Origin of the sequence: uncultured Sphingosinicella sp. (assembly GCF_963974575.1) — a bacterium.
In the GTDB taxonomy this organism is placed as follows: domain Bacteria; phylum Pseudomonadota; class Alphaproteobacteria; order Sphingomonadales; family Sphingomonadaceae; genus Sphingosinicella.
This window is the reverse complement of record NZ_CAXBBQ010000002.1, coordinates 450805-554458: the sequence shown is the minus strand read 5'-3', so window position 1 is coordinate 554458 and position 103654 is coordinate 450805. Positions and strand designations below refer to the sequence as shown.

93 protein-coding genes and 2 tRNA genes (1 of these 95 cut by a window edge) are annotated in these 103654 nt (G+C 64.7%); 45 read left to right on the top strand and 50 right to left on the bottom strand.

Annotation, left to right across the window (positions count from 1 at the left end; genetic code table 11):
- Nucleotides 1–278 precede the first annotated feature (278 nt).
- From AAC014_RS05695 to AAC014_RS05680, 4 genes are all read left to right on the top strand, one after another.
- Nucleotides 279–1118, top strand: coding sequence for a hypothetical protein (locus AAC014_RS05695; RefSeq protein ID WP_339705322.1), 840 nt, complete (start codon nucleotides 279–281; stop codon nucleotides 1116–1118).
- 113 nt (nucleotides 1119–1231) lie between these two features.
- Nucleotides 1232–1759 carry a sigma-70 family RNA polymerase sigma factor gene (locus AAC014_RS05690; RefSeq protein ID WP_339705363.1) on the top strand — a complete coding sequence of 176 codons (528 nt, stop codon included), beginning with the start codon at nucleotides 1232–1234 and terminating at the stop codon, nucleotides 1757–1759.
- The gene (locus tag AAC014_RS05685; protein WP_339705320.1) at nucleotides 1759–2244 is read left to right on the top strand and encodes a hypothetical protein; all 486 of its coding nucleotides are present in this window, start codon (nucleotides 1759–1761) and stop codon (nucleotides 2242–2244) included. The genes AAC014_RS05690 and AAC014_RS05685 overlap by 1 nt, the downstream gene beginning before the upstream one ends.
- A complete protein-coding gene (locus AAC014_RS05680; RefSeq protein WP_339705318.1) occupies nucleotides 2241–2876 on the top strand; it encodes a hypothetical protein in 636 nt (211 codons plus the stop codon). Before AAC014_RS05685 ends, AAC014_RS05680 begins: the two co-directional genes overlap by 4 nt.
- Nucleotides 2877–2880: 4 nt before the next feature.
- Here AAC014_RS05680 and AAC014_RS05675 read toward each other — a convergent pair whose 3' ends face one another.
- Entirely contained in the window at nucleotides 2881–3750 is an 870-nt protein-coding gene (locus AAC014_RS05675) for a D-amino-acid transaminase (RefSeq protein WP_339705315.1), read from the bottom strand.
- 82 nt (nucleotides 3751–3832) lie between these two features.
- On the opposite strand from AAC014_RS05675, the gene AAC014_RS05670 reads away from it, so the two are divergent.
- Nucleotides 3833–5203, top strand: coding sequence for a deoxyribodipyrimidine photo-lyase (locus AAC014_RS05670; RefSeq protein ID WP_339705312.1), 1371 nt, complete (start codon nucleotides 3833–3835; stop codon nucleotides 5201–5203).
- Between the two features lie 50 nt (nucleotides 5204–5253).
- Complete coding sequence (locus AAC014_RS05665) at nucleotides 5254–6516, top strand: cyclopropane-fatty-acyl-phospholipid synthase family protein (protein ID WP_339705309.1); 1263 nt, start codon at nucleotides 5254–5256, stop codon at nucleotides 6514–6516.
- A 63-nt stretch (nucleotides 6517–6579) separates the two neighbouring features.
- Here AAC014_RS05665 and AAC014_RS05660 read toward each other — a convergent pair whose 3' ends face one another.
- From AAC014_RS05660 to AAC014_RS05650, 3 genes are all read right to left on the bottom strand, one after another.
- Entirely contained in the window at nucleotides 6580–7557 is a 978-nt protein-coding gene (locus AAC014_RS05660; protein ID WP_339705306.1) for a nitronate monooxygenase family protein, read from the bottom strand.
- Nucleotides 7558–7645: 88 nt separating this feature from the next.
- Entirely contained in the window at nucleotides 7646–9001 is a 1356-nt protein-coding gene (locus tag AAC014_RS05655) for a dicarboxylate/amino acid:cation symporter (protein WP_339705303.1), read from the bottom strand.
- A 14-nt stretch (nucleotides 9002–9015) separates the two neighbouring features.
- A tRNA-Gly gene (locus AAC014_RS05650) sits at nucleotides 9016–9089 on the bottom strand.
- 78 nt (nucleotides 9090–9167) lie between these two features.
- Between AAC014_RS05650 and metZ the strand changes: the two genes are divergently transcribed.
- Both metZ and apaG read left to right on the top strand, forming a co-directional pair.
- Nucleotides 9168–10376: an O-succinylhomoserine sulfhydrylase gene (gene metZ / locus AAC014_RS05645; protein WP_339705300.1), complete on the top strand. Its 1209-nt coding sequence runs from the start codon at nucleotides 9168–9170 to the stop codon at nucleotides 10374–10376.
- Nucleotides 10373–10780, top strand: a complete 408-nt coding sequence (gene apaG / locus AAC014_RS05640; RefSeq protein WP_121047789.1) for a Co2+/Mg2+ efflux protein ApaG — start codon at nucleotides 10373–10375, stop codon at nucleotides 10778–10780. Before metZ ends, apaG begins: the two co-directional genes overlap by 4 nt.
- 1 nt (nucleotide 10781) lies before the next feature.
- On the opposite strand, the gene AAC014_RS05635 is transcribed toward apaG, so the two are convergent.
- The 4 genes from AAC014_RS05635 to AAC014_RS05620 form a co-directional block, all read right to left on the bottom strand.
- Entirely contained in the window at nucleotides 10782–11168 is a 387-nt protein-coding gene (locus AAC014_RS05635) for a hypothetical protein (protein WP_339705290.1), read from the bottom strand.
- 86 nt (nucleotides 11169–11254) lie between these two features.
- The gene (locus AAC014_RS05630; RefSeq protein WP_339705287.1) at nucleotides 11255–12181 is read right to left on the bottom strand and encodes an Hsp33 family molecular chaperone HslO; all 927 of its coding nucleotides are present in this window, start codon (nucleotides 12179–12181) and stop codon (nucleotides 11255–11257) included.
- Nucleotides 12160–13089, bottom strand: a complete 930-nt coding sequence (gene argF, locus AAC014_RS05625) for an ornithine carbamoyltransferase (RefSeq protein ID WP_339705284.1) — start codon at nucleotides 13087–13089, stop codon at nucleotides 12160–12162. Before argF ends, AAC014_RS05630 begins: the two co-directional genes overlap by 22 nt.
- Before the next feature lie 125 nt (nucleotides 13090–13214).
- Complete coding sequence (locus AAC014_RS05620; RefSeq protein WP_339705360.1) at nucleotides 13215–14081, bottom strand: ABC transporter permease; 867 nt, start codon at nucleotides 14079–14081, stop codon at nucleotides 13215–13217.
- 78 nt (nucleotides 14082–14159) lie between these two features.
- Between AAC014_RS05620 and AAC014_RS05615 the strand changes: the two genes are divergently transcribed.
- Complete coding sequence (locus AAC014_RS05615; RefSeq protein ID WP_339705280.1) at nucleotides 14160–14750, top strand: GcrA family cell cycle regulator; 591 nt, start codon at nucleotides 14160–14162, stop codon at nucleotides 14748–14750.
- A 241-nt stretch (nucleotides 14751–14991) separates the two neighbouring features.
- On the opposite strand, the gene AAC014_RS05610 is transcribed toward AAC014_RS05615, so the two are convergent.
- The gene (locus AAC014_RS05610) at nucleotides 14992–15885 is read right to left on the bottom strand and encodes a hypothetical protein (protein ID WP_339705277.1); all 894 of its coding nucleotides are present in this window, start codon (nucleotides 15883–15885) and stop codon (nucleotides 14992–14994) included.
- A 43-nt stretch (nucleotides 15886–15928) separates the two neighbouring features.
- The gene (gene phaC, locus AAC014_RS05605) at nucleotides 15929–17704 is read right to left on the bottom strand and encodes a class I poly(R)-hydroxyalkanoic acid synthase (RefSeq protein ID WP_339705274.1); all 1776 of its coding nucleotides are present in this window, start codon (nucleotides 17702–17704) and stop codon (nucleotides 15929–15931) included.
- Between the two features lie 126 nt (nucleotides 17705–17830).
- Here phaC and AAC014_RS05600 point away from each other — a divergent pair, with 126 nt between their 5' ends.
- The 8 genes from AAC014_RS05600 to AAC014_RS05565 all read left to right on the top strand — a co-directional run bounded on the left by AAC014_RS05600 (nucleotide 17831) and on the right by AAC014_RS05565 (nucleotide 27039).
- On the top strand, nucleotides 17831–19045 hold the full coding sequence (locus tag AAC014_RS05600; RefSeq protein ID WP_339705271.1) for an LL-diaminopimelate aminotransferase: 1215 nt from the start codon (nucleotides 17831–17833) through the stop codon (nucleotides 19043–19045).
- Between the two features lie 37 nt (nucleotides 19046–19082).
- On the top strand, nucleotides 19083–20375 hold the full coding sequence (locus AAC014_RS05595) for a homoserine dehydrogenase (RefSeq protein WP_339705268.1): 1293 nt from the start codon (nucleotides 19083–19085) through the stop codon (nucleotides 20373–20375).
- Nucleotides 20376–20430: 55 nt separating this feature from the next.
- Complete coding sequence (gene glpX, locus AAC014_RS05590) at nucleotides 20431–21408, top strand: class II fructose-bisphosphatase (protein ID WP_339705265.1); 978 nt, start codon at nucleotides 20431–20433, stop codon at nucleotides 21406–21408.
- The gene (recJ, locus tag AAC014_RS05585; RefSeq protein WP_339705262.1) at nucleotides 21380–23170 is read left to right on the top strand and encodes a single-stranded-DNA-specific exonuclease RecJ; all 1791 of its coding nucleotides are present in this window, start codon (nucleotides 21380–21382) and stop codon (nucleotides 23168–23170) included. The genes glpX and recJ overlap by 29 nt, the downstream gene beginning before the upstream one ends.
- Before the next feature lie 103 nt (nucleotides 23171–23273).
- Nucleotides 23274–23837, top strand: a complete 564-nt coding sequence (gene ahpC, locus AAC014_RS05580; RefSeq protein WP_184066706.1) for an alkyl hydroperoxide reductase subunit C — start codon at nucleotides 23274–23276, stop codon at nucleotides 23835–23837.
- A 90-nt stretch (nucleotides 23838–23927) separates the two neighbouring features.
- A complete protein-coding gene (gene ahpF / locus AAC014_RS05575; RefSeq protein WP_339705254.1) occupies nucleotides 23928–25508 on the top strand; it encodes an alkyl hydroperoxide reductase subunit F in 1581 nt (526 codons plus the stop codon).
- A gap of 62 nt (nucleotides 25509–25570) precedes the next feature.
- Nucleotides 25571–25646: transfer RNA gene (locus AAC014_RS05570), tRNA-Glu, on the top strand.
- A 163-nt stretch (nucleotides 25647–25809) separates the two neighbouring features.
- Nucleotides 25810–27039 (top strand): integrase arm-type DNA-binding domain-containing protein, encoded by a 1230-nt coding sequence (locus AAC014_RS05565; RefSeq protein ID WP_339705251.1) that lies wholly within the window; start codon nucleotides 25810–25812, stop codon nucleotides 27037–27039.
- On the opposite strand, the gene AAC014_RS05560 is transcribed toward AAC014_RS05565, so the two are convergent.
- Genes AAC014_RS05560 through AAC014_RS05550 form a run of 3 tightly spaced genes read right to left on the bottom strand, consistent with a single transcriptional unit; the run spans nucleotide 27004 to nucleotide 28029 of the window.
- Complete coding sequence (locus tag AAC014_RS05560; protein WP_339705248.1) at nucleotides 27004–27225, bottom strand: AlpA family transcriptional regulator; 222 nt, start codon at nucleotides 27223–27225, stop codon at nucleotides 27004–27006. The genes AAC014_RS05565 and AAC014_RS05560 overlap by 36 nt on opposite strands.
- Complete coding sequence (locus tag AAC014_RS05555) at nucleotides 27222–27443, bottom strand: DUF2274 domain-containing protein (RefSeq protein ID WP_339705245.1); 222 nt, start codon at nucleotides 27441–27443, stop codon at nucleotides 27222–27224. Before AAC014_RS05555 ends, AAC014_RS05560 begins: the two co-directional genes overlap by 4 nt.
- A 1-nt stretch (nucleotide 27444) precedes the next feature.
- Entirely contained in the window at nucleotides 27445–28029 is a 585-nt protein-coding gene (locus AAC014_RS05550; RefSeq protein ID WP_339705242.1) for a TrbI/VirB10 family protein, read from the bottom strand.
- A gap of 85 nt (nucleotides 28030–28114) precedes the next feature.
- On the opposite strand from AAC014_RS05550, the gene AAC014_RS05545 reads away from it, so the two are divergent.
- Nucleotides 28115–28264 (top strand): hypothetical protein, encoded by a 150-nt coding sequence (locus AAC014_RS05545; protein ID WP_339705239.1) that lies wholly within the window; start codon nucleotides 28115–28117, stop codon nucleotides 28262–28264.
- A gap of 248 nt (nucleotides 28265–28512) precedes the next feature.
- On the opposite strand, the gene AAC014_RS05540 is transcribed toward AAC014_RS05545, so the two are convergent.
- Nucleotides 28513–28788 carry an HU family DNA-binding protein gene (locus tag AAC014_RS05540; RefSeq protein WP_293784530.1) on the bottom strand — a complete coding sequence of 92 codons (276 nt, stop codon included), beginning with the start codon at nucleotides 28786–28788 and terminating at the stop codon, nucleotides 28513–28515.
- Nucleotides 28789–29362: 574 nt separating this feature from the next.
- On the opposite strand from AAC014_RS05540, the gene AAC014_RS05535 reads away from it, so the two are divergent.
- Nucleotides 29363–30400 carry a DUF3363 domain-containing protein gene (locus tag AAC014_RS05535; protein WP_339705231.1) on the top strand — a complete coding sequence of 346 codons (1038 nt, stop codon included), beginning with the start codon at nucleotides 29363–29365 and terminating at the stop codon, nucleotides 30398–30400.
- Here the strand turns inward: AAC014_RS05535 and AAC014_RS05530 are convergent.
- Complete coding sequence (locus tag AAC014_RS05530; protein WP_339705228.1) at nucleotides 30303–30722, bottom strand: hypothetical protein; 420 nt, start codon at nucleotides 30720–30722, stop codon at nucleotides 30303–30305. The two genes, AAC014_RS05535 and AAC014_RS05530, sit on opposite strands and share 98 nt — an antisense overlap.
- Nucleotides 30723–30837: 115 nt before the next feature.
- Nucleotides 30838–31905: a DNA polymerase IV gene (gene dinB / locus AAC014_RS05525; RefSeq protein ID WP_339705226.1), complete on the bottom strand. Its 1068-nt coding sequence runs from the start codon at nucleotides 31903–31905 to the stop codon at nucleotides 30838–30840.
- 103 nt (nucleotides 31906–32008) lie between these two features.
- Between dinB and AAC014_RS05520 the strand changes: the two genes are divergently transcribed.
- On the top strand, nucleotides 32009–33232 hold the full coding sequence (locus AAC014_RS05520) for an FAD-dependent oxidoreductase (RefSeq protein WP_339705223.1): 1224 nt from the start codon (nucleotides 32009–32011) through the stop codon (nucleotides 33230–33232).
- Between the two features lie 69 nt (nucleotides 33233–33301).
- On the top strand, nucleotides 33302–35413 hold the full coding sequence (locus AAC014_RS05515; protein ID WP_339705220.1) for a catalase: 2112 nt from the start codon (nucleotides 33302–33304) through the stop codon (nucleotides 35411–35413).
- 15 nt (nucleotides 35414–35428) lie between these two features.
- Here the strand turns inward: AAC014_RS05515 and AAC014_RS05510 are convergent, their stop codons facing one another.
- From AAC014_RS05510 to AAC014_RS05415, 20 genes are all read right to left on the bottom strand, one after another.
- Complete coding sequence (locus tag AAC014_RS05510; RefSeq protein WP_339705217.1) at nucleotides 35429–36133, bottom strand: extensin family protein; 705 nt, start codon at nucleotides 36131–36133, stop codon at nucleotides 35429–35431.
- 105 nt (nucleotides 36134–36238) lie between these two features.
- On the bottom strand, nucleotides 36239–37522 hold the full coding sequence (locus AAC014_RS05505) for a glycoside hydrolase family 130 protein (RefSeq protein ID WP_339705214.1): 1284 nt from the start codon (nucleotides 37520–37522) through the stop codon (nucleotides 36239–36241).
- 22 nt (nucleotides 37523–37544) lie between these two features.
- Nucleotides 37545–39827, bottom strand: a complete 2283-nt coding sequence (locus tag AAC014_RS05500) for a glycosyltransferase family 4 protein (protein ID WP_339705211.1) — start codon at nucleotides 39825–39827, stop codon at nucleotides 37545–37547.
- A 334-nt stretch (nucleotides 39828–40161) separates the two neighbouring features.
- Entirely contained in the window at nucleotides 40162–40653 is a 492-nt protein-coding gene (locus AAC014_RS05495; protein WP_160119164.1) for a winged helix DNA-binding protein, read from the bottom strand.
- Nucleotides 40654–40730: 77 nt separating this feature from the next.
- Complete coding sequence (locus tag AAC014_RS05490; RefSeq protein WP_339705205.1) at nucleotides 40731–41177, bottom strand: hypothetical protein; 447 nt, start codon at nucleotides 41175–41177, stop codon at nucleotides 40731–40733.
- 38 nt (nucleotides 41178–41215) lie between these two features.
- Entirely contained in the window at nucleotides 41216–43615 is a 2400-nt protein-coding gene (locus tag AAC014_RS05485) for a TonB-dependent receptor (RefSeq protein WP_339705202.1), read from the bottom strand.
- A gap of 122 nt (nucleotides 43616–43737) precedes the next feature.
- On the bottom strand, nucleotides 43738–45417 hold the full coding sequence (locus AAC014_RS05480) for an MOSC domain-containing protein (protein WP_339705199.1): 1680 nt from the start codon (nucleotides 45415–45417) through the stop codon (nucleotides 43738–43740).
- Nucleotides 45418–45437: 20 nt separating this feature from the next.
- Nucleotides 45438–46238 (bottom strand): isochorismatase family cysteine hydrolase, encoded by an 801-nt coding sequence (locus AAC014_RS05475; protein ID WP_339705196.1) that lies wholly within the window; start codon nucleotides 46236–46238, stop codon nucleotides 45438–45440.
- A gap of 35 nt (nucleotides 46239–46273) precedes the next feature.
- Nucleotides 46274–46687, bottom strand: coding sequence for a hypothetical protein (locus AAC014_RS05470; RefSeq protein ID WP_339705193.1), 414 nt, complete (start codon nucleotides 46685–46687; stop codon nucleotides 46274–46276).
- A gap of 70 nt (nucleotides 46688–46757) precedes the next feature.
- Nucleotides 46758–48014: an MFS transporter gene (locus tag AAC014_RS05465; protein ID WP_339705190.1), complete on the bottom strand. Its 1257-nt coding sequence runs from the start codon at nucleotides 48012–48014 to the stop codon at nucleotides 46758–46760.
- Nucleotides 48015–48209: 195 nt separating this feature from the next.
- Nucleotides 48210–48674 carry a MarR family transcriptional regulator gene (locus AAC014_RS05460; protein WP_339705187.1) on the bottom strand — a complete coding sequence of 155 codons (465 nt, stop codon included), beginning with the start codon at nucleotides 48672–48674 and terminating at the stop codon, nucleotides 48210–48212.
- A 10-nt stretch (nucleotides 48675–48684) separates the two neighbouring features.
- Nucleotides 48685–49164, bottom strand: a complete 480-nt coding sequence (locus AAC014_RS05455; protein WP_339705184.1) for an aromatic-ring-hydroxylating dioxygenase subunit beta — start codon at nucleotides 49162–49164, stop codon at nucleotides 48685–48687.
- Nucleotides 49161–50453 carry an aromatic ring-hydroxylating dioxygenase subunit alpha gene (locus AAC014_RS05450; protein ID WP_339705181.1) on the bottom strand — a complete coding sequence of 431 codons (1293 nt, stop codon included), beginning with the start codon at nucleotides 50451–50453 and terminating at the stop codon, nucleotides 49161–49163. The genes AAC014_RS05455 and AAC014_RS05450 overlap by 4 nt, the downstream gene beginning before the upstream one ends.
- Nucleotides 50454–50476: 23 nt before the next feature.
- Nucleotides 50477–51205: an SDR family oxidoreductase gene (locus AAC014_RS05445; RefSeq protein ID WP_339705178.1), complete on the bottom strand. Its 729-nt coding sequence runs from the start codon at nucleotides 51203–51205 to the stop codon at nucleotides 50477–50479.
- Nucleotides 51198–51527 carry an OB-fold domain-containing protein gene (locus tag AAC014_RS05440; protein ID WP_339705175.1) on the bottom strand — a complete coding sequence of 110 codons (330 nt, stop codon included), beginning with the start codon at nucleotides 51525–51527 and terminating at the stop codon, nucleotides 51198–51200. The genes AAC014_RS05445 and AAC014_RS05440 overlap by 8 nt, the downstream gene beginning before the upstream one ends.
- Nucleotides 51524–52696 carry a thiolase family protein gene (locus tag AAC014_RS05435; protein ID WP_339705173.1) on the bottom strand — a complete coding sequence of 391 codons (1173 nt, stop codon included), beginning with the start codon at nucleotides 52694–52696 and terminating at the stop codon, nucleotides 51524–51526. The genes AAC014_RS05440 and AAC014_RS05435 overlap by 4 nt, the downstream gene beginning before the upstream one ends.
- Nucleotides 52693–54312, bottom strand: a complete 1620-nt coding sequence (locus AAC014_RS05430; protein WP_339705170.1) for an AMP-binding protein — start codon at nucleotides 54310–54312, stop codon at nucleotides 52693–52695. The genes AAC014_RS05435 and AAC014_RS05430 overlap by 4 nt, the downstream gene beginning before the upstream one ends.
- 93 nt (nucleotides 54313–54405) lie before the next feature.
- Entirely contained in the window at nucleotides 54406–55860 is a 1455-nt protein-coding gene (locus AAC014_RS05425; protein ID WP_339705167.1) for an indolepyruvate oxidoreductase subunit beta family protein, read from the bottom strand.
- A gap of 2 nt (nucleotides 55861–55862) precedes the next feature.
- Complete coding sequence (locus tag AAC014_RS05420) at nucleotides 55863–57992, bottom strand: indolepyruvate ferredoxin oxidoreductase subunit alpha (RefSeq protein WP_339705163.1); 2130 nt, start codon at nucleotides 57990–57992, stop codon at nucleotides 55863–55865.
- Nucleotides 57993–57995: 3 nt separating this feature from the next.
- The gene (locus AAC014_RS05415; RefSeq protein ID WP_339705160.1) at nucleotides 57996–58775 is read right to left on the bottom strand and encodes a cyclase family protein; all 780 of its coding nucleotides are present in this window, start codon (nucleotides 58773–58775) and stop codon (nucleotides 57996–57998) included.
- A gap of 89 nt (nucleotides 58776–58864) precedes the next feature.
- Between AAC014_RS05415 and AAC014_RS05410 the strand changes: the two genes are divergently transcribed.
- From AAC014_RS05410 to AAC014_RS05375, 8 genes are all read left to right on the top strand, one after another.
- The gene (locus AAC014_RS05410; RefSeq protein WP_339705158.1) at nucleotides 58865–59329 is read left to right on the top strand and encodes a MarR family transcriptional regulator; all 465 of its coding nucleotides are present in this window, start codon (nucleotides 58865–58867) and stop codon (nucleotides 59327–59329) included.
- 76 nt (nucleotides 59330–59405) lie between these two features.
- Entirely contained in the window at nucleotides 59406–60392 is a 987-nt protein-coding gene (locus tag AAC014_RS05405; protein WP_339705155.1) for a YihY/virulence factor BrkB family protein, read from the top strand.
- Nucleotides 60393–60455: 63 nt separating this feature from the next.
- Nucleotides 60456–61064 (top strand): TetR/AcrR family transcriptional regulator, encoded by a 609-nt coding sequence (locus AAC014_RS05400; protein ID WP_339705153.1) that lies wholly within the window; start codon nucleotides 60456–60458, stop codon nucleotides 61062–61064.
- Nucleotides 61065–61403: 339 nt separating this feature from the next.
- Nucleotides 61404–61814 carry a hypothetical protein gene (locus AAC014_RS05395; protein ID WP_339705151.1) on the top strand — a complete coding sequence of 137 codons (411 nt, stop codon included), beginning with the start codon at nucleotides 61404–61406 and terminating at the stop codon, nucleotides 61812–61814.
- Nucleotides 61811–63085, top strand: a complete 1275-nt coding sequence (locus AAC014_RS05390) for an efflux RND transporter periplasmic adaptor subunit (RefSeq protein ID WP_339705148.1) — start codon at nucleotides 61811–61813, stop codon at nucleotides 63083–63085. Before AAC014_RS05395 ends, AAC014_RS05390 begins: the two co-directional genes overlap by 4 nt.
- 72 nt (nucleotides 63086–63157) lie before the next feature.
- Entirely contained in the window at nucleotides 63158–66316 is a 3159-nt protein-coding gene (locus tag AAC014_RS05385; RefSeq protein ID WP_339705146.1) for a multidrug efflux RND transporter permease subunit, read from the top strand.
- A gap of 15 nt (nucleotides 66317–66331) precedes the next feature.
- A complete protein-coding gene (locus AAC014_RS05380; protein WP_339705144.1) occupies nucleotides 66332–67762 on the top strand; it encodes a TolC family protein in 1431 nt (476 codons plus the stop codon).
- Nucleotides 67763–67809: 47 nt separating this feature from the next.
- Complete coding sequence (locus AAC014_RS05375) at nucleotides 67810–68244, top strand: hypothetical protein (protein WP_339705142.1); 435 nt, start codon at nucleotides 67810–67812, stop codon at nucleotides 68242–68244.
- A gap of 116 nt (nucleotides 68245–68360) precedes the next feature.
- Here the strand turns inward: AAC014_RS05375 and AAC014_RS05370 are convergent, their stop codons facing one another.
- The gene (locus AAC014_RS05370) at nucleotides 68361–70436 is read right to left on the bottom strand and encodes a S9 family peptidase (RefSeq protein ID WP_339705139.1); all 2076 of its coding nucleotides are present in this window, start codon (nucleotides 70434–70436) and stop codon (nucleotides 68361–68363) included.
- Between the two features lie 203 nt (nucleotides 70437–70639).
- Between AAC014_RS05370 and AAC014_RS05365 the strand changes: the two genes are divergently transcribed.
- The 4 genes from AAC014_RS05365 to AAC014_RS05350 all read left to right on the top strand — a co-directional run bounded on the left by AAC014_RS05365 (nucleotide 70640) and on the right by AAC014_RS05350 (nucleotide 74593).
- Complete coding sequence (locus AAC014_RS05365; RefSeq protein WP_339705136.1) at nucleotides 70640–71932, top strand: amidohydrolase family protein; 1293 nt, start codon at nucleotides 70640–70642, stop codon at nucleotides 71930–71932.
- Nucleotides 71933–72042: 110 nt separating this feature from the next.
- Nucleotides 72043–72807, top strand: coding sequence for an SDR family oxidoreductase (locus tag AAC014_RS05360; RefSeq protein ID WP_339705133.1), 765 nt, complete (start codon nucleotides 72043–72045; stop codon nucleotides 72805–72807).
- Nucleotides 72808–72868: 61 nt separating this feature from the next.
- Nucleotides 72869–73573, top strand: coding sequence for a GntR family transcriptional regulator (locus AAC014_RS05355; RefSeq protein WP_339705130.1), 705 nt, complete (start codon nucleotides 72869–72871; stop codon nucleotides 73571–73573).
- Nucleotides 73574–73657: 84 nt separating this feature from the next.
- Nucleotides 73658–74593, top strand: a complete 936-nt coding sequence (locus AAC014_RS05350) for a 3-keto-5-aminohexanoate cleavage protein (RefSeq protein ID WP_339705127.1) — start codon at nucleotides 73658–73660, stop codon at nucleotides 74591–74593.
- A gap of 38 nt (nucleotides 74594–74631) precedes the next feature.
- Here the strand turns inward: AAC014_RS05350 and AAC014_RS05345 are convergent, their stop codons facing one another.
- Complete coding sequence (locus AAC014_RS05345; RefSeq protein ID WP_339705357.1) at nucleotides 74632–75660, bottom strand: Gfo/Idh/MocA family oxidoreductase; 1029 nt, start codon at nucleotides 75658–75660, stop codon at nucleotides 74632–74634.
- A gap of 62 nt (nucleotides 75661–75722) precedes the next feature.
- On the bottom strand, nucleotides 75723–78011 hold the full coding sequence (locus tag AAC014_RS05340; protein ID WP_339705124.1) for a TonB-dependent receptor: 2289 nt from the start codon (nucleotides 78009–78011) through the stop codon (nucleotides 75723–75725).
- A gap of 217 nt (nucleotides 78012–78228) precedes the next feature.
- On the opposite strand from AAC014_RS05340, the gene AAC014_RS05335 reads away from it, so the two are divergent.
- Complete coding sequence (locus AAC014_RS05335) at nucleotides 78229–79635, top strand: APC family permease (RefSeq protein WP_339705121.1); 1407 nt, start codon at nucleotides 78229–78231, stop codon at nucleotides 79633–79635.
- Here the strand turns inward: AAC014_RS05335 and AAC014_RS05330 are convergent.
- Nucleotides 79541–80947, bottom strand: a complete 1407-nt coding sequence (locus AAC014_RS05330) for a peptide MFS transporter (protein ID WP_339705118.1) — start codon at nucleotides 80945–80947, stop codon at nucleotides 79541–79543. The genes AAC014_RS05335 and AAC014_RS05330 overlap by 95 nt on opposite strands.
- A 4-nt stretch (nucleotides 80948–80951) precedes the next feature.
- Complete coding sequence (locus tag AAC014_RS05325; RefSeq protein ID WP_339705115.1) at nucleotides 80952–82007, bottom strand: AraC family transcriptional regulator; 1056 nt, start codon at nucleotides 82005–82007, stop codon at nucleotides 80952–80954.
- A gap of 285 nt (nucleotides 82008–82292) precedes the next feature.
- On the opposite strand from AAC014_RS05325, the gene AAC014_RS05320 reads away from it, so the two are divergent.
- From AAC014_RS05320 to AAC014_RS05295, 6 genes are all read left to right on the top strand, one after another.
- Nucleotides 82293–83978: a gamma-glutamyltransferase gene (locus AAC014_RS05320; RefSeq protein ID WP_339705112.1), complete on the top strand. Its 1686-nt coding sequence runs from the start codon at nucleotides 82293–82295 to the stop codon at nucleotides 83976–83978.
- A gap of 35 nt (nucleotides 83979–84013) precedes the next feature.
- Nucleotides 84014–86239, top strand: a complete 2226-nt coding sequence (locus tag AAC014_RS05315) for a TonB-dependent receptor (RefSeq protein WP_339705089.1) — start codon at nucleotides 84014–84016, stop codon at nucleotides 86237–86239.
- A 65-nt stretch (nucleotides 86240–86304) separates the two neighbouring features.
- On the top strand, nucleotides 86305–87510 hold the full coding sequence (locus AAC014_RS05310; protein ID WP_339705086.1) for an aminotransferase class V-fold PLP-dependent enzyme: 1206 nt from the start codon (nucleotides 86305–86307) through the stop codon (nucleotides 87508–87510).
- Nucleotides 87507–87896: a nuclear transport factor 2 family protein gene (locus AAC014_RS05305; RefSeq protein ID WP_339705083.1), complete on the top strand. Its 390-nt coding sequence runs from the start codon at nucleotides 87507–87509 to the stop codon at nucleotides 87894–87896. Before AAC014_RS05310 ends, AAC014_RS05305 begins: the two co-directional genes overlap by 4 nt.
- Nucleotides 87893–88840 carry an alpha/beta hydrolase-fold protein gene (locus tag AAC014_RS05300; protein WP_339705080.1) on the top strand — a complete coding sequence of 316 codons (948 nt, stop codon included), beginning with the start codon at nucleotides 87893–87895 and terminating at the stop codon, nucleotides 88838–88840. Before AAC014_RS05305 ends, AAC014_RS05300 begins: the two co-directional genes overlap by 4 nt.
- Nucleotides 88841–88944: 104 nt before the next feature.
- Nucleotides 88945–89331: a hypothetical protein gene (locus tag AAC014_RS05295; protein WP_339705077.1), complete on the top strand. Its 387-nt coding sequence runs from the start codon at nucleotides 88945–88947 to the stop codon at nucleotides 89329–89331.
- A 4-nt stretch (nucleotides 89332–89335) separates the two neighbouring features.
- Here AAC014_RS05295 and AAC014_RS05290 read toward each other — a convergent pair whose 3' ends face one another.
- Complete coding sequence (locus AAC014_RS05290) at nucleotides 89336–89791, bottom strand: MaoC family dehydratase (protein ID WP_339705074.1); 456 nt, start codon at nucleotides 89789–89791, stop codon at nucleotides 89336–89338.
- Between the two features lie 11 nt (nucleotides 89792–89802).
- Nucleotides 89803–91770, bottom strand: coding sequence for a serine hydrolase domain-containing protein (locus AAC014_RS05285; RefSeq protein ID WP_339705071.1), 1968 nt, complete (start codon nucleotides 91768–91770; stop codon nucleotides 89803–89805).
- A gap of 169 nt (nucleotides 91771–91939) precedes the next feature.
- On the opposite strand from AAC014_RS05285, the gene AAC014_RS05280 reads away from it, so the two are divergent.
- A complete protein-coding gene (locus AAC014_RS05280) occupies nucleotides 91940–92641 on the top strand; it encodes a TetR/AcrR family transcriptional regulator (RefSeq protein ID WP_339705068.1) in 702 nt (233 codons plus the stop codon).
- A 7-nt stretch (nucleotides 92642–92648) separates the two neighbouring features.
- Here AAC014_RS05280 and AAC014_RS05275 read toward each other — a convergent pair whose 3' ends face one another.
- The 5 genes from AAC014_RS05275 to AAC014_RS05255 all read right to left on the bottom strand — a co-directional run bounded on the left by AAC014_RS05275 (nucleotide 92649) and on the right by AAC014_RS05255 (nucleotide 98056).
- Nucleotides 92649–94757, bottom strand: coding sequence for a TonB-dependent receptor (locus AAC014_RS05275; RefSeq protein WP_339705064.1), 2109 nt, complete (start codon nucleotides 94755–94757; stop codon nucleotides 92649–92651).
- 159 nt (nucleotides 94758–94916) lie between these two features.
- Nucleotides 94917–95270 carry a carboxymuconolactone decarboxylase family protein gene (locus AAC014_RS05270; RefSeq protein ID WP_339705061.1) on the bottom strand — a complete coding sequence of 118 codons (354 nt, stop codon included), beginning with the start codon at nucleotides 95268–95270 and terminating at the stop codon, nucleotides 94917–94919.
- Between the two features lie 26 nt (nucleotides 95271–95296).
- A complete protein-coding gene (locus tag AAC014_RS05265; protein WP_339705058.1) occupies nucleotides 95297–96553 on the bottom strand; it encodes a TolC family protein in 1257 nt (418 codons plus the stop codon).
- Nucleotides 96550–96753 carry a DUF2892 domain-containing protein gene (locus AAC014_RS05260; RefSeq protein WP_339705055.1) on the bottom strand — a complete coding sequence of 68 codons (204 nt, stop codon included), beginning with the start codon at nucleotides 96751–96753 and terminating at the stop codon, nucleotides 96550–96552. The genes AAC014_RS05265 and AAC014_RS05260 overlap by 4 nt, the downstream gene beginning before the upstream one ends.
- 16 nt (nucleotides 96754–96769) lie before the next feature.
- Nucleotides 96770–98056: an FAD-dependent oxidoreductase gene (locus tag AAC014_RS05255; protein WP_339705052.1), complete on the bottom strand. Its 1287-nt coding sequence runs from the start codon at nucleotides 98054–98056 to the stop codon at nucleotides 96770–96772.
- A 98-nt stretch (nucleotides 98057–98154) separates the two neighbouring features.
- Here AAC014_RS05255 and AAC014_RS05250 point away from each other — a divergent pair, with 98 nt between their 5' ends.
- Genes AAC014_RS05250 through AAC014_RS05235 form a run of 4 tightly spaced genes read left to right on the top strand, consistent with a single transcriptional unit; the run spans nucleotide 98155 to nucleotide 103042 of the window.
- Nucleotides 98155–98487 carry a rhodanese-like domain-containing protein gene (locus AAC014_RS05250; RefSeq protein WP_339705049.1) on the top strand — a complete coding sequence of 111 codons (333 nt, stop codon included), beginning with the start codon at nucleotides 98155–98157 and terminating at the stop codon, nucleotides 98485–98487.
- A 24-nt stretch (nucleotides 98488–98511) separates the two neighbouring features.
- Nucleotides 98512–99519: an efflux RND transporter periplasmic adaptor subunit gene (locus AAC014_RS05245; RefSeq protein ID WP_339705046.1), complete on the top strand. Its 1008-nt coding sequence runs from the start codon at nucleotides 98512–98514 to the stop codon at nucleotides 99517–99519.
- Nucleotides 99516–102716, top strand: a complete 3201-nt coding sequence (locus tag AAC014_RS05240) for an efflux RND transporter permease subunit (protein ID WP_339705043.1) — start codon at nucleotides 99516–99518, stop codon at nucleotides 102714–102716. Before AAC014_RS05245 ends, AAC014_RS05240 begins: the two co-directional genes overlap by 4 nt.
- A complete protein-coding gene (locus tag AAC014_RS05235; protein ID WP_339705040.1) occupies nucleotides 102713–103042 on the top strand; it encodes a metalloregulator ArsR/SmtB family transcription factor in 330 nt (109 codons plus the stop codon). Before AAC014_RS05240 ends, AAC014_RS05235 begins: the two co-directional genes overlap by 4 nt.
- A gap of 12 nt (nucleotides 103043–103054) precedes the next feature.
- Here the strand turns inward: AAC014_RS05235 and AAC014_RS05230 are convergent, their stop codons facing one another.
- Together AAC014_RS05230 and AAC014_RS05225 are read right to left on the bottom strand one after the other, a co-directional pair.
- Nucleotides 103055–103417: a metalloregulator ArsR/SmtB family transcription factor gene (locus AAC014_RS05230; RefSeq protein WP_339705037.1), complete on the bottom strand. Its 363-nt coding sequence runs from the start codon at nucleotides 103415–103417 to the stop codon at nucleotides 103055–103057.
- Nucleotides 103410–103654, bottom strand: the end of a protein-coding gene (locus AAC014_RS05225) for a peroxiredoxin (RefSeq protein WP_339705034.1). 415 nt of this gene lie beyond the right edge of the window; 245 of the gene's 660 nt are visible here — the last part of the coding sequence; its start codon lies off the right edge, out of view; its stop codon occupies nucleotides 103410–103412. The genes AAC014_RS05230 and AAC014_RS05225 overlap by 8 nt, the downstream gene beginning before the upstream one ends.

The following is a 103654-nucleotide window of genomic DNA, read 5'->3' as shown; positions in this document are numbered from 1 at the left end:
AGCTCTGAATCAGAAACCGACCGGATTGGGAATCCCTTTTGTCAACGCGGCCTAGGCTTTCCCAGGACATAAATAGAAATTTATATGCTTCTGGTCGGCAATATCGAGGATATAGTCAAATATTGCTTCAGGAGCCCATATCTTTAGGTCGGGTTCGGTCAGTGTCATATCTCCATATCGTCCCGGTAGCCGGTTTTGCCAGTGGCTGGGAGCGGATTTGACCCGATTTGCATAGCCCACGCTTCCATAATAGGAACACCTGTGCCTCCCTCCGGCACATGACCCAAGCCCCCGCACTCCCTTCGCCCGGCACCGCAACCCAGCGCCACGATGGCTGGACGCCCGAACGCCAGCGCATCTTCCTCGAAACGCTCGCCGAGTGCGGCACCGTGCAGGATGCCTGCCGCGCCGCGGGGATGAGCCCGGCGAGCGCCTATGCGCTGCGTCAGCGGGCATCCGGCGCGCTGTTCGCGCTCGGCTGGGCCGCCGCGCTTCGCCACGCGCGTGAGCGGCTTGCGGACGAGCTGCTCTCCCGCGCTATGCACGGCTGCACCGAAACGGTGGAACGCGGCGATGAAATCATCACGCGCCACCGCTTCGATAACCGCCTGTCGATGGCCGTGCTCACCCGGCTCGATCGCGAGGCGGAGAAGTTCGACGATGCCGCGCGCACCGTCACCACCGTCGCGGCGGATTTCGAGGCGCTGCTCGAATGCGTGGAGGCGGGCGATACGGGGGCCGAAGCCGCCTTCGTCGCCGCGCACCGGCCTGCGCCTCAGCCCGCCCCGCCGATGACGGACGCCGCGCTCATGCGGTCGCTGGCCGAGGCGGACCGGCGGCGGGCCTTGGCCGCCATGGCCCCCGAAGACATCGATATTTCCGATCTCGATCCGGCGGAGTCCGAAGACTGGGACGACGATCAGTGGGAACGCGCCTTCCGCAGCGGTCTTGCCGATACGATGGAAGACGATGACGACGAAGGCGATTATGAAGACGGCGATGAGGATGAAGACGAACGCGAAACGGGCGATGATGAGGGGGTCTGGCGCGGCGCCCGCGATGGCCTCCGGCATGTCTCAACTTCATCAACTTCGCGCCCCGGCCGCGCCGCGCCCTGAAATCGCGGTGCAGGAGAAATCGCTGCGGGGGACTTCGCTGCCGCCGTGCGTATTCCCTCCCGATGCTGCAGGTGAATAGGGGCGCCGAGCGATCGGACGAGCCGGGGGTGCTCATGGTTGCCGTGCAGAGCGGCGACGAGGACGCCTTTCGCCTTTTGACCCGCCGCCTTTACGGGCCTGCCATCGGCATCGCGACCAAGGTTCTCGGCGACCGGACCGAGGCGGAGGACGCGGTTCAGGCGGCGCTCGTGAAGCTCTGGCGGCAGGCGGCGTCGTTCGATGCGGGCAAGGCGAAGGTGGAAACCTGGTTCCGTCGCATCGTGGTCAACGCCTGCATCGATCGGAAGCGGTCGCTGCGGCCCGTGCAGCCGCTCGAACTGGTGGCGGAGCGGGCGAGCGACGACCCCGATCCGGAGATGCTTGCCGGGCAGAGCGCCCGCTCGCGGCGGATCGCGGAGGCGATGGCGCATCTGCCCGCGCGGCAGCGCACCGCCATCGCGCTGTTCTATGGGGAAGGCGCGACGATGAACGAGATTGCCGAGGCGCTGGAGACGACGCCGAAGGCTGTGGAAGGACTGCTGGCGCGCGCGCGCGTCGAGCTTGCGGAGCGGCTCCGGTCGCTTGCCGAAGAGGTGATGTGATGGAACGCGCAAGAGTGATCGAGATCATCGAGGCCTACGGCGGGTATCCCGCTGCGTGGCCCGAAGATGAACGCGCGGCGGCGGAGCGGCTCACGCTGTCGGACGCGGCGCTCACCGCCCTGATGAATGACGCGCGCGAGGTGGACCGGCTGCTGCGCGACTGGGCCTGCGAGCTGGTTCCGACGACGGATGCGGAGGCCGATGCCGCCGCGGAGCGCGCGCTTGCCGAGGTTTACAGGTCTGGCGCGCCACGTCGCATGTGGATGCGCGCCGCGTTCGGCGGGGCGATCGCCGCGTCGCTGGCGATCGGCGCTGTGCTCTTGTCGCGGCCCGATGCCGTGCCGATCCCGGCGGCGCCCGCTGCGCCCCCCGCCGTTCAGGTCGCGCTCGGCGAGTTGCCCGGAGAGGACGCCCAGGCGGCGCATGACATGCTGGTGTGGGGGAACGTGTTCACGCCCACGCCCGAAGAGGAGATGGTGTTATGAAAATTGCGTTCGCAGGCGCGATGCTGGTCGTCGCCGCATTCGGCGCGACGACGGCTTTCGCGGGCGACGACGTGCGCGCGCAGCGGCACACGTATCGCTTCGAATGGAAAGCGCCGTTCGCGGACATGTCGCCGCAGGGCGCGGCGATCATCGCCGAGGCGATGCAGGCGCAGCGCATCCCCTCGAATGCCGAGGAAGTCCGCAACGCCCGGCAGAAGGTGCTCGATCTGATTTCGGCGGAAAAGCTCGATATCGATGCGATCCGCAAGGCGCAGGCCGAGGAGCGGTCGCTCGCGATCAAGGAGCACGCCCGCGCGCAGGAAAAGATGCTCAAGGCCTATCAGCGGCTGTCGCTGCAGGATCGGCGCGCCTTTGCCGAAGGGATGCGCGCGCAGGAGGAGCGCATGATGCAACACCTCGCCCGCGCCCGCGAACGGATGAAGGACGCGCAGGAACGCAGCCGGATAGACGCCGATCGCATGAAGCGCGAGATGGAAAAGATGCGCAAGGAGATGCTGCGCAATGCCAAGGAAACCGGCAGCCTCTGGATCGTGATCCCACCGGTGTCGCCGGTGCCGCCGCTGTCGCCGGTAGCGCCGCCCGAACCGGTCGATCCCGACCGGAACGGTTGATCGTTTACCGCCGCCAGCCAGTCTGGCGCTCGACCTCGGCCCACAGAGCTTCGGCGAGTCGGGCTGTCACTGGGCCGGGCACGCCCTTGCCGACCGGATTGCCGTCGATGCTGATGATCGGCAGGCAGGGCGCGGTCGTCGAGGTCAGGAACGCCTCGGCGGCGTCCAGAGCGTCGGCGGCGGTGAAGGGCGCTTCCTCGACCCGGATTTGGTGCTCGCGGGCAAGGGCAAGCAACGTGCCGCGCATCACGCCGTGGAGGATGCTTTCAGTGGCGGGGTGCGTGACGATGGTGCCGTCCTTGCGGACGATCCAGGCATTGGTGGAGGAGCCTTCGCTGACCGTGCCGTCCGGGTTCACGAACCACGCCTCGAACGCTTTCGCCTCACGGGCCGACTGTTTGGCGAGTACGTTCGGCAGCAGAGCGATGGACTTGATGTCGCGGCGCTGCCAGCGGCTTTCCGGCTGCGTGATGACGGAAATGCCGGTTTTCTGCTGTGCGACCCGCACCCGGAAATCGAACGGGCGGGCAGTCATCACCAATGTCGGCACGGCATCGGCGGGGAAGGGGTGGTCGCGCCGCGCCGCGCCGCGTGTCACCTGCACATACAGCAGGCCGTCGCGAATCCGGTTCGCGGCAAGCACGCGGCGGGCAACGATCGAAAGCGCCGCGTCGCTCATCGGCGCCGCGATCGAGAGTTCCCGGAGGCTGCGGCCGAGCCGCGCGACATGCTGCGGCCAGTCGAGCATCCGGCCGTTCAGCGTCGCGGCGACCTCGTAGACGCCGTCGGCGAACTGGAAGCCGCGGTCCTCGATGTGAACCGTGGCATCGGCGAGCGGAACGAGACGACCGTTGACGTAAGCGAGGCGGGACATTTTATCGTTGTGACTCCGTGTTTTCTGCGAGTCTGACTAGTGTTCGGGGCAAGGAAGAACAAGCGGCGATGAAGGGAAAAGCATGAGCGGTACGATCGTCTGGCTCCGCGAGGATCTCCGCCTCGCCGACCAGCCCGCCTTTGCCGCTGCGGCACGCGAGGGCAGGGTGATCCCCGTTTACGTCCTCGACGACGAAACGCCCCGCCACCGCCGCCTCGGCGGTGCGCAGCGTTGGTGGCTGCACCACAGCCTCGCCGGCCTCGATGCCGATCTCCGAAAGCGCGGCTCCCGACTCATCCTGCGGCGCGGCGTCGCGGCGGATGTGCTCGCCGATCTCGCTGCGGAAACCGGCGCGCGGCGGGTTCACGCGCTACGCCATTATGCGCCGTGGTGGCGCAATGCCGAGCGCGCGCTCGCTGACAAGGTCGATCTCGTCCTCCACGACGGTGTCTGCCTGCTCCCGCCCGGTGAGGTGCGGACAGGGGCGGGCGATCTCTACCGGGTCTTCACCCCGTTCTGGCGCGCCCTCCGCGACCGGATGCCGCCCGCCGCATCGATCCCCGCACCCGAACGTCTCCCGGCACCGGACGTCTGGCCCACGTCCGACACGCTGGAGGACTGGGCACTGCTGCCCACACGTCCCGACTGGGCGGGAGGTTTCCACGTCTGGACGCCCGGCGAATCCGGTGCAAGCGCGCGGCTGGAGGCGTTCCTGCCGAATGTCGCTGCCTATGATGCCACGCGAAACCTGCCGTCGGAGGAGGGCGTCTCGTACCTGTCGCCGCACCTGCATTTTGGCGAGATTTCCGTGGCGGAGGTCTGGCGCCGCGCCGCTGCTCGGCCGGGCGCCGAACCGTTCCTGCGCGAGCTTGCCTGGCGCGACTATGCGCAGAACGTCATCCTCGCCCGCCCGGACTACGGCAAGGCGAACGGGCTTCTGGCGTTCGATCCGTTCCCCTGGCGTCATATGGCGGACCCCGATGTCGCTGCGGATTTCCGCGCATGGTGCCGGGGCGAGACGGGCTACCCCATCGTCGACGCCGGGATGCGCGAACTCTGGGCCACGGGGTGGATGCACAACCGGGTGCGGATGATCGCGGCGAGCTTCCTCGTGAAGCATCTCCTCATCGATTGGCGCGAGGGCGAGCGCTGGTTCTGGGACACGCTCGTCGATGCAGACTATGGCAGCAACAGCGTCAACTGGCAGTGGACGGCAGGCACGGGCATCGACGCCAACATGTTCGTGCGCATCATGGCGCCGCTCACCCAGTCCGAAAAGTTCGGCGCCGGCGCCTATATCCGCCGCTGGGTGCCCGAACTTTCGGGCCTTGACGACGCTGTGATCCACGATCCGGAAGCGCATGACGCGCGGCCCGCCGCCTATCCCGCAAAACGCATCGGGCACCGCGCTGCGCGGGAACGCGCGCTCGCGGCACTCTCCACGATTCGCTAGGCTTTGAATTCGCTTGGAAATGCCGCATACTCACCGCTGGGGAGAGACGGATGGCGACACATCCGGAAACGCGCGGCGCGCGCGTCGTCGAAGCAGACCGCCGGTTCTGGATCGGCGGCCTTCCTGCACGATTGTTCGCCGGCAGCCGCCAGCGCCTCATCAACCGCGTCGACGCCGGGCTTGCTCGGGGCAAGCTGACGCTTGTCGAGCCGGACGGCCGCGTGCAGCGGCTCGGTGGCCGTGCCCCGGGTCCGCAGGCCGAGCTTCGCCTCAACAACTGGCGTCCCTTCCTGCGGCTTGCGGCGGGCGGATCGGCGGGGTGGGCGCGTGCGTATTTCGACGGGGACTGGACCAGCCCCGACGTCCCCGCTTTCTTCGAAGTGATGATGCTCAACCGGCGCGAGCTTGGCAGCACCGGGCGCGGCGCGCTTCCGGGGCGCCTGTTCAACCGGCTGATGCGGGCGCTGCAGGCGAACACGCTCACCGGCGCCCGCCGCAACATCCAGTTTCACTACGATCTCGGAAACGATTTCTACGCCGCCTGGCTCGACGAGACGATGGCATACTCATCGGCGATCTTTGGCACGCCGGACGAACCGCTCGCCGAGGCGCAGCAACGCAAGGTCCGCGTGCTGCTCGACCGGCTGGAGATGAACCCGGGCCAGCGTCTGCTGGAAATCGGCTGCGGCTGGGGTGGTCTCGCCGAGATCGCGGCGAAGGAATACGGCGTCCACGTCACCGGCATTACCCTAAGCCGGGAGCAGCTGGAGTACGGGCAGCGCCGGATGGCGGCTGCGGGACTTTCAGACCGCGTCGACCTGCGCATCGCCGATTACCGCGAGGATATCGGCCGTTTCGATCACATGGCGTCGGTCGAAATGTTCGAGGCGGTCGGTGCGCGCTACTGGAAGACGTTCATGCGCTCCGCTTTCCGCGCCCTGAAACCGGGCGGGCGCGCGGCGATGCAGGTCATCACCATCGACGAAGCGGTGTTTCCCGCCTATCGCTCCGGCGCGGACTTCATCCAGACCTACATCTTCCCCGGCGGTATCCTGCCAAGCGAGCCGCGCTTGCGGACGTCGGCGGAAAACGCGGGCTTCCGGTGGGAAGGCGCGGAGGCGTTCGGGCAGCACTATGCCGAAACGCTCCGCCAGTGGCGCCTCCGCTACGATGCCGCACGGCAGGAAGGCCGTCTCCCACCCGGGTTCGACGCCGCCTTCGATACCATCTGGCGCTACTACCTGATGTATTGCGAAGGCGGCTTCCGGTCAGGCGGGATCGACGTTGTGCAGACGCTGTTGAGGCGGCCTTGAAAGCGCTTCCCAAATAGGGAAAGTCGTGGGACGAACCCCGTGTTCTTTGAAAACCCGGGGTCGCTATGCGTTCGCGAAGCCCGTCAGTCTCTGGCGGATGATCGCGTCCGCTTCGGCCATGATGCGGTCGATCAGGTCCTTGCAGCTCGGAATGTCGTGGATCAGCCCGGCGACCATGCCGCAGCTCCACGCGCCCGCATCCATGTCGCCGTCCTTCATGATGCGCGGGTAAACGCCCGCGACTTCCTCGATGATGTCCTCGAACTTCAGGTTCGCGCCCAGCTGTTTCTCCTTTTCGAGCAGGCGATCGACAGCGGCGTTGTGGAGAACACGCTCGGTGTTGCGCAGGGGGCGCATGACGAGGCGCGTATCAAGCTCGCTCGCGGCAAGGAGCGCCTGCTTCACCTTTTCGTGCACCGGTGCTTCCTTGGTGGCGATGAAGCGCGTGCCCATGTTCATGCCTTCGGCGCCGAGCGCGAGCGCCGCGACGAGGCTGCGCCCGTCCGCCATGCCGCCTGAAGCGACGAACGGAATTTCAAGCTCTTCTGCGGCGCGCGGCAGCAGGATGAAGTTCGGCACGTCGTCCTCGCCCGGATGCCCGCCGCACTCGAAGCCGTCCACCGAAACCGCGTCGCAGCCGATCGACTGCGCCTTCAGCGAGTGCCGTACGGAGGTGCACTTATGGATCACCTTGATGCCTGCGTCCTTGAAGTAGGGGAGCACCTGCTGCGGGTTGTTTCCCGCCGTTTCGACCGCCTTGACGCCGCCTTCGATGATCGCGCGCACGTAACCGGGGTAGTCGGGCGTGTTGACGACCGGGAGGAAGGTGAGGTTCACGCCGAAGGGTTTGTCGGTCATGTCGCGGCAGCGTGCGATTTCGTTGGCGAGGTCGGCGGGGGTGCGCTGCGTGAGCCCGGTGATGATGCCAAGGCCCCCGGCATTGGAGACGGCGGCGGCCATTTCCGCGAAACCGACGAAGTGCATACCGCCCTGAATGATCGGATGCTGGATGCCAAAAAGCTCGGTGATGCGTGTTTTCATCAAGTCCTCCTCATGTTGGTCGGGAGAATATAACTTTTAGATATATACGAGCAAGCGGCGATTTTGGACAGGCGCGGGCAGAGTTGGATCAGTCCTCGGTAACGGCGGTATCGTCGCCGGGACCGGCGGCGGGATCGGGCTTGGCCGCGATCGGAAGCGGCGGTCCGGTGAGCGCAGCGTTGAGTGCGGCGCGGTCGAGTTCGCCTTCCCAGCGCGCGACGACGATCGTTGCCACGGCATTCCCCACGAAGTTGGTGAGCGCGCGGCATTCGCTCATGAAGCGGTCGATGCCAAGGATCAGCGCCATGCCTGCGACCGGCACGCTCGGCACCACCGAAAGCGTTGCGGCGAGCGTGATGAAGCCAGCGCCGGTGATACCCGCGGCGCCCTTCGAGCTCAGCATCGCCACGAGCAGCAGCAATACCTGCTCTTCAAGGCTGAGATCGATGTTGAGCGCCTGCGCGATGAACAGCGCCGCCATCGTCATGTAGATGTTGGTGCCGTCGAGGTTGAACGAATAGCCGGTCGGCACGACGAGCCCGACCACCGATTTGGAAGCGCCCGCGCGCTCCATCTTGGCGATCAGGCTGGGGAGGGCGGCTTCCGAACTCGACGTGCCGAGCACGAGCAGCAGCTCTTCCTTCAGGTAGCGGATGAGCTTCAGGATCGAGAAGCCGTTCGCGACCCCGACCAACCCCAGTACGCCGAGCACGAACAGCAGTGAGGTGAAATAGAAGGTCGCGATCAGGGCGGCGAGATTCGCCACCGTGCCGATGCCGTAGGCGCCGATCGTAAAGGCGAAGGCCCCGAACGCGCCGATCGGCGCGGCCTTCATCAGGATGCCGACCAGCCGGAACACGGTGGCGCCGAGCGCTTCAAGAAAGCTGACGACCGGCGCGCCGATGTCGCCGACAAGTGTGAGCGCGATGCCGAACAGGATGGAGACGAACAGCACCTGCAGGATGTCGCCCTCCACAAAACCGCTGACGAGCGTGTTCGGGATGATGTGCATCAGAAAACCGACGATGCTGCTGTCGTGTGCTGCGGTCGAATATTGGGCCACCGCGCCGCCGTCGAGCGTCGCGGGGTCGATGTTCAGCCCGCGCCCCGGCTGGATAACGTTGGCGACGATGAGGCCCACGATGAGCGCGAGCGTCGAGAAGACGAGGAAGTAGATGAAGGCCTTCGCCGCCACGCGCCCGACCCGCCCGAGGTCGCGCATCCCGGCGATGCCGGTCACGATGGTGAGGAAGATGACCGGGCCGATGATCATCTTGACGAGCTTGATGAAGGCATCGCCGAGCGGTTTCAGGCTTTCGCCGAATTCCGGCCAGATGTGGCCGATCGTGCCGCCGAGCACGATGGCGAGGAGAACCTGGAAATAGAGGTGCGCGTAGAACGGGCGCCCCACTGCCGGAGTCGAAACCGATGGCGGCTGGATCAAGGGCTCTCTCCGGGTGGAGCGGGTGAAGGGAATCGAACCCTCGTCGTAAGCTTGGGAAGCTTCTGCTCTGCCATTGAGCTACACCCGCACGCCGCTCATTTGAATGGCGCGCCTGCGCTGGTCAAGAGGCGTTGACGCGGACGCGCGCGGCTGCGATGCACGCGCCATGAAACGGATGAGCGGAGCAAACAGGGAAGAAACCAAAGGCTGGCGTCCGGCCACGCGCGCCGTGCGCGGCGGCACGATGCGCAGCGAGTTCGGCGAGACCTCGGAAGCGATCTTCCTGACGTCCGGCTATTGCTACGACGACGCCGAGACGGTGGCGGCGCGCTTCCGCGGCGACGAGAAGGGCATGACCTACTCGCGCCTGCAGAACCCGACCGTCGCGATGTTCGAGGAACGGCTGCGGCTCATTGAGGGCGCCGAGGCGTGCCGCGCGATGGCGAGCGGTATGGCCGCGATGACGGCGGCGCTGCTCTCGCAGCTGCGCGCCGGGGATCATGTCGTCGCGGGCCGCGCGCTGTTCGGCTCCTGCCGCTGGCTCGTCGATTCGCTGCTCCCGAAGTTCGGCGTCGAAACCACGGTCGTCGACGGGCGCGAGGTCGATGACTGGAAGGCGGCGGTACGGCCGAACACCAAGCTGTTCTTCATGGAAACGCCCGCGAACCCCACGCTCGACATCTGCGACATCCGCGCCATCTCCGACATCGCGCACGACGCGGGTGCGGTGGTGGTCGTGGACAACGCCTTCGCTACGCCCGTCCTCCAGCGCCCGCTCGAATTCGGCGCGGACATCGTGGCCTATTCGGCAACGAAGATGCTCGACGGGCAGGGCCGTGTGCTCGCGGGCGCCGTGCTCGGCTCGGAAGAGTTCATCGAAGGCGAACTGCTCGCTTTCACCCGCAACACGGGGCCGACGCTCTCCGCGTTCAACGCATGGGTGGTGCTGAAGGGCCTGGAAACGCTCGAACTCCGGATGGCCAAGCAGTGCGAGAATGCGCTCGCGGTCGCCCGTTTCCTCGATGTGCGCGTGCCGCGCCTGCTTTATCCCGCGCTGCCTTCACACCCCCAGCACAACCTCGCGATGGCGCAGATGTCGGGCGGCGGCACGATTATGAGCCTTTTCGTTGCAGACGGGCGCAAACAGGCGCACGGGCTCTTGGACGCGCTCAGCCTCGTCGATATCTCGAACAACATCGGCGACTCCCGCACGCTGATGACGCACCCGGCCTCGACGACGCACGCCGGCCTCGACGAGAAGGTGCGCGAGGAGATGGGCGTCACGGAGTTGATGCTGCGCCTCTCCGTGGGGCTCGAAGACCCGGTCGACGTCATCGACGATCTCGACCGGGCGCTCTCGGCGGTAGGGTTGTGAAGGAGTTCTTCGCAGCCTCTGCCACGACCGCCGGTGTCACCGTGCGCGCGAACCCGTCCTACCTGCCGGAACGCTCGCTGCCGGAGCGGGACCATTATGTGTGGACCTACCACATCCGCATCGAAAACGGCCGCGACGCGCCGGTGCAGCTCATCAGCCGTCACTGGATCATCACGGACGGGACGGGCAACGTGCACGAGGTACGCGGCGCGGGCGTCGTCGGCGCGCAACCGGTGATCGCGCCGGGCGAGGCCTACGATTATGTCTCCGCCTGTCCGCTCGAAACGCCGATGGGTACGATGGCGGGTTCGTTCCAGATGCTGGATGAAAAGGGGCAGGGCTTCGACGTCGCGATCCCGCTGTTTCTGCTCACGAGTCCCGCGGCGGCCGGCGCCGCGCACTGACTCAGCAGTCGCCGACGCGCTTGAATTCCTGACGCACCGCGAACGGCTCGCGGCCGCGAATGCCCTGTGCGTCGATCGTGAAGTGGTTGCGGTTGTCCTTCACGATGGTCGTGCGCCCGCTGCCGAGACCGCGGCAGCTGTAGGCGACCGTAGCGCGTTCGGTTGTATCCTCGACGATTGTGTGGACACAGCTCTTGCCGTCGGCGGCTTCGAGGCCGACGTGCATCAGCGATTCGGGCGAAATGATACAGCGATTGGCGCCGCCCGAAACGCTGTACGAGCCCGGCTGGAAATCACCGCCGCCGAACAGCGATAGCGTTACCGGCTGCGCGAACGCAGCTGTTGCCGCAACAAGGGCACCACCAGCAAGAACCAGACTACGGCGCATGAGCGCTTCACTCCCTGTCAAATCTCCGGCAGTCCGAAGATAGTCACACCATAACGATGACAGATGAATAAGGCATATCCGGGACGTTAATCCCCCATATCAATTGGGAACAGACGCGAGCAGAACTCGCAGTTTACATCGATCGTACCTGCGGGTCCGCGCATTTCGGCGAGTTCTTCGGCCGGGAAGCGGCCGAGAACCTCGCGGAAGTGCTGCACTGTGCAGCGGCAACCGCGGGTCAGGGGGATCGATGGCGAGACGCGGACCTCGTCCTCATTGAACAGCCGCCAGAGCAGGGTCTCCTCGCTCAAATGGCTGTCGGTCAGCTCCATGTCGGTGATCGTGGAGGCGAGGGCGAGCACATGCTCCCAGTCATGCGTGTCGGTGCGCGCCGTAAGGCGCGGCCCGCCCGTTTCGCCGTGCGGGAGGTGCTGGACGAGAAGCCCGCCGGCCTCCCACGCGCCGTCCTCTGCCTGTCGCACTGCGCCGCGCACGAGTGTTGGCACCTGCTCCGAGTCGGTGAAATAGCGCTCGGCCGCGTGACACAGCGTATCGCCTTCCAGTGGCACGATGCCCTGATAGCGTTCATCGGCGGCGCTCTGGTCGATGGTGATGGCGAGATAGCCGGTGCCGAACAGGTCCGGGAGCAGCGCGCCAGGCACGATCTCGCCGAGCCGCTCAGCGTCGAAGCGCAGATAGCCCCGAATCTCGCCGGCGCGGTAGTCGCAGACGAGAAGGTCGATCGGGCCGCCCTTCGACTGCACCTGCACGGTGGTTTGGCCTTCGCCCTTCTGCACCGTGGTGCCGATCAGCACGGTGAGGATCAGCGCTTCGCCGAGGAGCTGGCAGAGCGGGTTAGGGTAGTCGTGCGCGCCAAGGATCGCGGCGAGCGCCGGGCCAAGCCGCGCGACGCGCCCTCGCGCGCTCCGCGCCGGGATCGTGAACGGCAGTACGCGCCCCGACTGCGGCGCGTCTGCAGAACCGTTACCGTTCAGCCGAGTTTGTTCAGACACCAGAGCAGGATCGCTTTCTGTGCATGTAAGCGGTTTTCGGCTTCATCCCACACGGCCGACTGGGGGCCATCCATCACGGCGTCGATGACCTCCTCGCCGCGGTGCGCGGGAAGGCAGTGGAGGAAGAGCGCGGAGGGTTTCGCCTTCGCCATCAGCGCTTCGGTCACCTGATACGGCCCCATCGCGACCAGGCGCTGTGCCGCGCCGGACTGGCCCATCGAAACCCAAGTGTCTGTAACGATGACATCGGCCCCGGCCACGGCCGCTTCGGGGTTACGCTCCACGATGATCCGTGCGCCGCGCGCCTCCGCACGGGCGACCACGGCGTCGTCCGGGTCGTAAGCGGCGGGCACCGACAGGCGCATTTCAAAGCCGAGCAAGCCCGCCGCCTCGATCAGCGAGTAGCAGACGTTGTTGCCGTCGCCGAGCCACGCCCACACCGTGCCTGCGACGCTGCGGCCGAGCCGCTCTTCCACGGTCATCAGATCGGCGGCGATCTGGCAGGGGTGGCCGCTGTCGGTCAGCATGTTGATCACCGGCACGCTGCTGGCTGCGGCAAGCGCTTCGATCTTGTCGTGCCCGTTGGTCCGCAGCGAAATGGCGTCGACGAAGCGGGAAAGCACGCGCGCGGTGTCTTCGATCGTCTCGCCGCGGCCGAGTTGCATGTCCGCCGAGGAGAGAATCATCGCCGAGCCGCCGAGCTGGCGCATCGCCATGTCGAAGGAGACGCGCGTGCGCGTTGAAGACTTCTCGAAGATCGCGGCGAGCACGTGGCCGGCGAGCGGAGCGTCGTCGTCGACCGCGCCCTTCGGACGGCCGGCGCGGGCCTGTTTGCGGCGCTTCGCCTCGTCGAGGATCAGCCGCAGGGCTTCAGCGCCCGTGCTTTCGAGATCGAGAAAGTGCCGCATCGCCCTTCAAACCTTCGTTCGTGAATGGCCCCGAAACCGGCCTTCGAAACGGAAAAAGGCGGCCAATGCTGACCGCCCTTCGGACTTGCGCGCTTCCATGACCTACGCGGGCCTCCAAGTCAATGTCACTGGCGCGTGCGCCAGCCGGTGCGGAGCGCCCAGTAGCACAGCGTCCAGAGCGCCGCGTTGATGGCGATGAGCGCGATCGCGCCGCCAAGCGCGGGGCCGTCGTGGATGCCGATGAAGCCCGAACGGAAGCCGTCGATCACGTAGAAGAACGGGTTGAAGTGGCTCGCCGTGTTCCACACGCCCGCCAGCCGATCGATCGAGTAGAAGGTGCCCGAAAGCAGCGACAGCGGCTGCACGACGAAGTTGGTGACGGCGGCGGCGTGATCGAACTTGTCCGCCCACAGCCCGGTGATGACCCCGAGCAGCCCCAGCATCACCGCGCCCATCGTGCCGTAGAAGAACACGGCGAGCGGATTTTGGATCGCCACCGAAACGCCCGGCCACAGCACCATCGCGCCCCAGACCGCCATGCCGACGAGCCACGCGCGGGTGACGGCGCCCGCGACGAACGAGACGAGCAGCTCCCCCGGCGACAGCGGTGGCATCAATATATCGACGATCGTGCCCTGCACCTTGCCGATCAGGATCGAGGACGAGGTGTTCGCGAAGCTGTTCTGGATCATCGCCATGACGATGAGGCCGGGGGCGAGGAAGCTGTTGAATGGCACACCGAGAACGGTGAGGCTGCCGCGCCCGAGCGCGACGGTGAAAATCGCCAGGAACAGCAGCGTCGTGATGGCGGGCGCCCACACCGTTTGCAGCTGCACCTTGAAGAACCGCCGCACCTCCTTCACATAGAGAGTCCGAAGGCCGGGCCAGTTGATGCGCCCGATGATCGGCACGCCGGGTTCGCTGTGGGCGGGTTCGCTGTGGACCGGCGCGGCCGGTTTCGCTACGGAAGGCTTTGCAAGCTGATCGTGCATCTGCGTGGGAGTAGTGGCTGTGGCCATGCCCCGCAAGCCGGTCGGCTCTTTTGTTTGAAGATTGGAAGTGGGAACGCGATGTCCTGGACGGACGAACGGATCGAGACGCTGAGGAACCTCTGGGAAAAGGGGCTGACAGCGAGCCAGATCGCCGAAAAGCTCGGCAACGTGAGCCGCAACGCGGTGATCGGCAAGGCACACCGGCTGGGTCTGAAGGCACGCCCGTCTCCCGTGAAGGGCGACAGCGACGGCACACCGCGCGAAACGGCGAAGAAGGCCGCCGCGCCGCCCGCGCCCAAATCGAAGCCCGAAGCCGCCGCGCAGCAGGCATCCGCGCCCCAGCCGCGCCCGCCCGCCGAAGCGAAGCCGGTGCCCGTGTCCGCTGCCGCGCCCAAGCCCGCGATGCCCGTACGCACCGCAATGCCCGCTGCGCCGGTGAAGCCGCGCGCCCCCGGCGAGAAGGTGACGCTGCTCGATCTCAGCGACAAGATCTGCAAGTGGCCGATCGGTCACCCCGGCGAGCCCGACTTCCAGTTCTGCGGCCGCCCGGTGAACCCCGGCTTCCCCTACTGCACCCCGCACTGCGCCGAGGCCTATCAGGCCCAACTCCCCCGCGACCGCAACCGGCCCTCAAGGGCGCCGATGCCGCCGTTACCGCGCGTTCGCTGAGGCCTTTTCGCGCGGAGCAATCCGCGCGAAGTAGAGGAAGTGGAGGCCAACGCGCGTTTTTTTTGAAACGCGCGGCGCTGACGGCTGTCCACGGCGCGTTAAGGCGCGGGCGGGGTCGGCGTTTTCCGTTTTCAATGTGCGGACCAGCGATGGCGCCGCGCTTCAAAGAGCGCGCCGAGGCTGGCACAGCTTTTCCTATTTCGGAAGGAATTTCGAAGGTTGGTGTGGTCCGTGGTGCGTACTATTTCAGTGGCCCAATCGAAAATTCATTGTCGCCTATCTCAACGCCATATTCGCATCCCAACCCAAGTGCGACCGCCTGATCCTTCGAACGAGCCATGGGATTGTGAAGCGCGGCGCACTCCATGACCGGCGAGATTGGCTCGCCAAAGTGCAGCGGTGTGTAAGCAACAGCATGGATGTGCTGGAACTCTGAGCGCAGGAAAAAGTCGCGATCAACTGGCTGCTTACCCTCTTGTTCGATCGTCGCCTTGGATTGCCAGCCGCCATCTAATGGCTTGTCGGAGTGATCTCCGATCTGGACAGTTACATACCGTGAACCAATGGGCAGAAAGGCTTTCGCGAAATCTGGAACAGGTCCAGAGATTCCTGGAGCGACCGGAGATTCCTGGCTGAGTCGAAATCCTGAAATGGCGATGACCACATAATCGGCCTTGGCAATTTCACCTGCCTCATAGTGCTTACGGATAGCCTCGGCCTTGTTGGCAAAGCCGCTGGTCAGTCGTCTCAACGCAGCGTCCTCTGTCTTGGCGTCTGTTGACCAAACACTGTATCCGTCGCCCTTCTTCTCAGTCCAAGTGTTGGCCGAATGGGATTCTGGCGTTGTAATCTCCACTAGCAGACGGCCATCGCTCATCTCAAACGCGAGGTCGAAACCTGGTACGCGGCCAAGCGGCTTCCACCCTGCGTCTAGAAGTGCACCGGCGAACAACAGTTCCGATATACGCTGCGGTGTCTCGCGCCGAAACCGTACTGGGAAATCATCATCTAGGAGCATGTGGGCGCGCTCGAAAGTTGCCTCGCACCATGCTGCAATGTCTGGTCGGAAATCTGTCTTACCTAGGTTCTGGAAGTAGCGATGGTCAGTCGAAAGCTGCTCCCCGTCAAAAAGCATTGGCCGTTTCTCCCAAATTTTTGGCCACTGATCGCCCCAACCCCTACCCAACCCGCTCCCGCACATACCGCCCCGGTGCGTCCTCGATCACCTTGAGCTTGCCGCCTTTGGCGCTTTTGCCTGGGGTGCGGGCAGGGATTTGTTTGCCTGATTGCGGCGTCAGCCATTTGATCCAGTCGGGCCACCAGCTTCCGGGGTGTTCGGTGGCGGTGGCGGCGAAGTCTTCGAAGCGTTCGGGGAGGGTGTCGTTCGTCCAGTGCTGGTACTTGTTCGCGTCGGGCGGGTTGACGACGCCGGCGATGTGGCCGCTGCCGGCGAGGACGAAGCGGACCGGGCCGGAGAAGTTGCGCGTGAGCTTCCATGAGGAGCGCGCCGGGGCGATGTGATCCTCTTTGCCGCCCTGAATGTAAACGGGCGTCTTCACCGTGCGCAGGTCGATGGGCGTGCCGTCGATGACGATGCCGCCGGGGACGATCATGCGGTTGTCGCGGTAGAGACCCTCCAGATATTCGGCGTGCCACTTCGCCGGTACGTTCGTGGAATCGGAATTCCAGTAGAGCAGGTCGAAGGGGAAATAGTCCTTTCCGAGCAAGTAGTTGTTGACGACGTAGTTCCAGATGAGGTCGTTCGCGCGGAGCATGTTGAAGGTCGTCGCCATGTAGCGGCCATCGAGATAGCCCTTGCTTTCCGACAGCTCTTTCACGGCCTTCAGATGATCCTCGTCGACGAAGACGCCGAGGTCGCCGCACTCCGAGAAGTCGACTTGCGCGGTGAAGAAGGTCGCCGTCTTCACCTTGTCCGCCGTGTCCCGCGCCGCCATCAGCGCCAGCGTCATCGCGAGCGTGGTGCCGGCGACGCAGTAGCCGATGACGTGTGTGGACTTGACGCCGAGGCCCTTCAGCACGGCATCGATGGCGACGATGAAGCCTTCCTCGATATAGGTCGCGGTGGTTGCGTCGGCGATGCTGGCGTCGGCGTTCTTCCACGACACGACGAACACGGTGAGGCCCTGCGCGACCGCCCAGCGGATGAAGCTCTTTTCCGGCGTCAGATCGAGGATGTAGAACTTGTTGATCCACGGCGGGAAGATGAGGAGCGGGGTCTCGTAAACGTTCGCGGTGCTCGGCGCATATTGGATGAGCTGGAACATCCGGTTTTCGAACACGACCTTGCCGGGGGTGACGGCGACGTTGCGGCCGACCTCGAACGCCTTCTCGTCGGTCATCGTCATGCGGCCGCGCTGGAGATCGTCGAGCAGGTGCTGCGTACCTTTGAGGAGGTTCTCGCCCTTGCTCTCCACCGTGGCCTTCAGCACCTCCGGATTGGTGAGCAGGTAGTTCGAGGGTGAGAGCGCATCGATGAACTGGCGCGTGTAGAAGAGCGCCTTCTGCCGTTCCTTGTCGTCGAGCCCGTCGAGGCCGCCGACGAGCTGGAGCACATACTGGCTGGCGAGCAGGTAGGACGACTTCAGGAAGTCGAACGCGGGCATTTCCGACCACGCCTGCCCTTTGAAGCGCTTGTCGGCGGGAAGCTGCGGGGGCTGCACCTCGCCCGGGGTGGCGAAGGCCTGCCAAAGCGTCATGGCGTCGCGCCAGTAATCCGCCTGCAGCTGGGCGAGGCGGGAAGGGTCCGTCATCGCGGCGGTCGCCATCTTGCTCCACGTTTCCACGAGGCCGAGCGGATCGGGGCCGAGCACGACGCCGTCCGTCGCCTCTTTCGCCATGAATTCCATCATCATCTGTTGCATTTTGCCCGCAAGCCACGTCCAGCGCTGGACGTGATCGGCAAGACCTTCGATGTCGGCGGCGGCAACCATCATGATCTCCCCGGGAGCAGCAGTTGCGCCGACGATAAACAAGCGCTCGCCAAGCGCCAAGGGCGGTCGCTATAACGGCGCCCGCCGCGATCATGCGGCCTATGCACGGGAAAGACCCAAGAGGAGACAATGTCAGACTTCTACCGCATCAAGCGCCTGCCGCCCTACGTGATCGCCGAAGTGAACGCGATGCGGGCAGCGGCACGTGCGGCAGGCGAGGACATCATCGACCTCGGCATGGGCAACCCCGACCTGCCGCCGCCGCAGCACGTGATCGACAAATTGTGCGAAGTGGCGCGGAAACCCGACGCGCACGGCTATTCGGCATCGAAGGGCATTCCGGGGCTGCGGAAGGCGCAGGCAGGCTATTACGCGCGGCGTTTTGGCGTTGAGGTGGACCCGGAGAGCGAGGTCGTGGTGACGCTCGGCTCCAAGGAAGGTCTTGCCAACCTCGCGCAGGCGATCACCGCGCCGGGCGACGTCGTGCTGGCGCCGAACCCGAGCTACCCCATCCACACCTTCGGCTTCATCATCGCGGGTGCAACGATCCGCAGCGTGCCGACGACGCCCGACGAGCGTTATTTCGAGGCGCTGGAGCGCGCGGTGAAGTTCACCGTGCCCAAGCCCTCCGTGCTGGTGATGGGCTATCCTTCGAACCCCACGGCAGAAGTTGTGGACCTTGCCTTCTACGAGCGCGTTGTCGCGTTTGCGAAGGAGCACGGGCTTTGGATTCTCTCGGACCTCGCTTATTCGGAGCTCTATTACGACGGTGTGCCGACGCCCTCCATCCTGCAGGTGCCGGGCGCGAAGGACGTGGCGGTGGAGTTCACCTCCATGTCCAAGACGTACTCGATGGCCGGCTGGCGCATGGGTTTCGCGGTGGGCAACAAGACGCTGATCGCGGCGCTGACGCGGGTAAAATCGTACCTCGATTACGGCGCGTTCACGCCGATCCAGGCGGCGGCTGTGGCGGCGATCAATGGCCCTCAGGATATCGTCGAGAAGAACCGCGAGCTCTACAAGCGCCGCCGCGACGTGCTCGTGGAGAGCTTCGGGCGCGCAGGGTGGGATATTCCCAGCTCCCGCGCATCGATGTTCTGCTGGGCACCGCTACCGCCTGCGCTCGCACACCTCGGCAGCCTTGAGTTCACCAAGCAGCTCCTCACCCACGCGGGCGTGGCGGTGGCGCCGGGCGTCGGCTACGGCGAGGACGGCGAGGGCTTCGTGCGTATCGCGATGGTGGAAAACGAACAGCGCATCCGCCAAGCGGCGCGCAACGTGAAACGCTATCTTCAATCGATGGGTGTAAACACGCCGGGCCAGCAAAAGGCCATTGGCGAGTAAACGCTTGTCGGAATGTCTTGAGAATCGGGGTTAAGCAGTGAATCCTCCCTTGCGCATCGCGCTTGCCGGGCTCGGCACGGTCGGCGCCGGCGTCGTTAAACTTCTGGATGAGAACCGCGATCTGATCGCGCGCCGCGCCGGGCGGCCGATTGAGATCGTTGTGGTATCGGCGCGTGACCGGTCGCGTGACCGGGGTATCGATCTTTCGCGGTTCGAGTGGGTCGACGATACCTCGTCGCTTGCCGAGCGCGATGACGTCGATGTGATCGTCGAACTGATCGGCGGGTCGGATGGCCCGGCGGTGGCACTGGTGCGCAGCGCGATCGCAAGCGGCAAGGGCGTCGTCACCGCGAACAAGGCGATGATCGCCCACCACGGGCTCGAACTCGCGGGCGCCGCGGAGAGGGCGGGAACGCCGCTGAAGTACGAAGCGGCGGTGGCCGGCGGCATCCCGATCATCAAGGCGATCCGCGAGGGCGCCGCGGCGAACCGCATCGACCGCGTGTACGGCATCCTCAACGGCACCTGTAACTATATCCTCACCGAAATGGAGGAGAAGGGCGCGGCGTTCGGCGATGTGCTCGCGGAGGCGCAGCGGCTGGGTTACGCCGAGGCCGATCCGACCTTCGACATCGACGGCATCGATGCCGCGCACAAGCTCGCGATCCTCGCGAGTCTCTCGTTCGGCAGCGAGATCGACTTCGCGAGCGTCCGAACCACGGGCATCCGCGCCGTGGCGGCGACAGACATCGCGCACGCGGCCGAGCTTGGCTTCCGCGTACGGCTCGTCGGGCTTGCCGAGGTGGTGGACGACCGCATCCACCAGCGCGTGCATCCATGCCTCGTCCCGCTCGCTAACCCGCTCGCCAAGGTCACGGGTTCGCTGAACGCCGTGGTGGCGGAAGGCAATTTCGTCGGCCGGCTGTTCTTCGAAGGGCGCGGCGCGGGGGAAGGGCCGACGGCAAGCGCCGTCGTCGCCGACCTCATCGACATTGCACGCGGTGAGGCGGGCCCTGCCTTCGCCATGCTTTCGCACCATCTGGAGCCGATCGGCGCAGGCGAGGCGGCAGACCGCCGCGGGCGCTACTACCTGCGTCTGTCGGTCGCCGACGAGACGGGCGTGCTTGCCGAACTCGCGGCGATGCTGCGCGACGCGGGCGTTTCCATCGACAGTCTGATTCAGCGCGGGCAGGCCGACGCGGGCGGCGTGTTCATCGCGATCGTCTCGCACGAAACAAACGAAAGCGCAGTCCGCAAAGCCATCGAGGCGATGCGCGCGAGCAGCAGCGTGCTTGGCGAACCGATGCTGATGCATATTCTGGACTTTTAAGGCTGGCCGTCTACCAGCCTTTGGACATATTCGAATCGACAGGAGTTCAAGCCCGATGGTGAAACGCAGCGACGTGCTGGAGCGCGTACTCGTCCTGGAAATGGTGCGCGTGACGGAATGCGCCGCGATGGCGGCCTCGCACCTCGTGGGACGCGGCGACGAGAAGGCCGCCGACGCCGCCGCCGTTGATGCCATGCGCGATGCGCTGAACGAACTCGCCTTCGACGGCACCATCGTGATCGGCGAGGGCGAGCGCGACGAGGCCCCGATGCTCTACATCGGTGAAAAGGTCGGCGCCGCGATCGGCACGGGCCCCAAGATCGACATCGCGCTCGATCCGCTGGAAGGCACCACGATCACCGCCAAGGCCGGACCGAACGCGCTTGCCGTGCTCGCCATCGCCGAAGAGGGTTGCCTGCTGAACGCGCCCGACGTCTACATGGACAAGCTCGCTATCGGACCGGGCTATGCGAAAGACCTCGTCAGCCTCGACAAGAGCGTCACCGAGAACGTGAACGCGCTGGCGAAGGCGAAGGGCGTGAAGCCCAACGAGATCATCGCCTGCGTGCTCGATCGCCCGCGTCACGAGAAGCTGATCGCCGAACTGCGGTCGATCGGCTGCGGCGTGGCGCTGATCCCCGACGGCGACGTGGCGGGGGTGATCGCGGTGACGAACCCCGAGACGACGGTCGATATCTATCTTGGCCAGGGCGGCGCGCCTGAGGGCGTGCTCGCGGCGGCGGCATTGCGCTGCGTCGGCGGGCAGATCCAGGGCCGGCTGGTGTTCCGCAACGACGACGAGCGCCTGCGCGCGGCGAAGTGGGGCATCACCGATCTCGACCGCATCTACGACACCGAAGACATGGCCAAGGGCGACGTGATCTTCGCGGCGACGGGCGTGACCGATGGTTCGCTGCTCGACGGCGTGAAGCACCTCAAAGGCGGCCTCGTGACGACCGAATCGGTCGTGATGCGCGCGTCTTCGGGCACGGTCAGGTGGGTGCGTGGCGAGCATCGCCGTTCCGACGCCTGACGCCTTTGTCTTTGGCGTCAGCCGCTCGATCAGCGGACGGCAATGGCGCTGGCGGGGAGGCCCGCCGGGCGATGCTGCCGATGCGCTGAGGCTCGGCATCAGCGATGTGACCGCGCGGCTGTTCACCGCGCGCGGCGTGCGCGTGGAGGATATCGCCAGCCTGTCGCAGCCGACGATCCGCGACCTGCTGCCCGACCCCTCAATTTTCCGCGATATGGACACGGCAGCCACGCGTATCGCCGACGCGGTGACGCGCGGCGAGGCCGTGGTGATCTTCGGCGACTATGACGTGGACGGGGCGACCAGCGCGGCGGTGCTGATCCGCTTCCTGCGCGCGGTGGGCGGCACGGTTTCGCATTACATCCCGGATCGGCTGCTCGAAGGCTACGGCCCCTCGGCGGAGGCGCTGGTGGCGTTGAAGCGCGCGGGTGCGGACCTCGTCGTCTGCGTCGACTGCGGTACGCAGGGTTTCGAGGCGCTGGAGGCCGCAAAGGACGCCGGGCTCGATGTGATCGTCGTCGATCATCACAAGGCCTCGACGTTGCTGCCGCCCGCCGTCGCCATCGTGAACCCCAACCGCATCGATGAAGACGAAGGCGCCGCGTTCGGGCACCTCGCGGCGGTCGGCATGGCATTTCTCGTCGCCGTGGCAGTGAACCGGGAATTGCGCGCGCGCGGCTGGTTTGCCGGAAGGCCTGAACCGAGACTCACCGAACTGCTCGACCTCGTCGCGCTCGGCACGGTGGCGGACGTGGTGCCGCTTACTGGCCTTAACCGCGCATACGTGTCGCAAGGCCTCAAGGTGATGGCGACGCGCCGCAACGCGGGCCTCGCCGCGCTGGCCGCCGCCGCGCGGCTGGAGCGTGCGCCGCGCGCTTCGGACCTCGGCTTCGCGCTCGGGCCGCGCATCAATGCGGGCGGGCGCGTGGGCCAGGCGGACCTCGGCGTGCGGCTGTTGACGGGGGAGGGCGATGAACTCGCCGGGCTCGCGGACGAACTCAACCGGCTGAACGAGGAACGGCGCGCGATCGAAGCGCTGGTGACGGAGGCGGCCATCGCGGCGTGTGAACGCGCAGGCAACGCGCCCGTCGCGGTGATCGCGGGCGATGGCTGGCATCCCGGCGTCATCGGCATTGCCGCGAGCCGCCTCAAGGACCGTTTCGGCGTGCCCGCGCTCGTGATCGGCATTGATGATGCTGGGACGGGCAAGGGCTCCGGCCGCTCGATCCCCGGCGTCGATCTCGGCGCGGCGGTTCTGGCGGCGCGCGACGCGGGGCTCATCAGCGCAGGGGGCGGCCACGCCATGGCGGCGGGCGTCACCGTGGCGCGTGAGCGTGTCGATGATCTCGCCCGGTTCCTCTGCGAGCGGCTGGAGGGCGATGTGACGCGGTCCCGCGCCGTGGACGCGCTTTCCTTCGATCTCGCGTTGGCACCTGCGGGCGTTACGGTGTCGCTCGCCGAGGCCTTGGAAGCCGCGGGGCCTTATGGAGCGGGTTGGCCGGGGCCGCGCGTCGCGGCTGGGCCGTTTTCCGTGGTGAAGGCCGATATCGTCGGCACGGGTCATGTCCGCGTGTTTCTGGCGGGCGCCGACGGCGCGCGCGTCAAGGCCGTGGCGTTCCGCAGTGTGGATACGCCGCTCGGCGCTGCGCTGATGCAGGCGGGCGGGCGGAGGCTCTGGGTGTCGGGGCGGGTGAGTCAGGATGATTGGGGCTCGACGCCGCGCGCGGAACTCCACCTCGACGACGCGGCATGGGCCGACTGATCGATAATATCAATCTGTCTGTCTCAAAAAAGTAATTTCTTCTTCGCTCCGTGCGTTGCTAAAGGATCACCATCCCCCAGTAACCCACAGCAATGGAGCGTACATGTCCCTCGTTAATACCCCCATCAAGCCGTTCAAAGCGCAGGCCTTCAAGCAGGGCAAGTTCGTCGAGGTGACGGACGCGGACGTGAAGGGCAAATGGTCGATCTTCTTCTTCTACCCGGCCGATTTCACCTTCGTGTGCCCGACCGAACTCGAAGACCTCGCCGACATCTATCCGACGCTGCAGGGCATGGGTGTGGAAGTATACTCGGTCTCCACCGACACGCATTTCTGCCACAAGGCCTGGCACGACACCTCGCCCGCCATCGGTAAGATCAACTACTTCATGCTGGGCGACCAGAACCACGACATCTCGAACAACTTCGAAATCCTGCGCGCCGGCGTCGGCCTTGCCGATCGCGGCACGTTCGTCGTCGATCCCGAAGGCACCATTCAGCTCGTCGAGATCACGCCGGAAGGCGTGGGTCGCAACGCTGCCGAACTTCTGCGCAAGATCAAGGCGCTGCAGTACTGGGTGAGCCATCCGGGCGAAGTCTGCCCGGCGAAGTGGGAAGAGGGCGACAAGACGCTCGCCCCCTCGCTCGACCTCGTCGGCAAGATCTAAGCAACCCCTTGGGTCGCAGGGGGCTTCCGGGGGCGGTTCACGCCGCCTCCGGAAGCTCGCGACCACACTGAATTTTTCCGGAGCGAACCCATGCTGGACGACAATCTCAAGCAGCAGCTGAAGGCGTATCTGCAGAACATCACGCAGCCGATCGAACTGGTGGCGTCGCTGGGCGAGGATGCGAAGTCCGCGGAGATGAACACGCTCCTCGAAGAGATTGCAGCGCTTTCGGACAAGGTGAGCGTCGTCCGCAAGGATGACGACAAGCGCAGGCCTAGCTTCATGATCCGTCGCGTCGGCACCGACATCGGCGTGCGTTTCGCGGGCCTCCCCATGGGCCATGAGTTCACGAGCCTCGTTCTCGCACTTCTGCAGGTCGGCGGGCACCCGTCGAAAGCCGCGCAGGACGTGATCGAACAGGTGAAGGCGCTGGACGGCGACTTCGAGTTCGAGACCTACTTCTCGCTGTCGTGCCAGAACTGCCCGGACGTGGTGCAGGCGCTGAACCTGATGGCGGTGCTCAATCCGCGTATCAGGCACACCGCGATCGACGGTGCGCTCTTCAAGGGCGAGGTCGACGAGCGTAAGGTTATGGCTGTGCCGACCGTGTTTTTGAACGGTGAACCGTTCGCCTCCGGCCGCATGGAGCTGGAGCAGATCGTCGCGAAGATCGACACGGGTGCGCAGGCGCGCGCAGCTGAGAAGATCAAGGGCAAGGCGCCGTTCGACGTGCTCGTCGTCGGCGGCGGGCCGGGCGGTGCGGCGGCGGCGATCTATGCGGCGCGCAAGGGCATTCGCGTGGGCGTCGCTGCCGAGCGTTTCGGTGGGCAGGTGCTCGACACGATGGGCATCGAGAACTTCATTTCCGTGCAACACACGGAAGGTCCGAAGCTTGCCGCGCAGCTCGAGCAGCACGTGAAGGACTATGACGTCGACATCATGAACCTCCAGAAGGCCGAAAAGCTGATCCCAGCACGTGTGCCGGGCGGGCTACACGAGGTGCGGCTGGAGAATGGCGCGTCGCTGAAGGCGCGGACCGTGGTGCTCGCCACAGGCGCGCGCTGGCGGCAGATGAACGTGCCGGGTGAGGACGCCTACCGCAACAAGGGCGTGGCGTATTGCCCGCACTGCGACGGCCCGCTGTTCAAGGGCAAGCGCGTCGCGGTGATCGGCGGCGGCAACTCGGGCGTGGAAGCGGCGATCGACCTTGCCGGGATCGTCGCGCATGTGACGCTGATCGAGTTCGACAGCCAGCTTCGCGCCGACGCGGTGCTGCAGCGCAAGCTCGGCAGCCTGCCGAACGTGAAGATCATCACGTCAGCGCTCACCACCGAGGTGCTGGGCGACGGCGAGAAGGTGACGGCGCTGACCTACAAGGACCGGAGCAGTGATGATCTGCACCAGATCGAGCTGGAAGGCATCTTCGTGCAGATCGGCCTCGTGCCGAACACCGAGTGGCTGAAGGACGCGGTCGCGCTTTCCCCGCGCGGCGAGGTCGAGGTCGATCACCGCGGCGAAACGAGCCAGCCGGGCATTCTTGCGGCGGGCGACTGCACTACCGTGCCCTACAAGCAGATCGTGATCGCGATGGGGGAAGGATCGAAGGCGGCACTCTCTGCGTTCGACTATCTGATCCGGACAGTGCCAGCGGAAGAGGCTCAGGCGGCCTGAGCCTCATATCCGGCTTGACCGGTTGAGACGACCTCATTAGTGGGGGCGCCTCAACCGGCGCTGGCCCCATCGTCTAGCGGTCTAGGACGTCGCCCTTTCACGGCGAAAACACGGGTTCGAGTCCCGTTGGGGTCACCACGAAGCCTTCCCAAGGCATCCCAAGACATGCCATAAGTGGCTGTTTTCTGCCGTTTATTCTGCTATAATGCTCCCAGGCCATCCCGCTCTGGACCGCCACATACCATCAATCTGATGGTATTTTTGATGGTACATCGAGCGGGTCCGTCAGGGAGATACCATCATGGGTCTGAGCACCGTTGCCATCAAAGCCGCGAAGGGGCGGGACAAGCCGTTCAAGCTGACGGATGGCGATGGCCTCTACCTGCTGGTTCTGCCCTCTGGCGCACGATATTGGCGGATGAACTACCGGTATCTGGGCAAGCAGAAGACGCTCGCGCTAGGCGTCTGGCCGGAAACCGGGCTTGCCGAAGCACGTGAGCGCCGGGACAATGCGCGCAAGGTGCTTGCTGAGGGAAACGACCCCGGTGAGCATATCAAGCTCGAACGCATCGCCGCGAGCGTCGCTGCCGCGAACAGCTTCAAGGCCGTTGCCGATGAGTGGCTGGTCAAGGTCGAGCGGGAGGGGCGCTCGACGGTCACCATGAAGAAGCTGCGCTGGCTGCTCGACTTTGCGTGCCAATCGATCGGAAACCGACCGATTGCGTCGATCACGGCCCAGGAGTTGCTGCTGATGCTCCGCAAGATGGAGGTCAAGGGGCACTATGAGACGGCGCGCCGGCTGCGCAGTACCTGCTCGCAGGTTTTTCGATATGCCATTGCCACGGCACGCGCCGAGCGCGACATCGCGTCCGACCTGAAGGGCGCGCTGATTGCGCCAAAGCCCGTTCACCGCGCGGCGATCACGAAAGCCGAGGAGGTGGGAGGCCTGCTCCGGGCGATCGACGCGTTCACGGGGCAAGCGAACACGAAAGTGGCGCTGCGTCTCCTGCCGCACGTTTTCGTACGTCCCGGCGAACTCAGGTTTGCGGAGTGGACCGAACTCGATCTCGACGCAGCCGTCTGGACCATCCCCGCGCAGAAAATGAAGATGCGCCGGCCCCACGCCATCCCGCTCTCGCGCCAGGCCATCGAAATCATCGGCTCAATCCAGCATGATGCGCGCTACAGTCGGTTTCTGTTTCCGTCACTACGGTCGGCGAACCGGCCGATGTCGGAAAACACGATCAACGCGGCCTTGCGGCGCATGGGCTTCGCGCAGTCCGAAATGACGGGCCACGGCTTTCGGGCGATGGCCGCGACGTTGCTCAATGAAATGGGGATGTGGCACGCCGATGCCATCGAGCGGCAGCTCGCGCACTGCGACGGCAATGCCGTGAGGCGGGCTTACGCGCGGGGCGAGTACTGGGAGGAACGTGTGCGCATGATGCAGCACTGGTCCGACTATCTCGACACGCTCCGGAGAACGTCTCCCGCACTAACCGGTGTCAGACATCTCCGGCTGGCGGTATGAGGACGGGCTTTCCACCCACCTGTTTAGCTCGGATTCGCGCCATCCGATGCAGCGCAGGCCGAGCGTCACCTGCCGCGGAAACGTACCTTCCTCGATCTTGCGGTAAAGCGTTGACCGCGTAAGACCGCTCCGCTTGAGGACTTCGGGAAGCCGCAGGAATCGGTCCGCGCGCGGGGCGCCGCTCATGACGGTATCCTCGTCCGGGCGCGCACGAAGGCCTTGTCGGTCTCGAGGAACAGGCGAAGCATGAACGGGATCAGCTCGGTGATGGACTCGGTTTCTCCATACTGCTCGCGGTAGAGGTCGGCGTAGGTGGAGAGATGCCGGTGGAGATCAGGAGTTAGCGTGATCGTCAGCTTGACCGGACTGCGATCCGGCAGGCGCGGGAGGCGCAGTGCACTCATCCTAATGGCTCCTTTCAGAAGGCTCAATGACGAGATCCTGATGAACGAGCAGCCTGATCGGCGTGCCCGGTCTGACGATGATGGTCGGACGGACCCCAAGACCGCGCGAGACGATCTGGTCGCCGGCCCGGCTGCCGCTCGACTGGACCGCTGAGCGCAGGGCATCGGCGAGATCGTTGTCCCCTGCGATGGCAAGCTCCGATCCGATGCCGAGGAGCGTGGACAGGGCCACGGCTTTCAGGACTTCCCCGCTGTGCATATCGACGCGGTCGCTGATGCCGGCATAGCCACCGGCGTCGGTCGCAGGGGGCTCGCCAAGTGCCAATCCGCGACCATCGGGGAAGATGAGCCGCTGCCAGACGACGAGTGCGCGCGCCGGGCCGAACGCGATATTGCTCTCGTAGCGGCCGAGCAGCCGCGCGCCCTGCGGCACCAGAAGAATGCGTCCTGTCGGACTGTCGTAGACATTCTCGGTGACCTGCGCGGTGACAAGCCCGGGCAGGTCCGAGTTGAGGCCGGTGATGAGGCTCGCGGCGATGACGCTACCGGCGGATAGAAGATTGGGGGAAGGCGCTGGGCCAAGCACGTGGGTGTCTGTTGACGGCTGCGGTCCTGACGGTTCGGCGTCATTGCCGTCGGCAAGTGGATTGGTACCTGAGAGGCGAACCAGAATGGGGGCGTACGTGAAGGCGCGCTACTCGCGCCAGTACCGCATCACGGCCGAGGAACTGGACTGGATCGGCAGCCGCGTCGAGGTGCTGCGCGGCCTCATCGAAGAGCTTTGCCTGAAGCGCCTGGACGAGCTCGAACGCGCCGCCTGAACTGCCGGAAGGGCGAGGTTGCCGCGCCGTTTCCGGCGCCCTAGGCTGGCGCCATTCTTCCCCTTTCATGAACTGAACGCCGGCCTTTTGGGCCGGCGTTCCTTTATCCGGGCGGGCGCCTGGGAGCGGCGCTAACGGAACCAGCCCTGCGGCCCTGCGTTCCATCAGCTCCACCCACTTGGTGCGGCCGCCAGCTCTTATGCCCCCTGTAGCTGGCGGCCAGTTTCTTATGGCAGCGCTGCCCGATCTTAACCGTTCAGCCGGTCCTTGACCGCCTTTGCGGGGCTGAACGTGAGCTTGTTCGACGCCGCGATCTGCATCGCCGCGCCGGTGGCCGGGTTGCGACCTTCGCGCGCGGGAGAGGCCTTCACCTTGAACTTGCCGAAGCCGTTTAGCGACACTTCCTCGCCTTTGGCGGCGGCGTCGGTGATCGCGGCGAACACCGCATCGACGGCCTTGCGCGCATCGGCCTTGGTGGTCCCGAGCGTCTCGGCAAGCGCGTCGGCGAGATCGGCATTGTTCATGTCTGAGCGTCCTTTTTGATGTGAAACACCCGTCTGAGCCCCCGAGGAATCACTGTCAAACGAACACGTCGCGAGCGGGATCGGCCGTTCAAAAAAGCGTGTCCGAACACACGAATCGCACCGCTTCGTGCTGCATTTATGCTGCGCAGCCATCGGCAAGGTTCGGCGGGACTTGCGCAAAATTTGGCGGAAAGCGCGCAAAGCATCGCGTCCATACCCATCCAATCCTGCCGAAATACCCCACGGCATGGTGAGAATGACCGCTTGCCTGCCCGCGCGCGATCATCGGTGTCCATGCCCGTCCGAAGGGGTGCGGAGGAGGGGTGGCGGCATGGGCGCGAAAGGGCAGAAGGGCGGAACGGCAAGATAGAAAGCCGTGCCTCCCGTTGGGCGGCAAGTCCTTGTCTGCACATCGTTTTTATTAGAGGCGGTTTTGCACCCAGCCCTCCATCTGCGAGACAGATTACGCCGGGAGCCGCAGCAATACTGACGTATAGCGCGAGGGTCTTTGGAGGTTCTTGACGGGACTGGTCGGGTTCGCCCTCATCCTGGCTTTTGATGCCGGAGATGGGCGATGGCAGGCGGCGACGACTTCGAACTCTGGCTCGGGCGCATCGGGACCCCGCCGATGCGTACGCGGCTCGCGAAGGCGGCGGCGCGCGCCGGACGCACGGCAAGGCGGGGCCGGTCAGGCTCGACGTTCACCGGTGCGCGCATCGGGCGCGGCGGCGGGGTCGCGAGCGTGCTGCGGACACGCGGGATCAGCCATCGCCGCGTCATCGTGAAGGCGCGGATCGTGAAGCTCGGCAAGGGGCTGTCGGCGGCGCGGGCGCACGTGCGCTATCTCGAGCGCGACGGCACCACGCGCGAGGGCGAGCGGGGACGGCTCTACGGCCCTGAGCAGGATGGCGTCTCGGGGAAGGCCTTCCTGGAGCAGTCGGCGGGCGATCGTCACCAGTTCCGCTTCATCGTCGCACCCGAGGACGGCGACCGGTACGAAGACCTGAAGCCGCTGGTGCGGCGGCTGATGAACGACATGGAAGAGGACTTGGGGACGAAGCTCGACTGGGTGGCGGTCGATCACTTCAACACCGGCCATCCGCACAGCCATGTCATTCTGCGCGGCAAGGATGAGCGCGGCCACGACCTCATCATCGCCAGGGACTATATCACCCACGGCATCCGTGCCCGCGCCGAAGCGATCGTCAGCCTCGACCTTGGCCCCAGAACCGAGCAGGAGATCGTCGCGGCCACCGCGCGCGAGGTGGATGCCGAACGCTACACCAGTCTCGACCGGAAGCTGATGCACGCAAGGGGCGACGACGGCCTCGTCCATCCCGGGCACCGCGACGGCACCGAGCAGGCACTGCGGACGCGGCGGCTGCACAAGCTCGCGCGGCTGGGCCTTGCCGAAGAGGTGCGGCCCGGCTGGTGGAAGCTTGATGAGAACTTGGAGCCGACACTCCGCCGCATGGGCGAGAAGGGTGACATCATCCGCACGATGCAGCGCCAGCTCACCGCGCACGCTTTGTTTCCTCGCCGCGATCATGCGCTGCAATGGCTTCGCGCTGCTCATCCTGGAGCGCATCGGCCCAGCGGATCGCCTGTTTAAGCGAATCGAGTTCGTCCGCACCCGCGCCAACATCACCAAGGTGACGAATCCTGTCCTCAACCGCGCGAAGCGCTGCGGCATCGCGCTGATAGAGACGGCGGTAGCTGGGATCGCCCGTGTCGAGGTACTGACGGGCGTGCTCGGTGAGCGCGAACACTTCCGCATTGAGTGTGCCGGTCGCCTGATCGAGCCGATAACGCTGCTCGACGGCGGCACGTTCCTGCTCGTGCGCGTTCAATGCGAGGATCATCGTCGTTCCGGATACGAGCGTCAGGAGGACGGTTGCTCCATAAGCCCAGTTCGTGATGATGGTGAGCCGCATAGCGCCGAACTTACACCCAACTGGACTTAGAAAGGTTAACGTCTCTCGGCTTGGGCCGCGCTGCGCGCTTTTCTGCGAGGGGTGCGCGTGATCTTCAGGATCGTCGCCGGAGGGTTCAGAACAGCGGCAGCGTCTCCTCGACCGTGTCCATCGGCGTGAAGTTCGAAACCGTTACGCCTACAAGCCTGATCCCCTTGCGTGTCGGCAACACGCTGCGGATGAGGAAAAGGCTGGTTTCGCGAAGGCGTTCCCGGCTGTTCACAGGCGCCGTGTCGCTGCGGCTGCGCGTGATCTGCGTGAAATCCTGATACTTGACCTTGACCGTGACCGTGCGCCCGAACGCCTGCGCTTTCTCGCACCATGCCCAGACGTCGTCGGCCTGCCCGAGGACGCCGGCCTCGATTTCCTCGTCCTCGGTGAGATCCCGCTCGAACGTGGTCTCGCTACCCGATGACTTGCGTATGCGGTCGGGATCGACGGGCCGATTGTCTTCGCCGCGGGCGATCGCGTGATACCATTCCGCCGAACTGCCGAAGTGCTGCCGGAGAAAGGCGAGGGGCTTTTCGCGGAGGTCGCGGCCCGTTTCGATGCCGAGCCGCTTCATCTTCGCTGCCGTCACGGGGCCAATGCCGTGAAAGCGCGCGACCGGCAGCGTTTCGACCCACGCGGCGCCCATCTCGGGCGTGACGGCGAACTGGCCGTTCGGCTTCCGCTGATCGGAGGCGAGCTTTGCGAGAAACTTGTTGTAGGAAACGCCCGCCGACGCTGTGAGTCCGGTTTCGGACACGATGCGTGCGCGAATTTCCTTCGCGGTCTCCCACGCTGTTGCGATGCCGCGGCGGTTCGCGGTGACATCAAGATAGGCTTCATCAAGCGAGAGCGGTTGGATGAGATCGGTGTAATCGCCGAAGATCGTGTGAATTTGCCTGGAAACGGCTCGGTACACGTCGAAGCGGGGGCGCACGAAGATGAGTTCAGGGCATCGCCGGAGCGCTGACACCGAAGGCATCGCCGAACGCACACCGAACGTACGCGCCTCATAGCTTGCGGCGGCAACGACACCGCGCGCGGCACCGTGGCCGACGGCAACGGGCTTCCCTCTCAGCGCCGGATCGTCGCGCTGCTCCACCGACGCGAAGAAAGCGTCCATGTCGATATGGATGATCTTGCGGACCGTGCTCACATCGCGCGTCTAGCGGTTTGGGAACAGATTGTGAACATGATCGTTGTTCGGATCGATCGAGATCGTGGCTATCTGGCCAAACATTCCCTGGAACAAATGCTTCATGCCCCTCACCGAAACCCGGAACCTTCGTGGTGGCACCTCTTGCTGGCAGCCCGAGGGCCATCAGGCGGTCGTTTCCGATGCATTCCCCGATCATGACGTCGACATCGCCATCGTCGGGGCGGGGGTCATGGGCGCCATGCTTGCGGAACGTTTGACGGCCACGGGGCGGAGCGTGGCTCTGTTCGACCGCAGGCCGCCGGGTCATGGCAGCACGGCGGCGTCCACTGCGCTCGCCATGTGGGCGGCGGATGTGCCGCTGACGCACCTGGCAAGCCGCATAGGGGTGAACGAGGCGGCCCGCCGCTGGCGCCGCGTTCACGCCGCCGTGCGTGCGTTGGCGGAACGGATCGATCGCCTCTCTATCGATGCAGCACGTGTGGACAGGCCCGAACTCTATCTGGCGGGAACATTGCTCGACGAGACCGCCCTCGCTGTGGAGTGCGAAGCGAGACGCGCCGCCGGACTCCCCTCGACCTTTCTGGATGGCGATGCCGTTGCCTCACGGTTCGGTCTTCCGGCGCGCGCGGCCCTCCTGTCGGAGGGCGGCTACGAGGTCGATCCGGTCCGCTTGACGCTCAGCCTGCTGGCGCGCGCCCGCGAGCATGGCGCGACGGTCACGTATCCGGTGGACATCATCGCCATCGAACAGAGCGATGCGGGAAATATTCTCCATACGGCCGAGGGCCGGTCCGTGACCGCGCGCGATGTGATCCTCGCCACCGGCTACGAACGCGCGCGGCTGTTCCTGCCTGAAGCGTTCTCGGTCAGTTCCAGCTATGCCATCGCGACGCCGCCCGGAACGGCACCACTCTGGCGCGAGAGCGCGATGATCTGGGAGGCATCGAGTCCTTATATTTACGCGCGTGCTACCTCCGACGGCCGTGTCATCGCGGGTGGTGAGGATGAAAGCTTCGAAGACGGCGCCCGGCGAGACGCGCTCATCGGTGTGAAGCGAGGTACGTTGCAGGCAAAGCTCGGCAAGATCATCGGACGCGACGATGTGCCCGTCGACTGCGCGTGGGGCGCAGCGTTCGGATCATCGCCCGACGGGCTGCCGGCGATTGGCCGTGCTGCCAATCACGAAGGTATCTGGCTCGCCAGCGGGTTCGGCGGCAACGGCGTCACTTTCGCTGCATTGGCGACGGAACTGATCACTGCCGAACTGGACGGCCATTCCGATCCGGATGCAGCCTGCTTCGATCCCTATCGATTCCCTTCCTGAGCATCCGTCCCCGGAACATCAGGCGCCGGCCGCCGTTGGGCGTTCATGCGATCATCCGGGAGATGGGTCATGCCGAAAGTGAATTCCAAGGGAACAGGCTTTGAAACGCGCCAGGGGACTGGGGGCGAAACGCACCAGCAGGTGCCGAAGGCAGGCCCTCGCGAGGCGGAAGGCCATCTCACCACGAATCAAGGGATTCGTGTCTCCGACAACCAGAACCAGTTGAAGGCTGGCGCGCGTGGCCCTGTGCTGCTCGAAGATTTCGTGCTGCGCGAGAAGATCTTTCATTTCGACCACGAGCGTATCCCGGAGCGCATCGTGCACGCACGGGGTTCGGCTGCGCATGGCTTCTTCGAGGTGTATGAAAGCCTTGCCGATCTGACCAAGGCCGACCTCTTCCAGCGCCCAGGCGAGCGCACGCCCCTGTTCACGCGCTTCTCCACGGTTGCGGGCGGTGCGGGGTCGGTGGATACGCCGCGTGACGTGCGCGGGTTCGCCGTGAAGTTCTATACGAAGGAGGGCAACTGGGACCTTGTCGGCAATAATATTCCGGTGTTCTTCATTCAGGACGCGATCAAGTTCCCCGATCTCATCCATTCGGTGAAGATGGAGGCGGATCGCGGCTATCCGCAGGCCGCCTCGGCGCATGATACGTTCTGGGACTTTATCAGCCTGATGCCCGAATCGACCCATATGATCATGTGGGCAATGTCGGACCGGGCGATCCCGCGCACGCTCCGCACCATCCAGGGTTTTGGCATCCACACGTTCCGGATGGTGAACGCGAAGGGCAAATCCACATTCGTGAAGTTCCATTGGAAACCGAAGCTCGGTCTCGCCTCTACGGTATGGGACGAGGCGGTGAAGATCGCAGGCGCCGATCCCGATTTCCATCGCCGCGATCTCTTCGAGGCGATCGCACGCGGCGACTATCCGGAATGGGAACTCGGCATTCAGGCCTTCGATGAGAAATTCGCCGACAGCCTGCCCTTTGACGTGCTCGATCCTACCAAGATCATCCCCGAGGAAATGCTGCCGGTACGGCCCATCGGCCGCATGGTGCTGGATCGCAATCCGGATAATTTCTTCGCGGAAACCGAGCAGGTTGCATACTGCCCGGCCAATATCGTCCCTGGCCTCGATTTCACCAACGATCCGCTGCTTCAAGGGCGGTTGTTCTCCTATCTCGACACACAGCTGAAGCGGCTGGGATCGACGAATTTCCATCAGATCCCCATCAACGCGCCGAAGTGTCCGGTGATGAACTTCCAGCGCGATGGCCACATGCAGATGCTGACCCCGCAGGGCCGCGCGAACTATGAACCCAACAGCCTTGGCGATGCGGGCGAAGTGACCGGCCCCCGCGAATGTCCCGTCACGGGTTTCGCCACGGTGGCCGGCCGCGATGCGGCGGAAGAGCAAGGCGACAAGCTGCGCATCCGGCCCGAAAGTTTTGCCGATCACTACAGTCAGGCGCGGATGTTCTTCCGGTCGCTGCATCCCGCGGAGCAGGCGCATCTGGCCTCTGCGCTGGTGTTCGAACTGTCCAAGGTCGGCCTGGAGCATGTCCGCACGCGAATGCTGGCCAACCTTCTGAACGTGGACCCCGACCTCGCGAAACGCGTCGCCGAGGGCCTTGCGATGTCCCTGCCGAAAGCTTCGAAATCCGCCGTTCCGGTCCAGGATTTCGATCCTTCCCCCGCGCTCAGGATCATCGATGGCCCGCTGGATCTGGATACGCTGGAAGGCCGTTCGGTCGGTGTGCTTATCGCTGACGGTACGGATGTGAAAGCGCTCGACAGGCTGTTGAAGGCGATCGGATCGGCCGGCGCACAGGCGGTTGTGATCGCACCCAAGGTGGGCGGGGCGAAGCTTTCCGACGGGTCTATCCGCAAGGCTGATGCGCAGCTGGCTGGCTGTCCTTCCGTGATGGTGGACGCGGCCGCGCTTGTGCTCTCTCGGGAGGGCTGCGCTGCGCTGCTCGGCGAAGCCGCGGCAATTCAGTTCGTGATGGATGCGTTCGGGCACCTCAAGGCGATCGGGCATACGCCCGAAGCACAACCGCTGCTCGACAAGGCGGGGGTTGAGCCGGACGAGGGCGTGGTCGATCTCGATAACTTCACGAAGGCTGCCGGAAAGCGCTACTGGGAGCGGGAGCCAGCGGTCCGTATGCTTGCCTAGGGCGGGGCCGCGCAATTAACTGCAAACAGTGATCCCCCCTCGCGGCGCCTGGTCGAGATGCAGGTGATCGTGATGGGCGGCGTTATAATCAGGGGACAGCGTCGTGCCGAAGATTCGGCAGGCACCATCGCGCACTTCGCTTAGAAACGCGGCCTTCGCGGCGTCGCCGTTCCAGTCCGCGGCAATGCTAACCTGTGCGCCCCCGACCAACGTGAATGCGGCGATGTCGATGGCATTGGCGCGGGCGTGTTCCGAAAAACGGCCTCGTGATCCGCTGCCGATCCGGCGGCACGCATAGGTCCCAAAGGTGGTGATACCAGTAACGCCGCGTCCGAAATGCCGCATCGCCGCCGGTTCGACGACCTCTCGCTCCCAAAGCCGGAGACCTGCGGCGACGACGCACGAAGCCGCGACAGCCGGCGAATAGCCGATACCTTCGTCCGCCGTGAAGCGAACACCGTCAGCGTAACCGCAAGTCTCATTGGCGTGCACGGGAGGAAGGGCCCGATACGCGATGTTCGCTTCATCCAGAAGGGCGCGACAGGCGGCGAAGTCAGTGCGCAGGCGTTCGAGTTTGAGCGGGGTGAAGCGTCCCACGGGGTGCGCGAGTGCGAGAGGCGCCCACGGCACATGCTCGGGATGGCGCTCCGTCCAGCGATACGCCGCCAGTCCACCGAAGGCGACAATGGCGATGAGGACCAGAAGGGCAAGCCTCGACACGTGGGATACTCCCGGTTGACGCGATCCGTTTTGCCGGAACATCCCTAGCCCCGGCTCCCTTTTATGCGGGTGATCGTCGACGCGAATATTATCTGCGGCGGTCGATCAAGAAAGCGCGGCGAGAAGATCCGGGATACGCATGAAGGCGAAAGCCACCGTGCTGTCGGCAATTCCGTAGGGCATGAAGATGCAATCCCCGTGGCGGAGCGCGCCGCACGTATAGACGACGTTCGGCACATAACCCTCGCGGTCCTCCTCGGAGGCGGCGAGAAGCGGTGTGGCGGTACGCCCGAGCACGCGCGAGGGGTCGGTCTTGTCGAGCAGCACGGCGCCGATCGAATACTTGCGCATTGCGCCGACGCCGTGGGTGAGCACGAGCCAGCCCTCGTCGAGTTCAATGGGCGCCCCGCAATTGCCGATCTGCAGCAGCTCCCAGGAGTATTTGGGCGTAAGCAGCAATGTGCCTTCATCCCAGTGCGTGAGCGTATCGGACGAGATCAGGTAGAGGTTCTCCCCGTCCTGCCGGCCGACCATCAGATAACGGCCGTCGATCTTGCGCGGGAACAGGCCCATGCCCTTATTGCGCGCGGCCCTGCCGGTAAGCGGCGTCAGAAGGAAACTGCGGAAATCCCGGGTCGAGAGCAATTCGGAGCGGATTTCGCGTCCATTGTAGGCGGTGTAGGTGCCAAGCCATTCGTAGCTTCCATCGTCGTGTTCGAAGCGAAGGAGGCGCAGGTCTTCAAGGCCGTTGGTCTGCGCGGGCGTGATCGGAAACAGCACCGTGCCGGACAGCGTGCTGTCGGCATTGCGGTACACGCACACCGGCCCCTCCTGCAACTTGTCGTCGGGGTCGTGCGCATCGGCCGCAGTGGCGAACGGCGGCTCAGGCGCCAGCTGGAGCTTGCCATTGGGAGCCAGAATGCCCTCGCGGAAGGCGATGGAGGAAATATGCCCCTCGCCAACGGCGCGTAGCGATAGGACGATGCGCAGGTTTTTTTCGTCAAGGCCGCTCTGATCGACATGTGGAACGACGCTCGGATTCATCAGCGCGGCGGCGGCATAGCTGTATTCATGGCAGAAATAGGCGCCGATGAGCTGCCGCCGTGCCCCGCTGAGATGGCAGGTGTCGAGCTCCAGCATGGTGGCCACTTCGTCGCAACGCGTCATGAACACTTTCCGCGTCTGCCAGTGACGGGCCTCGAAATCGCGCATCACAAGCGCAAGTTCGTCAGCCACCGTCTGCTCGTCGAGAGCAAGCACGGCATCGACGATGCGCCGGCTTCGGCTGGGGGCAGCGCTGGTCGCCTGCCAACCGAGGTGGAAGGGGCGCACCACCACCCGTGACGGGTCTGCGTTCAGGCGGAGGGGTAACGTCTGGATTGGGTGCAAGGTTCGGACCTGTCTCTCCGGCTCAGGCGGAGAGTTTTTCCGCCGGATGCTCTTCTGCCACCAATTCGGCGAGTTTCGAAAGCCTGATCATTGCACAGGAGGACAGCTGCAGGGCAAGTAGCGATTCCGCACCTTGGTTGCGATTGGTCCCAACCGGGTTCAGTCCGTCGAAACAACCGCCATCGTTGCGGGTTGCAAGTGGAGTGCCGAGATCGTTGTGACCCAGAAACCACTGGTAGCAACTCCTCCCGACATCGAGCCAGTGCCGGTCGTGCGTCACTTCGAAAGCCACCAAGCAGGCCTCGATCGTGGCATGCGCCTCGAGCGGCTGCTGATCGAACGGCAGCGGATGCTTGTAATGCCGCCCGAAACTCTCGGACCCGACGGGGCGGAAATGGCCGGCGCTTGAGGTCTGCCGTTCGACGATCCAGCGCAGTGTCGCAAGCCCATTCTCGACGAACGCAGTATTCTGCAACCGGCTTCCCACAGCAAGAAGGGCTTCTGGAAGCCGCGCATTGTCATATGCAAGGACGGTTTCGAACCACGCCCAGTCCGGTCGGCGCGCGGCATCGAGCAATGCAAGCAGTCGGGTGCCGGCGCTTTCGGCGATATAGCGCGCGGCAACGTGGTCTGGCTTTGCATCGAGCACGGCGATGGCTCCAAGCATCGCGAACGCGCTTGCCCGCGGCGACTCGAGCGTCATGGTGTCGGCTGCCGTCTCGAACAGTCGCAGACCCCATTCCCGGTATTTGGCGAAGGGCGATTCGCGCGCAGTCACGCCGAGCGCCCATAGCGCGCGGCCGCAGGAATCCTCGGATCCTTCCTCTTCGCACCAGCTGCGGTCGTACCTCATGAAGTTACGGAACCGGCCGCGCGCCGGGTTCCAGGCGTGCTGAAGGAAGGCGGCATAGACGGCGGTCCATTTGTCGCGCTCGGGATCATCGAGTGCCGGCAAGCGATGCATGAGGATAAGCGCGCGGGCGTTGTCATCCGTGCAATAGCCGTGGTTGCGGTCGGGTACCGCGAGCGTGCCGTGCTGAAACATGCCTGTGGGGTCGCTCATACGCAGTATGGCGCTGGCATCGGGTGTCAGGATTGTCTCTACGGGCCTCGGTGATAGTCGCGCGGGTGTCTCGGCGCAGGCTGCAGCGAGAAGTGCATGTGTTTTCCGCGCAAGCTCGGACCAGAGCATCGAACGGCCACGCTCGTAGGCGCGCGCGCTGTACGCGAGTCGTGTACGCGTGTTCAAAAGCAGACCTGACACCGCTTCCGCCATGGCGCTGCTGTCGCGGAACGGGACCAGGATGCCGTGGTCGTCATCCAGAATTTCGGTGGCATGGAGATAGGGCGTGGATACCACCGGTTTGCCGAGGCCCACCGCATAGCTGAGCGTACCCGAGGTGATCTGCGCCGGGTTCAGATATGGGGTTACGTAGATGTCCGCAGCCTGAAGGTAATCGAGCAGTTCGTCCTGAGCGACGAACCGGTCGACGAAGGTGACGTGCCGTTCGACATCGAGGTCGCGGCTGAGCGCGTGGAGCTGCTCCCGATACGTCTCGCCTTCAGTCCGAAGCAGGTTGGGGTGTGTTGCGCCGAGCACAACGTAGAGCGCGTCCGGATGCCGCGCGGCAATCATCGGCATCGCGCGGATCATCGTATCAATGCCCTTGTCGGGCGCAAGCAGGCCGAATGTCAGGATCACCTCGCGATCGGACCAGCCAAAGCGCGGCTTCACCATACCGGGATCGACGCAGGCGCGGTCAGGTACGCCGTGCGGAATGACGCTGATACGCGAATCGGCCGTGCCGTATGTCTCGCGCAGAATCGCCCGCCCGCGTTCAGCCATCACCATGATACGGCCGCTTCGCGCGAGCAATGCATTCATCACCCGGCGCTGGTCTGCATCCGGATGCTCGAGAACCGTGTGGAACGTCGTGACGAGCGGCAGACGTGTATGCGAGAGCAGGTGCAGGATGAAATCGCCGCCGCTGCCGCCGAAAATTCCAAACTCGTGCTGCAGCCAGATGGCTTCAGCACCGCTTTCCTCGATAGCCTTGGCCGCTTCGAAATAAGTGCCGGTATCCTGCTCGTCCAGAAGATGGATGTCCTTGGCATAAGCGTCCGCCTCTTCCGTGCCCTTCATGGCATAGAGATCGATGCGCAGCTGTGGAAATGCCGCCTGAAGAGCCTCGCGGCAGTCTGTCGTGAACGTCGCGATACCGCAGCGTCGGGGTGCGCTGTTGCCGATCAGCGCGATGTGCTGAAGCGAAGATGGAAAATACGCATGGGGGGCGTTGAGCTTCATCTTGGCATCCTGGGGCTGGCATGGGGGGTCTGCGCAGCAAGACAACACATGAGCCCATCAATTGGTTGCGTCAGACGAGCTCCGGCATAGGCAAAATTCGAGACATTTATTTCGAGTGTGCCCGCGCGAGTTTCCTGCCTGTCCGTTCGGGCTTCGGGGCGGCTCTAGCTGGCCCTTGTCGTCTTTCGTGTTGCTGGCCGCTTTCTGCGACGGAGATGTCACGGGATTGCCGGTCTCCGTGAATGTGCTCGACATCCGATACTTACGCCATTCATTGTCCGAGTTGAACCGCGTTTGCGGTTTCAATTCGTTGCTTGGGGCCAATGAAAATTGGTCAGGAGCCTTTCTCCGAAGCTGCCGCCCTGGCTGCCTGTTCATAGACCGCGGACATGGCGCGGAAGAGATCTTTCAGTCCCTCGGCATCGAATTCGCCTGCACTGAAATAGCGCATTGCCGGTTCCAGGTAGCGTTTCCGGTCCGCAAGGTACTCCGCATAGTGCTGCTGCCCCTTTTCCGTAGCCGAATAGACCATTTCCTTGCCGAGACGTGCTGTCTTCACGGCTTCAAGCCGGACGAGCTTCTTCAACGAGTAGGAAACGAGATGCATGTCGTCGATCGAGAGGGCAAAGGCGAGGTCGGTGGCACGCAGCGGGCGCTCCCGGTAGACGAGAAGGTGGAGCAGGAACGTGTCGAGGTCGGAAAGTCCGGCGATGAGGCTGGCCTTGCTCCGCTGGTTCATCCAGCGCCGCACCGAGTTCCACAGGACGGTTAGCCCAAGCTCCAGCTCCGAGAGCTGTTCAGGGCCGATGGTGCCTTCTTTTTTCACGATCTCAACATCCATGCTTCTATGACGCAGTCATTCCTGCATGGTGCCGTGGAAAGCGTCAACCTGTGCACGGGGCCTCATTCAAAGCCCTTGTCTTCGATGACCGCGACCAGATGGTGGTCATAGCACTGCCAATGGTCTCCGTTATGCCGCCAGGCGTTCAGATAGACGGCAACCTTGCCCTTGGTGAGTTCGGCGATCTGCTGTCCGCTCGGCATCCCGTCCCCGATGGATGCGCCTTCACGGAACTCCTCGCGCATATACCGGACGTGACCGATGGTGAGCACTTCATCGCCGATACGCTGGGCCTCGACCTTGACCCATTTGGTTTCCATCGCATCGATCGCCTTGTCGAGATCGATCATCTGCTGCTTGTTGACCCGAAGCGTGGGCCACGGCTGCGCCGTTCCGAGGAAATCCTCCGCAAAGAAGGCTTCCAGCCAGTCGTGCCGCTTGTTGGCGATCGCCTCGCCCCATGCCGTATAAAGTTCCTGAAATTCCTCGGACAGTGCCTGATCAGCCACGAACTTGGTTCCTCTTGAGAGATATGGGTCCAAGCCCGTCAGAAGCTGTAGCGGGCCTGAAAGGCGACGCTGCGGAAGGGCTGACGATCCTGAAAAAAGCTTCCGCGGGAGTTCGGCTGATAGCCCGAGAACGTGCGGACGACCGTGTTCGTAAGGTTCTTGCCGATGATGTCGAAGCCGAGCTTGCCGTCCATGAATTCAACGGAGAGGCGTGCGTCCAGCCTTGCGTAGCCATCCTGTTCGGCAAGCGGATCAAGCGTGAAGATCGTGTGGTAGCGTGAAGAGAATATGCCGGTCGCCTCTGCGATCAACTCCGTCTCGCTTGCCACCGGCACTGTCAACGTACCCGTAACCGAACCGCTCCATTTCGGCGCATAAAGCGTTTGCCGGCCGCTCAGATCCTGTCTCTCGGCCGAAGGGTTGCGCCCCGCCAGAATGGCGGCCAGCTGCTGTGCGTATGTCGCACCGGCATCCCGATAGTTGCGGTACTTCGAGTCCAGGTAGGTTCCGGAGGCGGATACGCGGAAATAATCCGTGACCCTCAGCGCCGTTTCCAGCTCCACGCCCTGCGCGCGGGACTGCGCGGCATTGCGTACGAAGTTCACCGGCGCACCGGCGGAGTTGGTGCCGTTGATGACGACCTGCAGGTCCGAGAAATCGTTGCGGAACAGGGCGAGATTGACCGTCAGGCGGCGATCCAGGAATTCACCCTTCAGGCCGATTTCGTAAGCATCGACCTTCTCCGGTTCAAAGGGATAGTTCGCCGGATTGGCGGAAAGCTCCGCAACGCTGAAACCCCCCGCCTTGAAGCCGTGCGCATAAGACGCGTAGGCCATGATATCGTCGGAGACATCATATTGTATGCGCGCCGACGGCATCAGTTGCTTGTCGGTGCGCTTCAGGCTGACGCTGCCCGGCGTGCCGATTCCGATAAGGCCGGCGAGCGACTGGAGCGAGGACGGGAAGGGCGCGATGTTCCCATAGGCGGTGGTTGCCGTGCCGAACTGCAACATCCAGTCGAAGCTTTTCTCGATGATGCTGCCGCGCAGGCCTGCACTGATCTTGAGAGCATCGGTAACGTTATAGGTCAGCGTGCCAAACGCGGAATAGGTACGTCCGTTCTGGGTTGCCAGCACCTGCTGCGCGATCGGCAGATAGGGCACGAGCGGCGCGAACACCGGCGGCGCCGAAAGGTTGGGGGTCAGAAAGAAAAATCCGATGTCCTGCTGGATGTCGAGTTTATCGTCCTGAAAATAGAGGCCTGCCATGAACTCCAGCGGCTGGCCGACGGGAGATGTCAGGCGCAGCTCTTGGCTGAACTGCCGGTAGTCTTCCGGTGCGTGCACGTTCAGCAGTTGTGTCGCGGTGCCATCGTTGTCGAGCGAGAGTGTGAAATCATACTCGTAATAGCCCGTCACTGAACTGACGGTGAGATCTCCAACGTCCGCGTTCAGCGTCAACACCGTTTCCTTGTTGCGGAGCCGGCTGTAGTTGCCCGGATTGGACGTGTAGAGGCTGTTGTCGAGGCCGGTGGGCGCCCCTGCGGCAAGATTGAGCGCGCAGAAGCCGGCGGCCGCGAACGGCGCGGGCGGTGGGCACAGCGTTTGCCGCAGCACCAGCCCGCCCTTGTTCACGCTCTCGCTGATTTCGCCTTTCAACAGGGCTTCGAAGCCCGGCGTCGGTGCGTAGCGGGCCGTTGCGCGAAACGCGAAATTCTCCAGGTCGGGAGCGGATTTCCCGGTGGCGACGTTGCGGTAAACGCCCTTTTGGCCGTTCATCGTGCCCGCGACGCGAAGCTGGAAACTGTCGGTGAACGGAAGTGTCGCAGCGCCTTCCAGCGCATATTGACCGCTGCTCTCGCCGCTCGTCGGCGACAGCAGCGCGCGTGCCCAGCCTGTCAGATCGTCGGAGGGTTTGACCGATACGATATTGAAGGCGCCGGCGATGGCGTTGTTGCCGAAAAACGTCGTCTGCGGCCCCTTCAGAATTTCGACGCGTTCTATGTCCAGGAACGTCGCTTCGGAATTGCGCGAGCGGCCGTGATAGATGTCGTCGACAAATGTGCCGACCGACTGATCAAACGACTGGCTTTCGCCTGAGCCGGTACCGCGAATGAAGAAATTGCTCGATCGGCCGCTGCCCTGAACCTTGATCGAGGGGTTTTGCCGCGCCAGCGAGACGAGCGAAGTGAGGTTTTCAGTGCGAAGTTCGATCGCGCCGACCACTTCAACCGAAACCGGAACATCCTGCAGCCGTTCGGCTCGGCGCTGCGCAGTGATGACGATCTCATTGCCTGTCACATCGGGTTCGGAGGCGACAGCGCTTTCCTGCTCGGCGGCCATCGCGCTCGCCGGTTCGGCGAGGATTGCGAGCGGCACAAGCGCCGTGGTGCAAAGTGTAAGGCCGCGGCCGCGCATCGAGTTTTTTTTGTTCATCATTCCCGTTCCCCCTTTTGAACGGATCGGGTCGCGCCGTTCCTGCGTCAGGTCCACGATACCGTGCATGAGAATGACATAACAAATGCGATTCGCAAGTAAATTGTCATTAAAACGATGTCGTTTTATATATCAACAACAAGATCAACGGCTTGTGGGCGCGCAATGCACGGCAGGCACGTGCCGTCGCCGAGGTCGGCTGTGGAGGTTCCCTTGATAAGCGCCGAGCGGCAGGTGAGGCATGAGCCGCTCCGGCAGCTGTTTGGCACCGCAATTCCAGCCGCTTCGGCGAGTTCGAGAAGCGAAAAGTCATCTCCGGCAAACCAGCGAATGGTTTGCTCGCTTTTCGCGAAGCGAACACTGGCCTCCACGACCTCGCTGCGCTCGACAGTCCGCCCGAATTGCTCGAACAGGACGGTGTTCGCGTTCGCGCCGCGCGCCACCAGCGCATCCTTCAGGTCCGTGCAAAGGCTTCCGGGTCCGCAAATATGGATCGCCGCCTCGAACCAAGGCAGCGCGTGGCGATGGCCGTTCACAACCACGCTGAGGTCGGACAGGGCGGCAATCACCCGCTCCGGCGTGATCCTTCCGTGAAGCGCGCCGGGAACCTCCGCGCGGCTGTAGATGAGCGTGAGAGAAAAGTCCTCACGCGCTGCGGCCAGCGCTTCGAGTTCTTCCCAAAAGGCGAGGTCTTTCGGGCTGCGTCCGCCGTAAATCAGGTATGCCGGCGGCGCGTCGCGGCGGCTGAAATGCGCATCGAGCATTGCCTTCAGCGGCGTGATGCCGATCCCCGCCGCGATGAGCACGAGTGGCCGGTAGCTGCCCATGTCGAGCGTGAAGTCACCGGCCGGGGCGCTGAGCGAAACGGTGTCGCCGAGGCGCAATGCATGTAGGCCCTGAGAGCCTTTGCCCTGCTGTTTACGGACCGTGACGCGGTAGCGCTCCGGCGTGAAGGAGAAGGCTGAGAGGCTCCAGGCCCTGCGTATGGTTGCACCTTCATGTTCGAACTGCGCCTGCACGTGCTGCCCCGGCTTTGCACGGGGCAACCGGCCGCCGTCGGCTGGGGAGAATTCAACGGAGCGAATTTCCGGCGCCTCTTGGGTCACCTTGCTCACGACAAACGGGCGCCATCCCCGCCACCGGCCTTCCTGCCGGTCCTGCGCGCGTTCGGCAGCCTCGCGTTTGGCGGAGAGCAACAGTCGGTTGGTGCCGCTGAGACGTGCATAGCCGAGCAGGCGCTGCAAGGGTTCCAGCGGCGGAGGATCGCGCTCGATCAGAAAATCGCTGACATCGGCAACACTCGGCATCGCAGGGTCATGTGCGATGCGACGAAGCCGATCGCCAGGGCGGACGCGCCCCGGGGATTCAACGCCAAAATAGACACCCGCGTGCCGCGATTTTGCAAATGCCCGTTGGAACGCCGGCGGCTGCCCGAGCCGCCATGAGAGCTTCAGGCACGGGCTGCGCGCACCCGCGACGAACAGGCAAACCTCCTCTCCGAGGGTGAAGACGTCGCCGATCCTGAGATCGCTTTCATCGAGCGTATCGAAGGTTAAATTCTCGCCGAAGAAGCCGTCGGGCCATCGCGCAGCTTCAACGCCGAGCTGCTCACCCCAATAGGCATAAGCCTCTCGGGAGAAAGCGTAGATTTTGTCCGGGTGAACCGCGCGTTTGTCACCGGGAATCCCATCGTCCGTCACATGCCAGGGTTCTGGCTGGGGGGCTTTCAAATGCCCCGTCGTCACGACCTCGGTGCCGATCTGGACAGCATGGAGACCGCCCGCCGAGACATTGAGAAGATGCATGGCGTGTCAGGTGCTGCGGATCACGGGTTCAGCGCTTCGGCGAGCACCGTGGATGTCGTCGTGAAGCCGAAGCAGAAGCGCACATTGTGCAGCGTCGCCTGCATGCAGAAATCCGGAGATGTCGTGGCCACGCAGTCTTCCAGCATGATCGTGTCGTAGCCATGAAAATTGGCATCCATCAACGTGCCGAGTACGCAATGATCGGCATTCACACCGGCAAAAAGCACGGTCGAAATGCCGTGGTTCTTCAGAATGGAATCGAGCGGCGTATCGTAAAAGCCGCTGATTCTGTGCTTGTCCACGCAGATGTCCGATGCGTCCCGGGTCAGCCCATCGATAAGCCGTGCGCCCCATTCGCCTTGCTGAAGCACCTTGTAAGTTCGCCTGCCGAACGTTGTCGATCCGGCGAGGCCCGGACCTTGTCCGTTCGGATTGAAGGGATGCTGTGTCCCGGGCGACAGGTTGGCCCGATCGGGCCGGACACCCCAGTTCAGCCAGATCACGGGGGCGCCGCATGCGCGCATGGCCGCCGCCGCCCGGTTGATCGGATCGACGAGCGCGCGCCCGGCCGCGAAATCGATGCCGAGCGAGGCAATCCAGCCATCCTTGCTGCAGAAATCATTCTGCATATCAACGATGACGAGCGCGGTTCGCGCCAAATCGATCAGCACGTCCTGGGGCTCAGCGGTCAACCTTGTGGTTGGGCCCGACGGCGCGGGGCGACGCATATCGATCACCGAATCGCTTACGCGGTAGGTGTTGCGCCCCTCCGTGCCGAGCGTGGCCCAGGTGTGCGTGTCCGGAATCGTGCTGGTGGTCATCGGAGTCTCCGTTGGGCAGGGGCAACCGGCCAGGCTCAAAGCCCGTGCGGGCTCGGGCCCTGCCAGTTGAATTCTTCATACCAAGTCGTGGTTTCGGCCCCGGCGCACACCTCGCCGTGGACGATCATTTTGCGTCCATCCTCGGAGATTTCGCTGCGCTCGACGAACGGACCCATGCCCGGAACCTCGCCGGACACCTCAACTTTTCGGGGCGCGGGGCTGCGCAGCGACACCACAAATCCGTTGCCCTGCACGGTTGTCGCGGGGCCGCCATACATGCCATCGAAGCTGCACACCGAAATCTTGCCCTGCGGATCGGTCTCGACGGAGACCCAGACGAGCTGGTTGCCGTCATCTTTCAGAACCCAGAGCGTGAGCGATGCCGGTGTCAGTTTACGCGACCGTGCCTCGTCCATGACCCAGAGACCTGTTGGGATAATTCCGGACATACACCCTCTCATGCTGTGCATCGATCTGACGCAGGCTACTGCAAAAATACAAAACGTCAACGAATCGATGTTAAATTGTTGAACTAAACTTCGGTGCGGTCGACCGCGCGGCCCGCGCAAAGAACCAGACCGAGGCGAGCGAAGAAATGATCATTGTCCACAGGAGCGCGACGCTCAGCGGCTCGCCGGTGGTGTCCATGAAAACGCCTACGAACAGCGGCCCGGCGGTTCCGGCGCACGCGGACATCAGCAGCGAGAGGATCGCGGTTCCGCGTGCCCGAGCGCGATCCTCCAGCGTCAGTTGAACGGGGACCGGCATCAGTGCGAGGACGGCGGAAGAGAAAAACGCGAACAGGCCATAAAGCGCGAGCGAGGGGGCGAGGTCCCGCATGAGCGGAAGTGCAATCACAACAGGGCCCAGCAGGGCCGCAAGCACAACAAATGCGCGTGCCATCAGCGCAGGACTCAAGGCGCGGTGCGATGAAAAATAGGCCGTACCTGCCAGGGCGCCCGCGATACCCCCGACCAGATAGGTTGCGCCAGCGTGGGCGCCTGCCGAACCGGTTGTCATCCCAAGTGTTTTGACCAGCGACGCCGGATACCAGGCTAGCAGGCTTGCAGTTGCCGCGTAGAAGGCGGTGAGGGCGAAATAGTAATTGCGAAGGAACGGCTGCTCCCGGAAAATGAACCGGAATATGCTCTTGTAGTCCGGCATTGTCGTTTGGTTTGATGGTGGGGGCGTGCGCGGCGGTTCTCGGCCGAACATCGCAAGCAGGGGTGCCAGGATCAGGCCGGGAACACCGACCGCGAAGAAGACCACGCGCCAAGGTTCCGCGGCGCTGACGAAATCCACAACGCCGCTTCTGGCGATCTCAAGCAGGTTGCCGCCGAGCAGGAACATGAGCCCCGTGCCGACAAAGGGTGCCAGCATGAAAATGCCGGTCAGGCGTGCCACACGCCGAGGATCGCGCTGCTGGCTGAAGATCGAAAAGGCGGCCGGCGGCAGCCCCGCCTCGGCGACCGCCGTGGCCGCGCGAAACAGCAGGAGTGCGGCGAACGATCCCGCAAACCCGCAAAGGATCGTGGCCACGCTCCACAGGGCAACGCAAGCGGCCGCGAGTTTTACCCGATTGCCGGAGTCGATCAGTCTGGAAATCGGCAATCCGCCGATGGCGAACGCGATCGCAAACGCGCCGCCTTGCAAAAAGCCGAGCTGCGTATTGGTGAGGCCAAAGCTCTGCTGCACGTCGATCGCGAGCAGGCCCATGACCTGTTTGTCCGCTTGAGCAAGGATAAAACAGGCAAGGAGCAGGGCGGGTGTACGCATGTATCGTGTGCCTTTGTCGCCCTGCGGTGCCTCTCGGCACTTTGTTCGCGCGCCCGACTGGCACACGCGGCACACACATTCTAACGCTGGAATTCAAATTGACAACGATTTGTCGTCGAATTGTTGTTTTGCCGGAAAAGGGCCATTGAACGGCTGTGAGAGGCGAGTGCGCCGGTTGTCGCGCGGGGGGACTCGTCAGTCGTCGAGATTGCGATTGAGTGTGCGCATTGTGCGGTTCAGGCGCGTCACCTCTTCGGCGGGGATCTTGCCGAATGTGCGGCTATAGATGGCGTCCGCGATGCCCCATGCCTGTTGGCCGGCAAGTCTTCCCGCGTCCGTCAGCTCGACTTCGGTCACCCGCCGGTCCGATGCGCTCTGGCGGGAGCGGACGAGGCCGTCGATCTGCATCCGCTGGACGATCCGGGTCATGGTCGGCAGCTTTACGATGGCGTTGTCGGCGATTTCGCTGACGCTCAGGACCTTATCGCCGCGCAGGCTCATCAGCACGCGCCAGCGGGGAATGTCGAGGCCGAGCGCTTTCAGCGCGATTTCCATTTCGTGCAGATAACGGCCGGTAAACCGCGTTAGCCAGTAGAACGGCCACCGCTCGATATCGAATTCGCCGGAGGCGGAGATCGCGCTGGACGCCGGTTCTGTCATCGCTCTGCCGCTAGAGATACAGGTTGATATCCCCGCGCGCCGCGTCGCAGTCAAGCAGTTCCACCCGCTTCAGGGCAATGCGGAAGGACTCGCCTTCCGGGACCAGACGGTGCGTCACGAAAGCCTCGAAGCGCGTCGTGCGATCGCGCTGATACTCGGCGGCCATCAACCGCGAGGTGACTGTGATCGTGTTCGACGCCGGGTCTTGCGCATCGATGCGGACGTTCGCGACGATACGCCAACCGCGCGGGCCGCCCTGCAGCGAAAAGGCGCTGGTGTCGGCAAAGCGGCGGATGCGGATTTCACGGAGCAGGGCGTTCTCGTAAACGAGAGAGACATGCTGCAGCGGATCCTCCTGTCCCGGCGCGGCCGGCATCCAGTAGATCCCGTCTGGCGTGAACAGCGCATCCCATGCGGCCCAGTCGCGGGCGTCGAGCAGGCGCGCCTCGTGGACAAGGAAATCCTCGATCTTCTGCAAATCGGCGCTCATGCGGCCTTCTCCATGTAGGCAGCCCATGTCCGGTATTGGTTTCGGAATACGAGATCGCTCGTGCCCATCGCCGACCAGCCGCCGTCCGCGTTCGGCTGTTCCTTGCCCATGTGGCGCTGCATGTTCACCCATTCGACCTTGTCCGCCATAAGGCCCGTCTGGATACGCTGATACGCCTCATGATCGTCCGGACCCACGAGGTTGGCCGAAGAATTGATCAGATTGCAGTAGAGGATTGAGCGTTCCAGCAATTCGTCAGGCGCGCCCTTCATGCGGAACGTCCAGGATTCAACGAGCGTGCGATCGACTGCGATCGGCTTGATCACGCGGATGGTTTGTATCGGGCCTTTCAGTGTCAGGCTCGGATAGACGATCGTATTGTGGCGGTTCATCGAGAAGATTTCCCGCGCCCGTGCTTCGCCGTAGGCGGCGTTCATCGCGTCATTGTAGGCATCGATTTCCGAATAGCGCGAATGGATGCTCACCGTGCCGCCCGAATAGCTGTGGCCGCCCGGGAAAGCCTGGATGCCCATGTCTTCGAAGAATTCGTAATTGCTCGTGAAGGGCCCCAGAATCTCGATCGCGGCCGGGAGCTTTTCGCCCTTGCCGAAGTGTCGGTTGGCGACGCTGCGCGCCGTGCCGGAGGATGACATGTGCGTCACCATCGGGTGCATCAGGTCATTGAGGTTTTCGAGGAAGATCTTCCAATTGCAGCGGTGCATGTAGCGCAGCACGCCGCCCGTCACTTCCAGTTCACCCTCGGGCGAGCGGTCGGCCATGTTGTCGATCGAGGAATCGACGCCCCTCAGCCATTCGCGGAAGGGCGGGGCCTCGTCCGCAAGGCAGGCGAAAACGAAACCGCGATAGGAGGCGACATTCGCCACGCGCGTCATGCTCGCGTCCGGGCTACCCTTGCTCATGCACGTGCCTTCGTATCCGTCGTCGAGCGGGATCGTGCGCACCGCGCCGTCGCGCTGGAAGATCCAGCCGTGATAGGCACAGCGGAACATGCGGGCATTGCCTTGCCCCTCGGGCACGACCTGCGCGCCCTTGTGGGGGCAGCGATTGTAGAGCAGGTGTACGTCACCCTTGTCGCGCACCATCAGCAGCGGTTGCCGCGCGATCGATGTGGTGATGAAATCGCCGTCGTTCGGAATCTGGCTTTCGTGGCCCACATAGATCCACGTCGCGCCGAAGATGTGCTGCATCTCCAGCTCGAAGATCGCCGGATCGGTATAGACGCTGCGATGAACGCGGTCGCCTTCGACAAGGCCTGATGTGATGGACATGATTGGTCCTCCCGATCAAAAATTCAAAGCGTGATCGAACTGATGCTGGCACCACCGCACACGAAGAGATTCTGGCCGGTGATGAAGCCTGTATCGTCGCCCAGAAAGAAGCGCACGGCGGTAGCGACATCCTCCGCGGTTCCCACCCGGCCCACCGGGATGGAAGCGGCGATATTGCGCTTGCGCTCCGATCCCTCCGGGATCAGTTCGTGGAACATGTCGGTTTCGATGGGCCCAGGTGAAACAACGTTCACCGTTATGCCGTCGCGCGCGAGTTCCAGCGCCCACGTGCGCGCCATACCGATCATCCCGGCCTTGGTCGCCGCATAGGCGGTGCGGTTTTGCAGGCCGAGCGCGCCGCGCGAGGAAATGAGCACGATCCGTCCCGTCCCGGCGGCTTTCATGCCGAACAAAAGCGCCTGTCCGATGTGGATGGCCGCGCGCAAATGGAGGTCGACGAGATGATCGAGATCGGCGTCGGTCACCTCCCCGAACGGCGCGGGCCGGATCACCCCGGCATTGTGGACGAAACCCGTGATGCCCATGTCGGCCGCCTCTTCGCAGATGCGTGCGAGGTCCGCGGCATTGGTGAGGTCGCCAACGAGCGTCTGCAGCCGTTCGTGCGTAAAATCCGGCATCCGGCGCGACACGTTGATCACCCGGGCGCCATCCTTCAGGAGGCTTTGACTGATCGCGGCGCCGATTCCGGCATTGCCGCCCGTCACCAGAACCGTGTGCGTCTGATCAGGCATCGGCTGGGTCCTTCTCTGCGGTGAAAACCTGGTGCTGCGCTGCATCGGCGGCAGCCTTCAGTGCGACGCGATCACCCGGCTGAACGCCGTCCCCAAGGAACGCGATCACACGCACATCGGCATCGAGCGCGACCGTGCCGATGCGAAGCGGGAGCGCGGTGTCGGGCTCAAGCGATCGGTGCAGCGTCGTCGCGGCAAGCAAACGTCCCTGCCCATCATTTTCGATGCGGACCAGCGTATCGTGCAGGCATGTGCGGCACAGATCGCGCTCGGGGTATTGGTGCGCGCCGCACGCCGTGCAGGTCTGCAGGTGGATCGTCATGCCATCCCCTCCAGCAGCACCGCACCGCTCGCAAGGCAGCGGTCGTAGGTGACCATGCCGTAACCGCTTGCGAGCGCGATGCGCGCGTCCGGCACCTGTCGCCCCAGCGGTTGCCGCGTCACCTGGCGCAGCGCCTCCACCACCGGCAGGAAGCCGCCCGCTGCGCCCGCCTGTCCACAGGAGAGCTGGCCGCCGCAGCTGTTGTGCGGAAAATCGCCCTCCACGGTCAGGTCGTGCGCGCGCAGGAACGCCGGCGCGTCGCCCTTGCCGCAAAAACCCAGATCCTCGATCTGCATGGCGACGATCACGGGATAGTCGTCATAGGTTTGCAGGCAATCAACCGCGTCAGGGCCTAAGCCCGCCTGCGCATAGAGCGTGTCACGGTCCATCGCCCAGCCGCCGCGCTCGGCGACCGGGTCTTCGAAGAAAGCGTTGTGCCGCTCGATTGCCCCGCGAACATGCGCATGGCGCAGCCCGAGCGCACGTGCGCGTTCATCGCTCATCACCAGAAACGCCTCTGCGCCTGCGCAGGGCAAAACACAGTCGAACAGATGGATCGGTTCGGCAATCGGCGGCGCGGCGAGATAATCGTCGATGCTGAGCGGCTTGGCGCCGAGCAGTGCATTGGGATTACCGCGCGCATTGGCGCGCTGGCTAACGGCAATCCGCCCGAAATCCGAACGCTCCGCCCCGAAACGGCGCATGTAATTATCGGTGATGAGCGCGAACACGCCGTTCGGGCCTGCCGCGCCATACGGATAGACGGCGGCGCTCGAAAAGCGGCTGAAGTCCCTTACGAGGTTTGAGAAGCTGGCGCTCCCCGCCGTATCCCCCGCGATGCAGGCGACGATATTCGCGTCGCCGTCCTGCACGGCGCGCGCGGCGCGGCGCAGCGCCATCACACCGCTCGCGCCGCCCGTGGGCAGCCATTCGATCCAGCGCGGCGACATATCGAAATGTTCGGTGAGCGCGATCGTCGTGTCGCTCCCCAGCGAAAACGAGGACACTGCAAGGCCGTCGATCGCGTCCTTGTCGAGCCCGCTCGCATCGAGAAGCGCGCGCAGCGCCGAACCGATGAACCAGTGCGCGGGCTTGTCGCTGCGCGGGGCATATGGGATCGTCACCGGAGAGGTGACGGCAACGCCTTGATAATCTCGCGCGCCGCTCATGCGGCCTTCGGCCCACGTTTCAGCGCGCGCATGTCGAAGGCGCTGCCGTTCGCGTGCAGTGCACGGCCCAGCGAGCGGATTTCGCCGCGCTGCAATTTCTGCGATGCCGTCGTCGGCAAATGATCGACGAACGCGATGTAACCGGGCGCCTTGAAATAGGCGAGGCGGTCGAGGCAATGCCGGAAGATATCGCTCGCAAGCGCCTCGGTTCCCACGCCATTATCCGTCTGCACCAGCGCCATCACTTCCTCGCCGCGCAGTTCGTCCTCGATTGGCAGCACCGCGCAGGCGGAGACGGATGCGTGCTGCATCAGAACGCCTTCCACCTCGACAGCCGCAATATTCTCGCCGCTGCGGCGCACGATGTTCTTGCTGCGATCGACGAAGAAGAAATTGCCCTCGGCATCGCGTTTCACGATGTCGCCGGTGTGGAACCAGCCGCCGTCCCACGCCGCCTCGGTGGCCGCAGGATCGCGATAATAGCCGGAAAAGAAGTGGCGGCGCGGATCGTCGCCGCGCGCGCGGACCAGAAGTTCGCCTGGCGCGCCGTCCGGCTGATCGGCGCCCGTATCGTCCACAATGCGCACGTCGAGATGATCAGGCGCGCGCCCGAAACAGCGCGTGCCGATGTGGCGCGGTTCGCGATTGGCGGTGATCCAAGCGGCGGCGCCGGTTTCGGTCATCGCCCATGCCTCGATCAGCGGGAAGCCGAAGCGTTCCTCGAAGCGGGCATGGTGACGCGGATCAACGCCCGCGCCGAAACCGAACCGAACGTCGAGGCCGGCCGTTTCGTCGTCCCGCTGCAGCAGGATCGCGGGCATGACGCCGAGATAATGGATCACGCTCGCACGCGTCTCGCGCACTGTGTCCCACCAGCGCGAGGCATGGAAACGGTCGAGCTGGATCAGGCAGCTTCCCGTCATCATCGCGGCCATGAAGCTGCACGCGAGCGCGTTCATGTGGTTGACCGGCAGCGGCGTGAGAATCCGGTCTTCGCCCTCGCGAAAGGCGCAATGTCCGCCGAGAGTCGCGTAGAAATACCCCACCCATGTGAAATAGGCGTTGGAGAGGATGCACCCCTTGGGTTTCCCGGTCGTACCCGAGGTGAACAGCATCGCTGCCTCGCGGTCGGCATCCGGCGTTTCGTCTTCGCTTGCAGCGCGCGCCGCGCGCGGAAGATCCGCAAGAGATGGCTCCGCGAGGGGCACAGACGTGCCGCTTAGCGTTTGTGTGTTTTCCAGCATGGCGCGGTGCTTCGGCCAAGCCACGATGGCATCGAGATCGGCCGCCGCGACGATCGGCGCCATCTCTTCCGGGCGCATTGCGGTGTTGAGCGGCACGACGCTCGCGCCGAGCGCGTTCAGAGACAGGAAGTGCAGGAAGAAGGCAGGGTGGTTGTCGAGCGCGAGGCCGATGCGGTGGCCCTTGCCGTATCCCTGTTTGCCGTAGGCGGCGCGGAGGGCTTGAACGGCTCCGGCGGCTTCCGCGAAGCTCTGCTCGAAGGGCAGGGGTTCGCCGATGGCATCTGCGGGGGCGTGAAGGAAGGGGCGCGCCGCCCAGCGTTCTGCCGCCGCCGCGAAGGTCAGATAGACCGAGGATCGCGCTTCGATCGCCACGGTATGAACTCCTCTCCCAAGTGCAACAAGGCTACCCGGAAAACTTGAATAATCAAGTATTATATCGTGGCGCTACACGCGCAACCCGAGATTTCAGGCGGCTTTCAGCGCCTCGTCGAGGGCTTTGCCACCTTCATCTGCGAGCGCAGCCGCGCACAAACGACTCACCTCTTCGGCCGAACGCGGCAGCGCCGCCATGATCCGTTCGAAATTGCCGAGCCCGCGGTCGAACGTGTCGCCGTAACCCTTGACCAGCCGCTGGCAGCGCACGAGTTCGGTCGCCAGCGCGACATCGCTTGCCGCCGCCGTCCGCACGCGTTCAAGCCATGTTTCGATCCGGGCCTGTTCGTCGGCAAAGCGCAGCGATTTCGGTCGCCATCTGCGCAGCCCGGCGAGCGTCCTCAGCAGGAAAAACCAGTGCAGGCTCGTCGTTTCCACGTGCCTGCCGCTCGTGAAAAAGCCGGAGATGCGACGTGTAAGGAATTCACTTTCAAGAATGGCGCGGCCGAGGCGGGCTGGCAGGATCTCGCAAATTTCGCGAAGCCGGGGGTGCATGAATTCGGTGATCGTCAGAAGCTGCGCGTCCGAAGCCTTCACCTCTCCCCGCACGCGCGCGATGCGCGTGTCGCGTGTCTTCAGGTCAGCCACGCGGATCGAATCCTCGTAGCTCATCCAGAGCGCGAGGTGGCGCGCGGTTTCAGCGGTGAGCGTAAAGGGGCTCTGGTCGCGCACGGCAACGCTTTCCAGGCGATCGAGGAAAAGCCCGGCGTAGGCGGCGTCCTGATAATCCATCAGGCGCTGGATGCCATGCAGCGCATTCGGGATCGCGGCCTCGGGCAGGCCCGCGCGTGCGCGCGCTTCCAGTACCTTGCCCGCAGGCGTGGTCGCCTGCGGAACCGGGTGGCTTTCCTCCGCAGGCATCGCGACAACGCCCTGCGCCGCCTGCCATCCCGCGTCAAACCCGGCGAGATTGGTCGCAACCGCGATGCCGCTGTCCCGAATGGCCTTCTCGAACAGATCACGCGCGAAAGGCAGCGCCCCGCTTGCCGCAAGGGCGCCGAACATCACGGCGCTGATCACGCTGTTCGTATCGTCGGCTGCGGCTTCCATATCGAAGCCGATGAAACGTTTGGAACGCTGGCCGGCGGCTGCGATGATCGCCTCGCCGTTGCCGCGCCCATCGCTCATCGCCGCCTTTTCGGAAATGGCGTAGATACGGTGCGTCGATCCGATCAGCGTGGTGCGGCCCGCCGTGGAAAAGCCGCGCAGCAGCGCCCGCCCGGTTTCCATGAGTTCGGATGCGACCACGATGTCCACATCGCCGGGCATGGGCATCTGGGCCATGATGGGCGTGCGGCCGCCCGCATCGGGCTTCGCAAGTTCGACGTAATAGACCGTCGATCCGGTCCGCTGCGCGACGCCCGGAACCGAGGTACCTTGCGCCAGCCAGCCGCTTTCACGCGCGATGTGCTGGATCCAGTCGGCAAGCACGCCGCCGCCCTGTCCGCCGAGCGCGAGGATCGCGATGCTGAAACGGTTCTGCTCCATGGTCAGAACGCCCGCGCCAGGCGTGCGCGGTTGTCGCGCTGTTGAAGGCGGCCGATGATCGCCTGCCGTATCTTCATCCACGCGCGCTCCATGCGGCCCGGATTGGAAACGATGCTGGCGCGGTAGAAGCTCGGGCAAAGCACCGCCGCGTGGCTCACCTCGCCGCACAGGCCGCAGCCGACGCAGCTGTTTTCCACGTGCGCCACTGGGTCTCGCCGCAGCGGATCGGGATTGGGCTTGATCGAAAGCGAAGGGCAACCCGAAAGCCGGATGCAGCTATGGTCGCCCGTGCAGGTGTCACTGTCGACGCCAAAGCGCTCGCGCACCACGCGCTTGCCGTCCTTCTCCGCCTTGCGCATCAGTGGCTTTTCGCGCCGCTGCCGGTTGAGCATACATTCCGATTGCGCGATGATGACCTTGGGGCCTTTGTCAGGCGCGGTCAGCGCCTCGCGCAGCGTGTCGCGCATTCGCTTGATGTCGTAGGTGCGTTCGATCGTGCGTACCCATGCGCCGCCGACGCCCCGAATGGCGCGCTCGATCGGATTGCGCGTCACGCGGCGTTTGTTGTCGGCGCGGGAGGAAAGGATGTCCTGGCCTCCCGTGGCCGCCGAATAGCCGTTGTCGATCACGATGGTGACGGTGTCGTCCTTGTTGAACACCGCGTTGCCGATGCCGGAGGTCAGGCCGTTGTGCCAGAAGCCGCCGTCGCCCATGATGGCGATTGCACGCTTTCCCGTCGGCTTGAACGCGGATGCGCCCGCCGTGCCGAGGCCGTAGCCCATTGTCGTGTTGCCGATGTTGAAGGGCGGCAGGATCGAAAACAGGTGGCAGCCGATATCGGCGGAAACGTGCGCCGGGCCGAGTTCTCGCTCGAGCAGCTTCATCGCCGTGAACACGGGCCGTTCTGGGCAGCCCGTGCAGAAGCCCGCCGGGCGCGGCGGGATCTGCTGTGCGACCGGCGCGGGCAGGGGGGCATCAGCCATTTTCGCCGGCGCGATTTCGGGCGCCCATGCGTGCAGGAAATCGGAAAGCCCGTTGCGGATCACCTGCGCGCTATATTCCCCGGCGCGCGGCAGTATGTCCTTGCCGATGATGCGGCAATCGAGGTTTGCGCGGCGCACGAGCGTATTCAGTTCATGCTCGATGAATTCGGGCTGGCCTTCCTCCACCACCAGTACCGCGCGCTTGTTCGCACAAAACGCGCTCACCTCGCCCGGAATCAGCGGATAGGTGACGTTCAGGCAATAGATCGGCAGCGCGGCGTCGCCGAATTCATTCGAAAGCCCAGAGAGCTCCATCGCGCGGTTCAAATTGTTGTAAAGCCCGCCCTGCACGATGATGCCGATGCCATGCGCCTCGTCCGGCCCGAACCGTTCGTTCAGATGGTGGTCGCGCACATAAGCGATTCCTGCCGGCCACCGCTTTTCGATCTTCTCCACCTCGTGCAGAAAATTCGCAGGCGGCAGGACGATGCGGGTGGTGTCGCGCTGCGGCGCGGCGGCCGCCTCGGCGACCGTCAGCGTCGGGCGCACGTTGTCCTTCGCTATGAACGATCCCGTCATGTGGCACGATCGCACACGCAGCTGCAGCATCACCGGCGTATTGGAAGCCTCGGAAAGCGCGAAGCCCTGTTCGACCGCCGCGACGATGCTCGGGAGGTTGGGGCGGGGATCGAGCAGCCAGATCTGCGACTTCATCGCGAAGGCGTGCGTGCGTTCCTGCATGATCGAGGAACCCTCGCCATAGTCTTCGCCGACGATGACGAGCGCGCCGCCCGTCACGCCGCCCGACGCGACGTTGGAGAGCGCGTCCGACGCGACGTTCGTACCGACCACCGACTTCCAGACGACCGCACCGCGCAGCGGATAATTGACGGAGGCCGCGAGCATGGCGGCGGCGCTCGCTTCCGAGGCGCTCGCCTCGAAATGCACGTCGAGACTTTCCAGAAGGTCGCTCGCATCCGCGAACACGTCCATCAGGTGGCTGATCGGCGATCCCTGATAGCCGCCGACGTAAGCCACGCCCGATTGCAGCAGCGCCTTGGTCACGGCGAGAATGCCTTCGCCGGTGAATGTCTCACCGGCTCCGGCCGTCAGCTTCCGGGCTTCGGCAACGAACGAACGCTCGGCCATCGCTTACGCCTCGACGAGGGCGAGAACGCGCAGCGGGCTTCCCGATCCGCCGCGAATCTTCAGCGGTGGGCAGATCAGCACCGCGCCCGTCGCGGGGAGCTGGTCGAGATTCTGCAGGCATTGCAGACCATAGCGTCCGGCGCCGTGCAGCAGCGTGTGCGCCGGGTAGGCGGGCGTCAGCAGATGTGCCTGTCCGGCATCGGTGCCGATCGTCTCCACGCCGAAGCCGAGGATATCGCGCGCGATCAGATATTCGATCGCGTCCGTCGCCGGACCCGGCGTGTGCGCGCCGTCTTCGCAGCGATTGGTGTAGGCATCGACGTCGCGCTTGGACCAGTCGGTACGGAACAGAACCCAGCTTCCCGCAGGGATCGGGCTATTGGCGGCTTCCCACGCCTGAACATGCGCGGCGGTCAGCAGGAAATCGGGGTCGGCCGCGCATTCGCGCGAGAAATCCAGAACCACCACGGGCGCAACGAAATTCGCGGGGGGCACTGCATCCACCGTGTTGTCCGGCAGGTCGCGGCCGCTGACCCAGTGGACGGGCGCATCGAAATGCGTGCCGGTGTGCTCGCCGACGGTGAAGTTGTTCCAGTGCCACGCGACGCCGCGATCATCGTAGCGGGAAATTTCCTGCCGCGAGAAAGCCGCCGTCTGTCCGAACGGCTCCGGCAGAACCAGCAGCGGCGTGTCTTCCGACAGCGTCTGCGTCAGATCGACGACCCGCACGTCGCCGCGAGACAACGCCTGTGCAAACTCTTCGAGAATCGGCGCGCTGGACATAATCCCTCCTCCAGACCATGAAGCCCAAACTATGCTTTGATAAACTTGCATATGCAAGTAAAATCCGTTGCGTTTCTAGGGAGCTCAAAGTGGCCGAGGATTTGCGTGGCTATGGGGATCCGGGATCGGACGACTTCCGGGTGGATAACTACCCGTTTTACCTGCTGAATCGCACCGTCAGCCGCTATAACGCGAACATCGAAGCGGAACTCCGCGCCATCGGCATCGATATCCCCACGTGGCGCGTGCTCATGATTCTTGGGGAGGCGGAGCCGCAGTCGATCGGCCAGGTTGCGAAGCTCGCCGTTATCAACGTCTCCACGCTGATGCGTGTTGTGGAGCGGATGGAGAAGGCCGGGCTCGTCGAAACGCTTCCGTCCGCCACCGACGGCCGCGTGACGACGCTCGTGATGAAGCCTTTGGGCCGTGAAAAACTGAAGGCGGCGCGCGCTGTGACGGCGCCGCTCTACCGGCGCCTGATCCGCGGCTTCTCGGCCCCGGATTTCCGGCGCCTGATCGAGCTTCTGAACCGCTTGCACCAGAATCTGGAGTAGACGTGAACGAAGCCGGGGAACCTTCCCGGCCGCGGCGCCTTGTAAGCCGATGAACGGCCAGCATTTTGAGGACGCCATGTCGACTCCCGAGCAGCGCGGTGCCGGCGCGGACGGCCCCCACACCCTGACGCTGCGGGCATGGCGGGAAATCCTTTTCCGCGTGTGGCGCGGCAACGGCACGCACAACCTGTCTCTCATGGCGGCGGGTGTCGCGTTCTATGCGTTCCTGTCGTTCGTTCCGCTGCTCGGGGCGCTCGTGATGAGCTATGGCCTTGTTGCCGATCCGGCGACCGTCGCGGCGCACATGCGCCTCATCATCGAACTCGTACCGGCCGATGCGGCCAAGCTCATTTACGATCAGCTGCTCAACCTCACGCGGGCAGCGGCAACGGCGAAGGGCCTCGGCCTCGCCATCGCGATCGGCATCTCGATCTTCGGCGCGAGCCGTGCCGCGCGCGCCGTCATGACGGCGCTCAACGTCATCTATGACGAGCGTGACACGCGCGGGATCATCCGCAGCGCGGCGGTTTCAGCCGTTCTTGTTGCCGGTGCCGTGTTTCTGGGCGTCTTCGGTATGCTCGCAGCCTCTGCGCTCGGCTTCGCGCGCGAATTGGCCGAAGGGATTGGGCCCATCGCGGCCCTTGTGATGCGCGCCGTCACCTGGCTGTGCGCGGGCGTTTTCTGCAGCTTCACAATCGCAGCCATGTACCGGTTCGCGCCGCACCGGGCGGATGCGCGCTGGCGGTGGCTGACGATCGGATCCCTTCTGGCGACCGTGATGTGGCTTATCGCGACGCTGGGCTTCGGTGTGTACGTCGCCGAATTCGGTTCCTATCAGGCAACCTATGGCTCGCTCGGCGCTGTCGTGGTGCTGCTGATGTGGCTTTATGTTTCCGCGTATGCGGTGTTGCTTGGCGGGTTGATCAACGCGGAGGCCGAACGCCAGACGGCGTGTGACACGACGACAGGCGCTCCGCGCCCGATCGGCCAGCGCGGGGCGACCGTTGCAGACATGAGCGTGGCCGCAGACATCTATCCCGCACTGGGGCGCTCCCGGCGCTAAACCGCAAACGCGCCGCTGTCTGAGGCTTGCGCTCCGTGACGGATTGATTATATACCGGTCGATATGGAAACGGTTGCTGCTCCTGTGAAAGGTCGTCCGCGCGAGTTTTGCGTGGATACGGCGCTTGCCGCAGCGCTCCGCGTATTCTGGAGCAAGGGCTATGAAGGCGCGTCGCTCAATGACCTCACCGAGGCGATGGGCATCACGCGGCCCAGCCTCTACGCGGCGTTCGGTAACAAGGAAGCGCTCTTTCGCAAGGCGCTCGACCTCTACGAGACCGAAAAGCTCGCCTACGTCGGCAAGTCGCTGGCGCAGCCGACAGCACGCGGTGTCGCCGCACATTTGCTGCATGGCAGCATGGAAAATCAGACGAGCACTTGCGAGCCGCACGGCTGTCTCGGCGTGATCAGCGCGGTTGCGTGCGGCGCGGAGGCCGAGTGCATCCGGCTCGAGGTACTTGAACGTGGCAAGGTGGCGCGGCGCGCGCTCGTCCAACGCTTCGAGCGTGCGAAGACGGAAGGCGATCTCCCCGAAAGCGTAGATGTGGAGGGGCTGACAAGCTTTCTCTATGCGCTTTTGCAGGGCATGGCCGTGCAGGCAGGGGCGGGCGCGACGCGCGCCGATCTCGAACGCATGATCGAAACCAGCATGATGATGTGGCCTTCGAAATAGCAGCTTTCGCATACCGGAAATAAATCTTTATCGACCGGTACAAAAAGCTGTTGACGCACCGCAGCACGGTTTATATACCTCTAGGTACAGAAGGTGAGCGGCCATCCCGACGGCTCACGGCATCGAAGGGAAACCGGTGCGACACTGCAGTATTCACAAGGGCTGACGCTGGGCGACTACGTCCGTTTCAACCCGCCAATCCATAACTGAAGATTGCCCGACGAAGCTGTCCGCTTCGCCCGATGAGGCCATGTGCCCGGCAATCATCATCCGCAACCGACGCCGCGAAGAGACGCGGCGAACGAAGGCGCTCGCGCCTTGATCAGGGAGACTTGCACCATGGCTTATCTCGCCTTCACTGATGTTCTCGGCGCCGCTGCTCCGGCTACCGCGCAGCCCGCCGCAATCCTGTCCCCCGCTGCCGACCGTCCGAGCGCCCGTTTCTCGGCTCTCGAATGGTCGGTGGTGGCCCTCGCCGAGCGCGATTCCCTCTCGACGCTGCACGCCCCCGGCCGCGTCGCCGTCGCGCTCGGCACCCTCTTTGGAAGCCGGCCCAATCCGCAGCTCGCCGATTCGAAACTGGAAGCCCTGCGCAAGATCGCCGTGCTGACGTGGCATCAAGGCTATCACATCGCCGAGTCCGCGATCCGCGGCTTCCTCAGCGCCGGTTTCACCCACGATCACTATGCGCTGCTTGCGAGCAGCATCACGAGCGCGCGTGCGCGCCGCGACCGAAGGATTTCCCGATGAACATGATGACCAAGATCGAAGCCGGCGCCGCGACGGCTTCGCCCGTGCGGCGGCGGTTTACCGATCGCCCGCTTTGGCAGCACCTGTCCGCCGCCGCACTGCCGGTGATTGCCGTCGTTGCGGTGGGCGTTCTGAACCGTGAATCGCCCGCGATTGCTGCGGCCCCGCCGCCCACCGTCACGGTTGCTGCACCCCTCGTGCGCGAAGTGATGGAGTGGGACGATCATGTTGGCCGTTTCGAACCGTCGAGCAGTGTAGAAGTGCGTCCGCGCGTCTCCGGCGCCGTGACTGCAGTTCATTTCACCGACGGTGCGATCGTGCAGAAAGGGCAGCGCCTTTTCACGATTGATCCCCGGCCATTCAACGCTTCGCTCGCCGAAGCCCGCGCCGGCGCCGCACAGGCGCGGAGCGATGTGGCACTGGCGGAGGCCGATCTCGAACGTGCCAACCGCCTGCGTGCGGACGATGCGGTATCCCAGAGCGATCTTGATCGCCTTGCGGCCCGTGTCCGCGCCGCCCGCGCTGCGCTTGCGGCGGCCGATGCTCGTGTCGGCGCCCGCGCGCTCGACGTCCAGTTCACAGAGGTTCGCGCACCGATCACGGGACGCATTTCGGATCGCCGCGTCGATGCGGGCAATATCGTGTCCACCGCCGATGCCAGCGGGGGCACGCTGCTCACCACCATCAATGCGCTCGATCCGATCTACTTCACCTTCGACAGTTCGGAGGCGCTGTTCCTGAAGGCACAGCGCGAGCGGCAGAAGTCGAACCTGGCGCAGCAGGTCGAAATTCGTTTGCAGGATGAAACTGGCTACACCTGGAAAGGGCATGTCGATTTCACCGACAACGGCATCAGCGCCCATTCGGGCACGATCCGCGCCCGCGCCGTCGTCGCGAACCCGGATTATTTCCTCACGCCCGGCATGTTCGGCAACATGCGGCTCACGGACGGCGCGCCCGCACAGGCGCTGCTCGTTCCCGATGCCGCCGTCCGCACCGATCAGGCGCGCAAGGTGGTCTATGTGGTCGGCAAGGACGGCACTGTCGCCGCGCGCGAAGTCTCGCCCGGCCCGCGCATCGGCAGCCTCCGCAGCATCCGCGCAGGACTTTCGGCCGATGACAGGGTCGTGATCCAGGGCCTCCAGATGGTGCAGCCCGGCGCAAAGGTTACGGCACGTGTCGCCAAAATCGATCCGCCGGGCGCGGCGCCGACAACCGCTGCGTCCGTGAACGAACCCGCGGCCTCGCAGGCGACCATCGCCGCGCTCTGATCCACCGCAACACCAAACGAAGACCACGCCTCCCGCGCAAACTGCGGGAGGCGGCAGGAAAGGCATTGTCCGATGCGCTTCAGCCATTTCTTTATCCGCAGGCCCATCTTTGCGGGCGTGATCGCGATCATCATCACGATCGTCGGTGCCTTCGCCTATTTCGGCCTGCCGATCTCGCAATTCCCCGACATCGTCCCGCCGACGGTAACGGTGAGCGCGAACTACCCCGGCGCTTCCGCAGAGACGGTCGCCGATACGGTCGCGGCGCCGATCGAACAGCAGATCAACGGCGTTGACAACATGCTGTACCAATCCTCGCAATCGACCGGGGACGGGCGGTTGACGATCACCGTGACCTTCAAGCTCGGCACCGATCTCGATACCGCGCAGGTGCTCGTGCAGAACCGCGTCGCGCTCGCCGAGCCGAGCCTGCCTGAAGAGGTGCGCCGTCAGGGCGTCGTCGTGCGCAAGACCTCACCGTCGTGGCTGATGGCGGTGAACGTCCTTTCTCCTGATGGGTCGCTCGATCGCAGCTATGTTTCCAATTACGCGCTCACGCAGATCAAGGACCGGCTGACGCGAATCGACGGCATCGGCGATGTTCAGGTGTTCGGCGCGCGCGACTATGCGATGCGCGTCTGGATCGATCCCGGCCGCGCGGCTGCGCTCGGGCTCACTGCAGGCGAAATCGTTTCCGCATTGCGTTCGCAGAACATCCAGGTCGCGGCGGGCACGATCGGCCAGCCGCCGTTCGATACCGGCGCGGCGCAGCAGCTGACTGTCGAGACACAGGGCCGCTTCAAGACCGCCGAGGAATTCGCCGACATCATCGTGCGGACGGATAGCTCGGGCGCGATCACCCGCGTGCGGGACATCGCGCGTGTCGAACTGGGCGCGGAGGATTACGGCGTCAACGCCTACCTCTCGGGCCAGGATTCGATCATCCTGGGGATCACTCAACGCCCCGGCACGAATGCGCTCGCGGCTGCCGAAGGCGTGAAGGCCGAACTTGCCGAAGCCGCGAAGGATTTTCCCGAAGGCCTTGAATACCGGATCATCTGGAACCCCACTGAATTCATCAGCGAATCGATGGGTGCGGTTCAGGCGACATTGTTCGAGGCGGCGCTGCTCGTCGTCGTCGTCATTCTCATCTTCCTGCAAAGCTGGCGTGCGGCGATCATTCCGATCATCGCGATTCCGGTTTCACTGATCGGCACGTTCGCGGTGCTTGCAGGCCTCGGCTATTCGCTGAACACACTGTCGATGTTCGGGCTTGTGCTCGCCATCGGCATCGTCGTCGATGATGCGATCGTCGTTGTCGAAAACGTCGAACGGAATCTCGAACATGGCCTCTCTCCGCGCGAGGCATCGCATCGTTCGATGGACGAAGTCTCCGCCGCGCTGGTCGCGATCGTTCTGGTGCTCTGCGCCGTGTTCGTGCCGACAACGTTCCTCACCGGCATCACGGGTGAATTCTACCGCCAATTCGCGGTGACGATCGCCAGCGCCACGGTGATCTCGCTCGTGCTGTCGCTCACGTTGTCGCCCGCGCTCGCGGCGCTGCTGCTGCGGCCCAAGGCGGAGACGGCGCCGGCATCCGGCTGGCACCGCCGCCTGTGGCTGGCAGGGGCGTGGTTCAACCGCAACTTCGACCGCCTCAGCGAGGGCTACGCCAATCTCACCCGCCGACTCGCAGCAGCGCCGAAGCGTGTCTTTGCGGTATACGGCGGGCTCATGCTCGCGGCAGGCGCGCTGTTCTGGGCGACTCCGGCCGGGTTCATTCCCGCGCAGGATCAGGGCTATGCGCTCGCCGCGATCCAGCTCCCTCCGGGCAGTTCGATCGAACAGACCGACCGGGTGCTCAAGAAAGCCGTTGCAAAATTGCTCGAAGTGCCCGGCACCGAAGCGGCGGTGATGTTCTCCGGCTTCGACGGTGCCTCGCAGACGCAGGCGTCGAACGCCGCGGCTGCCTACGTCACCTTCAAGCCCTTCGCCGAACGCGCGAAGACCGGCCGCACCGAGGCCGCCATCGAGAACGACATGCGCGCCGCGCTTGCCGATCTCAATGAAGCGTTCGTGTTCGTCGTGCCGCCGCCGGTCATTCAGGGCATCGGCAACGGCGGCGGCTGGCGCATGATGATTCAGGATCGTCGCGGTGCGGGCTATCAGCCGCTCGAACAGGCGGCGGGCGGCGTGATCGGCACGGCGCATCAGGCGAAGGAGCTCGCCAACGTGCGCACATTGTTCAACACCGCGACGCCGCGCATCTATGCCGACATCGACCGCGCCAAGGCCGACATGCTCGGCGTGCCCGCAACGCGCGTGTTCGAGGCGATGCAGGTCTATCTCGGCTCGGCCTACGTCAACGACTTCAACCTGCTCGGCCGCACCTTCCGCGTGACCGCGCAGGCCGACGCGTCGTTCCGTGATGATGCCTCCGACATCGCGCAATTGAAGACGCGCTCGAACGGTGGCGGCATGGTGCCGATCGGCGCCGTCGCCACCTTCGAGGACCGGACCGGGCCTTATCGCGTGACGCGCTACAACCTGTTCCCCGCGGTCGAGATCGACGGCGACACTGCGCCCGGTGCCTCCACCGGCCAGGCGCTCGCACGGATGGAGACGATCGCGGAAGATCTGCCGCAGGGCTTTGCCGCGGAATGGACCGACCTTGCCTTTCAGCAGAAGGCGGCGGGCAATATCGCGGCGCTGATCTTCGGCCTGTCGGTGGTGTTCGTCTTCCTCGTGCTCGCCGCGCAGTTCGAAAGCCTGATGCTGCCGCTTGCGATCATCCTCATCGTGCCGATGACCTTGCTCGCGGCGATGCTGGGCGTGAACCTGCACGGGCTCGACAACAATATCCTGACGCAGATCGGGCTTATCGTGCTGATCGGCCTCGCCGCGAAGAACGCGATCCTGATTGTCGAGTTCGCCAAGCAGGCCGAAGAGCGAGGCCTTGCGCCCCGCGATGCGGCAGTCGAGGCCGCGCGGGCACGGCTTCGCCCTATCCTGATGACGAGCTTCGCCTTCATCCTCGGCGTGCTGCCGTTGATGATGGGGTCGGGTCCGGGCTGGGAACTGCGTCAGGCGCTCGGCACCGCCGTGTTCTACGGCATGATCGGCGTCACCGCCTTCGGTCTCGTCTTCACCCCGGTGTTCTATGTGGCGAGCCGCAGCCTCGGCGAACGGATGCGTCGCCGCCCATCCACTGCATTGCAACTCGCCGAATAAGAAAGGCGCAAGCTCATGTTTCGCAATCTGATGATCGCCGCCTCCGCATTGGCGCTCGCCGCATGCGCGACCGGCCCGGATTACGCCGCGCCGCAAACCCCGGCGACCTCCGCCGGAGCGTTCATCGCGGCGTCTCCCGCCGTCGATACCCTCAAGCCGGTGAAGGCTGATTGGTGGCGGCTCTATGACGACCCCGTGCTCGATCAGTTGGTCGCCGACGCCATCGCCGCGAACACGGACGTGCGCGTCGCGGTCGCGCGGCTGGAAAAGGCGCGCGCCGCGCTCCGCGAGGTTCGCACCGATCGGCTGCCGGACGTTGGCGCAGGTGCCGGTGCCACCTACGGCCGCCTGCCCGAAAGCCAGCGCGGTTCCGGCGCCCCGCGCGAGGACTGGTCCATCGATGCCGGGCTGGATGTCGCCTACGAGGTCGATCTGTTCGGCCGCATCTCGCGCGGGATCGAGGCTGCGCGCGGCGATCTCGGCGCCGCCGAGGCCGATCTTGAGGCGGTTCGTATCTCGGTTGTCGCGGAAACGACGCGCGCTTATGCAACTGCTGCCTCTGCGGGCGAGCAGATCGCCGTGGCAGAGCGCATCGTGGAATTGCTCGATCGGTCGCTCCGCGTCACGGACAGCCGCCGCGCGGTGGGGCTCACCACCAGCCTCGACGTCGCGCGCATCGCCACGCTTCGCAATCAGCGGCAAGCTGAAATCCCCGTGCTCACCGCCGAGCGCAACGCGGCGCTGTTCCGCCTCGCCACGCTCACCGGCCGCGCGCCCGCCGACTTGCCGCCGATCGCGGCCGAGCGGGTCTCCACGCTCCGGCTCGACACGCCGATCCCCATCGGCGACGGTGCGCAGCTCCTCGCGCGGCGGCCCGATATCCGCGCCGCCGAACGCCGCCTCGCCGCGGCAACCGCGCGCATCGGCGTCTCCACCGCCGATCTCTATCCGCGCATCAGCCTCGGCGCCTCGATCGGTTCGACCGGGCCGAACATCGGCGACGTGTTCGGCGGCGGACCGCTGCGCTGGCTGCTCGGCCCGCTCATCAGCTGGTCGTTCACCGATCACGAGCGCGCCCGCGCGCGCGTTGCCAGTGCGGAGGCCGACACGCGCGCGGCGCTCGCGGGTTTCGACGGCACCGTGCTGCGTTCGCTCGAGGAAACCGAAACGGCGCTTTCCGCCTACGCGAGCGCGCTTGATCGGCGCACGGCGCTGAAGGCCGCGCGCGACGCGGCAGGGCAGGCCGCCCGCATCGTGCGCGCGCAGCAGCGGGAAGGGCAGGTGGATAGCCTCGCACTCATCGATGCGGAGCGCACTTTCGCGGAAACCGAAGCGCAGCTCGCCGCGATCGACGCGGGCATCGCGGACGCTCAGATCAACCTGTTCAAGGCGCTCGGCGGCGGCTGGAGCGCGGGCGCCGCCGCGTACGCAGCGGCCTTGCCGTAAACGCGTTCAGCCTCCGCTCATCAACGGGGGCAAAGGATGCCCAAGCGATGGCGGACGAGATCATGAAGCGCGGTGGCATGAGCGTGGTGAAGGCGAAGGGGGTGCTGTGCGCGGCGCTCCTCGCCCTTGTATACGTATCTCCGGCGCACGCCGAAGCGCCGGATCGCATCACCAACGTCACCGTCTACGGCAATGAGCCCTGTCCCAAGGGCGATGGCGACGAAATCGTCGTTTGCGCGCGGGAGCCCGAGGGCGAGCAATACCGTATCCCCAAGCGCCTACGCGAAACGAAGAAGAACGACCCGCCCTCGCAGTCGTGGACGGCGCGCGTGCGCACGCTCGACGAGGCGAGCCGCCCCACGATGCCGAACAGCTGCTCTGCGGTCGGTTCCGGTGGGCAGACCGGCTGCACCATGGAAATGCTGCGGCAATGGTTCGCCGAGCGACAGGCCGCCAAGGCAAGGGCAGCCGACGTTCCCTAAACGGCGTGGCTCGCACGGTGCTCCGCATCTACGAGGGCACCTCGCAGATTCAGCAGACGATTATCGCCAAGCAGATGATCCGGCAGGCCGGCGCCTGAACAGGCGCCGGAGCACGCTTATTTGTGCGCTTCGAACCAGCCGATCACCCCGGCCACCTTCTGCGCGAAGTGGCTCGGGAACATTCGGATGCCATGGTTTTCGAGCGGAACGCGCACGAACACGCTTTCGACCCCGTGGTATTTGAGCGCGGCGAAATACTGCTCCGATTCGGAGATCGGCGTGCGGTAGTCGGCTTCGCCCGTCATCACCATGGTGGGTGTCTTCACCTTGTCGACCGAGGCGAGCAGCGAACGGCGGTGGTAATCCTCCGGCTGGCTCCACGGTGTGCCGAAGAAGAAGCCCTTGAAGACCAGCGGCAGGATGTCGGATGTCAGCGCCTGGCTCTGCCAGTCGATCACGGGATAGAGTACGGCGGCCGCGCGGAAGCGTTCGCTGCGTGCGATCAGCCAGGCTGACAGCGTCCCGCCGCCCGAGCCGCCCGTCACATAAAGACGCGAGTTGTCGATGAAGCCGCGCGCGGCGACCGCGTCGATGCCGCTCATCAGGTCGTCGAACTCGTCCCCCGGAAACGCATTTTCGATGAGATTGGCGTAGGTCTCGCCGTAAGAGGTGCTGCCGCGCACATTGGGGTAGAAGACCACGTAGCCGGCTGCTGCCATCAGCTGCTTTTCGATGTCGAAACGCGGGCCGTAGGCGGCGTTGGGGCCGCCGTGAATTTCCATGATCAGCGGATATTTTTTCGCGGGGTCGAAGTCCGGCGGATAGATCAGCCAGCCCTGCACGGGGAGGTCGCCTTTCGACGAACGATAGTTGATCTCCTCGACACGGCCGAGCGCGCGCCCGGCGAACAGCGCGTCGTTCAGCCCGGTAATCGACCGCGCCTTGCCGATGCCCGCGCCCGCGAGCGCGATGTTGCCGCTCGAATCCGGGGCCGCCCACTGCATGGCGACACGGCCGGTCCGCGAAACCGAGAAGGCAGGCTCCGCCGTATAGGCGATGTGTGCCATGCCGAGCCCTTCGGCGATCTCACGGCGGCCGCCCTTCAGGTCGAAGAGCGCGAGCCGGTTCTCGCCGCGATCGGCGTAATAGGCGTAGACGCCGCGCCCGTCTGCGGCCCAGCGCGGTGCCATCACGTCGCGGTCGAGTGCGGCTGTGAGCACGCGGCGTTCGCCGCTGTTCCGATCGAGCACCATCAGCCGCGTGGTCGTGTGCCAGCGTCCTGCCTCGTCGGCGCCGATATAGGCAATGTATCGCCCGTCGGGCGAAACCTGCGGGGAGGCTTCGGGGCCGTCGCGGTCGATCAGAGTCTTCATTGCGCTGCCGTCCACGGGGAGCAGGTACAGCCCCGTGTCGAACATCTTGCCCTTCAGAATGGCGTTCTCGTCGTTCCGGTTAAGCGCCGCCACCAGGGCCTTGCTGTCCGCCGTCCAGGCATAGGGGCTGCCGATGAGCGGGAACGCGCCTGATTCGTCGGTCGTGATCTGGCGGGGCGTGCCGCCGGTCGCCGGAACCGTGAAGATATGCATCCGGCCGGGTGGAATGATGCCCGCGCCGTCCTGGCGGTACATCGCCTTGTCGACGACGATAGGCCCCGGCTTCCATGTCGCGCCGGGCGGGGGCGTGATGGGCGCGCCGTAGCTCTTCGGCGCGGCGGGAACGTGCATCGCGTAGGCGAGCGTCTTGCCGTCCGGCGACCATTCGAGGCCCATGGGCGCGCCGGGGAAGCCGCCGATCGTGGTCTCGACGCCGCTGTCCATCCAGCGCACGACGATCTGGCGCGCGCCGGCGCGCGTGGCCACGAAGGCAAGCCGTTTGCCGTCCGGCGACCAGCGCGGATCGCTCGCCGCCTCCTCGATCTTGGTGAGCGGCACATGGTTGCGGCCGTCGGCATCGATCAGCCACAGCATCGGCTGATAGGCGTCCGTCACGATGTCGGCCTTCACGCGCACGTAGGCGACACGTGTGCCGTCGGGCGAGATCTGCGGATCGTTTCCGGTCTCGAGCGCGAACACGTCGATCGGCTGCAGCGGCGGATTGCTTGCGGCGTGGGCCGGCGCTGCGGCTGGGGCGGTGAAAACGGCGAGCGCTGCAAGCGCGGTGAGCGATGTCGTCCGGAAACTGGCCCTCGGCATATATCCCCCTTCCAAATATTGATCAAAGATCATAATTGGATATTCATGTTCGTCAATCACGCTCCTGATGACCCGTGGCGTGTGTGTCGGACAGTCCGGATGCCGCGATGTCAAAAAAGGGTGCCGTTTGGTCATGTGGTGCGATACTCGCCGACTTTAGGGCGTGTGGCGCGAAAACGCGTAGCAAGGGAAGGCGAGGAATCATGAACAGGCGGAGCGCGATCATTCTTGCGGCACTGCTGGTGCCGCTGGCGCAGGCGGCGGGCGCGGCGACTTTCATTCAGGCGGGAAACCTGATCGACGGCAAAGCGGATGCGCCGCTTGGCCCGCACACGATTGTTGTCGATGAAGGGCGCATCGTGCGCGTGGCGGCCGGGAAGGTCGCGCCGGGCACGGGCGACACGCTGATCGACCTCTCAGGCCATAGCGTGATGCCGGGTCTCATGGACATGCACACGCATCTTTCCTCCGAAAGCGGCCCGGCGAGCTACACGGATCCCTTTTTGCTGGGCCCGGCGGATTTCGCGTACAAGATCGAAAAATATGCGCGTGTCACGCTGATGTCCGGCTTCACGCTCGTCCGCGATCTGGGCGATGCGTATGGCGTATCGATCGCGCTGCGCAAGGCGATCGATCGCGGCGATGTCGTCGGGCCGCATATCTTCACCTCGGGCGCGGCGATCGCGTCGACGGGCGGTCACGGCGATCCCACCAACGGAATTTCGCCGGCACTCGGCCTCAAGACGCCAGGCGCGACCGAAGGCGTCGTGGACAGTGCGGACGAAGCGCGCAAGGCGGTCCGCCAGCGCTACAAGGAGGGCGCCGATCTCATCAAGATCACGGCGACGGGCGGCGTGATGAGCCTCGCGAAGAACAGCCAGAATGCGCAGTTCATGCCCGACGAACTTACCGCGATCGTCGCCACGGCGCGTGATTATGGGATGCATGTCGCCGCGCACGCGCATGGCCTCGATGGGTTGAGGCGCGCCGTTGCGGCCGGTGTCTCCACGATCGAGCACGGCACCTACCTCGACGATGAGACCATGCGGCAGATGAAGGCGAAGGGCATTTATCTCGTGCCGACGCTGATGGCCGGGGATTGGATTACCGAGCAGGCAAAAACACCCGGTGCGCTTCCCGATATCGTGCGCCCCAAGGCTGCGGCGATCGGCCCGCTGATGTCGGGCACGTTCGCGCGCGCCTATCGGCTTGGCGTGCCGATAATGTTCGGCACCGACAGCGGCGTGTCCGCGCACGGCGACAACGCGCGCGAGTTCGAGCTGATGGTCGCCGCAGGGATGCCGCCGATGGCCGCGATCCGCGCTGCGACGTCGGAACCCGCGAAATTCCTCGGCATCGCCGATCGTCAGGGCAGCATCGGCGCGGGCATGGCGGCGGACATCATCGCCGTTCCCGGCAATCCCGTGCAGGATATCGCACTGATGCGGAAGGTCGATTTCGTCATGATCGGCGGGAATGTCGTCAAGCGTCCCTGATCGTGTGGTTGACTTGTGATATGATCTTTGATCAATAATATCTAGCGGGTCTTCTCTGCCCGCAGCGTATCGGTCGTGTGCCTGAACACCGCCGATTGATCGGGACACATATGACAGTTTTCAGTTCGAGACAGGTTCTGGTGACGGCAGGTGCGTCCGGCATCGGCCGCGCGATTGCGGAACGCTTCGCCGATGCCGGCGCGCATGTCCGCATCTGCGACGTTTCCGAAGCGGCGATCGCAGCGCTCGCCGAGGCGCGCCCGGATATTGCCGCAACGCACGCGGACGTATCCGACGAAGCCGACGTCGCCGCGATGTTCGACGTTGTCGGCCCGAAGCTCGACGTCCTGGTCAACAACGCGGGCATCGGCGGACCCCGAGGGCCGATCGAGGATATCGACGATGCGGAATGGGAGCGCACGCTCGCGGTGAATCTGACCGGAGCGATGCGTGTGACGCGCCGCGCCATACGCCTTATGAAGCCCGCGCGGCAGGGCACCATCGTCAACATTTCCACCGCTTCGGTGCGCACCGGCCTTCCGAACCGGACAGCCTATGTCGCCTCGAAGGAAGGGCTGATGGGTTTCACCGCCAACCTTGCCCGGGAACTCGGCCCGCACAACATCCGCTGCAACGCCATCCTCCCCGGCCTCATCGACAATCCGCGCGGCCGCGCGCTGGTGGCGCAAGCGGCAGAAGAGCAGGGCCGGACGGTCGCCGATGTCGAGGCGGAGATCCTGCGCTTCGTCTCGATGCGGTGCTGGATCGACCCGGCGGAGGTCGGCGACCTCGCGGTGTTCCTCGCCTCGCCCGCAGCGCGGCACATCACGGGGCAGTTCATCGGGGTTTGTGGCGGTGCGGAGTGGGAGGGCTGAGCGCAGCGATGGACAGCAGCAGCAGTGTCGTCCTAAAGAAAAACCGAAAGGGACATCGTCGATGACGACTGCCGCGCGCGCGACCCGGTTTGCTCCGGTGCATCGCAATACATTGAAGGATCAGAGCTATTCGGAGCTCCGTCGGGCACTCGTGACCGGTCGCTTCCAGCCTGGTGAGCACGTGACGGTGAAGCTGCTCGCCGAACAGCTCGGGTCCGGTATCATGCCCGTTCGCGAGGCGGTGCAGCGGCTGGTGGCCGAAGGCGCGCTGGTCAATCTGCCGAGTGGCCGCGTGTGTGTTCCGTCTCTGACGCGCGCGGAGTTCGACGAGATCATCGAGATCCGTATGCTCCTTGAACCGCACTGTTGCCGCAAGGCGGCCACTGCTATGACCGACGCGATCTTCGCCGAGATTTCGGAAGGGCAGGCGAGGCTTCGCGCAGCGGCGGCAGGCGAGAACCCGGAAGCGGCGTTGTGGGCCAATCACCAGTATCATTTCGGTATCTACCGCCAGGCGGGTTCGCGACAGATGCTCGCGCTTATCGAATCCGTGTGGCTGCGCTTCGGGCCCATGATGACGCACAGCCAGGCGGGCGGTGCGGGCGCGCAGGAATATATGGAAGCAGAGCTCAAGACGCAGGAAGAGTTGCTGGCCGCGCTGGCGGCGCACGACGGTGCGCGTTCGGCGAAGTTGATGGCCAGCATCATTCAGCGCACGGCGCGCTGGTATCACAAGTCCTACCCGTTCGCGGAGGATGATGAGTAATTTTGATCAAATATCATAGATCATAGTATTGACGTTCGCGATGGTTTGCGCCAACCCGGTGCGTGTCCTGCACAGGGGAAAATCATGCGTAAATCTCGAAAAACGATCATCACATGCGCCGTCACGGGCTCAATCCACACGCCGTCTATGTCGCCGTACTTGCCGATCACACCAGACGAGATCGCCGAACAATCGATTGCGGCGGTGGAAGCGGGCGCCGCGATTGTGCACCTGCACGCGCGCAATTCGTCTGATGGCCGTCCGACACCCGACCCAGACGTGTTCGCGGCCTTCCTCCCGCGCATCAAGCAGGCGACCGACGCCGTGCTCAATCTCACGACCGGCGGGGCGCCGGGGTTCACGATGGACGACCGCCTTGCAGCGCCGGTCCGCTTCCAGCCGGAGCTCACCTCGCTCAACATGGGCTCGATCAACTTCGGCGTGTTTGGCCTCGCGGAGCGCGAGCAGCCGTGGAAGCACGAATGGGAAAAGCCATTCCTGCAGGGCTCTCATGCCGCGCCGCAATCGAACACGTTTGCACAGATCGAGCGCGTGATCCGCGAGCTCCACGAAGGTTGCGGCACGCGCTTCGAATTCGAATGCTACGATGTGGGCCATCTCTACACGCTGGCGCACTATGCCGACAAAGGCCTGCTGAAGCCGCCCTACTTCGTGCAGTGCATCTTCGGTATTCTTGGCGGCATCGGCGCGGACATTGATCATCTCGCGCACATGCGAAACACGGCGGATCGTCTGTTCGGCGAGGATTACTATTTGTCCTGCTTCGCCGTTGGTCGCAACCAAATGCCTTTCGTGACGACATGCGCGTCGATGGGCGGCAACGTGCGCGTCGGTCTGGAAGACAGTCTCTACATCGGCAAGGGGGAGCTTGCGACGAGCAACGCGCAACAGGTCACGAAAGTACGATCGATCCTGGAGGAACTGGGGCTCGAGATCGCGACCCCCGCCGAAGCGCGGGAGATGCTCGCATTGAAGGGCGGCGACCGTGTCGCGTTCTGATCGGTGAAAAGGGGAGGGCGGGATTGGTCCCGCCCTTATCAGGTCTGCGACTCTATGGGGACGTTCCTGCCCGCGCTCGCGTAAATCGCTTCCAGAACGGCAAGAGCGGCGATCCCGGCATCGGCACCGGTTGTCGGCGGTACACCGCCCCGGAGTTCACCCGCAAAGGCGTCAATCTGCGCGCGGAAATGGTCGGGGGGCGGATCGCCGTCGAGCACGATCTGGCGCGTGCCCTCCGCATCCGACAGATACAATGCGTGCGCATAGTGGAATATGCGAAGCGCGCCGCGCGTGCCGTGGACATGGATGCTGCCCGGATAGGCCTGCCATGCGCCGCCCGGATGATAGCCGTCCGCGTCCCAGCTTGCTCCCAAGCTGAATTGGCCTTCAGCCGGTAGCTGTGTCGCCCAGGTGCCGTCTTGATAAAGCAAGTGCCCTGTCGCCCCGTTCGCAAGGCCGAGCACTGCATATTCGGTTTCCAGGGGATAGCCCGAACGATTGCCGCGTCCGCTTGCCCACGCGACGGGGCTATCCGCGAGCCAGGCGAATGCATCGATCAGGTGAACACCGTGATCGACGAGGCCCATGCCGGTGCCGCCGATCCCGCCTTCGGGATAGTGCCACGGCGGCAGCGCAGCGCGCGACGATGGCCCGTGCCCGCCGACGAAATCCTCACGGAGCAGGATCACGTTGCCGATCGCGCCTTCCGCGATCAAGTCGCGCGCCTGCTTCAGGGCAGGCAGATGGCGATAGCTCGCCCCGTAACTGAGCGGGACGCCGGCGTCTTCACAGAGTCTCCGCATCTCCTCGGCGTCCGCGCGGGTGGTCGCCATCGGTTTCTCGACGAGGATGGCATGGCCTGCAGCGGCAACATCGGCAACGATCCGGAGACGAGCTGCGGGCGGCGTAAGGATGCACACGATGTCGAGCGGTTCCGCCGCCAGCATGTCCCGGTGGTCGGTATAAGCGGCGGCGCCGCACGTCGCCGCCGCCTCTGCGACACGTTTCGGATCAGCGTCGCACAGTGCGGCAACCTCGACGGCGGCGGAACGCCGGTACGCCTCCAGATGGAGACGCCCGACGCCGCCGATGCCGACGAGGCCGACGCGTAAACGATCCTTGCGGAAGCTCAGAAGTTCACCCTTGCCTCGATGCCGATCGAACGCGGCGTGTTGATGTAAACGCGCGCCCGGCCTGGCGCTTCGACTGCCGCCGCGACGTTGTCCGAAAGGCTGGCGCGCTCGTCGGTGAGGTTCTTCACATAGGCCGCGATCTCGTAGTTGCCGAAGCGAACTCCGCCACGCACGTTCATGATCTCATAGCTCGGCCGGATGCGCGGAATGAGCGTACCGGTATCGGGATCGGTGTTCGCATTGTTGCCGCTCGTGCTCTTGCCGATGTAGCGATAGTCGCCGTAGACGAATCCGTCGATCGTATCGCTCAGTGGGAAATCATAGGACGCCGCGAAGCTGGCCGTATACTTCGCGATTTCCGGCACCCGGTCGCCCTTCGCGCGGCGCGTGGTGAGCACGGTTTCGGTGAATTTCGCGTCGGTGTAGCCGAATGCGGCATCAAGGCTCAGCCCTTCAACTGGGCGTAGCGTCGCTTCGATCTCGATGCCTTCGCTTTTCGCCTTGCCGGCATTCCCTCTAAAACCGAAGCCGCATTGCAGGCGCACCAGTTGCTGAATGCTGTTCCAGTCGATGCGGAAGGCCGTGGCGTTCAGCGTCAGCTTACGATCGAACGCGCGAGACTTCACGCCGGCTTCATAGCTCCACACACTGTCCGACTTGAACGATTGGACGCTTTCGTTCGACAGGCCGAGCGCGGCGAGTTCATCTAGGCAGCCGAACGAGGCGGGGATCAGCGCATTGACACCGCCCGGCCGGAAACCTTTGGCGGCGGTCGCGAAGATCTGGTTGTCGTCGGCGAATTTGTATTGAAGCGAGAACTTCGGCGTGACGCCGCTCTCGCTGCTGCTCTTCTCCGGCACCACCGTAAGGCCGCCGTTGGCGAGTCCGTCCGCTGTTTTCGACGAGGTCGTGCGAACATGAAATGCACGCAGGCCTGCGATGGCCGAAAGCTGCGGCACGATCTCGTAGGTGATCTCGGTGTAGGCCGCCTTTTCGACCTGCTTCACGGGATTTTCGGTAACGTAGGCGAGGTCGGTGCCCAGCGGGAAACCGTTTGCCGCCTCGAAGGCGGCGTCGAGGCCCGGAATGATGTTGGGCGGATAGGCGTATTTGCCTTTGTTGTGGGCGTAATAGAGGCCCGAGACGAATTCGAACGGTCCGCCGAATGAAGATGCGAAGCGGATTTCCTGGATGAAGTTGTCGCGGTTGTTGCGCACTTCCACCGTGGTCGGGATCGGGGGAATGCCGAAGGCAGCCGCGATGAAATCCGTCTGGTCGTCGATGTCGCGCGAGCGCCGATGGAAATAGGAGCTCGCCGACGTGAACGTGCCGAAATCACGCTGCAGCTTGATATCGAAGGAGGCGAGCAGCCATTTGTCGCGCGAAGCTTCGGGCACGTCGAACTGCCGGCGCTGGATCAGCGACGTTGGTTCCAGAACCACCGGCCCCGAGCCCGGAAGCGTGAGGTCCGTGAACGGATAGCCGTTCATCTGCGTCTCCTGATAGAGCACGCGCGGCGTCAGGCTGAGATCTTCGGTGGGCTTGAACAGCATCGCAATCGAGGCGCCGTTCGTTCGGGTCCGCGCGACGTTGTCGACCGTCGTCGTCGCACCTTCCGGCCCGAACTCGCGCTTCATGAAGCCCGCGTCATACTGGTGGATGCCGACCATCCTGACGGCGACCTTGTCCTGCACGAGCGGCAGGTTGATCATGGCGTCGAACTGGTAGCTCGGCCGGTCCGCGCCGTGCGTGTCCGCGATGCCCGCATGAACGCGCCCCGACATCTCGCCCGCATCCGGCTGCGTGGTCACGAGCCGTACCGTGCCGCCCATCGATCGGCCGCCGTAAAGCGTGCCTTGCGGCCCGCGCAGCACCTCGATGCGCGACACGTCTACAACGCGGGGGTCGAGCGATTCAGGCACCGGCGTTTCATCGATGTAGAAGCCTGTGGTGTTGCGGTCGCCGATGCCGCGAATGGCGATCGTGCGGGAGTTGGTCGTTCCCTCTCCCGATGTGCCGAACGTGAGGTTGGGCACGGAGGTTGCATAGTCCGCGAAGGTCGTAGCGGCCTGACGCTGCAAGTTTTCGGCGGTCATCACGTGGATGCTCATGGGCACGTTTTGAAGCGTTTCGCTGCGACGTGTCGCGGTCACGATGATCTCGTCGGTGACGACGGTTTCGGCGGCGTACGCGGCCGTTGGCGCGATCGCCTGTGAGACCGGAAGCAGGCTCGCGGCCCCCATCAGCAGACGGCTCGCGATGCGTGTATATCCCTGATTTCCCATTCTACCCCCCTTGTTGGCGTTATGCGCTGGATTGCATAATACTGATCTTTGATCAAAGATAAAGATGCAACCGATTCGTGCGGCATGGCGAAACGGGAAAATGAGGTTGCCGATCGGCACGCGCTGTTGGCGCTGGCCAGAGGATAGGCAATAGGGTGTTCAGGGGGACTTCGGATGCAAGGGTGGGAGATGGCAGGGACGGCCGCGGAAACACGGCATGGCTGAGGGACAGCGGCTTGCGGGCCGGATCGGACGCTTTCAGCTTTTCGCGCTCGGCTTCGGTTCGATCATCGGCTCGGCGTGGGTGGTGATCCTGAACCGCTGGTTCGCCGAAGCAGGCCCGATTGGGGCCGTGTTCGGCTTTGTGGCGGGCGGCATCGCCGTGGTCTGTATCGGCGCTTGCTATGCCGAGCTCACGGCGCGCGTACCGAAGACAGGCGGGGATTTCACGTTCGCGCTGGCGGCGTTCGGACCCAGACTTGCGTTTTTCGTCGGGTGGTTCACCGCGCTCGGGTGGATTTCGGTCACGGTGTTCGAAGGGCTCGCTGTCGCGTGGGTGGTCGAGCTGCTGCTGCCGGGTCTCGACGACGTTGTGCTCTACACGCTGTTCGACGCGCCGGTGACGCGCAATCAGCTCCTGATCGGCACGACCGGCGCACTCTTGATGACGATCGTCAATTATCTGGGCGGCGCCGCGTCGGCACGGTTTCAGGGGCTGCTTACCTATGGCTTCCTTGCTGTCGCGCTGGCGCTCCTTTTCGCGATGGCGGGCACAGGCGATCCTGCGCTGCTGTGGCCTGCCTTTCCTGAAATGCCCGGCGGTGCGCCGTGGTGGCACGGCAGCCTTGCGATCTTCGCGAGCTGCGCGTTCCTGCTCAACGGTTTCCAGACGATCGCACAGGCGGTCGAGGAACGCGCCAGCGGGATTTCGCTTCGCACGATCGCGCGCGTGATGATCGCCTCGATCGTGGCGGCGGCGCTGTTCTACTGTCTCGCTGTAACGGCGGCGGCGATGATGAAACCGTGGTCCGAACTCGCCGGTGCGGATCTCGCGATGGTCGAGGCGGTGCGCGGCCTTCCGATGGGCGACACGCTTGCGCGCATCCTGCTCGTGATCCTGCTCGCCTCGCTGCTCAAGACCTGGAACGGTGTCTACTTCGCCGGAACGCGGATTCTCTATGGCCTTGCCGGGCGGGGGTTCCTGCCCCGTGGATTGACCCGCCTGCATCCGCATTTCGGCTCGCCCTACCGGATCGTCCTCATCATCGGGGCGGTCAACGTGGCCGGGTTGCTGCTCGGGCGCGGGGCCGTGGGGATGCTCGTCGATACCAGCGCGACGAGCATCGTGATCTGCTTTGTGCTGTGCTGCGCGGCGGTTTTCGTGCTCAGGCGGAAGCAGGCGCAGGTGCCCGAATTCGTGGTGCCGGGCGGCCATGTCGTGATCGGCTTCGCCTTCCTTGCGGCGCTCACCATGGCGGCCTCCGCGCTCGTGACGCCACTGCTGCGCAGTGCGTTTCCGGTGGAATATCTCATCCTTGGCGGATGGGCAGGTCTTGGCGCGTTGACGCTGGCACTTCGGTGGAAAGCGTACGACGACACACGGCCCCGATCGCAAGAACCATGATACCCGCCAGCAGGCCGATCCCCGCGTGCATCAGCCAGAACGCGGACGCATCCAGCCTGTCCAGCCAGCCGCCGATCCAGCCGGTGGTGCCGTTCGCCAGAAACAGGTGGAGGTAATAGATGCCCATCATCGTCGAAACGATCGCGGGCGGAGAAACGCGCGCATAGAGGGCGAGCGAGACGGGATAGATGTGCGCGAACGCCGTGCTGCCGAGCACGTGGAACACCACGAGCGTCGCAAGGCCGACCTTGGAGCCTTCCGCGTCCGCCATCCAGGATGCGCCGGCGAGCAGCACATAGGCGGCGACGGAAAACAGGCAGCCGATCGCGATCCGGGTGATTTCCGTGGGCGCGATGCCGATTGCCGCCATCCGCCTCCAGAACCACATCACGCCGAGCAGGCAGGCGATCGACGCCAGCATGTCGATCGTGACCAGCCACGTCGTCGGCATCCGCGTGCCAAACACGTTGAGCGCCGCCGACGTATCCGACCAGATGAGATACGCGTTGAACATCTGCTGATTGCCGATCGCAGCGACCGCGAGCACCGGAATCAGGGCGAGCAGAGCGAACGTGGCTTTCCATTCGTCGGCCGAGAGTGACCATCGTTCCGCTTGGCGCGTGCGCGCCTTTGGCGAAGGGTCTGTCGGCAAATGGCGTCGCCCGGCGAGATACACGCCGAGACCGATAGCCATCCCCACGCCTGCGGCCGCGAAACCATATCGCCACCCGAGCGTCTCGCCGAGCGTTCCTGCGACGAGCGGCGCCGCGATGACGCCGGCATTCACGGCGAGCGTGTAGATCTGGTAAGCATCGGCGCGGCGGGCATCGTCCATGCCGTAGAGCGCGTTGATCTGCGCGGCGAGGTTCCCCTTGAAGCAGCCGATCCCGAACACGAGCAGAAACAGCGCCGGAAGAAACGCCGCTTCGCTCATCATCAGAAAATGCCCGGTGATCATCAGGATGCTGCCCGCAATGACCGTGGATGTGCGCCCGAGAAAACGATCCGCCAGAAAGCCACCGAGGATCGGTGTCAGGTAGATGAAGCTGCCATAGATACCGAAGATCGCCGAGGCGAGGGCCGTCGTCTGCATCGGGCCGAACAGCGCTTCGAGCGCGCCGCGCATGGTCGCAAAACCTGCCACGCTTTCGATGTGGCCGGGCTGGAGGAGCGTATCGACGAGATACAGAACCAGCAGCGTCTGCATACCGTACTGGGCGAAGCGCTCCCACGCTTCGGTAATCGCGATATAGCCGAGCGCGCGCGGATGGCCGAAGAAACCGGCCGTGCCGCCGGGAGGCGCCAGCTTCAAAGTCTCACGGCTGCGGTTGGAAATATTTCGGCGGGCGGCCATGGAATTGGCGGAACGCACGACTGAAGCTGGTCTGGTCCGCGTAGCCCACTTTTTCCGCGACGTCGGCAATGGATTCGCCGCTCTCCAGAAGTTCGCGCGCGTGCGACATGCGCCGATCCACGCAGTATTTAAGGACGGTGGTTCCGAACCGGCTCCGGAAACCGCTCGTCAGCTTGCGGCGATTGAGCCCGGCCATGCGGCTGAGCACCGAGAGGGTCGGCGGGTTCGCGAAATTCCGGTCCATGATATCGCGCGCATCGTCCAGCCGTGTCTGGTCGCGCCGGGAGAGCGGGACATCCTGCCGGTCATGGATGCCATCGTTGATGAAGGCGATGGCGAGGCAGAGCAGCTCCACCGTTTTTGCTTCCAGAAAGGCACGGCGCAGCGAGCCTGTGAACTTGCAGGTCCGCACGGCGTGCGCTGCATCCGACATCGCTGGCGTCAGCGGGTGGTTCACCTGCGCGTGCCGCGCCTGCCAACGGCGGAAGGCGTGAGCGGCCTGCTGCAGATCTCCCTCTTCCTCCTCGAGCAGGCGTTCCGCCGCCTCCCAGCCGAAAAAGGGCGTAACCGTGCGCCAGGGCTCCGAGAGCAACATGCGGCTGCGCCTTTCATGGCCCGTGGGTGCAGACGACACGGAAAAGCCTGGCCGATGCACGAGCAGCGCCTCGTCCGTTCCGGCATCTTCAAACGAGCGGCCTTCGAAGCGGAACTGGATGAAGCTCAGGTTCTCGAAAACGAAATCGTAATCGAACTCGCGGTCGTAGGTGACATCGGAGGTGACGAGGCCGAGATCGTTCGCGAAGAACAGGATTTCCTGTTCTCCCTGCATCGGCATCCCTTCGGAATAGGCAAGCGCGATGCGTTCGCACGCGGCTTCGAACGGTACGAGGTCGGTGCCCCGGGTCTGTGCAACGGCATCGACGAGCGCGCTTTTGCTGAAGCAGCGGAAATGCTCTGGGCTGTCGGCCTTCCGGTAGAATGGCCTTTCCCCGCCGGGCGGCATCACTGTTTGCTGCATGTTCGCGCCCCCGTGCCGGTGTGTTCGGTCACCTGTTCTGATGCGGATACTATAATGCATGATCGTGCATGGCGAGCCCTCCCGATACCGTCGGGACGGAGCCGCAGGTCACTGCGCCTCCCATGTATGCGGCTGAAATTTCGGTGATTTTTCTGCGTTTCAGGCGGTAGGTTCCGCATTGTCAAAAAGTAGTAACGATAGGTCATTCCGGTTGGGCGGCGTGTCGATAGCCTTCCTGTGTGTCGGGTGGTGGATGAAATCCATGGCCCGTGTGGTGCAGGGGGAATGGATTTGGTTCAGATCGGACGGCGCGGTCTTCTGGCTTCAGCTGCCGCTGCGGGGCTTGTGCTGCCGCGTGCCGCGCAGGGTTCCGGCGCGCGTGTTGCCGCAAGCGGCGGGGAGGCGGATATGTCCAGCGGCGCCTTCGGCAGGAAGACGCCGGCGCGGGGCCGCAATGGCCTTGCGATCACGGGGCATCCCTGGGCCACGGAGGTTGCCGTGGGGATTCTGCGCGAGGGCGGCAACGCCTGCGATGCCCTGCTCGCGGCGGCGGCGGCACAGACCGTGATCGAACCGCATCTGACCACCATCACCGGCTGCATGTCGATGATGTACCACGATGCCGCCACCGGCCGGACCCGTTACCTCAACGGCAACGTCAACGCGCCGCGCAGCCTCGCCCCCGTTCTGACTGAGGCGGATACGGCGACGGGTCGCATGGCGTGTGTGCCGGGCTTCTGGGCGGCGTTCGAGGCGGCGGCGTCCACGTTCGGAACGATGCCCGTTGCGCGCCTGTTGAAACCGGCAATCGGTTTCGCGCGAGACGGCATTGCCTGCCACCCCTCGCTCTGGGGGGAGGTGTATAGCCGCCAGGCCATGCTCGCGCGCACCGCTGAAGGGCGCTCGATCTTCATGCCGCGCCGGGCGATCCTCAATCCCGGTGAAAAGCTCGTTCAACCCGGCGCGGCCGAAACACTGCAGCGGCTCGGTGAAGAGGGCAGCCGATGGTTTTACACCGGCGGTTTCGCGAAGGATTTCTGCGCGACCGTCAATGCGGCGGGCGGTGCTCTCACGCCCGAGGAGTTCGCCGCATATCAGGTGCGCTGGGAAGATCCGGTCAAGGGGCAATACCGCGATCTCGAAATCCTCGGATCGGTGCCGCCGGACACGGGCGGGCTGCATCTCATCGAGATGCTCAACCTGGTCGAGCTGATGGATATTCGCAAGCATGGCCCGGCGAGCGAATCTCCTGAGACATTGAAGCGCATGATGCTCGCTGCGCGCGACGTGCTTGTCACAGGCATGACATATCGCGATCCGCGATCGTCTCCCCTCGATGTCGAACGCATTGCCTCGAAGGCCTATGCGGCGGAACGTTATGCGAAGATTCTGAAGGGTGCCGCGCCCGCGCCGCGCGCCGCGCCGCACGGTCCCGGGAGCTGTCACCTCACCGTTATCGACCGCGCCGGCAACATCGCGACCGCGCTGCATTCCACGTTGTCGCTGCCCTGGGCGAATGGGCTGTTCGTGCACGGCGTCAGCATCTGCGGCCCCGGCAATCATTTCCTGAACACGATGCCAAAGCCGGGCGACCGCGTCACCGTGCTCATCTGCCCGAGCATGATGTTCCGCGGCGGGCGACCCTTTCTCGCGGGCGGCTCGCCGAGCACGAGCCTCGTCTGCAACCTTGTTCAGAACATCACGAACATCGTCGATTTCGGTATGCCGCTTGCGGAGAGTATTGAGCGCCCGTCGTTCGGCGGCCTTGTCGACGCCCAGTATCGCATGACGGTCGAAACCGATCTCGGCGACTCTCTGATCGGCGCGGCCGAAGCGGCCGGGATTCTGGTCGAGCGCGTCAACCCGTGGAGTTCGCGGCACGGCGCGTTCGAAGCCATTCACATCTCGGAGAACGGAGAAGCCTTCGCCTGCGGTGATCCGCGACGAACCTCGGCCGCGCTTGCAGCATAAGACGAATTCAACTTGAACCCAAAAAGGGGGAAACCATGATCCACAACAGAAAATTCCGGCAGGCGCTTTTCGCCGGGGCATTGCCTGCGATAGCCATGGCGGCATTCTGCAGCCCGGCTCTCGCGGCGGAGAACGAAGCCGTCGTTGCGCTTCCAGAAATCATCGTCACGGCGCGCAAGCAGCAGGAATCTCTTCAGAACGTGCCGATCTCCGTAACGGCTTTTGATTCAGAATCGATCGAACTGCACAATTTCAACAATGTGCAGGACATGTCCTACAGCATCCCCAACCTCAACTTCAGCCGTCTGACGACGCTCAGCACCTCGATCAGCATTCGCGGCATCAACTCGGCCGACAATGCCCCCGGTTTCGAAACGGGCGTCGCGGTCATTCTCGATGATGTCTACATCGGCCGCGCGGCCGGATTCACGACGAACCTCATCGATATCGAACGCGTCGAGGTGCTGCGCGGACCGCAAGGCACGCTGCAGGGACGCAACGTCACGGCGGGCTCGATCAATATCGTCACCGAGCGCCCCTCCGACGACTTCAAGGTCAAGGGCAAGATCAGCTACGGAAACTACGATGAGCTGACCGCGATGGGGGTCGTCAGCGGTCCGATCGTACCGGGCAAGCTCGCTGGAAAGATCGGCATCGCCCGGATCAGGAATGATGGCTACGGCCGGAATGTCTCGCTCGACAAGCCGCTCGACAGCACGGACGCGTGGTCGTTCCGCGGCCAGCTCGCGTTCAGCCCGACCGACGACCTCACCATTCTGCTGACGGGCGACTACGACGACTACGACAACCACGATTCTCACGGCTACTACGGCCCGCCGGACATCGTGAAGCTGACGCCGGACATCACCTCTCGCGAGATGTTCGGAGATGTCTGGAATAACGGCTTCCGCAAAGTCGGCGGCGGCGCGCTCAACATCTATTATACATTCCCGAACGAGATGACACTCGCATCGATCACCAGCGCGCGTGCCTATAACGTTTCGGCGATCCAGGAGGCCGATCCCGACCTTAACTGGGGGCCGTCGGGCGCGGGAACCTTCGTGGCGACGGCGCGCAACGACCAGAAGCAGAACCAGTTCTCTCAGGAAGTGCGCCTGGCGTCGCCCTCGGGCGGAAATTTCACCTGGCTCACCGGGCTCTATTATTACCGGGATACACTGAAGAACTATCAGAACTTCCTGTTCGGCGTGAACACCGGAAGCGTGATCGCAGGCGCAAGCACGATCGACGATTCCCGCTCGACGACGAAGAGCTACGCGGCCTTCGGTTCGGCGACCAATCACTTCAGCGATCGTTTCAGCGTAACGGGCGGCCTTCGCTACACGATCAACAAGCGGGGCATCCGCGTTCTGGAAGCACTCGGTATCGATGGCACCGACCCCGTTTTCGGCGATTATGTCGATATGCTGACGCAGGATGATCCGGCACCGACGGAATTCGGTGCGCTGGTCGATCTCGGCACGACGCGTAACAAGGTCACCGACAAGGCGCTGACCGGCGACCTGACCTTCACGGTCGACTGGACGGACGATGTTTCGACGTTCGCGAAATACGCGCATGGCTTCAAGGGCGGCGGCTTCAATGCCAGTTTCAATTCCGGCTTTTCTGGCGGAAGCGTGAAGCCCGAATATATCGACTCCTTCGAGCTCGGCCTTCGGAGCATGTTGTTCGATCGCAAGCTGCGCTTCAATCTCACCAACTTCTACATGAAGGTGAAAGATCAGCAGACGCTGATCTACGACTCCGCGGCATTCCGCTATGTCACGGCAAACGAGCCGGGCGTCCGCACCTATGGTTTCGAGCTTGATGCTGCGGCGGTGCTGACGCCGGAGCTCACCTGGTCGCTTGGCGTCGGCTACATCAATTCGGAAATCACCGGCGGCGCGAACAAGGGCCTGCGCCCGGCCTACACTTCGCCGTGGAGCATCAACACGAGCCTGTCCTTCGATCAGCCGGTCACCGAAGCGCTGAACGTGTTTGCCTTCGGCGAAGCGAGCTGGCGGGATAGTTATGCGCTGCTCGCAGGGTCACCCGATGCTTCGCGGCAGGGCGCGTACTGGTGGCTTGGCGGCAAGGTGGGCGTGAAGGCCGCCGACGGCAGCTGGTCGCTCAGCCTTTATGGCAGAAACCTCACGAACGAGACCGTCGCGTCCTACGCGACGAACGTGCCCGGCCTCTTCACTGTCGCGTTCCTGCAGCCGCCGCGTACCTACGGCGTCGAGCTATCGTTCAACTTCTAGTCGCACCCGCGCTCCGGAGATGTCTTTGCGTCGCCGGAGCGCGGTGTCCACACAAGGCCCGTTTCATGTCTGATCGCATTTCCCTGGCGTCGGAAGGTCTCTCCGCCGATGCCGTCAGCCAGCGGCTTCGCAGCTTCGCACTGCAGGACGCCGATGCGGTACGGGACATCGGATTCGCCCGGCGCTTTTTCGCGGCGCCGGACGTCTCGGCGATCGCCGCGGAGGCGTATGGCATGTTCGCTCATGCCGGCCGCGTCTCCTCCTATCCCGGCCTGCCGCAGCCGCCGGGCATAAGGCAGATGCAAACTGAATTGCAGCAATGGACGCTCGAACTGCTGGAAGCGCCGGAGGGTACGACGGCGAGGCTCACCTCGGGCGGCACCGAAAGTGTGATCCTTGCCCTCCGCGCCTACCTGCAGAACACGGAACCGGCCGATAGCGTGCCAGAGATCGTGGCCGCATGGTCCGCGCATCCGTGCATCGACAAGGCGGCGGCGCTTCTGGGGGCGCGGCTCATTCGTGTTCCCGTGGGGCCGGATCACTGCGCCGACCTCGCGGCCATGGCCGCGGCGATCACGCCTGCGACACGGATGCTGTATGTTTCGTTTCCGTCCTATGCCTATGGGCTTGAGGATGATGTCGCCGCCTTTGGCGCGCTCGCGCGGGAACGTGGTCTCTGGCTTCACGTCGATGCCTGCATGTCCGGCTTTCTCGCGCCGTTCCAGCGCATGAACGGAGAGGCGATTCCGCCCTGCGGCTTGAACGTGCCCGGCGTCTCGTCGATGTCCGCCGATTTCCACAAGCACGGTTACGCCGCAAAAGGCGCGTCAGTGCTTCTGCTTGCTGATGAGTCCGCGCAAGCGATCGATTTCGTCTATTCGGATCACCCGCTGCCGACGATGGCGACGGAAACGCTCGCCGGAACCGCGCCGGGCGCGCCGTTCGCATCGGCATGGGCGGTCACGCGCTATCTGGGTATCGACGGCTATCGCAGGCTCGCGCACGATCTTTCCGCCGCGCGCCGCGCCTTCGTCGATGCGATTAACGCCGTGCCGGGTTTCGCCGTTCTTGGTGATCCGCTGTTCAGCCTCGTCGTGGTCACGTCGCCGTGCCATGATATGAAGATCGTGCATCAGCGCATGGCCGGGCGCGGCTGGTTCACGCTCGCGGTGACGGAGCCGCCGGGGCTTCATCTCAACATCGGCGCTGGTGACGTCGCGCTCGCTGGGCGGTTTGCGGCTGATCTCAAGGCGGCGGGAGAAATGGTGTGAGTGAAGATGCGATCCGCGGCGTGGTGGAGGCCTATTACCACGCGATGGTGGCGGGCGATGAAACGGCGCTCCGCCAGGTCTTCGATCCCGAGGCGCGCTTTCAGGGTTGGCGCGACGGCAGCGAGGTCCGCCGCGATCTCGATGCCTTCGTCTCGATGCTGCAAACGCCCTACGACGGGGAGCCGCGCGAGGAGTGGCGGATCGATCTCCTCGATCGTACCGGCCCGGTTGCGATCGTCCGCGTCGTCGACTGGTTCCGGGGACGGTACTATACCGACTATCTGACGCTCACGGAGCGGAATGGCGCGTGGACCATCGTCAACAAGGGGTTCTACGCACACGATGCCGACGCGAAAGGCATCGATGATCTGGGGAGCGGCGCATGATCCGGGCGTCTCTGATGGCCATCCTGCTGCTGGCCTCGACCCCAGCCGTAGCATCGGACCCTTCGCGTAGCGCGCTCGCTGCGGCGGCCACGACATTCGACATGTCGTCCCGCGATAGCGGTGCGGACCACCGCATCCATGTATTCATCCCGCCCGAAACGCTTCCGGATGCGCGCCTCCCTGTCGTCTATCTTCTCGATGCGGACGGGCATTTTCCACTGTTCACCGAGATGGTCCGGGTCCTGATCGACGCGGGGGACATCCCGCCCGTCGCGGTGGTGGGGATCGGCTATCCTGTGCAGAGCATGGCTGACACGATCACGCTGCGTCTGCGCGACTACACCCCTGCCGGCGATGCTCCGCACGCCGCCCTCGTTCGCAAGATCGTGGGCGAGGGGCCGGAGATCAGGGACGGCGGCGCCGATGCCTTCCTGCGTTTCATCGAGACTGATCTGAAGCCGCGCATCGCGCAGCGCTATCCCGTGGACAATACGAATGCCGCGCTCGTCGGCCATTCGCTCGGCGGGCTCTTCGGTCTGCACGTCCTGCTCTCGCATCCCGAAAGTTTCCGCTACTACGGTCTCTCCAGCCCGGCGATCTTGTGGTCGGACGGTTACCTCCTCACGCGCGAGGGGGATTGGGCGAAGCAGCACCGCGATCTTCGCGCGACGCTCTTTCTCGGTGTCGGAGGCAAGGAACGAACGCTTGCCCATGTGCTCGCGCTCCCGCCCGAACTGAAGGCCGCGGAAACGGAGATCGTCGCGCGCTTCGGCAATCCGGACCCGGTGGCGCAGCTCGCCGATTTCGAAACCCGACTGCGCGGCCGCGCCTATCCGGGGCTGCGCTATCCGGGCCTCAAGATCTTCGATGGCGAAAGTCACGGCGGGGTCGTCGTTCCTGCGTTCAATGCCGAGCTCCTGATGTTCTTCGGAAAGTCCCAATAATGGCGTAAAATGCGGGGCTACCATCATCGTGCGGATTTACGTGTTCCGTGCCCACGCGGGGCTGTGTATAGCGCTTCGCGGTATTGGGGCAGGAGTGGAAGCTCATGGTGAAACCGGCGGCCGAAGTGATGCGGGAAGCCATCGTTGCAGCGGTGATCGACGGCGTCTCCGCGCTGCGCACGGCGTCCGGCGGCGTGCCCAACACGCTGCTTCGCGACCTTAACGCCATTCACCCGAACACTACCTTCGATGATCTTCCGCAGGCGCTGCAGGCATCGATCCTTGCGAGCGTGCGCGCGGCGTTCACGCGCCTTCAGAAGGAAGGCTACACGGTTCTGAACCCGGACCTTGCACCGCCGCCGCGTCGTCCGCAGCCGACGCAGCCCTCGGGTCCACGCGGCCCCGGCGGCCCGCGGGGTGGGGCGCGTCCGAACCCGTCTCGGCCGGGCCAGCCGCGCCGCCCGAGGCCGCCCGGCAAGCCTGCACGTTAGCGCGTCACGACCGCACGATCATTGCAAGCCATTCGGCCACGAGCGCAGGCTTCGCCTCGCCCTCGATCTCGACCTCCACGTCGATCGTGAGCAGGAACTTACCGTCGCCGCGATCCTGGAAGTCACGCAAGCTCATATGCGCGCGGATGCGCTTTCCCACCGGCACTGGCGTGATCAGCCGCATGTGGTTGAAGCCGTAGTTCAGCGCATACCACGCGCCGCCTTCGCTCTCGCCGAAGGCATCGATGAAGCCGATGTCGTGCGACATCGTGATCAGCATCGATGTGGTCCAGAACCCCGCCGCCACGGTCCCGTCGAACGGCGTGTTCGCCTGTGCCCATGCGGGGTCGAGATGCATTGGATCATTGTCGAGCGTGGACGCGGAAAACTGCGTGATCAGCGCCTGCTCCACATCGAACCAGCGCGAGGTGCCGAGCGGTTTTCCGATCTTCGATTTCATGTCCATTCCCATTACGGCAGGTTCCAGCCGACAAGATTGAGTGAGGCGAGGAAGGCGAGAATGCCTGCCGCCGCGATGGCGATGAGGCTGAAATGCACGCGGCGGAAAACGGCGCGGCGGCCTTCGCCCCACCAGCCGCGCAGCCACGCGGTGATCGCGGCGGCGATCGTCAGCACGGCGACGACCGCGCCGAGGTTGCCCACGATCGCAAGGGCGATGAAGCGCCCCGGCCGCGCTTCGAGCACATGGTACATGATGCCGTCATCCGCCCCGTAGAAGCCGAGCAGCACCAGCGGCAGCGCGATGACCGTGCCGAGTTGCAACAGCGGCAGCCAGCGCGCGAGACGTTCGGCGCGCCTGCTCCCCGGCCAGAACGGGCAGAGGATGCCGGTAAACGTGATGAGGAGCAGCACCGGCAGCATCATGCCGAGGGTGCGCGGGTTCCACGTGTCGCTGCACCGCTCCCACGCGTCCACCGACAACAGCGGCACCATGCCGGTCGCCTTGTCATTGCTGGCTGTGAAGGCGAACAGCGCCGACGTGTTCGGGTCGCCGAGCGCTTGCGGCGCGGCATCCGGATTGAAGAACACGCCGGGCGCCACCTGCCGATAGCCGGGCAGGCCGCGAATGGTGAGCGTGCCGTCGGCGCCTGCCGCCGCCGTGATGACCGCATAACCCGCGCCCAGAAAGTCGAACGCGGCCTCTACCGTGCTGTAGGACCGGCGCTGGCGGCAATAGGTGCCCGCGAAATCGCTTACGGGTCGCGTCACCGGGGCTTTCACCGGCCGGTAGGCGCCGAGGAAGCGCGTCAGCGCGGCCTCGCGCACGAAAGCGGAATTCAGCACCGGCTCGACCGGATTCGCCGGGTCCGCCGCAAGCCGCGTCTTGCCGACCAGCGCGCGGAGCTGTTCGGTCAAATCGACCACCGGCCCTTCGCCGACGATCGAGGCGAACACGCCGATGCCGCGCTCGGGCACCAGCACCATCACGGTCTGGAAACCCGGCCAGCCGCCGCCATGCTCCACGACATGCGCGCCGTTCCACTTGCCTTCGATGAACACCATGCCGAAGCCGGTCGTCGCCGGGTGGTTGGCGACGTGCCGCGTCTGCATCCGCCGGAAGCCTTCAGGCGACAGGATCGAGGGCTTGCCGTTCGCGCCCTCGATCTGCGCGATCATGAAGCGCGCCATGTCGAGGCCGGTTGTGCTGACGCCACCCGCAGGCGTGATGAACGGGTTCATCGGCACGAACCCGATCGCCTGCCGCTCACCGTTCGGGAACGTCGCATAAGGCAGCGCATGTGCGGGGGAGGGCGTGAGCGCGAGGTTGAGATACGAGCGCTCCATGCCGAGCGGCGCGAAGATATGCTCTTTGAAATAGCGATCGATCGGCTGGCCGGAGACGTCCTCGACGATAAGGCCGAGCACGGCGGTGCCGAAGTTTGAATAAACCGACCACGTGCCGGGCGCGCGCACCAGCTTCGGCATCGCGCGGGCGATCACGTCCGCGCTCACGGGATGCGCGATGGCGCGGTCCGTGCCGAGTCCGAACGCCTTGTCCTCGAAACCGCCGCGGTGCGTCAGCAGGTGCCAGATGGTGATCGGGCGGCCCTTCCAGTCGGGCAGCTGCACGCGCTTCAGGTAACGGTTGGCGGGGTCGTCGAGCGAGCGGATCAGGCCCTTTTCGTGAAGCTGAGCAATCGCCGTCGCGGTGATCACCTTGGTGGTGGAGCCGATGCGGACCTCGGTCGCTGCCGGGTCCATCGCGCGGCCGGTGACCGGGTCGGCAAGGCCGTATCCCTTCGCGAATGTCACCGCGCCGTCTTCCACGACGACAATCTCGGCGCCCGTGAAGCGGTGTGTCTTCAGCGCGGGCTGGAACAGCGCATCGGCCCAGGCTTCAACAGGTTGGGCCGGCGCCGCGACAGCGGGTGTGGCCAAAAGCGCTACAAGACAGGCGAGCCATTTCAGAATGCGCATCGGCACTGGATCCCCACCATGGAGTTTCGATGAATTTATATTCAATGAGTAAATATTCATAGCACTCGTGCTGTCAATCGAAATCGGCCCCGCTTCGACTTGCGAGGAAATTCATTGAATTCATGTTCAGCCTAGTCTAGCTGATCGGCGGACAGCTGGGGAGACGACCATGGACAGGCCCAAGAAAGCGCCGGTGCGCAAGGCCGCGCTGACCCGCAAGGAGCAAGCGGTCGAAACGCGCGCGCGTCTGAAGGAAGCGACGGTCCGCGTGCTGGGCCGCATTGGCTACCGGCAGATGCGGATCGCGGACGTCACGCGCGAAGCGGGCGTCGCGGTCGGGCTGTTCTATCATTATTTCCCCGATCTGAAGGCCGTGACGAGCGAGGTGCTCTCCGACTACATGGCCGAGATGACCGCGAAGGCGCGCAAGGTGACCCCAAGCGACGATCTCTTCGAAACGCTGCGCGAGCAATACAAGATCCTGATCGGCCATTTCGAGGAGCAGCCGGGGCTGATGCGCTGCATGTTGCAGGCCTCCGAAGAGATTCCCGAATTCGGCGAGATCTGGAAGGCCTCGAACCGCCAGTGGACGCACAGTTTCGCGCGCCGCCTCTCCGAAGCGCTTGGCCCCGAGAGGCTCGATCGCAAGACGAGCCTGCTCATGGCCTATTGCCTCGGCTCGATGTCGGACGGCGTCGTCCACGAATATTACGTGCAGCAGAACCCCGATCTCGCGGAATGCGTGGAGTCGCGCGATCAACTCGCCGAGGCGCTGGCGACGCTCACCTACCGCGCCGTCTTCCTCGCCAACCCGCCGCGCGAAAAATTGGGCGCGGCGACTGCTATCGCCGTCGCGCCCACAGGTCAGTAGGGAGAGGTTAGAACCGCTTGCTCGCGCTGATCCCGAACGTGCGCGGGCGATTGACGTTGATGCGCTGGTCGCCGAGCGTGGTGTCGACGAAAAGCTCGGCGCGCTTGTCGAACAGGTTGTTCACGAACAGGCTGATGTCGAGGTCGCCGGTCTCGACGCCGATCTTCGCGTTCGCAAGCTCGTAGCTGTGCTGAAGGTCGGGCGCGGGAACGTCGCTCGGGAAGCCGTTGTAGCTGCCGCCGACATGCTGGACGTTCGCCTGCATGTAGCCCGAAAGCGCGTCCGACAGCGGGAAGCTGTAGCGGCCGAAGATGTCGTAGCTCCACTTCGGCACCGCCGGAATGCGGTCGCCTTTGAGGCCCGCGCCGCCCGCGCTGTCCGCCGCGAGATAGGCATCGGTGTAGGCAAGCGTCGCGCCGAGTTCGAGGCCGGCAACCGGGCGCAGCGTCAGCTCCGCTTCGGCGCCCTTGCTCTTCGCCTTGTCGCCGTTCGTCACGTACGAAAAGCCGTCCGGGCGCGTCACCGTCACCTGAATGTCGGTCCAGTCGATGTAGAACAGCGCGGCGTTGAACGTCGCCTTGCCGCCAAGGAAGTCGGACTTCACGCCCACCTCGTAGTTCCACAGCGAATCCGAATCGAACGTCGCGGGCGCCGACACGCCGCCGAGCGGCGGGATGGTCGTGTTCGGGCCGCCGACGCGGAAGCCTTGCGCGGCCTGCGCGTAGACGAGGATGTCGGGCGTCGCCTTGTACGAGATGTTGATCTTCGGGTTGATCTTGCTCTCGCTCGATCCGCCCGAATCAGAAGAGAAGCCGCCGGCGATGATGCCGTCCGAAACCTTGCTGAAACGCTCCTTCACCTTGAAGGCGCGCAGGCCGCCGGTGATCTTCAGCGCCTCGGTCACGTTGACGCTGAGTTCGCCGAACGCGGCGTACTGCTTCGTTACGTTGTTGATGTCGCTGTCGAGAAGCGGTGTCGTCGTCGGGATGCCGAACAGGCCGCCATGCCACGCGAGCTGGTAGAGCGAATTCTTGCGGCGTGAATAATAGAGGCCCGCGATCCATTCGACCGTTCCGCCGCCCGGCGAGGCGAGGCGGATTTCCTGCACGAAGTTCCTGTCCGGCACGACATTGTTCAGCCACACCGGAACCGGCACGCCGAGGAAGGCGGTGACGTCGCGGTTGTCGTTGATCTTGCGGTCGAGATAGCTCGTCGTCGAGACGAGATCCGCCCAGCCGAAATCATTGTGGAGCACGAGGCTGTAGACGGTGAGATCGTCGCTGCGCCGTTCGGCGACGGCCCGTCGCTGCGTGAGTTCGGGGAGTGTCGGATCGATCTCCTGCGTGCCGCCGTAGTCGGAACGCTGGAGGAGGATGCTCGCCGTCGCGTCGAACGTCTCGCTCGGCGCCATCTTCAGCGAGACGCGCGCGCCCCAGGTTTCGGCGTCGTTGACGTTGCTCTTGCCGAGCTGCGTGTTGTCCACGAAGCCGCCTTCGTTGCGATAGTAGAACACCGTGCGCATCGCGACCTTGTCGGTGGCGAGCGGCACGTTGATCATGCCGTTGAGCGCAACGCTCTCGTCGCCGTGACGCGTGGTGGAAAGCGATCCGCTGACCGACGCCTCGATGCGGTCGAGCTTCGGCTTCGCCGTGATCATGCGAATGGTGCCGCCCATCGATCCCGCGCCGTAGAGCGTGCCCTGCGGGCCGCGCAGAACCTCGATGCGCTCGATGTCGTAAAGGCGGAGGTCGGGCTCGTTGTTCGGGAAGCTGACCGGCGTCTCGTCGATATAGATGCCGACCGGCGACTGGTGGTTCTGGTCGACGCCCGTGGAAACGCCGCGCAGCGTGATCTTGTTGCGGCCCGATCCGCGATCCACGAACGACAGGCCGGGTACGCTGCGCGCATAATCGGTGAAGCCGTCGAAGCCGCGCTTCTCGATCTGCTCGGCGGTGAGCGCCGAAATGCTGAGCGGCACGTCCTGCAGCGGCTGCGCGCGCTTTTGCGCGGTCACCACGATCTCGTCCGCCGGCACGACCTCATCGGCCATCGCTGCATACGGCGCCATCAGCGCCAGCGCGCTGCTCGCCAGCCACAAACGGGCAAATCCCTTCATGAGTATCCCCTTTTTATAATGTTGAATTTAAACTCATTGAGTTTATATTCAACGAAGAGGCACGAGTCAACGCCGCTTTGCGCAGGGAAAAGCGGCGTTGCCCGATATCCAGGGGTGTTAAGGGGAGGGCGACGCGGGGCCGCCCTTAGAGGATGCGCCTTATTCGGCGGCTTTCGCTGCGAACTGGTCGTAGGCTTCCACGGCCTGCGCTGCATACATCAGGCTGGGGCCGGCGCCCATGTAGAGCGCCATGCCCATCGTCTCCATCACTTCGTCGCGCGTCGCGCCCTGGCGGACGGCGGCCTGCGCGTGGAAGGCGACGCAGCCGTCGCAGCGGATCGCGACCGCGATCCCGAGTGCGATGAGTTCCTTGGTCTTGGTATCGAGCGCGCCCGCATCGGTCGCGGCCTTCGCCATTGCCGAAAACGCCTTCATCACTTCGGGGCTGCCGAGCCGCACCTCCCTGATCGCGCCCGAAAGCTCGGTCGCCATCTCCGGCCAGTCCTTGTGCATCCTTGTGTCTCCTGTGCTGTCGAGTTTCAGTTGCCGCCGATGAGCGCGAGCAGGCGATACGCTGCGACGATCCTGTCGGTGCGCGCGCCGACCGCGGCGGCGCCCGCGCCCAGCGCTTCGCGTTCGGCATCGAGCAGGTCGAGTTGCGGTTTCATGCCGACGCGAACCTCGTGCCGAACGCTCGAAAGCGCCCGTTCGGCGGCCTCTGCCTGGTCCTCGGCGGCGCTTTCCACGAGGCGCGCGGTGCGTACCTCCTGAAACGCCGCAATCACGGCCTCCTCGATCTGCATTTCCGCCCCGCGCTTCCGCGCTTCGGCGGCGCGCACTTCGCTCGTCGCTTCGGAAATCTTTGCGGACACGCGCCCGCCGCTGAACAGCTCCCAGCGTGCGCGGACGCCGACCGTGGCGCTGTCCGCGCGGTAATCGGGGAAGAACTGGTCCCGCACGGTACCCGCTTCTGCAAAGGCGCCGACTGTGGGCAGGCGCTGCGCGCGTGCCCCGCGGGCTGCAGCTTCCGCCGCGCGAAGCCCCGCCTCGGCCTGTGCCAGCATCGGGCTGCGCGCCTTGGCGGCGTCCATCGCCTCGTCGAGCGTCGCGGGGAGTGGCGGATTGCCGGGCAGCGGCTCCAGCCCCGCGGCATCGAGACCGGTGAGATTTCGGAAGCGTGCCGCCGCCGAAACCGTCATGCCGTCTGCCCGGGCAAGCCCTGCGCGCGCTTCGGCGAGCCGTGCGGCGGCCTGCGAAACATCGGTGCTGGGGCTCTCGCCCGCCTTGAAGCGCAGTTTCGCCTGCCGCTCGATTTCGGTCGTCTCGTCGACGAGACGGGCGTGCAGCGCCGCCAGCCGCTCGGCGGCAAGCACGTCGCCATAAGCGCGCGCAACATTCGCGACGATGCGGCTCCGCGTGCTCTCGCGCCCCGCTTCGCTCGCCGCAAGCCCCGCCTTCGCACCGGCGATCCCGGCGCTGACGCGCCCTCCGGTAAAGAGCGGCTGCTCGATCGTCGCCTGCGCGGCGCGGGAGCGCACGTTTTCGGAGCCGAGCCCGAAGAAGTCCTTCGGATCGAGCCGGCCGAAACCATAGGTGCCGCTGATCGCCGCCGTGGGCAGGCGTTCGGCCTCGGCCTGATCGAGCCGCGCCTTCGCCGCGCCCGCCTCGGCATCCGCGGCGGCAATGTCGGGCGCGTGGCGAAGCGCGGCAGTGATCGCCTCATCCAGCGTCACGGCCGCGGCGGGCAGGGGAAGGGCTGCCAGCGCGAGCGCCAGCAAACCCTGCGCGGGCTTCATTTGAACGCGGTGCCCGGCTGGACACCCAGCGCCTTGAAGACCATCGCTGCCGGGCAGAAGCCGGTGAATGCCGCCTGGATCATGTTGAGCCCGGCGAACGCCGAGAGCGCGATCCACCACGGATGCACGGTCAGCGACAGCGCGATCCCAAGCAACACGACAAAGCCTGCGAACATGAGTACGGCACGATCGAGAGTCATCACGTCACTCCTTCTATCAGCGCGGCAGCCGCAGTTTGCGGATGCCCATCACATGCAGCGCGAGCTTTTCGTAAAAGGGCTCGCTCTCTCCCTTCCTGACCTTGCGCAGGAAGTATTTCTCGAAGCCGATCTTCGCGAGATGCACCCATTTGCCGCTCGCTGACCAGTTGACGTTGCGCGGCGGGATCTGCGGCTGCGCGACGAACGCCACGCCGCCGTCGCCGAAGTCGGCAAGGCATACGGCATTCCACGTCGCCTCGGCGGTCGGTTCCTCTCCACTCAGGATCGCGGCGAGGTTTTCGGCGATCGCCGTCACCATCGATTCGATCATGAACCCGGTCTTGGGAACACCCACGGGAACCGGCGTCGGCCCGGTCGGCGGAATCGCGACGCAGACGCCGAGCGCGAAAATCTCGGGGAAGGCGGGGTTGCGCTGATGCTTGTCGACGAGGATGAAACCGCGCGGGTTCGTGAGCCCCTCGATGCCGCTGACGGCGGCAACGCCGCGAAAAGCCGGCAGCATCATCGAATAGCCGAAGGGCAGGGCGTGCGTCTTGAGCACGGCGCCGCCGTCGGCGATCTCCTCAACATGCACCATACCGGGTTCAACCTTGGCAACGCGCGCGCTCGTGATCCATTTGATGTGGCGTTCGCGCAGCGTGCTTTCGAGCAGCGACTTGGTGTCGCCGACGCCGTCGAGACCGAGGTGGCCGATATAGGGCTCGGCGGTCACGAAGGTCATTGGCACGCGGTCGCGAATCTTGCGGCGGCGAAGCTCGGTGTCGAGGATCAGGGCGAACTCGTAGGCGGGGCCGTAGCAGGAGGCGCCCTGCACTGCGCCGACGACGATCGGGCCAGGGTTCTCGACGAAGCGGTCGAAGGCATCCGCAGCGGCGGAGGCGTGCGCTGTCTGGCAGATCGATACCGTGTGGCCGGCGTGCGGGCCGAATCCTTCGATCTCGTCGAAGGCAAGGTCGGGGCCGGTTGCAATTACAAGATAATCGTAAGTGATGCTTTCCCCATCGTTGAGCTCGATCCGCTTTTCGGCGGCGTGGACGCGCTTTGCGCCAACGGCGGTGAATCCGATCTTCTTGCGCGCGAAAATGGGCGGCAGGTGGACCTGGATGGCTTCGGGTTCGCGCCACCGCACGGCGACCCAGGGATTTGAAGGAATGAAGGAATAGTGCTCGCTATCGGAGATCGTCATGACCTCCGCGCGGCCCTTCACGGCTGCCTGTATCTCGTAGGCGGCAATGGTGCCGCCGAGCCCTGCGCCGAGGACCACGATTCGCGGTCTGCTCATGCCATCCTCCTCACCGTGTGGAACCTGTCATTCATTAGCTTGACTGAATATAAGAATTACACGATATATGCAATAAGCAAATTGAAAGGTCTGAGGCAATGTTCGGATTCGGCGGAAAGGCGCACAAGGAAATCACGCCGTCGGCGCTGCGCGGGATGCTGGAAAGTGGATCGGCGCTCGTGGTCGACGTCCGCGAAGTGAACGAGTTCGCGGCCGGGCATATCGAGGGTGCTGTCAATCTGCCGCTGTCGCGCTTCTCGACCGCCGACATCCCGGATGTCGCCGGCCGCACGATCATTCTTCAGTGCGCGGGCGGCAAACGGTCGGGCCTGGCGCTCGATCGCTGCGCGGCTGCGAAGGCCGCCATTGATACGCACCTTGCCGGAGGCCTCGCCGCTTGGGCGGCGGCGGGCTATCCCGTAGTCCGCTGAACGCCGGGAACTGGGAACCTTTCGATGAAGATTTACACCCTGCTTGCTGCCGCAGCGCTCGCGTTGTCCTCCTGCGGCGAAAGCCCCGAACCCGCCCAAAAGACTGCCGCGCTTCCCGCCGGCGAATCGCTGACGCTCGCCTACAGCGAAATCGCGGACATGAAGGCCGTGGGCGCGGAAATCGCGACGCGCGATCAGGCGGAGGCGATGGCGCGCATTCCCGGAACGCTCGTCAGCCTGTCGGTGCGCGCGGGTGACACGGTCAAGAAGGGCCAGCGCATCGGCATGATCGTCGATTCGCGGCTCGGCCATGAAACCGCGGCCTATGGCGCGCAGGCCGCTGCGGCCGAGGCGGAAGCCGCCCGCGCCCGCGCCGATCTCGCCCGCGTGCAGGATCTCTATAACAACAAGGTCTACGCGAAGGCGCGCCTCGATCAGGCCGTCGCCGCCTCGCGCGCGGCGGACGCGCAGGCTGCTGCAGCGCGGTCGCAGCAGGGGGCGAGCGCCGCCGCGGCCGGGCAGGGCGCCGTGCTCGCGCCCGCTGACGGACGGGTCTTGCGCGCCGACATTCCGGCCGGCTCGGCGGTCGTCCCCGGCCTGTCGATCGCGACTGTCACCGCCGGTCCGCCCGTCGTACGCCTGTCGCTTCCCGAATCGCTCGCCGGAAGCGTCCGCATCGGCGCGCGGGTTCTGATCGAAGGTGACGACCGGGAGGCGCGCGTCGTGCAGGTCTATCCGGGTGTTTCCGGCGGGCGTGTGCGCGTCGATGCCGCCGCGCCCGGCCTCTCCGCCGCCTTCGTCGGCCAGCGCGTCACTGCGTCCATCGAGGTCGGGCGGCGACAGGCTTTGGTGGTGCCGCGCCGTTTCGTCTCGACGCGCTACGGCATCGATCAGGTCGATGTGGTCACCGCCGATAAACGCCTCAGCGCCGTGCCGGTGCAAACCGCGCCGACATCGGAAGCCGGGTCGGTGGAAATTCTCAGCGGCGTCGCCCCCGGCGACACGCTGTTCGTTCCGGGCAAACCTTCATGAATCTCGGCATCTCCGGCCGCCTCACGCGCGCGACAATCGCCTCGCCGCTGACGCCGCTGTTTCTGATGGCGGCGATTGCCGTTGGCCTCATCGCCATGTTCTCGATCCCCCGCGAGGAGGAGCCGCAGATCAGCGTGCCGATGGTCGACATCCAGGTGATGGCGCCCGGCCTTTCCGCCGCCGATGCCGTCGAACTCGTCGGCATCCCGCTCGAGACGATCGTGAAGAGCGTCGACGGCGTCGAGCATGTTTACACGCAGGCCGAAGACGACGGCGTGATGGTGACGGCGCGTTTCCTCGTAGGCTCGGACCCGGAAGACGCCGCCATCCGCATTGAGGAAAAGCTGCGCGCGAACTGGGACAGGAAACCCGTCGGCATCCCCGATCCCAAGGTCACCGTGCGCGGCATCAACGATGTGCCGATCGTCGTCCTCACCCTGTCGCCGAAGCCCGGCGCCGCGGGCCAGTGGACCGACGGCGCGCTCTACGAAGTCGCCGCGAAGCTGCGCACCGAGGTTGCCAAGGTCGGCGATGTCGGCCTCACCTTCCTCGTCGGCGGGCGGGCCGAGCAGATCCGCATCGCGCCCGATCCCGCGAAGCTCGCGCGCTACGACGTGCCGCTCGGCAGCGTGATCGAGGCCGCCGGCCAAGCGAACCGCAGCTTCCCACTCGGCAGCATCCGCGAGGACGGCAAGGCGGTCGCCGTCACGGCGGGCCAGACGCTCTCGTCGGCGCAGGAGGTCGGCCTGCTCACCGTGCGCTCGGCGAGCGGCGCGCCCGTCTATCTGCGCGATGTCGCCACGGTCACGCAGGGCCCGCGTGAGGATCAGGCACGCGCATGGCGCTGGGCGAAGCGCGACGGCGACTGGTCGAGCGCGCCCGCCGTCAGCCTCGCCATCGCCAAGCGCGCGGGGGCAAACGCCGTCGTGGTTTCGGACGCGATCGTGGACCGCGTGCAGCGCCTGGAAGGCAAGCTCATCCCCGACGGCATCGATGTCGCTGTCACGCGCAACTACGGCGAGACAGCGAACGAGAAGGCGAACGAGTTGCTGTTCCACCTCGGCCTCGCCACGCTTTCCATCGTCGCGCTGATCGGTTTCGCGATCGGCTGGCGCGAGGCGGGCGTGACCGCCGTGGTGATCCCCACGACGATTCTCCTCACCATGTTCGCCTCGAACCTGATGGGCTACACGATCAACCGCGTCAGCCTTTTTGCGCTCATCTTCTCGATCGGCATCCTCGTCGACGACGCGATCGTGATGATCGAAAACATCGCGCGGCACTGGGCGATGAAGGATGGCCGCAGCCGCACCGAGGCGGCGATCGAGGCGGTCGCGGAGGTCGGCAACCCCACGGTCGTCGCAACGCTCACCGTGGTCGCCGCGCTGCTCCCGATGCTGTTCGTGTCCGGGCTGATGGGGCCGTACATGGCGCCGATTCCGGTGAACGCATCCGCGGCGATGGTCTTTTCCTTCTTCGTCGCGGTGGTGATCGCGCCGTGGCTGATGATCCGCTTCGCGCGTAAGGCGCTGGATACCGGACACGGCCACGAGGATGGCGGCAGGCTCGGCGCGCTTTATGCGCGCGTCGCGCACCGCGTCATCGACAGCCGCACCTCGGCGCGCAATTTCCTCATTGGCGTTGCGCTCGCCACGCTGCTCGCCTGCTCGATGTTCTACTTCAAGGCCGTGACGGTGAAGCTGCTCCCCTTCGACAACAAGTCGGAGGTGCAGATCGTCGTCGATATGCCGGAAGGCACCAGCCTCGAAGCGACGTCGCGCACGCTGGAAGATGTCGCCGCCGTGGTGCGCGGCATTCCGGAAGCGACCGCGATGGAGGCCTATGTCGGCACCTCCGCGCCGTTCAACTTCAACGGCCTCGTCCGCCATTATTTCCTGCGCGCGCGGCCCGAAATGGGCGACGTGATGGTAACGCTGCTGCCCAAGGGCGACCGCGACCGCTCAAGCCACGAGATCGCGCTCGATCTGCGCAAGCGCCTTGCAGCGCTGAAGCTGCCCGCCGGCGGATCGCTGAAAGTCGTCGAAACCCCGCCGGGGCCGCCCGTGCTCGCCACGCTGCTTGCGGAGATCTATGGCCCGGATGCCGAAACGCGTCAGAAGACCGCCGCAGAGGTCGAAAAGATCTTCCGCGCCGTGCCCTACATCGTTGATGTCGACAACAGCTTCGGCGAGCCGCGCCCGCGCCTCCGCCTCGTGCCGGAACGCGACCGCGTCGATTATTACGGCCTGTCGCAGCGGCAGATTTCCGACACGCTCGGCGCGCTGATGAGTGATACCGTGGTCGGCTATGCGCCGCGCGGCGGCGGCCGCACACCGCTCCCGATCAGCGTCGCGCTCGCCCAAGGCGACCGCAGCTGGACGGAAACGCTGTCGAGCACGCCCGTCGCGGTCACGCCCGCGGGCGATCTCGTCGAGCTCGGCGCGATCGTCGATGCGCGGCAGGAAGCCGGCAGCCGCGCGATCTTCCGCCGCGATGGCCGCTACGCCGACATGGTCACCGCGGAACTCGCCGGGGACTATGAGGCGCCAATCTACGGTATGCTGGCCGTGAACCGCGCCATCGAGGATCATGACTGGGCGGCCCAGGGCCTCGCAATGCCCGTCGTTCGCCTTAATGGCCAGCCGGAAGACGAGTCCGTCACCACGCTGCTGTGGGACGGCGAATGGGAAATCACCTGGGTGACGTTCCGCGACATGGGCGCCGCCTTCATGGTCGCGCTGCTCGGCATCTACATTCTCGTCGTCGCGCAGTTCCGCAGCTTCCGTCTGCCGCTCGTGATCCTCACCCCGGTGCCGCTCACGCTTGTCGGCATCGTGCTTGGCCACATGCTGTTCCAGGCGCCGTTCACCGCGACCTCGATGATCGGCTTCATCGCACTCGCGGGCATCATCGTGCGCAATTCGATCCTGCTCGTCGATTTCATCCGCCACAGCGCGGCACCTGAAAAGCCGCTGCGTGATGTGTTGATCGAAGCGGGCGCGATCCGCTTCAAGCCGATCGTGCTCACGGCGGCGGCGGCCATGATCGGCGCGGCGGTGATCCTCACCGATCCGATCTTCCAGGGGCTTGCAATCTCGCTGCTGTTCGGGCTTGCGTCCTCCACTTTGCTCACCGTGCTTGTCATTCCGGCGATCTACGTGGTGCTGCGCGATGACGAGAGACCTGCGACGACATGATGATGTCCGATACGCCCGCCGCGGCGCTCGCCGCCTGCGCCGAGGATGCCGCCTCCGTCCTCAAGCTGCTCGCCAACGCGCAGCGGCTCATCGTGCTGTGCCGTCTTTCGGCGGGAGAGGCCTCGGTGAACACGCTCGTCGAGCTCACCGGGCAGGCGCAGTCGAGCGTGTCCCAGCATCTCGCGAAGCTCCGCGAAGGCGGCATGGTCGCCACGCGCCGCGAGGGCACGACGATTTTCTACCGGCTTGCCGACGAAGGCGTTCATGCGCTCATCGACATGCTTTGCGATCGTTTCGGTGGCCCCGCGAAGGTGGCGCAGGTTTAGGCGCGCAGTCGTTTACAGGATTTTGGCAAACGTCGCGGCGGCGCCCCGCGCGCGGCGCGGTGTCCGGTCGCCGCGTTCCGGCATTGCCGAAAGGCGCGCGAGAAACGTATTTGCCGTTCCCGCCGCCTCGGGCGCGATGCTGTAGTAGACGAGTTTCGCAGCCCGCCGCGTGGTCACCAGCGCGGCTTTGCGCAGGATGGCGAGCTGCTGTGAAAGGCCGGGTTGTCCGATCCCCGTGAGCGTTTCGAGTTCGCCGACCGACGTTTCGCCCTTCACGCGCAGCGTGTCGAGCAGGCGCAGCCGGGTCTCGTGCCCCAGTGTCCGCATCAGTTCGGCAACGGTCGCCAGTTCAGCGTCTGAGAGTGTCTCAGCCACGGCGTCCGGCTCCCGGGTCGGGCGCGCTGCGGCAGAACCAGATCGGATCGTCGTCGCGCGCCATCAGTGTGGCCTGGTCCGGATCGGGCGGCAGCAGCACGTCCTCGCCGGGGTGCCAGCCCTCCGGCGTCACGATGTTATCGCTGTCAACACGCTGCAAGGCCGCGACGACACGCAGCATCTCGTCGACGGACCGGCCGATGGTCGCAGGATAGGTGATGATGGCGCGAATGATGC

Bases quoted from the DNA above. Each gene is read 5' to 3' on its own strand.
- AAC014_RS05695 (WP_339705322.1), top strand. From the start codon at position 279: ATGACCCAAGCCCCCGCACTCCCTTCGCCCGGCACCGCAACCCAGCGC.
- AAC014_RS05690 (WP_339705363.1), top strand. From the start codon at position 1,232: ATGGTTGCCGTGCAGAGCGGCGACGAGGACGCCTTTCGCCTTTTGACC.
- AAC014_RS05685 (WP_339705320.1), top strand. From the start codon at position 1,759: ATGGAACGCGCAAGAGTGATCGAGATCATCGAGGCCTACGGCGGGTAT.
- AAC014_RS05680 (WP_339705318.1), top strand. From the start codon at position 2,241: ATGAAAATTGCGTTCGCAGGCGCGATGCTGGTCGTCGCCGCATTCGGC.
- AAC014_RS05675 (WP_339705315.1), bottom strand. From the start codon at position 3,750: ATGTCCCGCCTCGCTTACGTCAACGGTCGTCTCGTTCCGCTCGCCGAT.
- AAC014_RS05670 (WP_339705312.1), top strand. From the start codon at position 3,833: ATGAGCGGTACGATCGTCTGGCTCCGCGAGGATCTCCGCCTCGCCGAC.
- AAC014_RS05665 (WP_339705309.1), top strand. From the start codon at position 5,254: ATGGCGACACATCCGGAAACGCGCGGCGCGCGCGTCGTCGAAGCAGAC.
- AAC014_RS05660 (WP_339705306.1), bottom strand. From the start codon at position 7,557: ATGAAAACACGCATCACCGAGCTTTTTGGCATCCAGCATCCGATCATT.
- metZ (WP_339705300.1), top strand. From the start codon at position 9,168: ATGAAACGGATGAGCGGAGCAAACAGGGAAGAAACCAAAGGCTGGCGT.
- AAC014_RS05635 (WP_339705290.1), bottom strand. From the start codon at position 11,168: ATGCGCCGTAGTCTGGTTCTTGCTGGTGGTGCCCTTGTTGCGGCAACA.
- argF (WP_339705284.1), bottom strand. From the start codon at position 13,089: ATGCGGCACTTTCTCGATCTCGAAAGCACGGGCGCTGAAGCCCTGCGG.
- AAC014_RS05620 (WP_339705360.1), bottom strand. From the start codon at position 14,081: ATGCACGATCAGCTTGCAAAGCCTTCCGTAGCGAAACCGGCCGCGCCG.
- AAC014_RS05615 (WP_339705280.1), top strand. From the start codon at position 14,160: ATGTCCTGGACGGACGAACGGATCGAGACGCTGAGGAACCTCTGGGAA.
- AAC014_RS05610 (WP_339705277.1), bottom strand. From the start codon at position 15,885: ATGCTTTTTGACGGGGAGCAGCTTTCGACTGACCATCGCTACTTCCAG.
- phaC (WP_339705274.1), bottom strand. From the start codon at position 17,704: ATGATGGTTGCCGCCGCCGACATCGAAGGTCTTGCCGATCACGTCCAG.
- AAC014_RS05600 (WP_339705271.1), top strand. From the start codon at position 17,831: ATGTCAGACTTCTACCGCATCAAGCGCCTGCCGCCCTACGTGATCGCC.
- glpX (WP_339705265.1), top strand. From the start codon at position 20,431: ATGGTGAAACGCAGCGACGTGCTGGAGCGCGTACTCGTCCTGGAAATG.
- ahpC (WP_184066706.1), top strand. From the start codon at position 23,274: ATGTCCCTCGTTAATACCCCCATCAAGCCGTTCAAAGCGCAGGCCTTC.
- ahpF (WP_339705254.1), top strand. From the start codon at position 23,928: ATGCTGGACGACAATCTCAAGCAGCAGCTGAAGGCGTATCTGCAGAAC.
- AAC014_RS05565 (WP_339705251.1), top strand. From the start codon at position 25,810: ATGGGTCTGAGCACCGTTGCCATCAAAGCCGCGAAGGGGCGGGACAAG.
- AAC014_RS05560 (WP_339705248.1), bottom strand. From the start codon at position 27,225: ATGAGCGGCGCCCCGCGCGCGGACCGATTCCTGCGGCTTCCCGAAGTC.
- AAC014_RS05555 (WP_339705245.1), bottom strand. From the start codon at position 27,443: ATGAGTGCACTGCGCCTCCCGCGCCTGCCGGATCGCAGTCCGGTCAAG.
- AAC014_RS05545 (WP_339705239.1), top strand. From the start codon at position 28,115: ATGGGGGCGTACGTGAAGGCGCGCTACTCGCGCCAGTACCGCATCACG.
- AAC014_RS05540 (WP_293784530.1), bottom strand. From the start codon at position 28,788: ATGAACAATGCCGATCTCGCCGACGCGCTTGCCGAGACGCTCGGGACC.
- AAC014_RS05535 (WP_339705231.1), top strand. From the start codon at position 29,363: ATGGCAGGCGGCGACGACTTCGAACTCTGGCTCGGGCGCATCGGGACC.
- AAC014_RS05530 (WP_339705228.1), bottom strand. From the start codon at position 30,722: ATGCGGCTCACCATCATCACGAACTGGGCTTATGGAGCAACCGTCCTC.
- AAC014_RS05520 (WP_339705223.1), top strand. From the start codon at position 32,009: ATGCCCCTCACCGAAACCCGGAACCTTCGTGGTGGCACCTCTTGCTGG.
- AAC014_RS05515 (WP_339705220.1), top strand. From the start codon at position 33,302: ATGCCGAAAGTGAATTCCAAGGGAACAGGCTTTGAAACGCGCCAGGGG.
- AAC014_RS05500 (WP_339705211.1), bottom strand. From the start codon at position 39,827: ATGAAGCTCAACGCCCCCCATGCGTATTTTCCATCTTCGCTTCAGCAC.
- AAC014_RS05485 (WP_339705202.1), bottom strand. From the start codon at position 43,615: ATGATGAACAAAAAAAACTCGATGCGCGGCCGCGGCCTTACACTTTGC.
- AAC014_RS05480 (WP_339705199.1), bottom strand. From the start codon at position 45,417: ATGCATCTTCTCAATGTCTCGGCGGGCGGTCTCCATGCTGTCCAGATC.
- AAC014_RS05475 (WP_339705196.1), bottom strand. From the start codon at position 46,238: ATGACCACCAGCACGATTCCGGACACGCACACCTGGGCCACGCTCGGC.
- AAC014_RS05470 (WP_339705193.1), bottom strand. From the start codon at position 46,687: ATGTCCGGAATTATCCCAACAGGTCTCTGGGTCATGGACGAGGCACGG.
- AAC014_RS05465 (WP_339705190.1), bottom strand. From the start codon at position 48,014: ATGCGTACACCCGCCCTGCTCCTTGCCTGTTTTATCCTTGCTCAAGCG.
- AAC014_RS05460 (WP_339705187.1), bottom strand. From the start codon at position 48,674: ATGACAGAACCGGCGTCCAGCGCGATCTCCGCCTCCGGCGAATTCGAT.
- AAC014_RS05455 (WP_339705184.1), bottom strand. From the start codon at position 49,164: ATGAGCGCCGATTTGCAGAAGATCGAGGATTTCCTTGTCCACGAGGCG.
- AAC014_RS05450 (WP_339705181.1), bottom strand. From the start codon at position 50,453: ATGTCCATCACATCAGGCCTTGTCGAAGGCGACCGCGTTCATCGCAGC.
- AAC014_RS05445 (WP_339705178.1), bottom strand. From the start codon at position 51,205: ATGCCTGATCAGACGCACACGGTTCTGGTGACGGGCGGCAATGCCGGA.
- AAC014_RS05440 (WP_339705175.1), bottom strand. From the start codon at position 51,527: ATGACGATCCACCTGCAGACCTGCACGGCGTGCGGCGCGCACCAATAC.
- AAC014_RS05435 (WP_339705173.1), bottom strand. From the start codon at position 52,696: ATGAGCGGCGCGCGAGATTATCAAGGCGTTGCCGTCACCTCTCCGGTG.
- AAC014_RS05425 (WP_339705167.1), bottom strand. From the start codon at position 55,860: ATGGAGCAGAACCGTTTCAGCATCGCGATCCTCGCGCTCGGCGGACAG.
- AAC014_RS05420 (WP_339705163.1), bottom strand. From the start codon at position 57,992: ATGGCCGAGCGTTCGTTCGTTGCCGAAGCCCGGAAGCTGACGGCCGGA.
- AAC014_RS05415 (WP_339705160.1), bottom strand. From the start codon at position 58,775: ATGTCCAGCGCGCCGATTCTCGAAGAGTTTGCACAGGCGTTGTCTCGC.
- AAC014_RS05405 (WP_339705155.1), top strand. From the start codon at position 59,406: ATGTCGACTCCCGAGCAGCGCGGTGCCGGCGCGGACGGCCCCCACACC.
- AAC014_RS05400 (WP_339705153.1), top strand. From the start codon at position 60,456: ATGGAAACGGTTGCTGCTCCTGTGAAAGGTCGTCCGCGCGAGTTTTGC.
- AAC014_RS05395 (WP_339705151.1), top strand. From the start codon at position 61,404: ATGGCTTATCTCGCCTTCACTGATGTTCTCGGCGCCGCTGCTCCGGCT.
- AAC014_RS05390 (WP_339705148.1), top strand. From the start codon at position 61,811: ATGAACATGATGACCAAGATCGAAGCCGGCGCCGCGACGGCTTCGCCC.
- AAC014_RS05385 (WP_339705146.1), top strand. From the start codon at position 63,158: ATGCGCTTCAGCCATTTCTTTATCCGCAGGCCCATCTTTGCGGGCGTG.
- AAC014_RS05380 (WP_339705144.1), top strand. From the start codon at position 66,332: ATGTTTCGCAATCTGATGATCGCCGCCTCCGCATTGGCGCTCGCCGCA.
- AAC014_RS05375 (WP_339705142.1), top strand. From the start codon at position 67,810: ATGGCGGACGAGATCATGAAGCGCGGTGGCATGAGCGTGGTGAAGGCG.
- AAC014_RS05370 (WP_339705139.1), bottom strand. From the start codon at position 70,436: ATGCCGAGGGCCAGTTTCCGGACGACATCGCTCACCGCGCTTGCAGCG.
- AAC014_RS05365 (WP_339705136.1), top strand. From the start codon at position 70,640: ATGAACAGGCGGAGCGCGATCATTCTTGCGGCACTGCTGGTGCCGCTG.
- AAC014_RS05360 (WP_339705133.1), top strand. From the start codon at position 72,043: ATGACAGTTTTCAGTTCGAGACAGGTTCTGGTGACGGCAGGTGCGTCC.
- AAC014_RS05355 (WP_339705130.1), top strand. From the start codon at position 72,869: ATGACGACTGCCGCGCGCGCGACCCGGTTTGCTCCGGTGCATCGCAAT.
- AAC014_RS05350 (WP_339705127.1), top strand. From the start codon at position 73,658: ATGCGTAAATCTCGAAAAACGATCATCACATGCGCCGTCACGGGCTCA.
- AAC014_RS05340 (WP_339705124.1), bottom strand. From the start codon at position 78,011: ATGGGAAATCAGGGATATACACGCATCGCGAGCCGTCTGCTGATGGGG.
- AAC014_RS05335 (WP_339705121.1), top strand. From the start codon at position 78,229: ATGGCTGAGGGACAGCGGCTTGCGGGCCGGATCGGACGCTTTCAGCTT.
- AAC014_RS05325 (WP_339705115.1), bottom strand. From the start codon at position 82,007: ATGCAGCAAACAGTGATGCCGCCCGGCGGGGAAAGGCCATTCTACCGG.
- AAC014_RS05320 (WP_339705112.1), top strand. From the start codon at position 82,293: ATGGATTTGGTTCAGATCGGACGGCGCGGTCTTCTGGCTTCAGCTGCC.
- AAC014_RS05315 (WP_339705089.1), top strand. From the start codon at position 84,014: ATGATCCACAACAGAAAATTCCGGCAGGCGCTTTTCGCCGGGGCATTG.
- AAC014_RS05310 (WP_339705086.1), top strand. From the start codon at position 86,305: ATGTCTGATCGCATTTCCCTGGCGTCGGAAGGTCTCTCCGCCGATGCC.
- AAC014_RS05300 (WP_339705080.1), top strand. From the start codon at position 87,893: ATGATCCGGGCGTCTCTGATGGCCATCCTGCTGCTGGCCTCGACCCCA.
- AAC014_RS05295 (WP_339705077.1), top strand. From the start codon at position 88,945: ATGGTGAAACCGGCGGCCGAAGTGATGCGGGAAGCCATCGTTGCAGCG.
- AAC014_RS05290 (WP_339705074.1), bottom strand. From the start codon at position 89,791: ATGAAATCGAAGATCGGAAAACCGCTCGGCACCTCGCGCTGGTTCGAT.
- AAC014_RS05285 (WP_339705071.1), bottom strand. From the start codon at position 91,770: ATGCGCATTCTGAAATGGCTCGCCTGTCTTGTAGCGCTTTTGGCCACA.
- AAC014_RS05280 (WP_339705068.1), top strand. From the start codon at position 91,940: ATGGACAGGCCCAAGAAAGCGCCGGTGCGCAAGGCCGCGCTGACCCGC.
- AAC014_RS05275 (WP_339705064.1), bottom strand. From the start codon at position 94,757: ATGAAGGGATTTGCCCGTTTGTGGCTGGCGAGCAGCGCGCTGGCGCTG.
- AAC014_RS05270 (WP_339705061.1), bottom strand. From the start codon at position 95,270: ATGCACAAGGACTGGCCGGAGATGGCGACCGAGCTTTCGGGCGCGATC.
- AAC014_RS05265 (WP_339705058.1), bottom strand. From the start codon at position 96,553: ATGAAGCCCGCGCAGGGTTTGCTGGCGCTCGCGCTGGCAGCCCTTCCC.
- AAC014_RS05260 (WP_339705055.1), bottom strand. From the start codon at position 96,753: ATGACTCTCGATCGTGCCGTACTCATGTTCGCAGGCTTTGTCGTGTTG.
- AAC014_RS05255 (WP_339705052.1), bottom strand. From the start codon at position 98,056: ATGAGCAGACCGCGAATCGTGGTCCTCGGCGCAGGGCTCGGCGGCACC.
- AAC014_RS05250 (WP_339705049.1), top strand. From the start codon at position 98,155: ATGTTCGGATTCGGCGGAAAGGCGCACAAGGAAATCACGCCGTCGGCG.
- AAC014_RS05245 (WP_339705046.1), top strand. From the start codon at position 98,512: ATGAAGATTTACACCCTGCTTGCTGCCGCAGCGCTCGCGTTGTCCTCC.
- AAC014_RS05240 (WP_339705043.1), top strand. From the start codon at position 99,516: ATGAATCTCGGCATCTCCGGCCGCCTCACGCGCGCGACAATCGCCTCG.
- AAC014_RS05235 (WP_339705040.1), top strand. From the start codon at position 102,713: ATGATGATGTCCGATACGCCCGCCGCGGCGCTCGCCGCCTGCGCCGAG.